This is a genomic window from Plesiomonas sp. ZOR0011 (genome assembly GCF_000800945.1).
In the GTDB taxonomy this organism is placed as follows: Bacteria; Pseudomonadota; Gammaproteobacteria; order Enterobacterales; family CAMTGL01; genus Plesiomonas; species Plesiomonas shigelloides.
In genome coordinates, this window is sequence record NZ_JRKB01000025.1 from 1 (window position 1) to 115,343 (window position 115,343).

At 53.2% G+C, this 115,343-nt stretch carries 103 protein-coding genes, 3 pseudogenes and 1 riboswitch (1 of these 107 running past the window's edge); of the genes and pseudogenes, 38 read left to right on the top strand and 68 right to left on the bottom strand.

What is annotated here, in order from left to right:
* Positions 1-472: 472 nt before the first annotated feature.
* The 5 genes from L975_RS03950 to L975_RS03970 form a co-directional block, all read right to left on the bottom strand.
* Positions 473-1,375, bottom strand: a complete 903-nt coding sequence (locus L975_RS03950) for an NAD-dependent epimerase/dehydratase family protein (protein ID WP_047707432.1) — start codon at positions 1,373-1,375, stop codon at positions 473-475.
* A 77-nt stretch (positions 1,376-1,452) separates the two neighbouring features.
* Positions 1,453-1,845, bottom strand: a complete 393-nt coding sequence (locus L975_RS03955; protein ID WP_047707326.1) for a GtrA family protein — start codon at positions 1,843-1,845, stop codon at positions 1,453-1,455.
* A gap of 89 nt (positions 1,846-1,934) precedes the next feature.
* Positions 1,935-2,882: a glycosyltransferase family 2 protein gene (locus L975_RS03960; RefSeq protein ID WP_047707328.1), complete on the bottom strand. Its 948-nt coding sequence runs from the start codon at positions 2,880-2,882 to the stop codon at positions 1,935-1,937.
* Positions 2,875-3,999, bottom strand: coding sequence for a hypothetical protein (locus tag L975_RS03965; protein ID WP_156121091.1), 1,125 nt, complete (start codon positions 3,997-3,999; stop codon positions 2,875-2,877). Before L975_RS03965 ends, L975_RS03960 begins: the two co-directional genes overlap by 8 nt.
* 17 nt (positions 4,000-4,016) lie before the next feature.
* A protein-coding gene (locus tag L975_RS03970; RefSeq protein ID WP_156121092.1) for an IS3 family transposase occupies positions 4,017-5,167 on the bottom strand; the annotation gives its coding sequence in 2 pieces (ribosomal slippage) (positions 4,017-4,909 and positions 4,909-5,167; 1,152 coding nt in all).
* An 861-nt stretch (positions 5,168-6,028) separates the two neighbouring features.
* On the opposite strand from L975_RS03970, the pseudogene L975_RS17900 reads away from it, so the two are divergent.
* From L975_RS17900 to L975_RS17525, 3 pseudogenes are all read left to right on the top strand, one after another.
* Positions 6,029-6,536: pseudogene (locus L975_RS17900) on the top strand (IS1 family transposase); the annotation flags it as partial.
* Between the two features lie 111 nt (positions 6,537-6,647).
* Positions 6,648-7,427 (top strand): annotated as a pseudogene (locus L975_RS17520) (IS5 family transposase).
* A gap of 99 nt (positions 7,428-7,526) precedes the next feature.
* Positions 7,527-7,637, top strand: a pseudogene (locus L975_RS17525) (IS1 family transposase); the annotation flags it as partial.
* 70 nt (positions 7,638-7,707) lie between these two features.
* Here L975_RS17525 and L975_RS03990 read toward each other — a convergent pair.
* From L975_RS03990 to rfbB, 9 genes are read right to left on the bottom strand one after another with little or no spacing between them, the layout of a single operon-like run.
* Positions 7,708-8,643, bottom strand: coding sequence for a glycosyltransferase (locus L975_RS03990; protein WP_218185553.1), 936 nt, complete (start codon positions 8,641-8,643; stop codon positions 7,708-7,710).
* A 5-nt stretch (positions 8,644-8,648) separates the two neighbouring features.
* Positions 8,649-10,430, bottom strand: a complete 1,782-nt coding sequence (locus L975_RS03995) for an ABC transporter ATP-binding protein (RefSeq protein ID WP_047707340.1) — start codon at positions 10,428-10,430, stop codon at positions 8,649-8,651.
* Positions 10,431-10,433: 3 nt separating this feature from the next.
* Positions 10,434-11,801, bottom strand: coding sequence for a glycosyltransferase (locus L975_RS04000; RefSeq protein WP_047707342.1), 1,368 nt, complete (start codon positions 11,799-11,801; stop codon positions 10,434-10,436).
* A gap of 1 nt (position 11,802) precedes the next feature.
* On the bottom strand, positions 11,803-12,909 hold the full coding sequence (locus L975_RS04005; protein ID WP_047707433.1) for a DegT/DnrJ/EryC1/StrS aminotransferase family protein: 1,107 nt from the start codon (positions 12,907-12,909) through the stop codon (positions 11,803-11,805).
* Positions 12,909-13,322 (bottom strand): MaoC family dehydratase, encoded by a 414-nt coding sequence (locus L975_RS04010; RefSeq protein ID WP_047707344.1) that lies wholly within the window; start codon positions 13,320-13,322, stop codon positions 12,909-12,911. The genes L975_RS04005 and L975_RS04010 overlap by 1 nt, the downstream gene beginning before the upstream one ends.
* Entirely contained in the window at positions 13,315-14,070 is a 756-nt protein-coding gene (locus L975_RS04015; RefSeq protein ID WP_047707346.1) for an acyltransferase, read from the bottom strand. The genes L975_RS04010 and L975_RS04015 overlap by 8 nt, the downstream gene beginning before the upstream one ends.
* A complete protein-coding gene (locus L975_RS04020; RefSeq protein WP_047707435.1) occupies positions 14,067-14,465 on the bottom strand; it encodes an FdtA/QdtA family cupin domain-containing protein in 399 nt (132 codons plus the stop codon). The genes L975_RS04015 and L975_RS04020 overlap by 4 nt, the downstream gene beginning before the upstream one ends.
* Positions 14,465-15,334 carry a glucose-1-phosphate thymidylyltransferase RfbA gene (gene rfbA, locus L975_RS04025; RefSeq protein ID WP_047707348.1) on the bottom strand — a complete coding sequence of 290 codons (870 nt, stop codon included), beginning with the start codon at positions 15,332-15,334 and terminating at the stop codon, positions 14,465-14,467. Before rfbA ends, L975_RS04020 begins: the two co-directional genes overlap by 1 nt.
* A 23-nt stretch (positions 15,335-15,357) precedes the next feature.
* The gene (gene rfbB, locus L975_RS04030; protein WP_047707350.1) at positions 15,358-16,422 is read right to left on the bottom strand and encodes a dTDP-glucose 4,6-dehydratase; all 1,065 of its coding nucleotides are present in this window, start codon (positions 16,420-16,422) and stop codon (positions 15,358-15,360) included.
* Positions 16,423-16,934: 512 nt separating this feature from the next.
* Between rfbB and L975_RS04035 the strand changes: the two genes are divergently transcribed.
* Complete coding sequence (locus tag L975_RS04035; protein ID WP_218185554.1) at positions 16,935-17,375, top strand: cytochrome c5 family protein; 441 nt, start codon at positions 16,935-16,937, stop codon at positions 17,373-17,375.
* A 277-nt stretch (positions 17,376-17,652) separates the two neighbouring features.
* Positions 17,653-18,129 (top strand): transcription/translation regulatory transformer protein RfaH, encoded by a 477-nt coding sequence (gene rfaH, locus L975_RS04040; RefSeq protein ID WP_047707351.1) that lies wholly within the window; start codon positions 17,653-17,655, stop codon positions 18,127-18,129.
* 154 nt (positions 18,130-18,283) lie between these two features.
* On the opposite strand, the gene rep is transcribed toward rfaH, so the two are convergent.
* Positions 18,284-20,314 carry a DNA helicase Rep gene (rep, locus tag L975_RS04045; protein ID WP_047707352.1) on the bottom strand — a complete coding sequence of 677 codons (2,031 nt, stop codon included), beginning with the start codon at positions 20,312-20,314 and terminating at the stop codon, positions 18,284-18,286.
* Positions 20,315-20,568: 254 nt separating this feature from the next.
* Between rep and L975_RS04050 the strand changes: the two genes are divergently transcribed.
* From L975_RS04050 to L975_RS04075, 6 genes are all read left to right on the top strand, one after another.
* The gene (locus tag L975_RS04050) at positions 20,569-21,150 is read left to right on the top strand and encodes a TetR/AcrR family transcriptional regulator (protein WP_036768696.1); all 582 of its coding nucleotides are present in this window, start codon (positions 20,569-20,571) and stop codon (positions 21,148-21,150) included.
* 41 nt (positions 21,151-21,191) lie between these two features.
* Positions 21,192-22,298 (top strand): efflux RND transporter periplasmic adaptor subunit, encoded by a 1,107-nt coding sequence (locus L975_RS04055; RefSeq protein WP_010862903.1) that lies wholly within the window; start codon positions 21,192-21,194, stop codon positions 22,296-22,298.
* Between the two features lie 18 nt (positions 22,299-22,316).
* A complete protein-coding gene (locus tag L975_RS04060) occupies positions 22,317-25,439 on the top strand; it encodes a multidrug efflux RND transporter permease subunit (protein WP_047707353.1) in 3,123 nt (1,040 codons plus the stop codon).
* Positions 25,440-25,780: 341 nt separating this feature from the next.
* Entirely contained in the window at positions 25,781-26,053 is a 273-nt protein-coding gene (locus L975_RS04065) for an accessory factor UbiK family protein (RefSeq protein WP_010862905.1), read from the top strand.
* A gap of 260 nt (positions 26,054-26,313) precedes the next feature.
* Complete coding sequence (gene zupT, locus L975_RS04070) at positions 26,314-27,117, top strand: zinc transporter ZupT (RefSeq protein ID WP_010862906.1); 804 nt, start codon at positions 26,314-26,316, stop codon at positions 27,115-27,117.
* A 259-nt stretch (positions 27,118-27,376) separates the two neighbouring features.
* Positions 27,377-30,319: an HD domain-containing phosphohydrolase gene (locus tag L975_RS04075; RefSeq protein ID WP_052181261.1), complete on the top strand. Its 2,943-nt coding sequence runs from the start codon at positions 27,377-27,379 to the stop codon at positions 30,317-30,319.
* Between the two features lie 98 nt (positions 30,320-30,417).
* Here the strand turns inward: L975_RS04075 and ribB are convergent, their stop codons facing one another.
* Together ribB and ilvC are read right to left on the bottom strand one after the other, a co-directional pair.
* A complete protein-coding gene (ribB, locus tag L975_RS04080) occupies positions 30,418-31,068 on the bottom strand; it encodes a 3,4-dihydroxy-2-butanone-4-phosphate synthase (RefSeq protein ID WP_047707354.1) in 651 nt (216 codons plus the stop codon).
* Positions 31,069-31,317: 249 nt separating this feature from the next.
* A riboswitch (FMN riboswitch) is annotated at positions 31,318-31,479 on the bottom strand.
* A gap of 236 nt (positions 31,480-31,715) precedes the next feature.
* Positions 31,716-33,194: a ketol-acid reductoisomerase gene (gene ilvC, locus L975_RS04085; RefSeq protein WP_047707357.1), complete on the bottom strand. Its 1,479-nt coding sequence runs from the start codon at positions 33,192-33,194 to the stop codon at positions 31,716-31,718.
* A gap of 312 nt (positions 33,195-33,506) precedes the next feature.
* Between ilvC and ilvY the strand changes: the two genes are divergently transcribed.
* Positions 33,507-34,394, top strand: a complete 888-nt coding sequence (ilvY, locus tag L975_RS04090) for an HTH-type transcriptional activator IlvY (RefSeq protein ID WP_047707359.1) — start codon at positions 33,507-33,509, stop codon at positions 34,392-34,394.
* A gap of 127 nt (positions 34,395-34,521) precedes the next feature.
* On the opposite strand, the gene ilvA is transcribed toward ilvY, so the two are convergent.
* The 5 genes from ilvA to ilvG all read right to left on the bottom strand — a co-directional run bounded on the left by ilvA (position 34,522) and on the right by ilvG (position 41,041).
* Positions 34,522-36,069 (bottom strand): threonine ammonia-lyase, biosynthetic, encoded by a 1,548-nt coding sequence (gene ilvA, locus L975_RS04095; protein ID WP_047707361.1) that lies wholly within the window; start codon positions 36,067-36,069, stop codon positions 34,522-34,524.
* Between the two features lie 3 nt (positions 36,070-36,072).
* Complete coding sequence (gene ilvD / locus L975_RS04100; protein WP_047707363.1) at positions 36,073-37,923, bottom strand: dihydroxy-acid dehydratase; 1,851 nt, start codon at positions 37,921-37,923, stop codon at positions 36,073-36,075.
* A 163-nt stretch (positions 37,924-38,086) separates the two neighbouring features.
* A complete protein-coding gene (locus L975_RS04105; protein WP_167550108.1) occupies positions 38,087-39,016 on the bottom strand; it encodes a branched-chain amino acid transaminase in 930 nt (309 codons plus the stop codon).
* Between the two features lie 25 nt (positions 39,017-39,041).
* Positions 39,042-39,365: an acetolactate synthase 2 small subunit gene (gene ilvM, locus L975_RS04110; RefSeq protein ID WP_230400777.1), complete on the bottom strand. Its 324-nt coding sequence runs from the start codon at positions 39,363-39,365 to the stop codon at positions 39,042-39,044.
* Positions 39,365-41,041 carry an acetolactate synthase 2 catalytic subunit gene (gene ilvG, locus L975_RS04115; protein WP_047707365.1) on the bottom strand — a complete coding sequence of 559 codons (1,677 nt, stop codon included), beginning with the start codon at positions 41,039-41,041 and terminating at the stop codon, positions 39,365-39,367. Before ilvG ends, ilvM begins: the two co-directional genes overlap by 1 nt.
* A 505-nt stretch (positions 41,042-41,546) precedes the next feature.
* On the opposite strand from ilvG, the gene L975_RS04120 reads away from it, so the two are divergent.
* Positions 41,547-43,097, top strand: a complete 1,551-nt coding sequence (locus L975_RS04120) for a YifB family Mg chelatase-like AAA ATPase (protein WP_047707367.1) — start codon at positions 41,547-41,549, stop codon at positions 43,095-43,097.
* A gap of 49 nt (positions 43,098-43,146) precedes the next feature.
* Here the strand turns inward: L975_RS04120 and L975_RS04125 are convergent, their stop codons facing one another.
* On the bottom strand, positions 43,147-43,485 hold the full coding sequence (locus L975_RS04125) for a DUF413 domain-containing protein (RefSeq protein WP_010862918.1): 339 nt from the start codon (positions 43,483-43,485) through the stop codon (positions 43,147-43,149).
* Positions 43,486-43,608: 123 nt separating this feature from the next.
* On the opposite strand from L975_RS04125, the gene hdfR reads away from it, so the two are divergent.
* Positions 43,609-44,451, top strand: a complete 843-nt coding sequence (hdfR, locus tag L975_RS04130) for an HTH-type transcriptional regulator HdfR (protein ID WP_047707369.1) — start codon at positions 43,609-43,611, stop codon at positions 44,449-44,451.
* Between the two features lie 145 nt (positions 44,452-44,596).
* On the opposite strand, the gene L975_RS04135 is transcribed toward hdfR, so the two are convergent.
* The 5 genes from L975_RS04135 to L975_RS04155 form a co-directional block, all read right to left on the bottom strand.
* Positions 44,597-45,226: a DsbA family protein gene (locus tag L975_RS04135; RefSeq protein WP_036769310.1), complete on the bottom strand. Its 630-nt coding sequence runs from the start codon at positions 45,224-45,226 to the stop codon at positions 44,597-44,599.
* A 190-nt stretch (positions 45,227-45,416) separates the two neighbouring features.
* The gene (gene dsbA / locus L975_RS04140; RefSeq protein ID WP_010862921.1) at positions 45,417-46,040 is read right to left on the bottom strand and encodes a thiol:disulfide interchange protein DsbA; all 624 of its coding nucleotides are present in this window, start codon (positions 46,038-46,040) and stop codon (positions 45,417-45,419) included.
* A gap of 123 nt (positions 46,041-46,163) precedes the next feature.
* On the bottom strand, positions 46,164-47,156 hold the full coding sequence (locus tag L975_RS04145) for a serine/threonine protein kinase (RefSeq protein WP_047707371.1): 993 nt from the start codon (positions 47,154-47,156) through the stop codon (positions 46,164-46,166).
* 165 nt (positions 47,157-47,321) lie between these two features.
* A complete protein-coding gene (ccoG, locus tag L975_RS04150) occupies positions 47,322-48,761 on the bottom strand; it encodes a cytochrome c oxidase accessory protein CcoG (protein ID WP_072033013.1) in 1,440 nt (479 codons plus the stop codon).
* Positions 48,762-49,073: 312 nt separating this feature from the next.
* Entirely contained in the window at positions 49,074-49,343 is a 270-nt protein-coding gene (locus L975_RS04155) for a YihD family protein (RefSeq protein WP_010862924.1), read from the bottom strand.
* Positions 49,344-49,579: 236 nt separating this feature from the next.
* Here L975_RS04155 and mobA point away from each other — a divergent pair, with 236 nt between their 5' ends.
* The 3 genes from mobA to L975_RS04170 all read left to right on the top strand — a co-directional run bounded on the left by mobA (position 49,580) and on the right by L975_RS04170 (position 51,492).
* Complete coding sequence (gene mobA, locus L975_RS04160; protein ID WP_047707372.1) at positions 49,580-50,170, top strand: molybdenum cofactor guanylyltransferase MobA; 591 nt, start codon at positions 49,580-49,582, stop codon at positions 50,168-50,170.
* Positions 50,167-50,694 carry a molybdopterin-guanine dinucleotide biosynthesis protein MobB gene (gene mobB, locus L975_RS04165; protein WP_047707373.1) on the top strand — a complete coding sequence of 176 codons (528 nt, stop codon included), beginning with the start codon at positions 50,167-50,169 and terminating at the stop codon, positions 50,692-50,694. Before mobA ends, mobB begins: the two co-directional genes overlap by 4 nt.
* A 111-nt stretch (positions 50,695-50,805) precedes the next feature.
* Positions 50,806-51,492, top strand: a complete 687-nt coding sequence (locus L975_RS04170) for a FadR/GntR family transcriptional regulator (protein WP_010862927.1) — start codon at positions 50,806-50,808, stop codon at positions 51,490-51,492.
* Between the two features lie 137 nt (positions 51,493-51,629).
* Here L975_RS04170 and fabV read toward each other — a convergent pair whose 3' ends face one another.
* On the bottom strand, positions 51,630-52,790 hold the full coding sequence (fabV, locus tag L975_RS04175; protein WP_047707374.1) for an enoyl-ACP reductase FabV: 1,161 nt from the start codon (positions 52,788-52,790) through the stop codon (positions 51,630-51,632).
* 283 nt (positions 52,791-53,073) lie between these two features.
* On the opposite strand from fabV, the gene yegD reads away from it, so the two are divergent.
* Together yegD and mdtD are read left to right on the top strand one after the other, a co-directional pair.
* Entirely contained in the window at positions 53,074-54,429 is a 1,356-nt protein-coding gene (gene yegD / locus L975_RS04180) for a molecular chaperone (protein ID WP_047707376.1), read from the top strand.
* A 226-nt stretch (positions 54,430-54,655) separates the two neighbouring features.
* On the top strand, positions 54,656-56,062 hold the full coding sequence (gene mdtD / locus L975_RS04185) for a multidrug transporter subunit MdtD (RefSeq protein ID WP_047707378.1): 1,407 nt from the start codon (positions 54,656-54,658) through the stop codon (positions 56,060-56,062).
* A 20-nt stretch (positions 56,063-56,082) separates the two neighbouring features.
* Here the strand turns inward: mdtD and L975_RS04190 are convergent, their stop codons facing one another.
* Positions 56,083-56,685 (bottom strand): short chain dehydrogenase, encoded by a 603-nt coding sequence (locus tag L975_RS04190; protein ID WP_047707380.1) that lies wholly within the window; start codon positions 56,683-56,685, stop codon positions 56,083-56,085.
* Positions 56,686-56,788: 103 nt separating this feature from the next.
* On the opposite strand from L975_RS04190, the gene L975_RS04195 reads away from it, so the two are divergent.
* A complete protein-coding gene (locus L975_RS04195) occupies positions 56,789-57,688 on the top strand; it encodes a LysR family transcriptional regulator (protein ID WP_047707382.1) in 900 nt (299 codons plus the stop codon).
* A 125-nt stretch (positions 57,689-57,813) separates the two neighbouring features.
* Here L975_RS04195 and bcsG read toward each other — a convergent pair whose 3' ends face one another.
* The 3 genes from bcsG to bcsE are packed head-to-tail and all read right to left on the bottom strand — an operon-like array spanning position 57,814 to position 61,334.
* Complete coding sequence (gene bcsG / locus L975_RS04200) at positions 57,814-59,511, bottom strand: cellulose biosynthesis protein BcsG (protein ID WP_052181262.1); 1,698 nt, start codon at positions 59,509-59,511, stop codon at positions 57,814-57,816.
* Between the two features lie 45 nt (positions 59,512-59,556).
* Complete coding sequence (gene bcsF / locus L975_RS04205) at positions 59,557-59,745, bottom strand: cellulose biosynthesis protein BcsF (RefSeq protein ID WP_010862934.1); 189 nt, start codon at positions 59,743-59,745, stop codon at positions 59,557-59,559.
* Positions 59,745-61,334, bottom strand: a complete 1,590-nt coding sequence (bcsE, locus tag L975_RS04210; RefSeq protein WP_047707384.1) for a cellulose biosynthesis protein BcsE — start codon at positions 61,332-61,334, stop codon at positions 59,745-59,747. Before bcsE ends, bcsF begins: the two co-directional genes overlap by 1 nt.
* 321 nt (positions 61,335-61,655) lie before the next feature.
* On the opposite strand from bcsE, the gene L975_RS04215 reads away from it, so the two are divergent.
* From L975_RS04215 to bcsC, 6 genes are all read left to right on the top strand, one after another.
* Entirely contained in the window at positions 61,656-61,853 is a 198-nt protein-coding gene (locus tag L975_RS04215; protein WP_039046386.1) for a BcsR/BcsP family cellulose biosynthesis protein, read from the top strand.
* A 171-nt stretch (positions 61,854-62,024) separates the two neighbouring features.
* Complete coding sequence (gene bcsQ / locus L975_RS17175) at positions 62,025-62,795, top strand: cellulose biosynthesis protein BcsQ (RefSeq protein WP_052181263.1); 771 nt, start codon at positions 62,025-62,027, stop codon at positions 62,793-62,795.
* Positions 62,792-65,422 carry a UDP-forming cellulose synthase catalytic subunit gene (bcsA, locus tag L975_RS04225; protein WP_047707386.1) on the top strand — a complete coding sequence of 877 codons (2,631 nt, stop codon included), beginning with the start codon at positions 62,792-62,794 and terminating at the stop codon, positions 65,420-65,422. Before bcsQ ends, bcsA begins: the two co-directional genes overlap by 4 nt.
* Entirely contained in the window at positions 65,419-67,767 is a 2,349-nt protein-coding gene (gene bcsB, locus L975_RS04230; RefSeq protein WP_230400778.1) for a cellulose biosynthesis cyclic di-GMP-binding regulatory protein BcsB, read from the top strand. Before bcsA ends, bcsB begins: the two co-directional genes overlap by 4 nt.
* Before the next feature lie 15 nt (positions 67,768-67,782).
* On the top strand, positions 67,783-68,901 hold the full coding sequence (gene bcsZ / locus L975_RS04235) for a cellulose synthase complex periplasmic endoglucanase BcsZ (protein WP_047707388.1): 1,119 nt from the start codon (positions 67,783-67,785) through the stop codon (positions 68,899-68,901).
* Positions 68,889-72,443, top strand: coding sequence for a cellulose synthase complex outer membrane protein BcsC (bcsC, locus tag L975_RS04240; protein WP_047707390.1), 3,555 nt, complete (start codon positions 68,889-68,891; stop codon positions 72,441-72,443). Before bcsZ ends, bcsC begins: the two co-directional genes overlap by 13 nt.
* A gap of 111 nt (positions 72,444-72,554) precedes the next feature.
* On the opposite strand, the gene rbsR is transcribed toward bcsC, so the two are convergent.
* From rbsR to kup, 8 genes are all read right to left on the bottom strand, one after another.
* A complete protein-coding gene (rbsR, locus tag L975_RS04245) occupies positions 72,555-73,562 on the bottom strand; it encodes a ribose operon transcriptional repressor RbsR (protein ID WP_039046381.1) in 1,008 nt (335 codons plus the stop codon).
* A 2-nt stretch (positions 73,563-73,564) separates the two neighbouring features.
* Positions 73,565-74,506 carry a ribokinase gene (rbsK, locus tag L975_RS04250; RefSeq protein ID WP_047707393.1) on the bottom strand — a complete coding sequence of 314 codons (942 nt, stop codon included), beginning with the start codon at positions 74,504-74,506 and terminating at the stop codon, positions 73,565-73,567.
* A gap of 152 nt (positions 74,507-74,658) precedes the next feature.
* Complete coding sequence (gene rbsB, locus L975_RS04255) at positions 74,659-75,546, bottom strand: ribose ABC transporter substrate-binding protein RbsB (RefSeq protein ID WP_010862944.1); 888 nt, start codon at positions 75,544-75,546, stop codon at positions 74,659-74,661.
* A gap of 45 nt (positions 75,547-75,591) precedes the next feature.
* Positions 75,592-76,572: a ribose ABC transporter permease gene (gene rbsC, locus L975_RS04260; RefSeq protein WP_010862945.1), complete on the bottom strand. Its 981-nt coding sequence runs from the start codon at positions 76,570-76,572 to the stop codon at positions 75,592-75,594.
* Positions 76,569-78,074: a ribose ABC transporter ATP-binding protein RbsA gene (rbsA, locus tag L975_RS04265; protein WP_036769320.1), complete on the bottom strand. Its 1,506-nt coding sequence runs from the start codon at positions 78,072-78,074 to the stop codon at positions 76,569-76,571. The genes rbsC and rbsA overlap by 4 nt, the downstream gene beginning before the upstream one ends.
* Positions 78,075-78,093: 19 nt before the next feature.
* Positions 78,094-78,513 carry a D-ribose pyranase gene (gene rbsD / locus L975_RS04270; RefSeq protein WP_010862947.1) on the bottom strand — a complete coding sequence of 140 codons (420 nt, stop codon included), beginning with the start codon at positions 78,511-78,513 and terminating at the stop codon, positions 78,094-78,096.
* 300 nt (positions 78,514-78,813) lie between these two features.
* Positions 78,814-79,557 (bottom strand): metallophosphoesterase, encoded by a 744-nt coding sequence (locus L975_RS04275; protein ID WP_010862948.1) that lies wholly within the window; start codon positions 79,555-79,557, stop codon positions 78,814-78,816.
* 47 nt (positions 79,558-79,604) lie between these two features.
* Positions 79,605-81,473, bottom strand: coding sequence for a low affinity potassium transporter Kup (gene kup, locus L975_RS04280; RefSeq protein ID WP_010862949.1), 1,869 nt, complete (start codon positions 81,471-81,473; stop codon positions 79,605-79,607).
* 224 nt (positions 81,474-81,697) lie between these two features.
* Here kup and L975_RS04285 point away from each other — a divergent pair, with 224 nt between their 5' ends.
* Genes L975_RS04285 through L975_RS04295 form a run of 3 tightly spaced genes read left to right on the top strand, consistent with a single transcriptional unit; the run spans position 81,698 to position 84,933 of the window.
* Positions 81,698-82,186, top strand: a complete 489-nt coding sequence (locus L975_RS04285; protein ID WP_039046378.1) for a MarR family transcriptional regulator — start codon at positions 81,698-81,700, stop codon at positions 82,184-82,186.
* Positions 82,187-82,243: 57 nt separating this feature from the next.
* Positions 82,244-83,389: an EmrA/EmrK family multidrug efflux transporter periplasmic adaptor subunit gene (locus L975_RS04290; RefSeq protein ID WP_047707396.1), complete on the top strand. Its 1,146-nt coding sequence runs from the start codon at positions 82,244-82,246 to the stop codon at positions 83,387-83,389.
* Positions 83,390-83,400: 11 nt separating this feature from the next.
* A complete protein-coding gene (locus L975_RS04295; protein ID WP_039046377.1) occupies positions 83,401-84,933 on the top strand; it encodes a DHA2 family efflux MFS transporter permease subunit in 1,533 nt (510 codons plus the stop codon).
* 129 nt (positions 84,934-85,062) lie between these two features.
* On the opposite strand, the gene L975_RS17180 is transcribed toward L975_RS04295, so the two are convergent.
* The 21 genes from L975_RS17180 to flgB all read right to left on the bottom strand — a co-directional run bounded on the left by L975_RS17180 (position 85,063) and on the right by flgB (position 103,987).
* The gene (locus L975_RS17180; protein WP_052181264.1) at positions 85,063-86,445 is read right to left on the bottom strand and encodes an OmpA family protein; all 1,383 of its coding nucleotides are present in this window, start codon (positions 86,443-86,445) and stop codon (positions 85,063-85,065) included.
* A gap of 2 nt (positions 86,446-86,447) precedes the next feature.
* A complete protein-coding gene (gene motA, locus L975_RS04305; RefSeq protein WP_010862954.1) occupies positions 86,448-87,302 on the bottom strand; it encodes a flagellar motor stator protein MotA in 855 nt (284 codons plus the stop codon).
* A gap of 10 nt (positions 87,303-87,312) precedes the next feature.
* A complete protein-coding gene (locus L975_RS04310; RefSeq protein ID WP_047707398.1) occupies positions 87,313-88,062 on the bottom strand; it encodes a FliA/WhiG family RNA polymerase sigma factor in 750 nt (249 codons plus the stop codon).
* Positions 88,063-88,068: 6 nt separating this feature from the next.
* Positions 88,069-88,545, bottom strand: coding sequence for a flagellar basal body-associated protein FliL (gene fliL, locus L975_RS04315; RefSeq protein ID WP_010862956.1), 477 nt, complete (start codon positions 88,543-88,545; stop codon positions 88,069-88,071).
* An 11-nt stretch (positions 88,546-88,556) separates the two neighbouring features.
* Positions 88,557-89,771, bottom strand: coding sequence for a flagellar hook-length control protein FliK (locus tag L975_RS18550; protein WP_052181265.1), 1,215 nt, complete (start codon positions 89,769-89,771; stop codon positions 88,557-88,559).
* A gap of 14 nt (positions 89,772-89,785) precedes the next feature.
* On the bottom strand, positions 89,786-90,076 hold the full coding sequence (locus L975_RS04325; RefSeq protein ID WP_039046375.1) for a hypothetical protein: 291 nt from the start codon (positions 90,074-90,076) through the stop codon (positions 89,786-89,788).
* A complete protein-coding gene (fliS, locus tag L975_RS04330; protein WP_036768709.1) occupies positions 90,073-90,468 on the bottom strand; it encodes a flagellar export chaperone FliS in 396 nt (131 codons plus the stop codon). Before fliS ends, L975_RS04325 begins: the two co-directional genes overlap by 4 nt.
* Positions 90,469-90,482: 14 nt before the next feature.
* Positions 90,483-91,799, bottom strand: coding sequence for a flagellar filament capping protein FliD (gene fliD, locus L975_RS04335; RefSeq protein ID WP_047707400.1), 1,317 nt, complete (start codon positions 91,797-91,799; stop codon positions 90,483-90,485).
* 317 nt (positions 91,800-92,116) lie between these two features.
* Positions 92,117-92,941: a flagellin gene (locus L975_RS04340; protein ID WP_047707402.1), complete on the bottom strand. Its 825-nt coding sequence runs from the start codon at positions 92,939-92,941 to the stop codon at positions 92,117-92,119.
* A gap of 229 nt (positions 92,942-93,170) precedes the next feature.
* A complete protein-coding gene (locus L975_RS04345) occupies positions 93,171-94,220 on the bottom strand; it encodes a hypothetical protein (protein WP_047707403.1) in 1,050 nt (349 codons plus the stop codon).
* Positions 94,221-94,390: 170 nt separating this feature from the next.
* Positions 94,391-95,293, bottom strand: coding sequence for a flagellar hook-associated protein FlgL (flgL, locus tag L975_RS04350; RefSeq protein ID WP_047707404.1), 903 nt, complete (start codon positions 95,291-95,293; stop codon positions 94,391-94,393).
* Between the two features lie 12 nt (positions 95,294-95,305).
* Positions 95,306-96,709 carry a flagellar hook-associated protein FlgK gene (gene flgK / locus L975_RS04355; RefSeq protein WP_047707406.1) on the bottom strand — a complete coding sequence of 468 codons (1,404 nt, stop codon included), beginning with the start codon at positions 96,707-96,709 and terminating at the stop codon, positions 95,306-95,308.
* A 149-nt stretch (positions 96,710-96,858) separates the two neighbouring features.
* Entirely contained in the window at positions 96,859-97,845 is a 987-nt protein-coding gene (gene flgJ, locus L975_RS04360; RefSeq protein WP_081995599.1) for a flagellar assembly peptidoglycan hydrolase FlgJ, read from the bottom strand.
* Positions 97,842-98,936: a flagellar basal body P-ring protein FlgI gene (locus L975_RS04365; protein WP_010862966.1), complete on the bottom strand. Its 1,095-nt coding sequence runs from the start codon at positions 98,934-98,936 to the stop codon at positions 97,842-97,844. Before L975_RS04365 ends, flgJ begins: the two co-directional genes overlap by 4 nt.
* Positions 98,937-98,944: 8 nt before the next feature.
* Positions 98,945-99,604, bottom strand: coding sequence for a flagellar basal body L-ring protein FlgH (gene flgH, locus L975_RS04370; RefSeq protein WP_010862967.1), 660 nt, complete (start codon positions 99,602-99,604; stop codon positions 98,945-98,947).
* A gap of 50 nt (positions 99,605-99,654) precedes the next feature.
* A complete protein-coding gene (gene flgG, locus L975_RS04375) occupies positions 99,655-100,440 on the bottom strand; it encodes a flagellar basal-body rod protein FlgG (protein ID WP_010862968.1) in 786 nt (261 codons plus the stop codon).
* An 11-nt stretch (positions 100,441-100,451) separates the two neighbouring features.
* A complete protein-coding gene (gene flgF / locus L975_RS04380; protein WP_010862969.1) occupies positions 100,452-101,177 on the bottom strand; it encodes a flagellar basal-body rod protein FlgF in 726 nt (241 codons plus the stop codon).
* Positions 101,178-101,192: 15 nt separating this feature from the next.
* Positions 101,193-102,368, bottom strand: coding sequence for a flagellar hook protein FlgE (locus L975_RS04385; protein WP_047707410.1), 1,176 nt, complete (start codon positions 102,366-102,368; stop codon positions 101,193-101,195).
* Positions 102,369-102,394: 26 nt separating this feature from the next.
* Positions 102,395-103,129 (bottom strand): flagellar hook assembly protein FlgD, encoded by a 735-nt coding sequence (locus tag L975_RS04390; RefSeq protein ID WP_072033015.1) that lies wholly within the window; start codon positions 103,127-103,129, stop codon positions 102,395-102,397.
* A 46-nt stretch (positions 103,130-103,175) separates the two neighbouring features.
* The gene (gene flgC / locus L975_RS04395) at positions 103,176-103,598 is read right to left on the bottom strand and encodes a flagellar basal body rod protein FlgC (RefSeq protein WP_010862972.1); all 423 of its coding nucleotides are present in this window, start codon (positions 103,596-103,598) and stop codon (positions 103,176-103,178) included.
* An 11-nt stretch (positions 103,599-103,609) separates the two neighbouring features.
* Complete coding sequence (flgB, locus tag L975_RS04400; RefSeq protein ID WP_010862973.1) at positions 103,610-103,987, bottom strand: flagellar basal body rod protein FlgB; 378 nt, start codon at positions 103,985-103,987, stop codon at positions 103,610-103,612.
* 167 nt (positions 103,988-104,154) lie between these two features.
* On the opposite strand from flgB, the gene flgA reads away from it, so the two are divergent.
* From flgA to flgN, 3 genes are all read left to right on the top strand, one after another.
* Positions 104,155-104,850 carry a flagellar basal body P-ring formation chaperone FlgA gene (flgA, locus tag L975_RS17190; RefSeq protein WP_052181266.1) on the top strand — a complete coding sequence of 232 codons (696 nt, stop codon included), beginning with the start codon at positions 104,155-104,157 and terminating at the stop codon, positions 104,848-104,850.
* Between the two features lie 226 nt (positions 104,851-105,076).
* Positions 105,077-105,352, top strand: a complete 276-nt coding sequence (flgM, locus tag L975_RS04410; protein WP_047707412.1) for a flagellar biosynthesis anti-sigma factor FlgM — start codon at positions 105,077-105,079, stop codon at positions 105,350-105,352.
* An 8-nt stretch (positions 105,353-105,360) separates the two neighbouring features.
* Entirely contained in the window at positions 105,361-105,789 is a 429-nt protein-coding gene (gene flgN, locus L975_RS04415) for a flagellar export chaperone FlgN (protein ID WP_047707414.1), read from the top strand.
* A gap of 36 nt (positions 105,790-105,825) precedes the next feature.
* Here flgN and L975_RS04420 read toward each other — a convergent pair whose 3' ends face one another.
* From L975_RS04420 to fliE, 6 genes are all read right to left on the bottom strand, one after another.
* Positions 105,826-106,269: a flagellar FliJ family protein gene (locus L975_RS04420; protein WP_047707416.1), complete on the bottom strand. Its 444-nt coding sequence runs from the start codon at positions 106,267-106,269 to the stop codon at positions 105,826-105,828.
* Between the two features lie 98 nt (positions 106,270-106,367).
* On the bottom strand, positions 106,368-107,699 hold the full coding sequence (fliI, locus tag L975_RS04425) for a flagellar protein export ATPase FliI (protein WP_010862978.1): 1,332 nt from the start codon (positions 107,697-107,699) through the stop codon (positions 106,368-106,370).
* Complete coding sequence (gene fliH / locus L975_RS04430; protein WP_052181267.1) at positions 107,696-108,457, bottom strand: flagellar assembly protein FliH; 762 nt, start codon at positions 108,455-108,457, stop codon at positions 107,696-107,698. Before fliH ends, fliI begins: the two co-directional genes overlap by 4 nt.
* A 13-nt stretch (positions 108,458-108,470) precedes the next feature.
* Positions 108,471-109,484: a flagellar motor switch protein FliG gene (fliG, locus tag L975_RS04435; RefSeq protein WP_010862980.1), complete on the bottom strand. Its 1,014-nt coding sequence runs from the start codon at positions 109,482-109,484 to the stop codon at positions 108,471-108,473.
* Positions 109,471-111,180 carry a flagellar basal-body MS-ring/collar protein FliF gene (gene fliF / locus L975_RS04440; protein ID WP_039046365.1) on the bottom strand — a complete coding sequence of 570 codons (1,710 nt, stop codon included), beginning with the start codon at positions 111,178-111,180 and terminating at the stop codon, positions 109,471-109,473. The genes fliG and fliF overlap by 14 nt, the downstream gene beginning before the upstream one ends.
* 13 nt (positions 111,181-111,193) lie before the next feature.
* The gene (fliE, locus tag L975_RS04445) at positions 111,194-111,541 is read right to left on the bottom strand and encodes a flagellar hook-basal body complex protein FliE (RefSeq protein WP_010862982.1); all 348 of its coding nucleotides are present in this window, start codon (positions 111,539-111,541) and stop codon (positions 111,194-111,196) included.
* A gap of 390 nt (positions 111,542-111,931) precedes the next feature.
* Here fliE and L975_RS04450 point away from each other — a divergent pair, with 390 nt between their 5' ends.
* From L975_RS04450 to flhB, 6 genes are all read left to right on the top strand, one after another.
* A complete protein-coding gene (locus tag L975_RS04450; protein ID WP_010862983.1) occupies positions 111,932-112,834 on the top strand; it encodes a flagellar motor switch protein FliM in 903 nt (300 codons plus the stop codon).
* A gap of 122 nt (positions 112,835-112,956) precedes the next feature.
* Entirely contained in the window at positions 112,957-113,274 is a 318-nt protein-coding gene (gene fliN, locus L975_RS04455; protein WP_369795303.1) for a flagellar motor switch protein FliN, read from the top strand.
* Positions 113,274-114,011 (top strand): flagellar type III secretion system pore protein FliP, encoded by a 738-nt coding sequence (gene fliP, locus L975_RS04460; RefSeq protein WP_010862985.1) that lies wholly within the window; start codon positions 113,274-113,276, stop codon positions 114,009-114,011. The genes fliN and fliP overlap by 1 nt, the downstream gene beginning before the upstream one ends.
* Positions 114,012-114,024: 13 nt before the next feature.
* Positions 114,025-114,294 (top strand): flagellar biosynthetic protein FliQ, encoded by a 270-nt coding sequence (locus tag L975_RS04465; protein ID WP_010862986.1) that lies wholly within the window; start codon positions 114,025-114,027, stop codon positions 114,292-114,294.
* Positions 114,295-114,307: 13 nt separating this feature from the next.
* Positions 114,308-115,099 (top strand): flagellar biosynthetic protein FliR, encoded by a 792-nt coding sequence (gene fliR / locus L975_RS04470; RefSeq protein WP_010862987.1) that lies wholly within the window; start codon positions 114,308-114,310, stop codon positions 115,097-115,099.
* Positions 115,100-115,130: 31 nt separating this feature from the next.
* Positions 115,131-115,343 carry the beginning of a flagellar biosynthesis protein FlhB gene (gene flhB, locus L975_RS04475; protein ID WP_197665226.1) on the top strand. The gene runs 903 nt beyond the window's last position, so the window shows 213 of its 1,116 coding nt (coding positions 1-213); its start codon is at positions 115,131-115,133; its stop codon lies beyond the right edge, outside the window.

Consider the following 115,343-nt stretch of genomic DNA (forward strand, 5'->3'; position numbering starts at 1 on the left):
TTTTGAGACCTCCATTAACCTCAGTGTATTGGAAATCTCATCAATGTCATGGTCTTAATTTTGGGGGAAAGGTCAGTATCATGCAATCAGTAAAAAACACCCTCCCCGCTATATTGATAAGTTTTTATTTCAATCACTGCTTTAACCTTTCACATATACTAGACAATCTTATGCACTCAAGTATTAATAGCACATTCATGCCTTAACAATTCAAAAACCAGCGAAACCTCGACAGCAACAAGAATCATTTTAATTGAAAATATTTTCCCTAGAAACAATAAAACCCATTTTCCGTTTCAATACATTGATAATATTGTGGTCGACCATCAATTTTAGGCCCTACGCAAAAACAAACCGCCGTTAGTAATTGCATCAGCAGATTCTAAATGACATATAACAGACTCCGCCCCTCGTCCCATGGTGCAAAACTTAATATAGACCAAATGTCCCCGTTCATTCCACCGATTAATAGTTACAGACTTGCTTTCCAAGACAATAATTTCTTTGCTTTGGAACTATCTATAACCAAATCACCGAACAACTGATTATATAGAAATTTCTTTCCCAACGAGTACATAAGAAATCTCATTAACACCACAGGAACAGGAATAAAAAAAACTCTCACATCCAACTCCTCAGCCAAAATCATAACTAGCTGCTTTGTTGATAAAACTCTATCATCAGCCACTACAAAAGTTTGTCCACTTGCAGCAGCACTTACAATACACGATTCAATAAACCCCAACAAATTATCTATAGATACAAAGCTCTTTTTATTATTAACGAGGCCAAATGGTAGTATTGGACATGTTTTCAACAACCGACACAATTTAGCTATATTACCTGGAGCCGCTGGAGAAAAGACTAAAGGTGGTCTAACGATAACTAACTCCATGGGAGATTGATGAGCTATATGTAGCAGGGCCTGCTCCGCTTGAAATTTTGATCTCGCATATATCCCATCAGGATTACATACTGATTGCTCACTAAAAGGAGTATGTGTGGTCCTGCTTCCTATCACCGATATTGAACTCATAAAAATGAATCTTCTTACACCACTCTTCTCTGCCTGAACAAACAAATTAACTGCTGAGTCAACATTGACATCCATGTATAACTCATCATTAACTTCGCTTTTCTTTTTATGTGCTAAAGCAGCCAAATGAACAACCACATCAACACCTTTTAATATGCAAGACCAATTGGTTCTACCTGTAATATCCCCAACGCCAATTGAATAAACATTAGAAAAATATTTTTTTTGTCGAGAGACAGCGACAATATCAAATTGATCTTTCAAGCGTTCAACCAAAGAGCGGCCAATAAAACCACTAGCTCCAGTTATCAACAGTCTCTCTTTTTTATCCTTAATCATCGAGAAAAACCCCATAAGCCAAACTCACACACTCAAAAATAAAAATTTGCAAGCTCCGCACGCCAAACACAACAAATTCATTGATTATCACTTTTAAAAACAATAAATTTCTGGGCTAAAAAAAAGAAACCAGCCAATAAAACTGTAATTAGGCCTTGAACCCATTGATGTTGGAAGTTTAATTTATCAACCAATAAAAATAGAGCCCACAAATTAAGCAGATATCCAATGGCATACAAACAGATATAAGCGACAAAGCCACTCATATTTTTCCCACCATGGGAAAATGTCCACTTTTTATTTAATATAAAACTTTGAAACACGCCAATTACATACAAGGCTGTCATTGCAATTTTACTATCCACTCCACATTTAGTAAGAAATAAATAAGCAATAAAAAGTATACTATTTGAGACAAGGCCAACAATAACAAAGCGTAAAAATTGACAATCAATAATACAACCAAGCATCACAACATTTCCAATGAAATACTATCTTTATCACTTACCCACTAAATCAGTCGATAAACGGTTACCAAGCACCAACCATTGTAATTTAGTCACACATCATGTAGTTCTCTCGTGGAAGTAATTGTCCGCAAAGAATACGCTGGACGCTCCATGGAGCGCTGATAAATTCGCCCTAAATACTCACCAATTATGCCTAAAGCAAGCAACTGCGCACCAGAAAAAATAGATATAATAGAGGCTAGAAAAGGAAATCCCGGGACTCCACCCGCGGAAAATAAGTAACGGAAAACAACATATGCAAGTATTACACCACCAAAAAGCGTAAATAAAAGACCAATCATACTTGCAATTTTTAGAGGTATAGTGGAAAAACCTGTAATCATGTTGAAAGCATGAGATAACAATTTTCTGAGCCCATAACCTGACTCACCATATTTTCTAGTGTCATGTCGTAATGGACATACTCCAAAGCGGGTTGTCCCCCATGTTAACAATACGTCAATATTAACTGATGGACTTCGATAATCATCAAAAGCCTTTCTAAGGCTAGTCCGAAAAACCCTAAATGCACTGATATTACGAGCTGTTTCCGCGCCCATCGCACTCTGCAAGGCGATTTTTGTGACTCTAGAAGCTAAATCACGAAATATACCATGTTGTTCACGCTCAGGAGGTCCGTAAACAACGTCAAAATCATCTGTCAGATGGGATAATAACTTCGGAATTTCCTCAGGAGGATGCTGCAAATCATCATCCAACGTTATAATTACCTCTCCAGAGGCATAGCGAACCCCCGCTAACAAGGCATTATGTTGCCCATAATTACGGCTCATGCGTAATCCATGAACCCGAGAATCAATCAATGCAAGCTCACTAATAATATCCCATGAGTGATCACCTCCGCAATCCTCTACAAAGATGATTTCGAAAGATAAGGATAATTCAGTCATTACAGCGATAAGACGTGAGTACAGTGGTTGCAAACAATCTGCAGCTCTATAAACCGGAATGACAATTGACAAATAAATATTACTCATATCGAAACCACGCAATTTGCTTTGACTGAAGTGAATTTATCATTGGCCTTGAACATCTACAAGCATTGGGAAAAAACAACAAAAACATAAATATTACATAAATTTTCAATGAATAAAAATAACGCACTTCAAAATGAACAAGAATAAAAATAATAAATGAGCAGGAATAAAATGAAAAGCATTGCCAAAAGTAGATGGGGAAATCATGGTGCCGACGCATTCTGATTAGAAGAAAGATATTGGCAACACAAAAAAACAAAATGACAGAATTTATCATCTTGTCAATTGTAGTCGCAGGTGTATCGGCAGAAGTCCAGTTCTGTAAAGAAGAAAACCAGTAATTAGGAAGAATATTATATTTATACATAGCCCAATCAATTGGGTGACGAATGAATGTTTTATAAAATTCAGTCTTATCAGATTTACCACAATAATTTCGTTCTAATTTACATGCAATATTCCCCCCTCCCTTAACAATCCAACCGCCCCCATTCTCTATCAGATCATTGTCTGTTCTACCCGCATTTGTAAAAACAAGCGTTTGTGTTTGAACCCAAGACAAATTTCCAGTACTCGGCTCATATAAATTATGAATTCGCCATGGCATCATTACCGCATTGGTAATAAGTAATATTATAGCAATTCTCTTAATAACCCCAGCCATATACAGCTGATCTACTTTATTCATCCTCGTTTTAAAAAAAAGTAAATATGCAACACCACATAATATAGCCATTAAAGTTAAAACTGACACTATCAATTCAAATTGAGACCTAAAATAGGCCGCTAAGGCAAGGGTCACTCCTGACAACATACTACATTTTAATGATTTGTCCTTGATCGCCAATGGCATCAATAGCATTGATATCATAAATAATGCAATAGAAAATCCCTCTCCAAGAATAATACCACTTGGTTCTAGCAAAAACATTCTAACTACAGGAAAAAGAAAAGGTATCAATGGCAAAAGCATAGCAAGTGAAGAGGAACAAACTGTTAATAAATTTAGCCTCATAAGCACTAGCATTATTGCCACGAGAGAAGAATTAATTAAAAGCAGTACAAAAATGAAGGGAGCATCTATGCCAAATATTTTAAGAATACTGATCTTACCCACGTAATGTGGACACAGCCCTAAGCGAGGTTTTCGTTTTCAAATTGTTCTGGGCTTAGACCGCCACAGGCACTGTGACGACGCCAGCGATTGTAATCACACTCGATATAATTAAATACCGTCGTCCGCATAATTTCACGACCGGTAAAACGCTCCCCATGGATACATTCCACTTTTAGTGAATGAAAGAAGCTTTCCGCACACGCATTATCGTAGCAACAACCTTTTGCGCTCATGCTACCGTGCAGGCAATGCCGTTTCAGTAATGCCTGATAATCCGCTGAACAGTACTGCCCGCCGCGATCAGTGTGAACGATAACGTTTTTTGGGCGTTTACGCCGCCAGAGCGCCATCTGTAACGCATCGCAGGCCAATTTCGCCGTCATTCGTGAGGACATTGACCAGCCAATAACTGCACGAGACCACAGGTCAATCACCACCGCCAGATACAGCCAGCCCTCATCTGTATGTAAGTAAGTGATGTCGCCAGCCCACTTCTGGTTCGGACCGCTGGCGATGAAGTCTTGCTTCAACAAGTTTTCCGATACCGGCTTACCGTGTTCGCGGTAGCTGACCGGGCTGAATTTGCGGCTGGCTTTTGCCCGTAATCCCTGACGACGCAGACTGGCCGCAATGGTTTTGATATTGTATTCGGGTAGCTCTACAGCGAGACGAGGCGCACCATAGCGCTGTTTTGCCTCAGTGAATGCGTTGCGCACAGCAGCATCACAAACGAGTCTGAACTGTTGGCGTGGATTTATCTGACAACGGCGGATACGCCAGGCATACCAGCCGCTGCGCGCAACCCGAAGCACACGACACATGGCTTTGATGCTGAACTCAGCCTGATGCTTTTCGATGAAGACATACTTCATTTCAGGCGCTTCGCGAAGTATGTCGCGGCCTTTTGGAGAATGGCCAGCTCTTCATCCCGTTCAGCCAGCTGTCGCTTGAGGCGGGCATTTTCGACCGCCAGTTCATCCTCGCGCTCTGAGGATGTCATCCGTTGCTGTTGTTTACTGCGCCAGTTGTAGAGCTGGGATCCATACAGACTGAGTTCACGGGCAGCAGCAGCGACGCCAATGCGTTCAGCGAGTTTCAGGGCTTCATCGCGGAATTCAGGTGTGTACTGTTTACGGGCGGTTTTGCGGGTTGATGCTGGTTTTGTCATGAGTAATCACCTCTGGTTGAGAGTTTACTCACTTAGTCGCGTGTCTACTAATGGTGGGTAGGATCATACTCCCCTCCGTCACCATGAATCCAGGAGGCCAAAGCTTTACTAACCACTGGTTCTCAGGTTGTATCCATCCATTGAAATATATATCTAAAGCACCTAACGTAAAAGATGATGCATCCCCTAACTTTTTCACTTCAGGTGAAGAAAAAAAATTTTCAATCGTGGAAAACAACAGTGGCTGCCCAGGGATGTCACGAATGAAAACACCAACACACAGGGATGTAAAAAAATAAAAAATAAAATAGTACATACTACTATATTTTATTTTCCCAACACTCATGCTTTGAAAGTAAACCATTAAACATTGCTCTCCAGAAATGATATGTAAAATCAATTAATTATAGGTGCGCGCACCACATATAATATTGACGAGTATTTTTATAGAGTATTAAAATTAAAGCATTTTTATTTTTAAAATCCAAACAAAAATAATATAAATCCCATGAAAATAACTTTTTCACTTTCAACGATTGATACTAACTGAACGAGAAATTTATTCTCCACCATTAATGGCCGCGCATTGCTATAGAATTAATCGCCGCATTTAAAATAACAAACCAAATTCCTTAAAGGAAGACCAGGTAGACGGATAGCCTCTTACTGTACTCTTTCATACGATTTATTAATAACAGCTATTTGCTTATAGTGCGTTTTGATGCTTTCAATGTATTGATATATTTAAAAATAGTGATAATTACAAACTTAAAGCTATTATTCCAAACAATACATTAAGAAGAGCTGCGCGGTAGTGACTCCAAATTTGTGTCGTTGTATTATTCGCCTTTTGGATAAGAAATGGCAAAGATTGCTGTCGTTTTACCCCGCTGCACCAAAACTCAAGGTGTTATCCGTAATGGTAACTCCACTTCAGGCGCTCAGCTCTATCGCTGCAAGCTCGCCTGAAAACCTTCCAACTCAGCTTTCAATATCACGCGGCTAAACCCAATACCCACCAATCCATTATTGATATGGCAATGAACAACTCCGCATGTCGTGACACAGCACGAGCTCTTGATATCAGCCTCAGCACTGTCCTCCGCCATCTAAAAAACTGGGACCGAGACAGCCAGAACAACACGTAGAACCGAACCTGGAGCCGAAGTCGTTATCTGCTGCGAAGCTGATGAACCGCGGTCATTTGTTCGTTGTAAGGGCAATCCTCGCAGACTCTTCTATGCGTATGACCGTATTCGAAAGCAGGTTCTTGCTCATTTCTTTGAGCCCTCGAAATGCACTGACGCTACAGCGACTTTTGGCTCTGCTGAGACAATTTGATATTGTCTTCTACATGACCGATGCTTGGTAGGTATATCGGACGTAGCCAGATTCAGCCCACCATGAGCTTTGCTGAATAAATCGAACTTTTAATGATTTGGCGGATCTGATCGTTATACTCCTTCAGCATCAACTCTCTATGTCAAAGCAAAAGTTCAAAACCACCAACTGGTCCAAATGCAACAACGCCCTCAGACAACGCGGTTCTCTGACCATACGGCTTGATGAGTCAACCATCGCCGAATGGACTGATAACAGCTATCCTGAACGTCGCAGCCGACCACTGCACTACACCGATATGGCCATCACGACGACCCTGATGATGAAACCTGTGTTTAATCTATCACTTCGTACTGACTCTATTTTTACGCTGATAAAGTTGCAGTTACGTTGCCCTGATTACTCTCTTATTAGTCGCCACACGCAGACGGTCAGTATCAACATTAAGACAGCAACTTGCAGAAAAATTGCGCATCTCGTCATCGATAGAACAGGACTTAAAGTCTTTGGTGAAGGCGAATCGAAAATCAAAAAACATGGCGCTGAACGACGCAGAGTGTGGAGTAAACTCCATCTGCCCGTAGACAGTACAACACATGAAGTTATTTGTGCTGATTTATCACTTAATAGCACAACGGATGCACAAGCGCTACCAGGGCTGATAAGTCAGACTCACCGGCCATCAGGCCCCTCATTCCTCCACGAAAGGGAGCACAATATTGGTCAGACAAGTACTGTGAACGTAACCACGCGGTAGCGAATCAACGATTAAGCGGTAGCTATGATGTGCGGAAGAAAACACCGCCGATCAGTGGCAGAAACGGCAATGTACCAACTTAAAACACTTTTTGTGGATCACTTAAGCTTACAAAACTATGACACCCTAGTTGGTGAGACTATGGTTAAAGCCCTAAATTGAATGACGCTTTTAGGAATGCCACACAGTATTCGCATCGGATAACGAGTGGATAGCAAAGAGCTACAGATGCCTGTTGCACTGATTTATTCCACAAAGTCCCATTATGTTGTCAACAAAAAATATACTCAACACATAGAGCACGATAATCTGGCTCAGCATACTCATCTTAAACGGCTTACCCGAAGGACAATCTACTGCTCCAAATCGTAAGAAATGCACGATAAGGTCATCGGTTGGTATCTGACAATTAATCACCATCACTAAGTTGGATTCACTATCCTTACTTTCCAATGATGGATTTAATTAGTTTGTTTTTTATGATAAACAGCAATTTCAAGAGTCTGAAAAACCATTTTTTGGAAGAGAAAAAGGTAGGAAAGAGAACCAATGCTCTTTTAAATGATACTTTGTACTCACTTCTATAAAAATATTCCAGAACTTCGTCATATTCTGCAGTTCTTGAGAATTTACTGGCTGCCTTATCATATCCATACTTTCTTTTAATGATATCAGAAGCTTGGCGCCTTTCCTCAGAAAAGGTTCGAGTATCCATGATACTTGCACCATGCTTCCTATAGAAAACTAAACTATCGGGAATATAAACTACACCGCCCCCTAAGATAGCAAGTTCAACAGCAAACAAATAATCGTTTATATATCGGAGCTTATTATTATAACAAACCTGCTCCAGGGCCTCTCTTTTAATACAAATGGTAGGTGTAGGTATAACAGCCTCGGATATGATTTTTTCAACAATCAGTTCTGGTTTAAACATAAAGTTGAAGTGATTAATAATTGTTTTCCCTGTTACACTGTTAAACCACCGCATATTAGAGTAGCAAAGACACACTTTCGGTTGAGCTTGTAGCGCATTGATCTGAAGCTCAATCTTATCTTTCCTCATTAGGTCATCCCCAGCAAATGGGATGACATACTCTACTTCCCGGTCTTCCAGAGCACTCTTAATAAGGGCATTGTAATTATCTGCAATCCCTTTATTGGCTTGGTTGAAAGTCACCTTAACATTTAAACTTGGGTAGTCGCGGAGGTAGCTTCTAATGACTTCCTTCGTTCGGTCTTGTGAGTAGTCATCGGCTAAATAGATGTCAACGTTAGGATAAGTTTGATTCAGAACCGACTCCAGACAAGGAATAATAAACTCTTCGTGATTGTAGCTACCAATCAAAACCGCGACTTTTGGCCATTTGTTTATCATTTATTTCAATACCTGGATAGCTCGACCATCTTGCGGAAACCATCGTTACGTGATACGAGATCATCAAAATGTCCAGTATCTATAGCCGTACCATTGTCAAATATAATTAGCCTGTCAGCATTCTTAAGGGTAGATAGCCGATGAGCAATAACGATTATCGTCCGATCTCCTTTAAGAGATGCAATGACATTAGAGATATCATGCTCTGTAGCAGCATCCAGCGCTGATGTGGCCTCATCTAGGACAATGATGTCACGGTTAAAATACAGAGCTCTGGCAATAACAACTCTTTGCCGCTGTCCCCCAGAAAGATTCTTGCCATTCTCACCCAGCTCAAAATCCATGCCACGCTCTTCCAGAACATCAGACAATCCGGCTTTTCGTAGTGCGTCGATTACAGCCCGATCATCCACCTCTGATGGAGTAACGCCAAAAGCAACATTTTCCCGAAATGAACCATTGAGGATAAAAGGAGCCTGACTAACATAGCTGATGCTGTTACGAATGCCTTTATATTCCTGTAGAGATATCGGCTTTCCATCAATAAGGATCTGACCCGAGTTGATCGGCAGCAAACCAGATAACACATCAGCAAAAGTGGTTTTTCCAGCTCCTGATGTTCCGACAACGCCAATGAATTCGCCTTTATTAACTTTTACGTTTAAATCATGAATCCCTTTTCCGTCTTTACCCAGATATGAGAAATGAATGTTACTAAAATCTATACTATCGTTAAATAAAACTTTATTATCAGCTTTATCGTCGTTCCCTTCCAGTGACTGAAACTCCTCGATAATGGTTTCCACCGCATTACCGGATGATTTTATCTGAGAGTAACAGTACAAGAGGCGGTTCATCATCGGAGCCAAACGAATTGCAATCGCTGCGAGCAGTGTAATGCTAGCAATACCTTCTGCTGGATCAGAAGATGTCATCAGGATATAGCATATAAAGATAATAATTCCAAACATCAATATGGCTTCACTCAAATATATGGGGATATATTGTATGAGCATATTGGTTTTGTCTATTTCACTCACTTTATGATTTGATTTATCATACTTATCAAGAAATACTCTTTCTTTTCCAATCAATTTAGTATCTTTGATACCAGCTAATGACATGGTCAGAATAGCGATATTTTCCTGATTAGCTTTTACATATTTTGAGTTAACTTCGTAAGTGACACGTCTTATCACCTTCATCTGAAGCCAAAGTAGCCCTCCAACAACCAATGCAGTAATCAGTGATATTCCGGAATATTTAATCATAAGAATAAAAAGCAGCGAAAAACATACCATCGCATTGGAAATAAACATCACACACTGAATCAGGTATGAGTTTACCACCCGACTAACCACCGCCGTCAGGTTGTTAATAACATTTGCTGAATTCTTAGTCAGATGATACGTCATTGGCGCATGAATATACCCTGACATCAGTTTTTTACAGATATCATTACGCCAGTCCCTGACCATATCAAACTGAAACTTCTGCTGAAATAGCATGTAAATGTTCTTAATAATAAAGGACATGCCGACGCAGAAAGCGATAAAGACGACAAAATACCGTGTATCACTGAACCCTAGCATATCATATACCAGCTTTATGTACCCATTACTCATGACGATATCAGGGTTCATAGAAATAGTGACAAGAGGATACAGTAACGCTACACCCATAACTTCAAGTGATGCAGAAACTACTGCTGACAGCAGTACCAAAACTATTCTGAACTTGAAAGCAGAGCCGTATTTTTCTACAAATTCAAAAAAAAGCTTAAACATCGCCTATTTTTTTTCCATGACTGACTTAACCAAATTATAATCAATATTGAAACCAAGCTTGGTCGCAAAAAAATACAATGGCCTGCGTGTAGCTTTAGGAAACATACTTGCCGTAATAAAAATCATGTTAGCATACAGCCGATAATAGGATTTCAAGTAATTTTTTCGACTGAGCATCACAGCTGAACCGTGAGACTCAGGATTAATTAAACAAATCCCCAAAGCATCTTCAATTTCCTGAAAACGATGTTCCCAACGACCTTTGGCTTGAATACAGGCTTGTGAACCAGCAATAATTTCTGCTCGATGAACATCATCCTTTAGTAATTTTCTTGCTATATCATACGCTTCTGCTGATGAGTGAAACATTGGAATATCAACGTACCCCTTAGTGAATCTTTCAATACCAGAATTATAACTCGATATTAAACACCCACTTGATGCCATAATATCCATGATTCGCCAAGGGAAACCATCAACAGCCTGCGCATGAGAAACACTTAAGCAAAGGTGACTGTGATTGTAAATATCTTGGTTATGGCGAAGGCTATAAACAGCCTGTGGATGGAATGCCATCGCCAAGTTCGGGCATGCCTCAACCGTGTCCAACCAACTACTGGTTCCAAAAAGAGCCAAACCTAAATCAGACATTAAACTCAACGTACAAATACGGTTTTGTGCGCTACTAATCGCACCAAAATCCTGAGGCTTAAGATAATCAAGAATAAAACTTAGCCCCCTCTCCTTCAGATATCCCTCTGGATCAGAATAAAAATTTTCCGATAGATATTGTACCGCCCGTTTAACGTCTAGTGTATTATGGTCTAGTAATAGTTTGTTCAGACCATGCGGTCCTTTAAAATTACTGCCAATAAAACTGACATTATGGAATTTTTCTAGTAACTCCGCTTCCACCGCAGTACCAGAATTTATCATATGAATCTGATTTTCTGAGATTCCATTAGATTTTATTTGCTCCCTTGCATTACTAGACAAACAGAAAAAGTGATACCTCTCAGGATTAGCAAGGATCTTTTCTTTATCATTATAGAATGTAAACGAATCAGCCTCCCAAATTACAATAGGACAATCAAACTGCTCCTCAATAAACGAGAGCTTCGTATTGTTAAAACTAATAACCAAATCTGGACTAAAGACTTTAACATCATCCTTCAATTTATCCGAATCTATAAAACCAGATTCTTGATTATTACTATTCCAAGATTTAAGTAAAAACTCAGCACAATTAACAACCATTACTTGATTGCCACTCTTTTCCAGTGCTTTTATCAGACCTTCGTAGTAACTAATTAGTTTGAACTCGCCATTCACAAATAAATGTGAGGAGAAAGAAAGCAGGACCTTGGCCATATTAATTTACCTGAAAACGATTGACGGCCCCAATCACAGACTCAATCTCATCGCTGGTCATCACTGGACTTATGGGTAAGCTCAATACTTGTTGATGAATCTTCTCGGTAATAGGTAGTGACAAATGATTAAACTCTTTATATGCACTCTGCCTATGTGGTGGGATCGGATAATGAACCAATGTCGCAATACCTGCATCCGCTAAGTGCCTGATTAACGCATCACGGTGTTGTGTTTTTATCACAAATAAATGCCACACATGTTCTGCAACCGCTTTATTCTGCGGTAGGGTCACAAGAGGATTATCAATATTCATGAGATATTTGCTTGCTATGTCCTGTCTGACTTGCGTTTCTCTAGGTAGATACTTAAGTTTTACAGACAACATTGCAGCCTGAATTTCATCTAAACGACTGTTAGTACCCTGATACTCATTATGATATTTTTTGTGGGAACCATAATTACTCAAGGCTTTCAGAACTTGGTAAAGTTCAGCATCATTGGTTGTAACCATACCTGCATCACCAAGCGCGCCCAAATTTTTACCCGGATAGAAGCTAAATCCAGCAGCGTGTCCCCAATTCCCCGTCCTTTTACCCTCTAACTCTGCGCCATGAGCCTGAGCACTATCTTCCAAAACCAGTAAGTTGTATTTTTCTGCAACCGCCATAATCCCTTTCATATCTGAGATTTGTCCGTAAAGGTGCACAGGTAAAATCGCTTTAGTTTTAGGAGTGATATACTGTTCTAAAGTCTCCACAGAAAGGTTGAAGGTATTTTCGTCCGGATCAACCAGAACTGGCACCAAATTATTGTTGGTAATAGCCAGAACAGAGGCAATATATGTATTCGCTTGGACAATGACTTCGTCACCATCCTGCAATTTTCCAAGCTCTTTCCAAGCCCGTAAAACTAAAATCAGCGCATCGAGACCATTTGCAACGCCTACGGCATGTTGAACGCCGCAATACTCAGCAAACATTTTTTCAAAGTTTTCTAGCTCTTTCCCCTGAATATACCAGCCAGAATCGATGACTCGTGCACAAGCTTCTTTCAACTCTTTCTGATATTGGTTATTAATCTGTTTTAAATCTAAAAAAGGAATCATCATATTTTCTCAGGAATATATATTTCAGCTTGGCCAATAATAACTTTTTGTTTACCAACTTTACAATAAGTATCGAAATAAACTCTTCTTTTTTCTTTATCAATACTATTGACGACAACTGTCGCGACAACAGTATCATCAATATATACTGGTTTTCTGAATTTTAAAGATTGTGATACATAGACACAGCCTTCTCCAGGCAATTTCGTCCCGAATAGAGCAGAAAAAAAACTTGAGCTTATCATTCCATGAGCAATACGCTTTTTAAATCTAGACTGATTCGCATAGTTTTCATCTAGATGAACGGGGTTACGATCCCCTGATAAGCCAGCAAATTGTTTTATATCCGCATCTGTTATCGTTTGTGAATAGGATGCACTCATTCCAATTTCAAGATCCTCAATATCATACATTCTCAGACTCCTCTAAAACCCATCCTGCTACCACATTTTCAGGATAACCACGGTGGAAATGTTTTCTCCAGGGATAAGCAGATCTTCTTGTTCTATCTTTCAGTCTGATTTTTGCTGCTGGACCAATTTTTTTAGCTGGAGAACCAGCATAAAGCATATTTTTTTCTGTCTTGCCACCAATAGAAGAATGAGCACCAACAAACACCCCCTCCTCAATAACAGTACCAGGCAAAACAACAGACATCGTTGCGATAACAGCAAAGTCTGCAATAGTAACACCTAGCATAACATCACTTGGTGGATGAGGGTCATTAGTTAAAACTACATATGGGAAAAGCCATACGAAATTACCAATCTGACTCTTCTGACCAATGTGTACATTGCTGTGTGTTCTAACAAAGTCACCAATCGTACAATGCCCCTGAATATCGCTAAGTGTACCTAGTTGGAAATTTTCGCCAGCTATCGTTTTCTCTCTTACTGTCACATTATGGCCGGTCACCAAACGCGGACCAAATGTAGAACCTTCATAGAAGGTACTTCGAGAACGAATGAGTGAATTTTCACCAATAACCAATTTATCACCCTGTGATAAGTGGTTCGCAACCCCCAATTCACAATAAGACTCGATCACTGAATTTGCCTTAATCACCACGTTGTCGTGGATAATAGTAAAGGCACCCACAGAAACGTTTTCACCGATTTCAGCTTTATTAGATATAATTGCGGTAGGATGGATAGTTGTCATTTTACTTCCTTCACAAAATCATCATAATTTCTAATATAATCAGATTCCATATAGTGTTGGCTCGCTAGAACCACCAATACACAATCGTGACTAAAATCGTGCATCTCCCGCCACAAACAAGAATCGATCAATAATCCTTGGTCTGGCTTATTAAGCACTACATCCTCTCGAGTTGTACCATCATCCAAAATGAAACGACAGGAGCCATGTATAGCAATTGCAACTTGTTTGAGTTCTCGGTGAGCATGCAACCCTCTGACCGCTTCTGGATGTGTGCCATAAACGTAATAGACACGTTTTACGTCAAAAGGAATGTCTTTATTTGCTTCCAAAGCAATAAGTTCGCCGCGGCCATCACCTAGCGATTTAAATTTGATAAGCTTAACTAGGCTCATCATTCACCCTTCAGCAATGATAATAAATACTGTCCATAGCTATTTTTCGACATAGAAGATCCCACATCAGAGAGGTCCTGATCGCTAAGCCACTTATTACGCCATGCAATTTCCTCCAAGCAGGCTATTTTAAATCCTTGTCTTTTCTCAATCGTTTCAACAAAAGTAGCGGCATCAAGCAGACTATCGTGAGTCCCTGTATCCAACCAGGCAAATCCGCGTCCCAACAGTTCCACGGTCAAAGAGCCATCGTTTAGATACATTTCATTTAACGTCGTAATTTCCAGTTCACCGCGATTCGATGGCTTCACCTGTTTAGCTAGTTCCACGACTCGGTTATCATAAAAATACAGACCAGTCACAGCGAAATTAGATTTAGGTTGAACAGGTTTCTCTTCAATTGAAACAGCTCGCATATTTTCATCAAATGAGACAACACCAAAGCGCTCAGGATCTTTAACTTCATAACCAAAGACCGTGGCACCTTCTGTTTTTCTAGCAGCCTTAAGCAGCTTAGGTGAAAATCCCTGCCCCCAGAATATATTATCACCAAGAACTAAACATACTGATTCTTCACCTATAAACTCTTCACCAATTAGAAAAGCTTGCGCTAGTCCATCAGGACTCGGCTGAATTGCGTATTGCAGATGAATACCAAAATCACGACCATCACCCAATAAGCGTTTAAAATTTTCGTTATCTTCAGGAGTAGTAATAATCAAAATGTCACGAATACCCGCCAACATTAATGTCGAAAGCGGATAGTAAATCATCGGTTTATCGTAAATGGGAAGCAGCTGTTTTGATACGCCACGAGTTATAGGGAACAAACGAGTACCTGAGCCCCCCGCTAAAATTATGCCTTTCATTAAATAACCAACCTATTTCTGTTTTATTGACCAACACCCAAACGCTCACGGCTGTATGAGCCATCTAATACTCTGCCCCACCACTCACGATTATTTAAATACCATTCCACAGTTTTGCGAATACCCGATTCAAATGTCTCCTCTGGTTTCCACCCCAGATCTCGCTCGATTTTCGAAGCATCAATTGCATAGCGCACGTCATGCCCTGGGCGATCTTTGACATAAGTAATGAGATCAGCATAATGGGCAATGCCTGCGGGCTTATTGTGCACTAACTCGTCAAGTAATACACAGAGCGTGTTCACCACTTCAATATTAGCTTTTTCGTTGTGACCGCCAATATTGTAGGTTTCACCAACCTTACCTTCAGTCACCACTTTATACAGTGCTCGAGCGTGGTCTTCGACAAACAGCCAATCGCGAATCTGCATACCATCGCCATATACAGGTAAAGCTTTGCCTTCCAGTGCATTCAAAATCATTAGTGGAATGAGCTTTTCTGGAAAATGATATGGACCGTAGTTGTTTGAGCAATTGGTGACTATAGTGGGCAAGCCATAAGTGCGCAGCCAAGCGCGTACCAAGTGGTCACTGGATGCCTTCGATGCCGAATACGGAGACGATGGCGCATAAGAGGTCTCTTCGGTAAAGAGGTCATCCATGCCTTCTAGATCGCCATATACTTCATCTGTTGAGATATGATGGAAACGAAACTTAGCCTTACGCTCGTAGTCTAATCTGTTCCAGTAGAGGCGTGCAGCTTCGAGAAGCGTGTATGTGCCAATAATGTTAGTTTCAATAAAAGCTGCAGGGCCATCAATAGAGCGATCCACATGAGATTCTGCTGCCAAATGCATTACAACATCAGGTTGATGCTTAGTGAATACATGGTTAATTGAGTCTTTATCACAAATATCAACATGCTCAAATGCATAGCGCTCACTAGCATTAACATCATGTAATGATTCTAAGTTACCTGCATAAGTGAGTTTATCTACATTAACAACACTATCATTCGTGTTTTTAATGATATGTCTAACTACCGCAGAGCCAATAAAGCCCGCCCCTCCGGTGATAAGGATCTTCATGATTTACCCAATTATTTTTTTGATGAAAAACTAACTGAATCATAGTTTTTATACGCTACCGCCCTTAGGTTTCAGCTCCTAAAGCGCTGCTAAATATAAAGGCATTGCTGCGGCAGCATGCAATACGGGAAGAGTATAGGGGGAAGAAAACCTGTGATCCGGCTGAGACGTCAAGATACGCCTCCCACTTCCCTGTTGCAAACCGGCGGATAGCCCGCAGAATTTGGAGTGCAGATTATAAAGCAATGCCTATGGAAGGCCAAATCCGCCGTCAAAAAGATAACAGTATGTTTGTAAATTCTGTGAGGCCGGGCTGTACAAGCTGTCGCACGCTAGCGGCCTTGCAAAAAAGAACCCCGCGCAATTGCTTCAATTTATTTACGATTAGCTTATAATCTGGCAACACAACCGAGTGGTAAATATTCAACCGCTGCGGTTCACAGCCCTGCTCAGACCGATTAAGCATGAAAGCAGGATAAAAGGATGCCGCTGGTTATTTAGGGAGAAAATCTGTGAACACTGTCTTTGTGCGTGCCAAATCTATCTGCGCTAAGCCTCGCCAGGCGGCGTTAACTCTGCTGGCCACCTTGCTGCTAGGCATATCCTGCTGGGCTGCCGCAGCCGATATGTCGGATGATGCGATTAGCGAACGCATCAAACCGGTCGGCGGGGTGTATCTGGCTGATGCTGCAGCCACTGCTAAACCCAGTGGGCCGCGTACCGGTGAGCAGGTGTATAACGGCGCCTGTATCGCTTGTCATGGCAGCGGAGCCTTAGGCGCACCTAAGTTTCGCGATGCTGCGCAGTGGGCGCCACGTCTGAAGCAAGGTATCGATACCCTGCAAAAACATGCTATCGCCGGTTTAAATCAGATGCCGGCACGCGGAACCTGTACCGATTGTAGTGATGATGAAATCAAAGCCGCGATCGAATACATGACCAGCGGGTTATAAGCTATGCGATACTGCTAATCAGCATATAAAGAAAAATACCGCGCAAATAGGCAAATAGATAAAAGGAGGCCTCGGTGCCTCCTTTATATGTCTCTTCATGATTGTTTGCGCTAAATGACTCTAGCTCTAACTGACGATTCACCGGCGGTATTTTGCACGAACGGTACCTTGTGCTGCCTACTCGTTAATTAAACTGACTGTTACATCACACCCAAAGACTGACCGGCTATCCACTCTGTGGCATACTGCATTAATTATTTTCATCACAAAACTATCTATGGACGCCTGGTATCTTCTTTATTGTAAACGCGGACAGCAAAGTCGGGCGGCGCAACATTTGGAGTTGCAAAATATCCGCTATTTTTGTCCGATGCTGACGGTAAAAAAACAGCGTCGAGGTCAATGGCAGGAAGAGGCCGAAGCGCTATTTTCCAATTACCTGTTTGTGCACTTTAATCCCGATCAGCTGAGTGTCACGCGAGTGCAAGCTACGCGCGGCGTAGCGCGGTTGGTGCGTTTTGGCGAAACGTTGGCGAGAGTGCCGGATGAGGTGCTGATCGATTTAGCCCGACGTTACAACCCGCTGGTTGCACTACCGGAAAAGGGTAAAGTCTGTAGTCAGCCGATGTGTACCGCCTTACAACAGGCCTTGGCGGATATCGAGCAAGAAAGCAGCGGGGAAGTTCGTGCGCTACGCTTTTTGCAATTGCTGCAAGATCATCGTCTGTTGGCGTCCCGTCACCGAGTGGAATAATCCAGCGTTCCGGCATTCCAATGTCATAGTGCGCACGCCCGTTGCGAGCGTCTTCCGCATTTATAAGCGCCTAAATAATTAGGCACTTATCTCTGTAGTCACTTACATGAGTAGACGCTTATATGCGTAAACACTAAGCGCATGGCCAGTAAGATCACTCGGGCCGTTTTTTTGCCTGCGCCAACATCTCGCGTAATCCGGCTACCCCTTGGCGGCCACGCTGCTGGCGCTGTTCGGCGCTGACTGGCGCTTTACGTACTTCCCACTCTACGTCATCTTGTGGCAGTTCGTGCAAGAAGCGACTCGGCTCTGGGCGCAGCAACTCACCGTACTGGCGGCGCTCTTTACATAGGGTAAAGGTCAAGGTCTTCTGGGCGCGAGTGATCCCGACATACGCCAAACGGCGTTCTTCTTCCACATTGTCTTCATCCAAACTGGTCTGGTGTGGCAAGATCCCCTCTTCCATCCCAATTAAGAAGACATGCGGAAACTCCAGTCCTTTCGAGGCGTGTAGCGTCATTAACTGCACTTGATCGGCTTCAGCGTCATCTTCGCCGCGCTCCAACATGTCGCGCAAGGTGAGGCGTTGCACCACCTGATTGATGGTCATCGGCTCCTCGCCGTCTTTCCCTTCCAGCATCTCGGTTACCCAACCAAACAGGGTCGAGACGTTGCGCATACGCATCTCGGCCGCTTTCGGGCTGGCAGAGGTCTCGTAGAGCCAGCTTTCATAATGGATGCCATGCACTAAATCACGCAGCGCGGCGACCGGATCGCCACGCTGGGCGCGATCGGCAATCTCGGTGATCCAACGCGTAAACTGCCGCAGAGCCTCCAGCCCACGCCCCTGCAAATGCTGCTCGAGGCCTAAATCAAAGCTGGCGGCAAACAGGCTATTGCCACGACTGTGCGCCCACGTCCCGAGCTTTTCCAAAGTCACTGGGCCGATTTCACGCCGTGGGGTATTCACTACGCGCAGGAACGCGGTGTCATCATCCGGGTTAATCAGCAGGCGCAAGTAGGCCATGATGTCTTTGATTTCGGCGCGGGCAAAGAAAGAGGTACCACCCGAGATCTTGTACGGAATGCGGTTTTGCATCAGCATCTTTTCCAGCGTGCGCGACTGGTGATTACCGCGGTACAAAATGGCGTAATCTTTATATTGGGTCTTGTTCAAGAAACGGTGCGCGATGATCTCACCCACCACGCGCTCTGCCTCATGCTCTTCATTGTTAGCCTGCAGCACACGCAGCATCTCACCGGGGCCGAGCTCCGAGAACAGCTGCTTTTCAAACTCATGCTGGTTGTTGGCAATCAGGATGTTGGCCGATTTTAATATCCGCTGCGAGGAGCGGTAGTTCTGCTCTAGCTTGATCACTTTCAACGCCGGAAAATCTTGGCGCAGTAAGGTTAAATTCTGCGGACGCGCACCGCGCCATGAGTAAATCGACTGATCATCATCCCCTACCACGGTGAAACGGGCACGCGCGCCGACCAGCAATTTCACCAGCTCGTACTGGCTGGTGTTGGTATCTTGATACTCATCCACCAATAAATAGCGAATGCGATTTTGCCAACGCTCTCGCACCTCTTCTTGGGTGCGCAATAATAAGGTTGGCAGCAAAATCAGATCGTCAAAATCCAGCACATTGCAGGCGCGTAGCTGGCGTGCATACTGCTCATAACACAGGGCAAACAAGATATCGCGCTCACCTTTGGCGCGCACTTTGGCCTGCTCGGGCAAGATCATGTCATTTTTCCAGCCGGAAATTTTTTGCACCAACTGGCTAAGGAGGTCTTTATCGCCTTTGAGGCTGTCTTCGGTCAGCTCTTTGAGCAGCGCCATTTGGTCTTGATCGTCAAACAGCGAAAAACCGGCTTTCAGCCCCAGCGCCTTGTATTCGCGCTTTAAGATTTCCAAGCCCAGAGAGTGGAAGGTGGACACCAACAAGCCTTTGGTTTCACCGCGACCGAGTGTCTGCGCTACCCGCTCTTTCATCTCACGCGCGGCCTTGTTGGTAAAGGTCACCGCCACAATATGGCGCGCCTGATAACCGCAGCCGCGGATCAGGTGGGCAATTTTGTTGGTAATTACGCGGGTTTTTCCCGAGCCGGCGCCAGCCAGCACCAGACAGGGTCCGCTGACAAATTCAACTGCTTCCTGCTGACGGGGATTTAAACGCATTTTCCGGCTCTCCGCGTAACTGCTGCAAACGTAGTCCAACTTATTCTTAGTCGGTCGGCGATTCTAACAAAAAACCACAGCGATGAGGATAAAAGGCTATAACTAACGACCACATTCAGCATGCCGCGATCGCACAAATTGCAATATCAAGGCATGCAGTTTTGTTTGGCAGCTCGCAAAATTACGCTTACAATATCGCCACTGAACGATCATTCAGTGATTCCCTTAACTGTAACAAATCATAACGCTGGCGGATGATGCTGGATACTCGACAACAGATTTTGCAAGCCACCGAGGTGGTCCTGGCAACCCATGGGTTTCAAGGGTTGTCGATGCACAAAGTAGCCCGTGAAGCGGGGATAGCCACCGGCACCATTTATTGTCACTTTAAAGACAAAGAAGACTTGCTGGTGCAACTGTGCAACACCATCCGGGATCGGATTGCCGAAAAGATCTGCGCCAATGTGGCGACCAGTGGCTCACTGTTCGCCCGTTATCGGCAGTTATGGTTAAATATCTGGAATTTTTGTAACCAATATCCGGACCAAATCAACAATCAGCAGCAGTATGATAACGTACCCGGTTTTTCTCAACCGGCGTGGGAAGAGCAGCTGCAACGCTACGCGGTCTGGTTTGCCTTATTGGAAGAGGGGATAGCCAGCCAGCAAATTCTCGATTTACCGAGGCAGGTGCTGTCGACCTTAAGCCTGGAAACGGCCTATTCCCTCTTCAAGCGGTTACACGCTACAGGCATCGAGCTGGATGACGCGATGCTAGAGCGCACGATTCAGGCCAGCTGGCGGTCTATCTGCCAGACGGCAGCGGATAACGAATAAAACAAACTTGAGCGGTATTTTAATACGGAGCATCAAAAAAGATGAAAAAATGGGTCGCAGGGATGTTACTGCTGGTGATCGTGCTGCTGGGCAGCGTCATTGGCTTTAACATATTCAAACAACACATGATTGCCAATGCTTTGGCCAATCGTCCGGAGCCGGATTATCCGGTGACTGCGGTTGACGTCAAAGCGACCGACTGGACCCCAACCATTGAAGCGATCGGTTTTATCGATCCAAATCAAGGGGTGAACGTCTCCACCCAGACAGCAGGTCTGATCAAGCAGATTAACTTCCAGTCCGGTGACAAGGTGCAAGCCGGTCAGGTTCTGGTACAGCTGGATGACAGCGTGGAAGTGGCTAACCTGCAGGCGTCACAAGCTAAGCTGCCTGCGGTTCGCGCGACTTACCAGCGTTATTTAGAGCTGTCCAAGACCAAGTTCGTGTCGAAGTCCAACTTGGATGAGGCCAAAGCGAACTATGAGTCTCTGCTGGCTCAAATTGACAGCCTGAAAGCGACCATCGCTCACTACAAAATCCGCGCGCCGTTCAGCGGTATCGTCGGGATCCGTAACGTTAACCTCGGTCAATATCTGCAGCCAGGCACCAACATTGTGCGTCTGGAAGATGTGTCGGTGATGAAACTGCGTTTCACCGTACCGCAGACCGAAATTTCCCGTATCCATACCGGTCAGCCGATCGATATCTACGTGGACGCCTATCCAAAAGTGCCATTTAGCGGCCAAATCACCGCCATTGAACCGGCAGTTACCGCACAAAGTGGTCTGATTGAAGTACAAGCTGACATCCCGAACAACGACGGTCGTCTGCGCTCCGGTATGTTTGCCCAAGCCAAAATCATTCTGCCAACGCTGAAAGATCAGATCGTGATCCCACAGACCGCGGTTGCTTTCACGCTGTACGGGGAAACCGTATACGTGCTGAAGGAAAAGGATGGCGTACTGCGTGCCGCACAGCTGACTGTGAAGGCGGGCGATCGTCGCGGCGACAGCGTCCATATTCTGGACGGGTTGCAAGCCGGTGAACGTCTGGTGACCACCGGTCAGGTTCGTCTGAGTAACGACAGCAAAGTGCATGTTGTGAACGATGATCCGCTGGTTGTTCCAGCGCAGCCGCCGATGCTCTAATCCGGGAGAAAAGGAAGCATGCGTTTTACCGACATATTTATCCGCAGGCCGGTACTGGCAGCGTCGATCAGTTTTCTGATCGCCCTGCTCGGCCTGCAAGCTCTCATAAAAATGCAGGTGCGTCAGTATCCGGAAATGACGAATACCGTGATCACGGTCAGCACCAGCTACTTCGGGGCCAGTTCTGACCTGATCCAAGGTTTTATCACCACCCCGTTGGAACAGGCGATTGCGCAAGCGGATAACATCGATTTCATGACCTCCAGCAGTTTGATGGGGTCATCGGTGATTACCGTTTACATGAAGCTGAATACCAATCCGGATGCGGCGATGGCCGATATTCTGGCCAAGGTGAACTCGGTACGATCCCAGATGCCAAAAGAGGCGCAGGATCCGACCATTACCAGTTCCACCGGCTCCAGTACCGGTATTTTGTATATCGGCTTTACCAGTGATGCCATCAACTCCAGTCAGATCACCGACTACCTGAACCGCGTGGTAAAACCGATGCTGTTCACCGTTAACGGGGTAGCCAAGGTTGACCTGTACGGGGGCTCGGATTACGCCATGCGTGTCTGGCCAAACCCAGCCAAGATGGCCGCCTTCGGTATTACCGGTAGTGATTTAGCCCGCGTTCTGTCGGCGAACAACTACCAGTCTGCCGCCGGTCAGTCCAACGGTTACTTCGTGTATTACAACGGCAACGCCGATACGCAGGTCAATGACGTTAAGTCGATGCAAAACCTGGTGATCAGCAACAACGATGGACAAGTTATTCGTCTGTCGGACATTGCGAAAGTCACCATGGATAAGAGCTCTGACTTGTACCGTGCGAGCGCCAACGGTAAAGAAGCGGTAGTACTGGCGATTAACGGTGCACCATCGGCCAACCCGATCACTGTGGCGCAAGATGTGCTGAAGCTGCTGCCGGATATGGAACGTAACATGCCGAGCACCATCAAGATGCGCGTCATGTACGACTCCACCATTGCGATTAACGACTCTATCCACGAAGTGGTGAAAACCATCGTGGAAGCCGGTGTGATCGTACTGGTGGTGATCACCTTGTTCTTGGGTTCGCTGCGTGCAGTACTGATCCCAGTGGTCACCATCCCGCTGTCACTGATTGGTGTGGCCATGATGATGCAGCTGTTCGGGTTTACCTTGAACCTGATGACGCTGCTGGCGATGGTACTGGCAATCGGTCTGGTGGTGGATGACGCCATCGTGGTCTTGGAAAACGTCGACCGGCATATTAAGGAAGGCGAATCCCCGTTCCGCGCCGCCATCATCGGTACCCGTGAGATTGCGGTGCCGGTTATCTCGATGACCCTGACGCTGGGTGCGGTGTATGCGCCAATTGCCCTGATGGGTGGCTTGACCGGTTCTCTGTTTAAAGAGTTTGCCCTGACATTGGCTGGTGCAGTATTTGTGTCGGGTATCGTTGCGTTGACCTTGTCACCGATGATGTGTGCGCACGTACTGAAAGCCAATGACAAGCCAAGCAAATTCGAGGAGACCGTTCACCATCTGCTGGAAAACCTGACTACCCGCTACATGAATGCGCTGCGCGCTATCATGCAGCACCGCAGTGTGGTGATTGCGTTTGCCGTATTGGTGTTTATCTCGCTGCCGGTGCTGTTCAAGTTCATCCCAAGTGAACTGGCACCGAACGAAGATAACGGCGTCGTGATGCTGATGGGTACCGCGCCATCCAATGCCAACCTGGACTTCATCCAGCAAAGCATGGCGCCGGTAAACAAAATCCTGTCCGAGCAGCCTGAGGTGCAATACTCGCAACTGTTCTCCGGGATCCCAACCAGCAACCAAGCGCTGGGTCTGGCGACCTTGGTGCCGTGGAGTGATCGCTCGGCCAGCCAGCAAGAAATTGCTAACCGAGTGACCAAGTTGGTGAAAGACGTACCAGCAATGTCGATTACCGCGTTCCAGATGCCATCCCTGCCGGGTGCATCCAGCGGTCTGCCATTCCAGTTCGTGATCACCACTCCGAACAGCTTCGAAAGCCTGTTCCAGATTGCGTCGGATATGCTGGGCAAAATTCAGCATAACGGTATGTTCGTGTATTCCTCTATGGATCTGAACTACAACTCCGCAAACCTGAACATCAAGATCGATAAGGATAAAGCCGGTGCCTATGGCGTGACCATGCAGGATATCGGTAATGCCCTGTCCACTATGTTGGCCGGTGGTTATATCAACCGTATCGACCTGTATGGCCGTTCGTATCAGGTGATCCCACAGATGGAGCGTAAGTACCGTCTGAACCCGGATCTGCTGAATCAGCTGTATGTGAAAGCCTCTGACGGTGAGTCGGTACCACTGAGCAACTTGGTGAAAATCACCGTGACCTCAGCGCCACCATCACTGCCACACTTTAACCAGATGAACTCCGCCACCTTGAGTGCGGTTCTGGCTCCGGGTGTGACCATGGGTGACGCCGTAAACTGGATCGAAGCACAAGCCAGCGAAAGCATGCCACAAGGTTATAGCTATAACTTTATGGGTGAATCACGCCAGTTCGTTACCGAAGGTAATGCACTGATGGGCACCTTTGGTCTGGCACTGGCGGTGATCTTCTTGGTACTGTCTATCCAGTTTGAATCCGTGCGTGACCCGCTGGTCATTCTGGTTTCCGTACCGCTGGCAGTGTGTGGTGCCTTGGTCGCCTTGGCATGGGGCTTTGCCACCATGAACATCTACTCGCAGGTTGGCCTTATCACCTTGATCGGTCTGATTACCAAGCACGGTATTCTGATCTGTGAAGTGGCCAAAGAAGAGCAGTTGATGCATGGCCGCAACCGGATGGATGCGGTGATGGCGGCCGCCGAAGTGCGGATGCGTCCAATCCTGATGACCACTGCGGCGATGATTGCGGGTCTGATCCCTCTGCTGTATGCGGCCGGTCCTGGCGCCGCGGCACGTTTCAGTATGGCGATCGTAATCGTCGCCGGTCTGGCGATCGGTACCCTGTTCACCCTGTTCGTTCTGCCAGTGATCTACACCTTCCTGGCGAGCCAGCACAAACCGCTGCCGGTGTTCGTGGAAGATAAAGATCTGGAAAAGCTACAGCGTGTGGATGAGGCGCGTGCCGCCCACCGCGAAAACCGTACGCAGGAATAATCACCCGCTGGCCGTCTATGCCGGCGGCCACGGGCGTTGTCGATGATTGACTCATCACTTCTTGCTACGCATCAGAGATGCACGGTCTGACAGCGCAGCCTGTTAGTCATGCGTTAAAGCCATCTTCATAAGAAGGTGGCTTTTTTTCGGCCGTCGTTTTTTCGCGTCTCTCCCGCAGACCTATCCTTCTATACCCACCGCCGCGACACTCAATCCCCATCTTGCGCGATTGCGCAAAGCAACCTGCGAAAGCGTGCGAATCATCACTGCCATGGTGCGCAGTCATTACCTATCGCGCCTCAGTTACCGTACAATAGAAGTCTATCTCAGGAGGAATGACGATGATTGATCCGAAAAAAATCGAGCAGATTGCCCGTCAGGTGCATGAATCTATGCCCAAGGGGATCCGCGATTTCGGCGAGGAAGCCGAGAAAAAGATCCGCCAAATTCTGCAAGCCCAACTGGCCAAGCTGGATGTGGTTAACCGCGAAGAATTTGATGTGCAGACCCAAGTGTTGCTGCGCACCCGCGAAAAGCTGATGCAACTGGAAGCTCGTCTGACTGAGCTGGAAGCGCGTCAAGCCGGCGAGACCCCAGCCGAGCCACGCGACTAACACAATCCTAACGCAGAGCCACGCACTGCGTTACGGTTACAGTGCCGTTGTCATCGCGCGCAGCCATACGGTAAATCAGCTCGATTTGCCGTAGGCTGCTATCCAGTGTCGCCTCATCGAGGTGCTATGGCCTTGCCATTCCCCCGATTAATCGGTTTTAACTATCAGTTTTATTCTTCACACCGGTTGTCTTTTCAACAGTAATCCCGCTACACTGCAATAAATGATAATAAGTATCAATTGCAGCATGAGGCGCGCCGATGACGACACTGACTCTCCCCGCTCTGTTTACCTCCGTCCAGACAGTCCCCTTGGTACTGACACTGCTGGCCGGTGGCGCGACGTTTGTCGGTGCGCTGGCTGGGGTGATTGGTCGCAAACCCTCGAACCGCGTATTAAGCTTTGCCTTGGGTTTTGCCGCGGGGATCATGCTGCTGATTGCGCTGATGGAAATGCTTCCCGCGGCGCTAACCACGCCTGGCGTGTCGGCGCTGGCCGGTTACGCGGCCTTTATTGCCGGTCTGCTCGGTTACTTTGCCTTAGACCGTATGTTGCCACACGACCATGCCCATGACTTGATGCTGTCATCAGCCAAGCAAGGCGTGATGTCCGATAAAAAACTGCGCCGCACCGCCATGCTGCTGACGCTTGGCATTAGCTTGCACAACTTCCCTGAAGGCATTGCCACCTACATCACCGCCAGCAGCAACTTGGAGCTCGGATTAGGGATCGCGCTGGCCGTGGCGATTCACAATATTCCAGAAGGTCTGGCGGTGGCCGCACCGGTCTACGCCGCAACCGGCTCTAAACGCCAAGCAATTTTCTGGGCCGGTTTATCTGGGATTGCTGAAATTGCCGGTGGTTTGCTGGCCGCCTTAGTGCTGGGCCCGATCATCTCGCCAGTGTTGATGGCGCTGATTATGGCGGCAGTGGCGGGGATCATGGTGGCATTATCCGTGGATGAGCTGATGCCACTGGCCAAAGATCTGGCACCAGAAGCCAACCCGAGCCACGGCGTTCTGTGTGGTATGGCGGTGATGGGATTTAGTTTGGCCCTGCTGTAAGCCGTTAAACCGTCCACAATCTAGCCAAATCCCCTTCCTCATGGCAGCCATTGGGCTGCCATTGACATACTCCTCAGTATTATTCGTTCATAACTTGCTATTATCTGCTCGCCACCCGCGGCGCCAGCTAAAAAAGAAGCGGCGCAAGTGGCCATTTATGACTACATTTCTTTTAATAAGACCGGCATCGCAAGCAACCTTGCCGCAAGCCGACCCGCTATCATGACCACCAGATGCATCATTATCAGGGCGGATAACTATGACCTCGTTCTGGCGTAACCGGCGCTTCCCGCTGCAAATTCAGATTGCGATCCTGTTCAGCTTGCTGATGTTCTTAGTCGGCGCACTGCTGATTGGCTTTAATTACTGGCGCGCTAACCAGCTCAATATCGACAATGCCCGTACCCAATACGGCTACATTGGGAATAATGCCGCCGCCGAGCTGGATCTGAGTACACAAACCATGGGGATTGCGGTCAATCTGCTGACCACCATGCCGATCACCACCTACCAGACCCTAGAGCAGCGTTTTGACTCGCTGCCACGCCTGCGCGAAATTTTACGCAGTAGCCCCTACGCCAACTCGGTATACGCCGGTTATGCCGATGGCGATATGCTGCTGATGCGCCGCCTAACTCCGCTTAATCGCACCAACTGGCAAGCCCCGCACAATGCCGATTGGCTGGTGCAAAGCATCGATCACAATGAACAAGACCCGAGCCAAGTTCGGCGTAACTTTCTCTATTTTGATGACCAGCTCAATTTGCTGCGTAACGACGATAAACCCGAGTACCTGTACGATCCACGTGAGCGAGGTTGGTATCAAGCCAGCGTGAACACGGATCAGCAAATCATGTCACCGATGTATGTGTTTGCCTCATCACGGGAAATCGGTACCACCCTCAGCCGACGCGCCAAAAATCAGCACGCGGTGATTGGGATCGATATTTCACTGCGCACCTTCAGTGATTTATTGCGCGCCCAAAAGCTGCCAGCGGGCAGTAAAATGGCGCTGATTAGCCCGCAAGACACTATCATCGCCAGCCTTGACCCACGGGAAGTGATCCGCATGAATGCGGAGCGCCAAATCAGCATGGCCTCGGTCGAGACCTTCCCCAATCCACCGTTATCCGAGCTCTTGAGCCTGAGCCAAGATCTACCGCGTGAGCAAGAGCAGCATCTGACCTTCACCTACCGCGAGCAACCGTGGTTCGGCTCGTTATTGCCAATCAACAACGCGCATGGAGTGTTCCGTTTAGCCATTGCCACCCCCGCCGATGTGATGCTGGCCAGCGCGATCGAAACGCGCAATCAATCCACGCTGATTGCCTGTCTGGTTCTGCTGGCCTCGGTGCCAATCACGTGGTGGATTGCCTACCGCATTGCAAAGCCACTGAATCAGCTGCGACAAAATGCCGAGCAAATTCGCCGCTTTAGCTTCGATACCCAAAAGCCGGTGAACTCCATCGTGCTGGAAATCGATGAGCTGGCACAAACCATGAACAAGATGCGCAGCACCATCCAGCAATTCTTGCGCATTGGTAACTCGTTGGCCGCCGAGCGCGACTTCACTACCTTGCTGGCCGGCTTAATGCAAGAAACCACCCATCTGGTCGGCATGGCCGGCGGAGTGATTTACCTGCCCGACCGTGATTGCACCACCTTGACTCCCGCTCTGTGGCAATGGCGCGAAGAGCGGCTAGATGCCAGCGCCTTGCCGCCAATTCACCTGAACCACACCACCAGCGCCTTGCTGCAACAAGCCTTACAAGGCGCGATGCTGCACCAGCATCAGATTTCAGCCGATAGCACGCCGGAGCTGCTGGCGCTCAGTCAAGCCCTTGGGCCGTTGGAGTCGGTGCTGGTCGCGATGCGCAATCGCAATGATCAACTGATTGGTTTACTGGTACTGGTCAACCCGTTCAGTGCCGAGCAACATATCGAACCGGCTAAACTCAAACTGGTGGAAGCCTTAGCCGGTAACCTGTCGGTGACGGTGGAAACCCAGCGTCTGTTACAAGAGCAAAAAAACCTGTTGGATGCCTTTATCCAGCTGATGGCCGGAGCCATTGATGCCAAGAGCGCCTACACCGGCGGTCACTGCCAGCGCGTCCCAGAGCTGACCGAAATGCTGGCTGAGGCGGCGGTCGAAGCCAAAACCGGACCGTTTGCCGAGTTCAGCTTAAGTGCCGATGAGCGTGAAGAGCTGCACATCGCCAGTTGGCTGCATGACTGCGGCAAAGTCACCACACCGGAATTTGTGGTGGATAAAGCCACGAAGCTGGAGACCATCTACGATCGGCTGCACGAGATCCGAATGCGCATTGAAGTGCTGAAGCGTGATGCCAAAATCCACGCATTGGAGCAGCAATTACAGGGCCTCGACCCATCATCCATCGAGCAGCAGTACCAAAGCGCTATCGTGCAATTGGATGAAGATTTTCGCTTTATCGCTACCTGCAATATTGGTGGTGAGTTTATGTCAGATGAACATTTACAGCGCCTGCAACAGATTGCCGAGCGCCGCTGGCTGCGCACGCTGGATGACCGAATTGGCGTATCCCACGAAGAGTTGCAACGCAAAAACCGCACCCCAGCGCCAACACTGCCGGTTTGGGAGCCGTTACTGGCCGACCGCGATGATCATCTGTTCCCACGCGAAGCACGCGATCAGCTACCACAAGGCTATGGCTTTAATATGCAGGCGCCGCATTACCTGTATAACCGTGGCGAGCTGTATAACCTCAGTGTTCGCCGTGGCACGCTGACCGATGAGGAGCGCTACAAGATCAATGAGCACATCGTGCAAACCATCGTAATGCTGAAAACCCTGCCTTTCCCGCGCAACATGTCGCATGTACCGGAAATTGCCGGCGGACACCATGAGCGCATGGATGGTAAAGGCTATCCGTGCCGCCTGACCGGCGAGCAAATGAGCCTGACCGCGCGCATGATGGCGATTGCCGATGTGTTTGAAGCCTTAACCGCGGTGGATAGACCGTATAAGAAAGGGAAAACCTTGAGTGAGTCACTCGGTATCATGGCTAACATGGTGCAAGGTCAGCATCTGGATCCGCAGCTGTTTGCCCTGTTCCTCAGTAGCGGGATTTGGTACGAGTACGCACGCCGTTACATGCGCCCGGAGCAAATTGATGAGGTGGATATTCAGCGCTTTATGCCAACTGCCAATGATGCGGCCTAATCGCATCTGACTCCGGTGAACCAAACAGCACAAGGCCGGCAACATGCCGGCCTTTATCGAGGCGATGACTCAAAACAGTTAAGCCCAAACCTCAAGCATTACTCCGCAAATGGATACGCTTCGCGGTAAGCCACCAGATCTTCGATGGTCAGTACCGGCATCTGATGCTGGCGGGCAAATTCAATTACCTCAGGCGTGCGCGCCATGCTGCCATCATCGTTGGTCAGCTCACACAAAACGCCATACGGCTTAAAGCCGGCCAGACGCATCAGATCGATAGTCGCCTCCGTATGACCGCGACGTGCCAACACGCCGCCATCTTGGGCGCGCAGTGGAAACACGTGTCCTGGGCGATGAATATCTGACGGACGCGCATCATCAGCAATCGCCGCGCGAATCGTGGTCACGCGATCTTGCGCTGAAACGCCGGTGGTGACACCGTACGCCGCTTCAATGGTCACGGTAAAGGCGGTTTGATTCTGGCTGGAGTTCACTTCCACCATCATCGGCAGCTCCAGCTGACGGCGACGCGCTTCGGTGATACACAGACACACAATGCCGCTGCCATGACGAATCGTGAGCGCCATTTGCTCTGGTGTAATAGTTTCGGCGGCAAAAATCAGATCGCCTTCGTTCTCGCGATCTTCATCATCCAGCACCAACACGCCGCGGCCAGCACGCAGTGCTGCTAAACCTTGTTCAACGCGTTCAATCGGGGAGCCAAAAGCACTAAGCAGTGACTGATTCATGGTAAAAAACGTCCTTCATGCAAATACTATGGATTACCAGAATCAGGGCACAACAAGAGGGAGTTACAGGTTATCGACCCTGCGCGCACCGCCAAACGGCGCCCGCGTTCTACCGCCCGCTCACCACGGTATTTCACCTCTCGCCATCACGAGTTGACAGCAAAAGCCAAATACAGACCAGTAAGCGCAGCCGATTGGCCGATCACCAGACAATAACAACCAGCTGCCATTGGCAGTGTAGTTGCGTGTCGTCACTCTCTTCTATCCGGACTATAACCGTCGGCCCCGGCTTCTCACCGGATCTGCTGACCCTACCAAGGTATGGCAGGCGCTCGCGGGCTGCTGCCGTTATGCCGCTGGCATAAGACAGATACCGCCGGTGGGGACTTACACCCCGCCCTGAGAATTTAACCTCCCGAGCATAGCGCCAAGCCTGCGCGGCGGCAATCACTTGACCGCAAGAAGCGGGTTCGATCACGAAAAAAAGGGGCCGCAACCGGTAACACACCTCATCAGCGGCACAAACCCAAACCACGTGGCATTGCCGGTAAGCGGCAAGTAGAACGGGTATAAAAAAGCCCGGCCAAAGCCGGGCAACAGTTTGCTTAATGTGATTTAGCGGAAAACGTTATGGCGCAGGGTGCCGATTAACCGGCCACGCTGATTTTCTTCATGTCGGTCATATAACCGCGCAGAGTCTGACCAATCACCTCAATCGGGTGGTTGCGGATCGCTTCATTGACCGCGCGCAGCGCGGCGTTATCCACCCCAGCAGCAGGCACCGGCTGACCCAGATCGCCTGGTTGCAAAGTTGGCATCAACTGATCGCGCAGCAATGGCACTGCGGCATTGGCAAACAGGTAGTTACCGTATTCTGCGGTATCGGAGATCACCACATTCATCTCATACAGACGCTTACGGGCAATGGTGTTGGCAATCAACGGCAACTCGTGCAGTGATTCATAGTATGCCGACTCAGGATAAATACCGGACGCCACCATGGTCTCAAACGCCAATTCCACCCCGGCTTTAACCATCGCCACCATCACGGTGCCTTGGTCAAAGTAGGTTTGCTCTTCAATCTTACCGCTATAGACCGGTGCATTTTCAAATGCACTGTCACCGGTTTCGGCGCGCCAGGTCAGCAGTTTGACATCATCTTCGGCCCAATCGGCCATCATGCCGGCAGAGAACTCACCACTGATGATGTCATCCATGTGTTTTTCAAACAGCGGACGCAAAATCTGCTTAATCTGCTCAGACAGCGCGAAGGCGCGCAGTTTGGCTGGATTCGACAGACGATCCAGCATCAAGGTGATGCCGCCTTGCTTGAGCGCTTCGGTAATAGTTTCCCAACCGAACTGGACCAACTTACCGGCATAAGCCGGATCGGTACCTTCCGCCACCAGCTGGTCATAGCACAATAACGAACCGGCCTGCAGCATGCCGCACAAAATGGTCTGCTCGCCCATCAAATCCGACTTCACTTCGGCGACAAAAGAGGACTCCAGCACCCCGGCGCGATCGCCGCCGGTCGCCACCGCCCACGCTTTGGCAATCGCCAAGCCTTCGCGCTGTGGATCGTTTTCTGGGTGCACCGCAATCAGGGTCGGCACACCAAAACCGCGTTTGTACTCTTCGCGCACTTCAGTGCCCGGGCACTTCGGCGCCACCATCACCACGGTGATGTCTTTACGGATCTGCTCGCCCACTTCCACGATGTTAAAGCCGTGCGAGTAACCTAAGGCTGCACCTTGCTTCATCAATGGCATTACCGCTTGCACCACCGCGGAGTGCTGCTTATCTGGGGTCAGGTTCACCACCAGATCGGCTTGCGGGATCAGCTCTGCATAGGTGCCGACCACAAAACCGTTGTCGGTGGCTTTTTTCCACGACGCGCGACGCTCCGCAATCGCTTCATCACGCAGCGCATACGCCACCTCTAAACCCGAATCGCGCATGTTCAGGCCCTGATTCAGACCTTGGGCGCCACAGCCAACAATCACCACTTTCTTGCCTTTGAGGTACTCGGCTCCGGCAGCAAACTCATCGCGCGCCATAAAGCGGCACTTGCCCAGTTGCGCCAGCTGCTGGCGTAAATTCAAGGTATTAAAATAGTTAGCCATGACAAACTCTCCGTGATTCAGGTCCGTGGCACTGCATGTAGGTCGGCAAGCAGCGCCGCGCTAAGGCTTTCGGGTAAGCATCAATTCCATTCTCCGGCCACTGTGACCGGCGCCGATGGCTGTTGCCGCAGGGTTAACGATGTAAACCGTGCGTAAGCAATCGGTGGCGTTAATCTGATACTAGGCGAAGATTGTCGTTGCTTAAATTGATATATTCCGAATATGGTATTGCATTATTTGCAACGTAATGGATGCGGCCAATACCCGCGCTCCCTGCGCGGCCTACAGCGCTAATCCTATGGAGAGTGGCAGATGGAACTGCGTGATTTAAAACTGTTTTTGCATCTGGCCGACAGCTGCCATTTTGGCCGCAGCGCCCAAGCTTGCCATGTCAGCCCCTCCACCTTATCGCGCCAAATTCAGCGCTTAGAAGAGGAAGCGGGGCAGCCATTGTTTGTGCGCGATAACCGCAGCGTCACCCTGACCGATGCAGGTCGTCAGCTGCGCCACTTTGCCGAGCAGACTTTGCTCAATTGGCAGCAGCTACAACATCAGTTGCGCCCACAAGCCGATGATCTGCAAGGGGAGCTGCGTCTGTTTTGCTCGGTGACCGCCGCCTACAGCCACTTGCCGGCCATTTTGGACCGTTTTCGCCTACGTTACCCGAAAGTGGAGATCAAACTCAGCACCGGCGATGCGGCCGATGCGGTGGGGCGCGTGTTGCAAGATGCGGCAGATTTGGCAATCGCCGCCCGGCCCGAGCCGCTACCGGCCTCGGCGGCGTTTGTCTCGCTGGGCGAAATTCCGCTGGCGCTGGTGATCCCGGCCATGGCCTGTCAGGTGCGCCAACAAGTCTTACAACAGCCGGTGCCGTGGGCACAGGTGCCGTTTATCTTGCCGGAGCACGGCCCAGCGCGGCGGCGTATCGAGCAGTGGCTGCGCCGCCGACATGTCACACATCCGCACATATATGCGACCGTCGCCGGCCATGAAGCCATAGTGTCGATGGTGGCGCTCGGTTGCGGGGTGGCTGCCATTCCCACCGTGGTGGTGGAAAACAGTCCGGTACGTGATCGGGTGGCCAAATTGGAAGTGGAATCGCTGGATTTTGTGCCGTTTGATCTGGGGGTCTGCGCGCAGAAAAAACGCTTACATGAACCGCTATTAGCTGCGTTTTGGGATACGGTCAGCACACCATAAACCCCATCAACTTCGCGTACCACTACTCATAAGAAAACCCCAACCGCACCACAGCAAAAATAAAAGCCATCCCTAATAGGGATGGCTCTGAGTGGCAATTTTGGTGGTTAAGTGCGCAATAACGCCGTTAACGGGCCAGAAAATAACGAAACGCCGGGTTATCGGTCTCATCGTGGGCCACATAACCCAGCTCTTGCAGATGACGGTCAAAGGCTGACTGCTCATCTGGCGGCAAGGCAAAGGCGGCCAGTACCCGACCGTAATCGGCACCGTGGTTACGGTAGTGGAATAAGGTGATATTCCATCGGGTGCCTAGCATCTGCAAAAAGCGCAGTAACGCCCCCGGACACTCAGGAAACTCCACGCTGTACAGCCGCTCACTCAAGGCCTGCGCCGGACGGCCGCCCACCATGTAACGCACGTGCAGTTTAGCCAGCTCGTCATCGGACAAATCAAGGGTGTCATAGCCCCCCGCACGCAGCTCGCTGACAATCTCTTGCCGCTCACTGATACCGCGGGTCAAACGCACCCCAACCAAAATGCTGGCGTTGTCCGGATCGGCATAGCGGTAGTTAAACTCGGTGACCGAACGCCCGCCCAGCAACTGACAAAATTGCAGGAAGCTGCCTTTGCGCTCAGGGATAGTCACTGCCAGCAAGGCTTCGCGTTGCTCGCCCAGCTCACAGCGCTCGGAAACATAACGCAGACCATGGAAATTGAGGTTGGCGCCAGACAACACATGCGCCAACCGCTCACCTTGGATGCCGTGTAGCTGGACATATTTTTTCAGCCCAGCCAGCGATAAGGCGCCAGAAGGCTCAGAAACCGCACGCACATCGTCAAACAAATCTTTCATCGCCGCGCAGATGGCATCGTTATCCACCGTCACCACGTCATCCAGATAGTGCTGACACAGACGGAAGGTTTCGTCGCCGATGCGCTTCACCGCCACGCCATCGGCAAACATACCAACTCGCGCCAGATCCACCGGCGCACCGGCTTCTAATGCCGCCTGCAAACAGGCAGCGTCTTCCGATTCAACGCCGATCACTTTGACTTGCGGCATCAACTGCTTGATCACCACCGCCACACCCGCCGCCAAACCGCCACCACCGACCGGCACAAACACCCGATCCAGATGCACGTCTTGCTGTAATAATTCCAGCGCCAACGTACCTTGCCCGGCGATCACCACCGGATGGTCAAACGGCGGGATAAAGGTCAGCCCTTGTTCGTGCGCCAAGGCAATCGCCTTGGCCTTGGCTTCATCGAAGTTATCGCCATGCAACAACACTTGCGCGCCAAAGCCGCGCACCGCCTCTACCTTGATATCTGGGGTAGTCCGCGGCATCACAATCAAGGCTTTCAAGCCTTGGCGACTGGCCGACAGCGCTACCCCTTGAGCATGGTTACCGGCCGAAGCGGCGACCACCCCAGCGGCTTTTTGTGCTGGCGACAACGTAGCAATCATGGCGTGCGCCCCACGCAGCTTAAAGCTGTGCACCGGCTGGCGATCTTCGCGTTTGACCAACACACAGTTACCGAGACGCGCCGAGAGCTTATCCATCGTCTGTAACGGGGTGACCTGCGCAACCTCATACACCGGCGCTTGCACCACCGCGCGTAGGTACTCTAACGCTTGTGGCTGCGCGCTGAGAAAATCCGCTTGCGACATGGGTTACTCCTCTAGCTTGCTGCGATCGCGCACTGCGCCGCGATCGGCACTGGTAGCCAAACTGGCGTAGGCGCGTAGTGCCAGCGATACTGGCCGCTGGCGATCGACCGGCTTCCACGCCTGCTTACCGCGCGCCTGCATGGCCGCAGCTCGGGCGGCCAACGTTGCCTCATCCACCTCCAGCACGATGCTGCGCTGCGGGATATCAATGGCAATCAGATCGCCTTCTTCCACCAGCGCAATCACCCCACCGCTGGCCGCTTCTGGCGACACATGACCAATCGACAACCCGGATGTGCCGCCCGAAAAACGGCCATCGGTGATCAGGGCACACGCTTTGCCCAATCCCATCGATTTGAGGTAACTGGTTGGGTACAGCATCTCTTGCATCCCCGGTCCGCCCTTTGGCCCTTCGTAGCGGATCAGCACCACATCACCGGCGTTGATCTGACCGCCCAAAATCGCCTCCACCGCGCTATCTTGGCTTTCAAATACCCGCGCTGGACCACGGAACAGTAAATTCTCCGCCTCTACCCCAGCGGTTTTAACGATGCAGCCGTTTTGCGCCAGATTGCCGGACAACACCGCCAACCCGCCATCTTGGCTGTACGCATGTTCGCGGCGGCGGATACAGCCCTGCTCACGATCGTCATCCAGTGTTGGCCAGCGGCAGGCTTGGGAAAAGGCGCGCGTGGTGCGAATACCGGCTGGGCCAGCGCGGAACATCTCGCGCACCGCCGGATCGTCCGTTTGCATGATGTCGTAACGCGCCAGCGTATCGGTTAAATTCAGTTGTAGCACATTGCGCACTTCGCGGTTGAGCAGACCGGCACGGTCAAGCTCACCGAGAATCCCCATCACGCCACCCGCGCGGTGGACGTCTTCCATGTGATATTTCTGGGTGCTTGGCGCGACTTTACACAGGTGCGGCACTTGGCGTGATAAGCGGTCGATATCATCCATACAAAAATCGACCTCCGCTTCCTGCGCCGCCGCTAACAGGTGCAATACGGTGTTGGTAGAGCCGCCCATGGCGATATCCAGCACCATGGCGTTTTCAAACGCCGCCTTACTGGCAATGCTGCGTGGCAGCACGCGCGCATCGTCCTGTTCGTAATATTGCTTGGTCAAACTCACAATGCGCTGGCCTGCTTGCACGAACAGCTCACGGCGATCGGCGTGGGTCGCCAACAGTGAACCGTTACCCGGCAAGCTCAAGCCTAACGCTTCGGTCAGGCAGTTCATGGAGTTGGCGGTAAACATCCCCGAGCAAGAGCCGCAGGTTGGACAGGCCGAGCGTTCGACCTGTTGGCTTTGTTCATCGGAGACCTTGGGATCGGCGCCTTGGATCATGGCATCAACCAGATCCAGCTTGATGATTTGATCCGAGAGTTTAGTTTTACCGGCTTCCATCGGGCCGCCGGAGACAAAGATCACCGGGATATTGAGACGCAGCGCAGCCATCAGCATTCCGGGGGTGATTTTGTCGCAGTTGGAGATACACACCATGGCATCGGCGCAGTGGGCGTTCACCATGTACTCGACTGAGTCGGCAATTAACTCTCGCGAGGGCAGGGAATACAACATGCCGCCGTGGCCCATGGCGATCCCATCATCCACCGCGATGGTGTTGAACTCTTTGGCGACCCCGCCCGCGGCTTCAATTTCACCAGCAACCAACGCGCCTAAATCACGCAGGTGCACATGGCCTGGCACAAACTGGGTAAAGGAGTTCACCACCGCAATAATCGGCTTACCAAAATCACTTTCTTGCATGCCGGTGGCACGCCACAGTGCGCGCGCGCCCGCCATATTACGGCCATGCGTGGTGGTTGCGGAGCGGTACTTCGCCATGAAAATCATCCCTGTGTTGAGACGGCGGCGCTTCGCGCGCGCCGTAGAAAAACGGTATCGACGGCACTGTATCCTGCATCGACTGCAGTATCACGACGGCCATCAGGCCGCCGCAAAGCTGATGCTGTTACTCGTGCCGATCTGCGTGTACAAGTAGTCAAACTTACGGATTCACCGGATCCAACCAACCCCACTTGTCTTCGGTTTCGCCACTGAACAGCCCGAAGAACGCCTGTTGCAAACGCTCGGTCACAGGGCCGCGGCGGCCAATACCGACTTCGATACCATCAATACTGCGCACCGGAGTGATTTCCGCGGCGGTGCCGGTCATAAACACTTCATCGGCCAGATACAGCGCTTCGCGGGCAATCACTTCTTCGCGTACTTCGTAGCCCAGATCGCGCGCCAAGGTGGTGATCGCATCGCGAGTGATCCCCGGCAGTGAGGCGCAAGTCGATGGTGGGGTATAAATCACGTTGTTTTTAATCACAAACAGGTTCTCACCCGCCCCTTCCGAAACATAGCCGCGCACATCCAGCGCAATGCCTTCGGCGTAGCCGTGACGGCGCGCTTCGCTGCCCACCAGCAAGGAAGACAGATAGTTACCGCCAGCTTTGGCCGCGGTCGGAATGGTGTTGGGTGCGGCGCGATTCCACGACGACACCATCGCATCCACCCCTTGCTGCAGCGCTTCTTCACCCAGATAGGCTCCCCACGGGAAAGCAGCGATGATCAAGTCACACTGATAGCCCGGTGGTGGATTGACCCCTAATCCCACATCACCGATAAAGGCCAGCGGACGAATGTAGGCGCTCTCCAGATGGTTGTCGCGCAAGGTGGCGCGGCATGCCTCCATCAGTTGCTCTAACGAATAAGGGATCGGGAAACGGTAAATTTTGGCGGAGTCCAGCAGGCGCTGCATGTGCTCACGGTGACGGAAGACCACCGGGCCTTTTGGCGTGTTGTAACAGCGGATCCCCTCAAACACCGACGTGCCATAGTGCATGGCGTGGGACAATACGTGTACTTTGGCCTCAGCCCAAGGCACCATCTCACCGTTAAACCAAATAAAATCTGCTTTCTTGCTCATCATTTCATCCTTGTCGCTTGGCCGTGCTTCAGGCACGGATCATCGGGTGGGGGGCGGCCAACATACCGTTACTGTCAGACTGTACAGCCCGCAGACAGACACTGGCGACATCAATCAATTTACCCAGCTGGGCGGATAACTGCTCCACCGGCCGCTCACTGCAGACCGTAAGCTCAATATTGACACGATCCGCGGCGTCTGCCAGCACCATATTCATGGCCCAGACCTGAAAACCGCGATGCCGTGTTACACGTAATACACGCTCGGCCACTTCCGGACAAAAACGCGCATCGACCACCAAGGTGTGCATCGCACTGTGGCTTGTCAGGGTATGGCTCATTGGGGATGTCATCACAGCGCCTCCAGCATAGTGTCATTTCCGGCGCCCGGTGGAACCAGTGGCCAGACGTTGTCCTGTTCGTTAATCCGTACGTGCAGCAGATAAGGGCCTGGGCTTGCCAGCATGGTTTCCAGCGCATCGTCCACTTGATCTTGGCGCCAGATTTGCTGACCAGGGATGCCAAACGCCGATGCCAACGTCAGGAAATCGGGGTTATCCGATAAATCGGTTTCACTAAAACGGCCAGCAAAAAACAGCGATTGCCACTGCCGTACCATGCCCAGACGCTGGTTATCCAGCAGTACGATTTTTACCGGCAGACGCCGGCGCTTAAGAGTGCCGAGCTCTTGCACGTTCATCATGAACGAGCCATCGCCGGAAACGCAGATCACGCAATCTTGTGGCCGCGCCATCTGCGCGCCCACCGCTGCCGGTAACCCAAAGCCCATCGTGCCCAGACCGGCAGAGGTCAGCAGATCGTGCGGAGAAGTAAACTGCATATGTTGAGCAACCCACATCTGGTGTTGACCCACATCGGTGGTCACCACACTGGTGCGTGGACGGCGCTGTGACAGCGTACGCAGCAGCGCCGGAGCATCAATGCGCTCACCGTGCGCCGCCGCGGCATAATCCCACGCGTGCTCGGCGTTGAGCGCATCAATCTGCGCCAACCACGGCGCGATGCTAAGCGGCGCAGCCAGTGCAGCACTGAGGGCAGGCAGTAACGTACGCAGATCGCCGTGTAATGCCACATCGGGACGGCGCAATTTGCCAAACTCGGCGCTGTCGATATCCAGATGGATCACCTTAGCGTCAGGGGCAAAGGTGTCCAACTTGCCGGTCACCCGGTCATCAAAACGTGCCCCGACCACCAGCAGCAAATCGCACTGCTGCACCGCCAGATTGGCCGCTTTACTGCCGTGCATGCCAAGCATGCCTAAGTAGTAGGGATGGTGCGGATCGACCGCGCCCAAGCCTTTCAGAGTCGCCACCGACGGCATGGCGCTGTGGCGCAGTAAGGCATTCAGCTGCGCGCTCGCGCCGGCCAAGGCTACGCCACCACCGACATACAGCATCGGGCGCTGCGCGGCTTGCAGCAACTGCTGGGCCTGCGCCAGTGCCGATGACGGGCAACTAGGCTGCGGCGCATCGGCCACCGCCAACGGCTGCGGACGAATAGCCATCAGTTGAATATCTTTGGGAATATCGACCAACACCGGCCCCGGACGGCCACTGCTGGCCACACGGAAGGCTTCGGCCAGTACCGAGGTCAGCTCCTCAGGACGACGCACTAAAAAGCTGTGCTTGGTACAAGCCAAAGAAAGACCGAGCACATCCACTTCCTGAAAGGCATCGGTGCCAATCAGTGGGCTGGCCACTTGACCGGTGATCGCCACCACCGGCACCGAATCCAGCAACGCATCGGCCAAACCGGTGATCAAATTGGTGGCACCCGGGCCAGACGTGGCGATACAGACCCCAACGCGACCGCTCGCACGGGCATAACCGATCGCCGCCATCGCCGCCCCTTGCTCATGACGGCACAGCAGGTGTTCGACGCCACCATCATACAGGGCGTCATACACCGGCATAATCGCACCGCCCGGATAACCGAACACTGTCTCCACCCCTTGCGCTCGCAAGGCCTCTACCACCCATTGGGCTCCCGTTCGCTGCGATCCCGTCATGGCTTTACCTCATCTGCTCATGGCGGGTACGGATGCTTGGCGTGTCACTCATGCTCTGTACTCCTTGTGAATGTGTCTGCCGGTATTCCTGTACGAAAAAGCCCCCGGACCTTTCGGTGCGGGGGCTTCTCCTTTTCCGGCTTGCCTGTCTGTTAGTCAGTCTGCCGTTTACCAAGTGCGACCCCGCGCGGTGAGATAATAATCACCACGTTGACGATAATTAGGGTTAGCACGGCACGGATAGACTGCATAAGTCGAATTCTTTCCCGGATTTATAGTGTTTAGTTGTTGTGTTTGTTAGCTGACCACGCCTCCGGCAATGAGAGCCCGGTCATGCTTTGCACAATTAAAGAGGTATCACAGCTGTTCAGTTTTTGACAACTTATTTTTGCGAAAATCTTCGCGCATCTAAAAAGCGCCTGAATAACAAACTGATTTTTAAGGGTAAAAATGAAGCTCTTTTTTTGCCCTCGTAGGCGCTCATCACAAGGAATACTCCACCGCTATGTCACTGGCCATTATTCACTGCCGCGCCAGCATCGGCGTGCAGGCACCGGCAGTTACCATCGAAGTGCATATCAGCGCCGGTTTACCGGGGCTGACACTGGTTGGTCTGGCCGAAACGTCGGTCAAAGAGGCGCGCGATCGGGTGCGCAGTGCGCTACTCAATAGCGGGCTGGAATTTCCCGCTCGGCGCATTACCGTTAACTTGGCACCCGCCGATCTACCCAAGGAAGGTGGCCGTTTCGACTTGCCGATCGCCCTCGGTATTCTGGCCGCCTCAGGGCAAATTGATGACCGTGCGCTGGCTCGCTATGAATTTACCGGCGAGTTAGCGCTCTCAGGTGAATTGCGCGCCGTTACCGGCGTGATCCCGGCGGTGATGGCCGCCCATAGCGCTGATCGGCAGCTGATTTTACCGGCCGCCAATGCCACTCAAGCGGGATTAGTGGGCAATGCCGCCCCGTTGGTGGCGGAAAATCTGGCGCAAGTCTGCGCGCACTTAAACGGCAAACAGCCGCTAGCGCATCAAACGCCACTCGCAGCGCATACGGCGCTAACGCCATCCAGCGCCGATTTGCAGGACATCATAGGCCAACAGCAAGCCAAACGGGCGCTGGAGATTGCCGCCGCCGGCCAACACAATTTGCTGCTACTTGGCCCGCCGGGCACCGGCAAAACCATGCTCGCTAGCCGACTGCGTGACTTGTTACCGCCGCTCAGTGACGCGCAAGCGCTGGAAACCGCCGCGATTGGCTCGTTAGTGCACCAAGACATTCATGCCGGTAACTGGAAACAGCGCCCGTTTCGCGCCCCGCACCACAGCGCCTCGCAAGCGGCCTTGGTCGGTGGCGGTAGCCTGCCGCGCCCGGGTGAGATCTCGCTAGCCCATAACGGGATTTTGTTTTTGGATGAGTTACCGGAGTTTGATCGCAAGGTACTCGATGCGCTGCGCGAGCCGTTGGAATCGGGGGAGATCATTATCTCGCGCGCCCAAGCCAAAGTGCGTTTTCCGGCTCGTTTTCAGCTGATCGCAGCCATGAACCCCAGCCCAAGCGGCCACTACCAAGGCACGCATAACCGCAGTTCACCTCAGCAAGTGCTGCGCTATTTAAGCCGTTTATCCGGCCCGTTTTTAGACAGGTTTGATTTATCGATTGAAGTGCCACTGCTGCCGCAAGGCAGTTTGAGTGGGACGCCGCAGCGCGGCGAGAGCAGTGCCGAGGTTCGAGAGCGCATCCTGCGCTGTCGCGAGCGGCAACTGGCGCGGCGTGGTAAACTCAATGCCGAACTGGGTAGCCGTGAAGTGGAGCAAGATTGCCATCTAAACAGCCAAGATGCGCTGTTTTTAGAGCAAACCTTGTGTCGACTCGGATTGTCGGTGCGTGCCTATCACCGGATCTTGAAAGTGGCGCGCACACTGGCTGATTTGGCCGCCGAGCCGCATTTGCAGCGCCAGCATCTGGCCGAAGCCCTCGGCTATCGCGCCATGGATCGCGTCTTACAGCACCTTGGCCGCGTCGCCAGTGGCCAATCGACGCCAGAGCCAGAGTAAGTGCGCCAATGTACGGCAAAAAAAACGGCGCCATCAGGCGCCGGTTGTTTTACTCATCGCTGTCGGTGTAGTCTTCCGCGGCATCGGCCTGCGGCTTACCGCCAGACAGGGTATGAAAACGCTTCGGACGCCGCGTATTGTCACGGTACTTGATCCAAACCTTTTCATTTTCCGTTGCTGCTGAACGCTCGCCGTGGCATACCGCCACGAACAGCTGCTCTTCTTCCGTGGCCGGCTGGCGCTTGCCAGAGTCCAGCTCATCGAAAGCGGCACCCAGACGCTCGAGAATCTGTGCTTCCTTGATGGTGAAATCGCCATGACGGGCGAAACCACGCGGATAATGCTTATTATCGAAGAAGCGACGTGTTGTTACAAAGCTTTCCGCCATAATGAGACACGCTCCTAAAGTATCATGGTCGTGTGGTTTATGGCGCGGAGTATTAGTGAGGCTTGACGCCGCTGTAAAACAAAATATTTTTATCGTTATGATGAGTTTTTTTGGAGATGGGACGTGGATACCGAATTACTGAAAACCTTTATTGCCGTGAGTAAAACCCGGCACTTCGGTAAAGCCGCTGAATCCCTGTACCTGACCCAGTCCGCCGTGAGCTTTCGGATCCGCCAGCTAGAGAGTCAGTTGGGGGTGGTGTTATTCAATCGTCATCGCCATAACATCCAGCTTACCGCGGCAGGCGAGCGCTTGGTGCCGTATGCCCGCACCCTGCTGCAAACCTGGCAACAGGCTCGGCAGGAAGTGACCGAATCGCCGCAGCAAGGCCAGCCGCTGCGCCTCAGTGCGCCGGCCTGCCTGTGGGAAGCGGGATTGACCGACTGGCTTGGCCGGCTCAGCGAACAACACCCACAGCAGCCACTGCGCACCCTGATCAGCAGCTCCCGCTCCGTGAGCCGTCAGTTAGCCGAACAAGAGTGTGATTTGGCCTTCAGCCTCGATCTGCCGCGCAGCGAAGAGATTAACGCCCTCGACTGCGGTGAAATCCGGTTACAATTGGGCACTAACCTGCCGAGCGGAGTACGGCTGCGCCCAGAGCAATATTGCCGCATCGACTGGGGCAACGCGTTCATCCAGCAACAAGCGGTGTGGTTTGCGCCGGATCACCCACCACGGCTACAAAGTGAGTCGTTGCTGCAAACCTTGCAGCATCTGCATCATCAGCCGGGCTGTGCCTTTATCCCCGATCAGCTGGCGGCAAGCCAGCTACCGGCGCAGTGGCGCGTGCAAGCCGATTTCCCGCCGCAAGCCTTTACCCTGCACGCCCTGTGGCCAGCCAATAGCCCACACGATGCACGCCTACGGGAATTGCTGCAAACGCCAGTGTTTCCCTCATTGATCTGAGGGCGAACATAGACTGCGCACAACAGCGCCAAAAACAGCTCGAGGGTGAGACACAGACCATGCCTCTCACCCTCCGCGCGGGTCACTGACCAACACCCTTGCGTTTACATCGCGGTTTTACCTAGCGGTTTTTATATAGCGCTGTTTAGGCGCGCGGCTGTTGCAGCAGGAATTTCACTACGCCATCATAGCTTTGGATAAACTGCTCGGTAGAATCGGCCGGCAAACCGCCCATGTTAATCTGGTATTTGCCATCAATGATCACGGTCGGCACACCGCGCAGCTCATAGGCTTGCGCCGCTTGCTGTTGCTTGGCGACCAGCGCGTTAACCATGAAACTGTTCAGTGCCGAGTCATACTCTTGTGCACTCACCCCGATTTGCAAAAAGGCATTGCGGATATCGGCCACGCTGTTGATGGTGCGGGTTTTCTGGATCCCGTTAAACAGCACCGGTTGGATCTGCTTTTCCACCCCTAGCGCCATCGCCACCGCCCACGCACGGGTCAAATCCGGCCCTAACGGCCCTAAAAAATCGACGTGATATTGGATAAATTCACCGTCTTTTGGCAGCGCTGATTCGATCTTAGCCGGTAGGCCATAGTCATACTCAAACGCGTAACAATGCGGACAATAAAACGAGAAAAACTCTAGTGCTTGTGGCTTGGCGGTGGCCGGTTTATCAAAGGTGGTGTACTGCTTGCCATCGGTGAATTCCGCGGCCTGCAGTGCTGGGCTGAATGCGGGAGCCGCCAATAATAACGTTGCCACCAGCATCCCTACTTTCATCTTCATTATTTACACTCCCACAACGAAGGATATGAATCACGGAAAGTACTTTACGGGGGCGGACTGGCGCCAGCAAGGGCGAGATAAGAAAAGTTATGTAAAGAAAAACGCGCCCACCACGAATGCTGGACGCGCGTTACGATTGTGCTCGGTTACCACGGCAACCAGACGCTCAAACTTACTTTTGTTGCAGCAGGAATTTAACTAACGCACCGTACTGCTGCACAAATTGATCATTGTTTTTCGCGTCAAAACCGCGAGGTTCGATGCGGAATTTGCCGTTAATGTAGATAGATGGCACGCCTTCCACTTGGAAGTCCTGCGCTGCTTTAGCTTGCTGCGCGACAAACGAGCTCACCATGAAGCTGCTCAGCGCGGCATCATACTCATCACCCTTCACACCGATTTTTTCAAACGCGGCGCGGATATCGGCTGGCGTTTTGATGCTACGGGTTTTCTGGATCCCTTCAAACAGCACCGGTGCCACTTTCTGCTCCACACCCAACACATTGGCCACCGCCCACGCTTGGCTCAGGTCTTTACCCAATGGGCCCAGAAAATCGACGTGGTATTGCTTGAACTGGCCATCTGTCGGCATTTCAGAGCGGATCATCTGCGGAATATGGAACGTATTTTCAAACGCAAAACACGCTGGGCAATAGAAGGAGAAAAACTCAATGGCTTCCGGTCTGGCAGTTGCCGGACGCTCCAAAGCAACATACTGTTTACCCTCAGTAAACTCGGCGGCAGCCACTTGAGTCGCCAGCAACAATCCCGCTAACGTCAGCCAAATCTTCTTCATTTCCACATCCTTTAAAATAAACAATAAAAACACGCTGATGGTGCTAGGCAGACCCACACGGGTGCCACCCACGCCTCTCTCTAAACCCAAACGATGCCGGTTGAAGCGCGCAAGAAACGCGCCTTAATACATTGGCATCAATTGCAATGGCGGTTCGCGCAACGCGGCGATCTGCTCTTTACAGGCCAAGATCTGCTGCTCCCAATAACGCGGCTCAGCAAACCAGGGAAAGCTGCGCGGAAATGCTGGGTCTTCCCAGCGCCGAGCCAGCCACGCCATGTAATGCACCATCCTCAGACCACGCAAAGGCTCGATCAGTTGCAATTCCCGCGCAGTAAAATCACAAAATTCGCCATAACTTTCCAGCAGAATATCCAGCTGCATCAAACGCTCATGCCGCTCACCGTTAAGCAACATCCATAAATCCTGCACCGCTGGGCCATTGCGCGCATCATCTAAATCGACAAACAGCGGGCCATCGCGCCACAAAATATTGCCCGGATGACAATCACCGTGCAGGCGCAACGGCTGCCAATCGCTATACCAGTGCTGCTCGATTTCGTTGATCAGCATATTCAGATCGGCAAAGAACACCGGACGTAATTCGGCCGGAATAAAATCGGATTGTTGTAAAAAGGCGCGCGGCTGATACAGGTATTCATCCAGCCCCAGCGTCGGCCGGGCGCTAAACAGCTGCTTTTGCCCCTGCTGGTGCAGACGGCCCATAAAGCGCCCCACCCACTCCAGCTGCTCCAGATTGTCCACTTCATACTGGCGTCCACCGACACTCGGGAACACCGCAAACCAGAAGCCTTCGTGCTGATGCAGGGTATCGCCTTGCAGGGTCAGTGGCGCTACCACGGGGATCTCGGCGGCGGCCAGCTCACAGGCAAACTCATGCTCTTCGCGGATCTGCGCCGCACTCCAGCGCTGTGGGCGGTAAAATTTCACCACGTACCGGCGCCGGTCTTCATCCAGTAACTGGTACACGCGGTTTTCATAGCTGTTAAGGGCCAACAAACCGGAATCGACACGGATCCCGACCGCCTCTAGGGCGTCCATAATCAGATCGGGAGAGAGTGTTTGAAAAGCAAATGCGCTGCTGTGCTCAGTCATGGTCGGCCTGTACCATCATCATCAAGTAGAGCACAGCATAGCAGAATCAGCCGGCACAGCGCAGGCGGCAACATTCATTGATCAATTGCCAATTGCACCTATCCCGCGCAGCCCTGCTATAAGGCGCGGCACTTAACACCAGTTAAGTGCTATTGAGTACCCAAATTAACGCGCGCTAAAAAAGCGGCTCTCCGCACTCACTGCGGCGCCGTTGCCGGTGACGGCAGTAGCACTAAAGCGGATCGGCTGCACGGCAGATAACGCCGCGCCTTCAGGTACGGCCAAGGTCAGCGGGATGGTATCTACCTCGCCTGGCGCCACTTGCACTTGCTGTGGGCCCAACCACTGCACATCAGTCGGTAGCCCTTGTACCGCTAACTGGTATGTCACCGGTTGCTGGGTTTTATTTTGCAGCTTGAGGATAAAGGTATTTTCAATCGCGCCTTCGTTGTTAATACGATACAGCTGATTACGATCGCGCAGCACCTCTAAATTGGCCGGTTGTAAGCGCAGTAAATTGGCACTAAAGAGCCCGATCATCACCACCAATACCAAACCATAGCCCAACAGTTTCGGTCGCAATAAGCGGGTTTTGTGGCCAGCCAGTTTATGCTCGGTGGTATAGCTGATTAGTCCCGGTGCATAGCCCATCTGCTGCATGGTTTGATCGCAGGCATCGATACACGCCCCGCAGTTGATGCACTCATACTGCAAGCCTTGGCGAATATCGATGCCGGTTGGACACACCTGCACACACAGATCGCAATCGATACAGGCGCCTAAGCCTAAGCTCGCCGGATCAACTTTGCGCCGCCGCGGCCCACGCGGCTCACCGCGCGCGCTGTCGTAGGCCACGATAAAGGTATCGCGATCGAACATCGCCGATTGAAAACGGGCGTACGGGCACATGTGCGTACACATGATAGAACGCATCCAGCCGGCATTGGCGTAAGTGCAGGCGGTAAAAAACAGCACCCAAAAGACTGTCCAGCCGCCAGAGGCAGCGCGGAAAAATTCGCTATACAGCGCTTTCGCTGGCACAAAGTAGCTGACAAACGCCAATGCCGTCAGCAGGGAAAACCCCAGCCAGCACAGATGCGTGGCGGTTTTACGCAGAATTTTATTGGCGCTACGCGGGGCTTTATCCAATGCTCGACGCTGGTTGGCCGTGCCTTCAAAACGCTCTTCAAACCAGATAAAAATGAACGTCCACACCGTTTGCGGGCACAAATACCCGCACCAGACGCGGCCTAAAAAGGTGGTAATAAAAAACAGGGCAAAAGCGGCAATGATCAGTAACCAAGCCAGCAAGGTGAGATCTTGTGGAAACAAGGTGGTGGCAAAAAAGTGAAACTGTTGCTGCTCTACATCCAGCAAAATCGCTTGTCGCCCTTGATAAGGTACCCACGGCAGCAAGAAAAACAGCAGCATCAATACCCAACCACCGTAACGGCGTAGACGCTGATAAGTTCCGCTAACCGCGCGAACATACAGGCGCTGACTCGGGTCAAAATACTTCAACCCAGAAGGACTCTCCGAGGTGTTAATATCCGTGTTGACATTCTTGACCGGAATGGTCGATTTTTGCTGCGGATCTGGCTGCATTCCCGCTCTCCCTCGCTTGCTTCGCCACCGGCTGGCTAGGCGCAGATGCTTCCCTCGTTCGGCTGGGCTCCACCTGAATCGATACCTGCGCTAATACTCCACAAATTCGCGCCCAGTATAACGCAGCCGCTCCCCACATAACGCAACTTTTTATTATCACTTTACTTACATCAAAGTAGAAAGGGCTACCGAGACGTACTCATCACCAGCAAACCATGTTTTGGCCATAAAAAAACGCCACGCGCTATACGTGACGTTTTGCATTGATTTGCGTTACGCTAACCCGCGGCCAAGCGGGGCGCTCGCCGGCGATCAGTCTTTGATGATCCCACGTGCACGCAGCAGCGCGGTTTTAAAGTCATCTTCGTAATCTTTCGCCAGACCTGGGATTGGCGCGGCTTTATCGGCCTCACGCATCTTCAGGTGATAAATCAACACATCATCGGTCAGATCGTTGAAATCACCGGTAAAACCCGCTTCCTGCGCCAGTTTTTGTAAAAAGGCAATCAGGTTCAAATCGGGCTCTTTTTGCCAAGCCGGATGCAGCAGTTCAATCAATTCATTTACGCGATGGCATTTCATTGCAGGTTTACCTTCTGTTTTCCCGCACCCTGGGGTGCCGTATGTGCATTATTATCCCTGAAAAATAGCAGGGTTTACCGTCACAGCACAAGATCTGGGGCTAAAATGCAACTTTCTGCAGTGAAACTGCCGCTATATGCAGCTAAAGATAATGCAATTATTATGTATCTGAATATTTCAATTCTGGAAAGCAGCGCTAAAATGAAGCCGGAATTCAGCGAGCAAAGAAGGTGGCAGTGAACACAGTGATTAGCGGTGCCATTCTGGCCGGAGGCCGGGCTACACGCATGGGCGGCGACGATAAGGGATTACGTCAGGTCGCCGGTCATCCTTTATACTGGTATGCCGTGCAACGCCTGCAACCGCAGGTCAGCAGCCTACACATTATCGCCAATCGCAATTTGCATAGTTATGCAGAAAGTGGTTTTCCTGTTTATCCCGATAGCACTCCTGATTTTCCTGGCCCCTTGGCCGGTATGCTCACCGCCTTACAACACTGTAGTACTGAGTATGTGGTCTGTGTGCCCTGTGATAGCCCACTTTTGCCACGCGATCTGGTCGCGCGCTTCGCCCAGCAGATAGGAGATGCCAGTTGTGCCATTGCCCACGATGGTGAGCGAGCACATCCGGTGTTTGCACTGTTACACCGGCGCTTGCTGCCGGCTATCAGTGCCAGTTTGCAACAAGGTGAGCGCCGGTTGATGGCATTCTTCCAGCAGCAACATGCGGTAACAGTTGACTTTTCCGATCAGGCGGCGGCTTTCGTTAACGTAAATACGCCCTATAATTGTATGATGATAAAGCCTGAATTGGAGAAGTTGAAATGACGTTGCCGATCTTGGGGATTGTGGGTTACAGCGGCAGCGGGAAAACCACCTTGCTCAAAGCGCTGCTGCCTCTGCTACACCAACAGGGGATCCGTCCAGCACTCATCAAGCACACCCACCACGATGTGGATGTCGACACTCCGGGTAAAGATAGCTTCGAGTTGCGTAAAGCCGGGGCGGAACAAACCATTGTGGTGTGCGATCAACGCTGGGCTTTGATGACCGAAACGCCGCCCGAGCGCGAGCCCGCGGCCAGTTTGGACTTTCTGTGCCGTCAGTTAGACCCCACGCGCACCGATCTGGTGTTGGTCGAAGGCTTTAAACACGAACCGATCCCCAAAATCGCTCTTTACCGACAGGAGGTAAATCGTCCGCTGGCCAGTTTGCTGGATGCGCAGGTGATTGCGCTCGGCTCTGATGAGCCACTGCCGGTCTCGGTACCGCAACTGGATCTGAATCAGCCACAGCAGTTTGTCGATTTTATCGCCCGCTGGCTGTTACAAAATAAGCACTCCATTTCATAGTATTTCGCACTATTTCATAATGTTTCATCCTACTAATATAGATAAAATTACCGTCGAACAATGGGCCGGCGGCTCTTATAACAACACCACCGCATTCGGTTGGGAGGACAAATGAATCACCACCATCAAAAAGCGGCCCAGCGTAATCTGTCATATCAGTTGGCAGAAAGTATCGGACGTCAGATTTTGGCAGGTCAAATCGCCCCCGGCGCAATTTTGCCGGGCGAAATGGAATTAGGTGAAATGTACGGGGTAAGCCGTACCGCAGTCCGTGAGGCTGTGAAAATGCTGGCCGCAAAAGGCATGTTGTTACCACGCCCGCGGATCGGAACCCGGGTCATGCCTCGTCGTAACTGGAACTTCCTGGATCAGGATCTCCTGACCTGGTGGGCAGAGCAGGACGACAAGCAAAAATTGGTCGACGACTTTCAGCTACTGCGGATTATGCTGGAGCCAAAAGCGGCAGCGATGGCCGCGCAATATGCGTCACCGGAAGACCGTCATCAGCTCTCGTTGCTGATGGGCGAAATGCGCGCACTGGACGAATGCTTTGATAAAGATCGTTGGATTGAAGTGGATACCCAATTCCACCAGATGATCTATTTTGCCAGTGGCAACCCGTTCCTGACGCCGTTCGGTAACCTGTTCAAAGCGGTATTCCAGGTTTATTTCCGTACCGTGACCCGTGACTCGGTGGTCAAACTGGAGCGTCATCAGGCCATTATCGATGCCATTCTGCGCTCGGATCCCGATGCAGCCTCCGCGGCGGTTACCGCGCTGATCGAGCACGACGAATAAGTAAAACGCTGCCACACGGGTTAGTGTGCACGTTTTGTCTCGTGTTTTTGAACCGTGTAATTGATGCGCTACCGAACCAAGTGTCGACTTGGGGGTAGCGCACCAATCTTCGGCTTACTTCGGCTTAGCTCGCGCAGTTAAGCCCCTTCGTCAGAATAATCTACCCCCGCGATCCCAAATCCATTCATCGCCAAAAATTCCTGTTTTACGCCCTGATAATCGCCGTACTGCATGAAATTATCGGGATTTAACAAGGCTAAACGCGCATCGACCGCCTGCTGTACAGGCTCAGCCAACTCCCAGTCATCGAGGCGAATCAGCTGGTCACTGTCGGTATGTACCTGCTCGGCAAACAGTTGGCTGTGACATAAGCGCTGCATTTGATCCAAACAATCCTCATGCACGCCTTGCTCTTTCATCACCGCATACAGGGCCATCAAATACGGTGCCATCCCGGGGATAAAGATACTAGCTTTGGTGACCAAGGCTTTCGCTACGACCACCCACGCGCCGCCACCCAGCGTTTGTAATTGGGCATTAATCTGCTGCGCCCGCTGATGCAAATCCGCTTTCGCCTGCCCTAAGGTGCCATCGCGGTATAACGGCCATGTACTGGCTGGGCCAATATAGGAAAAAGCAACGCTACGTGCGCCGGGGGCCAACACGCCAGCCTCTTGCAACGCCGTCATCCACTGCAGCCAATCCTCACCGCCCATCACGGTCACGGTGTCAGCCATCTCTTGGCTGCTGGCCGGCTCAAGGGTCACCGGTTGCAGTTTATCGGTCGCCAGATCCAGCTGATAGCCTTGATAAGGCGCGCCGGCCGGTTTGATGGCCGAGCGCACTTTACGCCCATCCACCGTGCGCTGGCCGGCGGCCAAGCTGTACACCACCAGATCCACCTGACCAAAATCACGCCGGATAGTCTCAATCACCGTCTGCCGACTGGCCGGCGCAAATGCATCCAGCATCAACGTCTCCCCCGGCAAACCTTGCTCAGCAGCCAACTCGGCAAACGCGGCACTTAAATGCCAACCAGCCGAGCCGCTGTACTGCCCCGATGGCCCACGCTCATAAGCCACGCCTAAGGTGCGCGCGGCATATTCTTGCAGCAACACTGTGCGCAGTGCTAAGCCGTAACCCGATGATGCGCCCAGCACTAACACACGCGGGCCAGCCGATAAGGCCGAGTTTGAGTTCGGCGCCGTACAGCGGGCGGCCCAACTGCGCAAAAACGCAGCACACCCGGCCGGATGGCTGTTACGGGCAATCACGCCCTGAATGCTTGGTTCGATCATGTTGCCTCTCTTTGCCGCAGCGTCACGTCACGCAGGAGCACTCTTGCCCTCGTGCGCAGCACGATGCATCGTTGATGCCGATGGCATTGCTACTGATGACTACGTTGATGTGGCTCCTGATGAACGGTTCACCCAACACCGTATGCCTAGCGTTAGCAATAGCATGTTCTGCTGCTTTTTTCACCTCAAGGGCGCACGCTTGGTTAGGCGCAAGCACCTTGGCGTACGCGGCAAAGTGCGCTACAGTCTGCCCCCTTTTTTCCCGCAGTCAGGAGTAGGCTAGATGTATATCGGATTTGACTATGGTACCGCCAACTGTTCCATGGGGTATATGACCGAGCACGGCCCACGGCTACTGACACTGGAAAATGACTCACCTTATTTGCCGTCGATGCTGTGCGCGCCGAGTCGCGAAGCGGTCAGTGAGTATCTGTACCGCCACTGGCAAGTGCCGGCGGATGGTGCGGCCAGCACCCAATTGCTGCGCTCGGCCATCAGCAGTAATCGCGAAGAAGATATTCAGGTTACCCCGGGCTGCTTAAGCTTTGGTCAGCAGGCGCTGAGCCAATACATGCGCGAGCCAGACGAAGTCTATTTCGTGAAATCCCCCAAATCGTTTCTCGGTGCCAACGGCTTAAAGCCGCTACAAGTGGCGCTGTTTGAGGATTTGGTGTGCGCCATGATGTATCACATCCGCCAGCAAGCCGAGCAGCAACTGCAGCAATCGCTGACCGAAGTGGTGATTGGCCGACCGGTAAACTTCCAAGGCACCGGCGGCGAGCAAGCCAACCAGCAAGCGGAAGGGATTTTGCTGCGCGCCGCGCGCCGCGCCGGTTGGCACCGGGTCGAGTTTCAGTTTGAACCGGTCGCCGCCGGACTGGACTTTGAAGCCACCTTACAGCACGAACAGCGCGTGCTGGTAGTGGATATCGGCGGCGGAACCACCGACTGCTCACTGCTGCTGATGGGGCCGCAGTGGCATCCACGCGCCGATCGCCAGCAAAGCCTGCTCGGTCACAGCGGTTGCCGCATTGGCGGTAACGATCTGGATATCGCCTTGGCCTTTCATCGCCTGATGCCGCATCTGGGGCTGGGAGGCAACTTAAGTAACGGTATTGCCTTGCCGACCTTGCCGTTCTGGAACGCCATCGCCATCAACAATGTGCCTGCACAGGCCGACTTTTATGGCAGTGCCAACGGTCAGGTGCTGCGTAACTTGCTGCATGATGCCGCCGAGCCGGTGGTGTTCGAGCGTCTGCTCAAAGTTTATCGCCAGCGTCTCGGTTACCGTCTGGTGCGCTGCGCCGAAGAGAGCAAAATTGCACTGTCGCAGCAAGCAAGCTGTCAGGCTAACTTAGACTTTATCGCCCCGGCACTCGCCTGCGAACTGCAGGTGAGCGATCTGGAAGAGGCCATCAGCCAACCGCTGCAAAAAATCAGCGAGCTGGTCCATGAAGCGTTAACCTGCGGCGGCGGTATGCCGGATGTGGTGTATTTAACCGGCGGCAGCGCTCGCTCGCCACTGCTGCGCGCGCTGTTGCAACAGCAGTTACCGGGCATTCCGTTGGTCAGCGGCGATGATTTTGGCTCGGTCACCGCCGGTCTTACCCGTTGGGCTAATATTCTGTTTCGCGGCTAAGGTTCGCGTTTCACATGCGCGCTTCGCACAGAACATAATGACTGAGTTATTCGCACACCGGTTACCGCTTAACGCGGGATAACCGGTGTGCGGATAGGATCGCGTACCAACATTCCTCAAGTGGCAGAAAATGCCAACTTTCCCTGCAAAGCACATTCGCCCTTTCTCTTTTGACCAAAATCCGGTCTAATTCTGCTGTTAAGCAGTGGAAGAATGAGGATTCGGCATGACAGCCCCCAGAAGTATGGCAGGATTACCGTGGATTGCGGCAATGGCGCTTTTCATGCAGACGCTCGACGCCACTATCCTCAACACCGCCCTGCCCGCCATGGCGGCCAGCTTGCAGCGCTCACCGATTGCCATGCAATCGGCCATCATCAGTTATACCCTGACCGTGGCCCTGCTGATCCCACTCAGTGGCTGGATGGCCGATCGCTTCGGCACCAAACGGGTATTCCAAATTGCGGTGGTGCTGTTCACGCTGGGCTCATTAAGCTGCGCCATGTCCGCCAATCTCAGCATGCTGATCGCCTCGCGAATTTTCCAAGGGATCGGCGGCGCCATGATGATGCCGGTCGCGCGTTTAGCGCTGATCCGCGCCTACCCACGCGATCAACTGCTACCGGTGCTCAATTTTGTCACCATGCCGGGGCTCATCGGCCCGGTACTCGGCCCACTGCTCGGCGGCTGGCTGGTCACCTACACCTCGTGGCACTGGATTTTCCTGATTAACCTGCCAATTGGTCTGGTCGGCTTATGGTATGCCAACCGCCACATGCCGAATGTCACCATGCAAACGCATCGTATGGACTGGCGCGGCTTTTTGCTGTTTGGTCTGGGGCTGGTACTGATCACGTTGGGATTAGAGATGCTGGGTGAGCGCAGCCATGCGCGCTGGCAAGCCTACCTGACCAGCGCCACGGGGCTGCTGCTGCTGCTCGGCTATATTGGCCATGCTAAACGCTACGCTACGCCACTGATTGATTTGAAGCTGTTCCGAATTCGCACCTTCAGTATCGGGATTTGCGGTAACCTGTTTTCCCGTCTCGGCACTGGCGGGATCCCCTTTTTGCTGCCCCTGATGCTGCAGGTCAGCCTCGGTTACAGCGCCGAAGTCTCCGGTTGGATGATGGCGCCGATTGCGCTGGCCGCCATCTTGTCCAAGCCGTTTATCACCCGTTTGCTGCGCCGGTTTAGTTATCGCCGCACGTTGCTGCTCAGCACCTTGCTGATTGCCGCTTGTATCGCCGCACTCTCGTTCTATCATGAACATCATGCGCTATGGCTATTGATGCCGGTGCTGTTCCTGTTCGGGATGCTGATGTCGGTGCAACTGACCTCGATGAACACCTTGGCGCTGAGTAATCTGTCCGATCAGAACGCCAGTAGCGGCAACGCCGTTCTCAGCGTGGCGCAGCAACTGGCCATCAGTTTCGGTATTGCCAGTGGCGCGTCTATCCTCTCGTTATTTAAAGACAGCGGCCTGTCACTGCAATCGGCCTTCCACCACACCTATCTGACGGTGGCGCTGATCACTTTGCTGTCTGGCTTGGTCTTCTTACTGCTGAAAAAAGACGACGGTGCCAATATGCACCGTCGCCAAGAGCCGGTCATTAACGTGATGGAAGAGTAAACGCTTCGTTCAGCACAGGGTTACTCCACCCGAAAAATCTGGCCATTTTGTATCCCGGCCAAGGCTTTGTAATACGCCTTGGCCACGCGCGCCGCATCCACCGCCTCAAAGCCAGGGAAGAAGGCGCCATATTGCACCAACGACTCGGTCACTACGCTCGGGCTAACAGCATTAATCCGGATCCGGCGCGGCATTTCACAGGCAGCCGCCCGCACAAAATGCTCCACCGCACCATTGACCACACTCGCGCTGATCCCACCAGCAATCGGCTCCGAACTTAGAATGCCGCTGATCAGCGTGATTGAACCCCCCTCATTAAGCCACGACAGCGCCGCCTGCGTCAGGTGAATTTGGCCAAGTAATTTACTGTTCAAGCCGACCTGCCACTCGGCCGTACTCATGGCGCTTAAGCTATTAAACGCCACCGCGCCACTGGCCACCACCAAGGCATCAAAGTGACCGATCCGCGCAAACAGCTGCGCAATACTGTCCGCATCGGTCATATCCACCGTCCACTCGCCGCCTTGGTGGCGCACGCCGATCACCTCATGCTGCTGTTGCAGCAATAATTGCTGTACCGCACGGCCGATGGTGCCACTGGCGCCAATAATCACTACCTTCATATTCACTCCCGCCTCCACAATGGGTGTCCTTTCAGTCTAGACCGCTGCCCATAAAGAAAAAGCGGCTACAATGAACGCATTGTTTCCCTAGGAGCACCAATAGATGGATCTGACCCATCTGCAAAGTTTTTATCGCGTGGTACAGGCCGGTGGATTTTCGGCTGCCGCCGAGAGTTATGGCTGCAGTAAAGGGATGCTCAGCCGGCATGTCAGCGCCCTCGAACGCGCACTGCAGACGCGTTTGCTGCAGCGCACAACACGTCGCCAGCATCTCACCGAAGCCGGACATCAGCTATACCAACAGGCCGAGCAGATTTTTGCCGATTTGCGCGCGGCCGAGCAGGAGATCACGGCACTGACGCAGGAAGAGAGCGGCCATTTACGTTTTACCTGCCCAGCCAGCTTGGGCGATCAGTTGATCGGGCCGGTCATGCAAGCATTTACCGCGCGCTGTCCGCAGGTCACGGTGGCACTGAATTTTACTAACCGACCGTTAGACCTGATCGCCGAGGAGCACGATATCGCGCTACGCGCGACCCCTTCGCCGCCAGCGAACCTCAGTGCGCGCTTACTTGGGCACTTACGCGATGTGGTCGTGGTCAGCCCGCGCTGGCTTGCGCGTTATGGCCAACCGAGCAGCCCACAGCAACTGCCGCCCGAGCACTGTTTCTTACAAGGTGATAATCCTGCTTGGGAGCAATGGCATTTTCGCCAAGGCGCACAGGCGGTGAGCCTGACCTTGAACGGCCGTTTACGCGCCAATCAGTACAGCAGTTTGCTGCAATTGGCGATGGCCGATGTCGGGATCGCTAAATGTCCGCTCTTGATTGCCGCGCCTGCTCTGCAACGTGGCGAGCTGGTCACCCTACTCGATGATTGGCAGACCAGTGTGCATCCGCTGTATTTACTGCATGTGGCGCAGCCCAATGTGCCGCGCAAAATTCAGATTTTCAGCGAAATTTTGCAGCAGTGGTTTCAGGCTCATCCGCAGTATTTGCTCTAAGTACTAGCGCTGCCGAAACGCAGAGGAAAGATAAACAAACGCCCGTGTGTTCTGCCACTTTCTGGTGGAAAAACACACGGGCGTCTTAGTAAACACGAGCTGACCCCTAGCAGAGGCCGATGAACTTAACGGCTCGGCTGCTGCGGATAGAGCGTCCAGGTTTTACGATCCAACGTCAGGTACTCTTTGCCCTGATAGCGCAACATCACACTGCCTTCGTTCGCTGCCACCACCGGCACCGTTTGCGGCAATGCTTGCACCAAAGCGCGCACATCCACGTTATCCTGACTGAACGCTTGGCCATTGGCTAAATCAGCCACCAGCTGCGAAATGGCCAGATAACTGGAGGGCTGCGTCACGTGCATCGGCGATTGGCTGACGCGCGATTTGGCATTCACTAACTTAACTCCGACAGGGACATGCACAATCGATGGACTCGGGATTTCCCGCATTCCCGATATCTGCATCAGATCGCCGGTCAAGGCGGCGCCATGCTCCGGCACAATCACCACCATTACCGGTCGACCGGATTGCTCCAGCTTCTGAATAAAAGCTTGCAGATCATCAAACAGACGGGTCAGGTTCTGCTTATAGTCGGCGCGGCTGGTTTGGCCGCGGTTATCGATGGTGCGGTTGCCATCGTGCAAGGTGATGGTGTTGTAATACAGCACCTCGCGCGGTTTATCTGACTGCAAGCGCTGCTGCCACCAGTTATCCAACACCGTCAAATCGCGGTAGATTGGCGACCCATCAAACGAAGTCATCACCGGCGACATATTGGTCAAGGACATAGGCTCCGTCGCCAATCCACCAAATTTCCGCGCTTCGGCAACAAAATCACCAAAGTGCCCGTCATGGTTCATCGCCCATGCTTCGCTAAACCCAATTTTCTGTAGATTATCAAACAGGTAGCAACGTGGATCAGCCTGCGCGAACAGATCAGCATTGGTCTGCTGACCACAGCTAGCGCGCAGCAAACGGATCATCGCAGGCCCACTGTAGGTCGAGGCGGAGTTGAACTCATCAAACACCACATCCATCGACTGCCATAATGGATGCTCCATCAACCCCACCGCCTGCATATCTGACCAACTCAACGAGCAGATATTCAAGATCAACACATCAAACGGCGCTTGTAGCGCCTCTGCAGCAGGGAAATTGGTGAACAGTTGGCTTTGCTGCTGGTAAAACTCACTCAGCGTGCGATTGAGCACCTCATCACTCGGCGGCGCGCCTGTCGCCGCCAACGACTGCTCGGCTCTGAGGATATCACTATCGGCGCGATTCACCGCTTTATCGACACCGCGGCTAACCTGCTCCGCCTGTGCTTGCAGTTGCGGTTTTTCAACGCTCCACCACGGCTGCAAATACGGCCACAGAGTCAGTACCGCCAAAGTGCTAAAGATCAGCAACGAAAAACGAATGAACTGACTTAAAAACAGGTAGACCACCAGCAGCGTCAAGCAACCGGCCAGCCAGTTCCAGTTAATAAACCGCCCGGCCAGCTCCAGCATATAATCGGCCGAGAACGACTCTACCGCCGATGATTGTGCCAATAAGCGGTTAAAGGGCGGCAACCACGAGTCGTAATAGAACAGCGCCACCGCAAACGGTAAGGCCAGTAACTGACGCCCACGATGCAGCCACAGCGGTGCCACTGGAAACAATAACCACGCGGCCAACGCCAAGTTGTACAGCGGATGAAAGTTGATCAAGCCCTGCCAGAACAGCACCAGCTTGGTAATAAAGTAGAAATTCCATAATCCGAGCCCGCGCCAATGCCGCAGCGCTGGGGGTAACGGAGAGAGAGTCACATCGCTCATGGTCATCCCTTGATAATCACGGTGAGCCTTAGTTGCCCCGACAGGTTACTGATCTGTCGGAGTACGTGAACTAGACGGTCGTAACGTCATCAGGCGCTTGTTATAACGAGGTCGCCGCACCATATGGCGCAATACCCGCTGGGCAACTTGCCAAATCGGGCGCAGATAAAACCCCAGCAGACCGGCAATAATTGCCGTGATCAAAGTGACCTGACTGAACGACACTAAATCCATTATATGGCCTTAATCGGTAAGGTTATGGGCTTCACGGCAGCATGATTGCGCTCCAGCGCGGTCATCTCTACCTTACTGGATTGTAATTGCGGATCGCGCACACCCGCCCGCGCGGTCAGCTCGGCAGTAAAATCGGGCTGCTCCGGCAATTGTTGCAAACGAGCCAGCGCCTCTTGGATCTCTTCGCGCACCGACAACACTTGCGACTCGGTAAATAACGTATTCACCGGCAGATAAAAGGCATTTTGCAACGCCCGCTCAGCATCATTGGGCCGACAGGCAAAGAAAAAGACATAGATATGATTATCAGCGACGGTCAACACATCGCCTTGTCGGCGCATTTCACACTGGGCTAAGGCATCGGTCATGCTCAGGCTCATGGCCGGTGTCAGAATTAACATCAGCCCGCGCGTTTCACTGGTCAAACTACGGCGCATTTCATCTTGCAGTAGCCGAATAAATTCGGCCGCAGGCAGGTATCCTTTCAGTCGTTGTGGCTGCGATGCCGCCAGCAAGCTATCAATCTCTGGCCGGATCATGTGCGGATAAACTTGCCCTTGCACCATCTGCAGCAAACCGATGAAACGTGAAACATGACAAGCAAACGGCATCACCATATTGGCCCCGGCACTCAAAAACAGCCGATCATCCAAATTACGCAAGCAGTTAGCCGCTTCACGCACCACAATCTTCAAGCGCGCGCCGCGCTCAGAGCGTAACTGGTAAATATCTCGGGCCAGTGCTTCGGTTTGACTGCTTTCCGTGATCGCAAAAATCACCGTGGCTTTTACTGCCTGTAGCGCCGCCTCCAGCAAACGTGGCCGGTCGGGAAACAGCGTCCAATGTGCTGATGGCGCGATGGTATTGGCTAACACCTCTTGCATCGCCAACACCACATCATCATCGGCCAAAGAGGCACTGCTCAGGCTGCCGCGCTCGGTATGCAGCACCAACTGCGTATCCTGCTGCAATAGCATCAAACGCATACCGGACGTAACGCCCATCTCGTTGCGCCAATATGCCAGATCGTAATCCACCAGCTCGCCTTGACGACTCAAGTGCACACAGCCACTGAGCCAGTTATTGCCTCGGTTGAGCCACTGGCGCTGCTGACTGCTGTGAGCACCAGAGCCGATCACCAATACCGCCAGTTCCTGCTGCTCGGCCCAATGCGTAAACTGTTGCAGCGCACGATCCAAGCGCAGTAACTGGTCCGTTTGCGCGTCTGGGTCTTTTTCCAAGCCATCACAGCGGTAACGTACCACCAGCAAGTCCGCCGCTTTACTGATACCAAACCACTCCATCTCAGCCGGTAAACGACGTAGCCACTCACCTTGTGGATCTTGGGTCAACGCAAACAGCTCACCCCGCACCTGCGGGTGGTGCAACGCACTCTGTAAGGCCTCCGTCATCGGCAGTGAAGAGGTGAGAAAATAACGGCTATCTGGTAACAACCCTTGAATAAAGGAAACCAGCAACAGATCGGCGACCGCTTCATCATCCACCGTCAGCCAATAAATGCCACCCTCGCGTAACCGAGTAAAATGAACGGGCAAAGCGTCAATGGCTAACTGAAACTTATTCCTCATTCTATTAGCCCCTCAATGATGGCGTTTAGGCTGTGCTATAATAATAGGACATAACGTCCGGAAGACGTGATCTTTCTTTTTCCTGTATGATGATAAACATAACAGTAACCACAGGAACATAACGGTAATCTGCTATAAAGTCTGATTTCCTTATCGCGTATTTGTTATCTCTGTCTACAGTATTAAGAGAAGGGGTGTGACTTAATTCTTTAATCGTAATCCACTCACGGTTATTCGTTGATGTTAACCATCCGTTTTTCACGCCCATCCGGTATTTCATGTGATTGTACTGTTGCCGGCAGCGTTTGAGGAAAATGAGTGATGAAGCAGAATTCAGCAAACAGTACCATCGGAGAGGACGTAACCAATCTGCTGAGTTGTTATCATATCAGTCAGTTACAGTACCTCGAAATCAAAGATCAAGAAGCAATACAGGGTATTACTTCACGTTGGCCACTGTTGGCACAAAGTTTAGTTCCGCCACAAGAGCCGGATACGGAACATACTGCAGCGGCTTAAAATTAAGACAAATGGCTAGGTCAGATGTCTTGGCATTAGAACCCAAACACCGTCAAACGATAAAAACACACTATTGGCGATGTATTAAAGTGATAAATATGGCAAGCATGCCAATTAATAATTAATTAACGATATTTTAGTATTCATTATTAGCAAAAGGAACGGTTAATCATGCCAGTCATTGCTATTCAGGGGATCCGTGGAGGATGCGGGACAACTACCGTCGCCGCAGGGCTGGCTGCCACCCTGCAAGCAATGGACTATCCGGTATTACTGTGGGATTTAAGCCCGCATAATCTGCTGGGTCAGCATGTCGGATTAGGTTTTCATATCAGTACCGGCTGGGCGCAAGCTATCACCGAGCAACGTCCTTGGTATCAGGCGGCGTTTGCCACCGGCTACCCGAATCTGTTGCTACTGCCATTTGGTCGGCCCACAAACTTTGCAGCATTAGATACGCTGCCCTCCACTTGGCTACAACAGGCGATAAGCGGTCTGGCGCTGGATCGGCGCACTTGGATCATTCTCGATATTCCACGCTATCCGCTCACCTTTGCCCAGCAAGCGCACGACATCGCCGATTTATGGCTACATGTCACCGAAGCCGATCCCGCCTGCCATGCACTGATGTATAGCACCGCCCATCCAGCCGAGATGCTTACGCAACAGCAGATGACGCCTGACGCCGCGGCGCTGGATCATCACTATTGGCTCGTCAATCGTCACCATACCTATCCCCAGCTGTCGCGCGATATCTGGCAACTGTGGCAGACCACCTTAGGCAATAAGCTGGTACCGGGCGCGATCCACCAAGATGAAGCGATCCGCGAAGCGCTAGCCACCAAACAGCTGATAACCGACTTTGCTCCGCAATCGCTGGCCGCTAAGGATTTTCTGTCGCTAGCGACTTGGTGCAAAAAAAGAGTGGAGCAGGGATCATGAGTGGCCATCTGCTCCTGCAACCCGGCCCTGCGGCCGCTATTCGTGACTATTATCAGCGCACCCACCGCCATTGGCGGGCAATCCCCGCGCTGCTGATCACCGCCGGGTGGTTACTGCTGTGGTGTGTGCTGCGCTTAGAAGCCCCTGCCTGGTGCTGGCTGCGACAAAATCGGCGGCAACTGTATCCGCAACTGCAACGCAGCTACCGCTTTGCCGATCCGTTACGCCTGCTACTGCAAACCCTGTGGTTACTGCTGCGCGGTGCGCGTAGTGCACGCCCTGCAGCCACTCTGCGCCTGAGCGCAGCATCAGCGCGCCTGTTTGCCCTGCTACGCCGTGGCCGTCAGCGTCTGTACCACGCGCTAAATACCTTTCCATTTCACACCCACCCGTGGGTGCAGCCGATGACGCAAACCGGTCCTTGGCACCAAGCGCGCAGTAAATTGGCCGCACTCTGGCAGTGGGGCATCTTAGCGCTGGCGCTGGTCTTGGCTATTTTGTGTATCACCGAGCCGTTCGGCATGCTGGCTCAGCTGACCTTTGTGGTGATTTTGTGGGTGCTGGCTCTGCTGATCCGCAATGTCCCGGGGCGCTTTCCCAGCATGATGATGATTGTGCTGTCGGTGGTGATCTCCTGTCGCTACCTGTGGTGGCGCTATACCCAAACCTTGAACTGGGACAGCCCACTGGATTTAAGCTTCGGTCTTGGCCTGCTGGCAGCCGAAACCTACTCTTGGCTGGTGCTGATGCTGGGCTATTTCCAGACTATCTGGCCACTGCACCGCAGCCCCTATCCGCTGCCATCTGATACGAAGCTGTGGCCGAGCGTGGATATCTATATCCCCACCTATAACGAAGATTTGTCGGTGATCCGCCCGACGGTCTACGCCGCACTGGGTCTGGATTGGCCGCAAGAGAAGCTCAACATCTATATTCTGGATGATGGCCGGCGTAGCTATCTGGCTGACTTTGCCAGAGAAGTGGGCGTCCACTACCTGATCCGGGATAACAATTTCCACGCCAAAGCCGGTAACCTGAATGCGGCGCTGAAGAAAACCCATGGCGAGTTCGTCACCGTGTTTGACTGCGACCACATCCCGACCCGTTCATTCTTGCAGATGACGCTAGGCTGGTTCGTCAAAGACCCGCACATGGCGATGATGCAAACCCCGCATCACTTTTTCTCGCCCGATCCGTTTGAGCGTAACTTGGGCAACTTCCGCAAAACCCCGAACGAGAACACCCTGTTCTACGGCTTGGTGCAAGACGGTAATGACACTTGGGATGCGACCTTCTTCTGTGGCTCCTGCGCCGTGCTGCGTCGCACCGCGTTGGAGGAGATTGGCGGCTTTGCTGTCGAAACCGTGACCGAAGATGCGCACACCTCTTTGCGGTTGCATCGCCACGGTTATCGCTCGGCCTACATTCGCATTCCCCAAGCAGCAGGGCTGGCGACCGAAAGTTTATCGGCGCACGTCGGCCAACGGATCCGCTGGGCGCGCGGTATGGTGCAGATCTTTCGCCTCGATAACCCATTGTTTGGCAAAGGATTATCTTGGGCGCAGCGCTTATGCTACACCAACGCCATGCTGCACTTTTTGTCCGGAGTCCCGCGGTTGGTGTACCTGACTGCCCCGTTGGCGTTTTTGATTTTCCACTCTTACATCATCTATGCCCCGGCAGTGATGATCATGCTGTACGTGATCCCACACATGACGCACGCCAGCATGACCAACTCACGGATCCAAGGAAAATACCGCTACTCGTTTTGGAGTGAGATCTACGAAACCGTGCTGTCGTGGTATATCGCTCGCCCAACTACAGTGGCGCTGTTCAACCCCCGCAAAGGCTCCTTTAACGTCACCGCTAAAGGCGGTCTGATCGACGAGCAATATTTTGATTGGGATATCTCCAAGCCATTTTTAGTGCTCGCGATGCTGAATTTCCTCGGCGTGCTGTTTGCTGGCTATCGCCTGATTTGGGGCCCCGCCGATGAAGCGATAACCGTGGTGATCAGTTTGCTGTGGACCTTGTATAACCTGCTGTTGCTGGGCGGCGCTGTGGCGGTGGCCTCCGAGGTGAAACAGGTACGGAAAACGCACCGCGTGCAGATCCGCTTGCCGGCAGTGCTGTATCGCAAAACCGGGCACGCCTTCCCTTGCATGATGGTGGATTACTCTGATGGCGGGGTGGGGTTGGAATTGGATCACCCACAAGCCTTTGATAGCAATGAGCCGATGACCTTGATGCTCAAACGCGGTACGCAAGAATTTATGTTCCGCGCCAAGGTGTGTAACCAGCGCAATAACTTTGTCGGGATCCAGCTCGAACACATGGATTTGCAGTCACACATTAATTTTGTGCAGTGCACCTTTGCCCGTGCCGATACTTGGGCGATGTGGCAAGAGAGCTATCAGCAAGATCAACCGATGCGCAGTATCCAAGATATTTTCGCGGTAGGGCTGCGCGGGTACAAACAAATGGCCAAGCAAGCACCACGGGCGATCGCTTGGCTGATCCGTCTGACGGTATGGCTGACGGAATGGTTTAGCTCATTTATACCCAGAACGCCGGCAATGACACTGGTTGCGGATCCCGTTAACTCTAAGCAAGAAGCTGAATTATGATGGCACTCTCACGTAATACCCTGTTGCTGGCGCTCGCTATGATCGGGGGGCTCCCTGAGCTGTGCGCAGCGCAAGAATACATTGGTGATACGCCGGCGCCGGCCGTATCGACTTCCGGCACCCCGCTGGCCACCACGGCCACGCCAAGTGCGGCCAACGCTAATAGCCCAAACAGCAGCGAAAATAGCGAGCAGGCGCCGGTAACAAACCTGAGCCTGAGCTTTAATCAGCTGTTGCCAAGCGGGATCCTTGAACTGCGTAATGCGCTTAAAACCATTCAAATGGATTTTGGCGTGCGTAGCGATCAGATAGTGACGGATGCCAAGTTGCATCTGATTTTTACCCCGTCACCGGCCATGTTACCGATCATGTCGCAGATTAAGGTGTACATGAACGATGAGCTGATGCAGGTGATCCCCATTCAGCAAGAGCAGATGGGTAAAGAAGTGGACCATGTGGTCAGCCTCAATCCACGCTTTATCAAAGATTTCAACACCGTTCGTTTTGAGCTGATCGGCCATTACAATGCGCCGTGCGAAGACCCACTCAACAATGTGCTGTGGGCGGATTTGAGCCGGAAAAGCCGCTTGGATCTGAACGTGCAAACTGTGGCACTGAGCAATGATTTATCACTGTTCCCTGAGCCGTTTTTTGATGCCCGCGATGTCAACCCGCTGCAATTACCGTTTGTGTTTGCCAGTATGCCGTCCACTGTCTCCCAACAAGCGGCGTCCGCCTTGGCCTCGTGGTTTGGCGCACAGTCTAAATGGCGCGGACAGACCTTCCCCGTCAGCCTGAATCAGTTGCCAGAGCAAAATGCGATTGTGTTTGCCACCAACAATCAGCGTCCGGATTTCCTGCGCGATTACCCGCCAGTTGAGGCGCCGACCGTGGAAATCATCAGCCATCCACAAAAACCGTATATCAAGCTGCTGCTGGTACTCGGTCGTGATGACGCCGATCTGCTTACTGCCGCACAAGGCATTTCTCTTGGCACTACCTTACTGCGGGGTCAGTCCACCACCATCACGGAGGTGAAAACCCTGCTGCCACGCCAGCCGTATGATGCCCCGAACTGGGTGCGTACCGACCGCCCCATTCCCTTTAGTGAACTGATGGATTACCCGCAGCAGTTGCAGGTCTCCGGTCTGACGCCGAACCCCATCACCCTGACCATGAATGTGCCGCCAGATCTGTTTACGTGGCGCAGCCCCGGTATTCCGCTTAACTTGCAATACCGCTACACGCCACCGGTCACCATGGATAGCTCACGGCTAAACGTCAGCATCAATGATCAGTTCGTGCAGGCGTTTTTACTGCGTGACTCTGGCCAAGGCGGCAGCTCCGAGCGCCTGCGCTTGCCTATTCTGACGGATATGTTCAGCCGTGATAGCGATGTGCTGATCCCCGCCCTGAAAATTGGTTCACGTAACCAACTGCGCTTTGATTTTGCCTTTGGCTCCTACACCAATGGCGGCCCACAGGGCATGTGCGTCACTAACATCACGCCCAATGTGCATGCGGCGATTGAGCCAAGCTCCACCATCGATTTCAGTGGCTATCACCACTATATCGCCATGCCGGATTTGCGTGCCTTTGCCAATGTGGGTTATCCGTTTACGCGCTTGGCCGACTTGTCACAGACGCTGGTGTTGATGCCAGCCCAACCCACCCCATCCGAACTGGGATTACTGCTCAGTGTGATGGGTAAGATGGGCGCCTCGACCGGTTATCCGGCGGTGCAAGTCAGCATCACCGATGACTGGCAGCAAGCCAAAGAAGCCAATAAAGATCTCTTGCTGATTGGTCAGTTGGCGTCCGGCGATCCATTACTGCAAAAAGATCACAGTGGTCTGATTGAACAAACCCGCGCTTGGCTTAACCAACCGCTGCGTCAGGTACGAGAAATCAACCCCACGCCAGCCAAAGAGCCGAACCCGAATGTGAAGGCGGCCAGCCGAGTGGATACTCGCTCAGAAGGTAATATCGCGGCGATGATCGGTTTTGAGTCGCCGTTTGGCACCCAGCGCAGCGTGGTGGCGATGCTGGCGTCCAACAGCGAAAATCTGGCGCTGATCACGCAAGGGCTGAATGATTCGGGTAAAGTCAGTGCCATGAGCGGCTCGGTGGTGGTCTTCCGAGATGGGCAAATTAACAGCGAGCGGGTTGGCGAGTTGTACTACGTCGGTCAACTGCCTTGGTGGATGCTGGTGTGGTATCACCTCTCCTCCTACCCGCTGTTACTGGCGCTGATCGCGGCCGTCGCGGTGGTGCTGGTGAGTATCGCCCTGTGGAATACCATGCGCTGGGTGACCCGTCGTCGTTTGGATGACCAGCACAAATAAGGAGCAGGCACGGCCATGAGATACCGACGCACTGCGGCACTGCTGCTGATGTTACTGCTCAGCAGTACAAGCGTCCGTGCCAGCTGCACATGGCCGGCATGGGAAGCGTTCAAGCGCAACTTCATTGACCCGCAAGGGCGGGTCATTGATCGCAGTGACCCGCGCCTGATCACCACCTCCGAAGGGCAATCGTACGCGCTGTTCTTTGCCTTGGTGGCGGGCGATCAGCCCACCTTTCGCCGTCTGTTGCGCTGGACCGAAACCCATCTGGCGCACGGCGATCTGGCCACCCATCTACCGGCATGGTTATGGGGCTTAAACAAAACCGGCCAAGGCGAGGTGCTGGACAGCAACTCGGCGGCGGACTCGGATCTGTGGATTGCGTATACCTTAAGCGAAGCCGGACGGCTGTGGAAAATTCGCGACTACCAAAGCCGCAGCGCCCTGCTGTTGCAGCAGATTATCCGCCACGAAGTGGCGACGTTGCCCCAGCTGGGCCCGATGCTGCTACCGGGCGCCCATGGTTTTCAGCACGATGACAGCTGGACGCTGAACCCCAGCTATCTGCCCCCCTTTGTCATCGACCGTTTAGCCGCGCAGTATCCACATCAAGTGTGGCCAGCAATGCGTGCCGCCACCCAGCGTTTACTGCAAGAAAGTGCGCCGCGCGGCTTTGCCCCCAACTGGATTAATTGGACCGCCGCCGGTGCCTGGCAAGAGAAAAGCGGCAGTGGCTGGACTGGCAGCTATGATGCCATTCGGGTCTATCTGTGGGTGGGGATGCTCGACCCACAAAACCCGCAGTCGCAGGCCTTACAACAGCACTTTGCCCCGATGGCGGACTATCTGCAGCAGCATCCCTTGCCGCCAGAAAGCATCAATACCCGCACCTTACAGGTTAATGGTGACGGTCCGGTCGGCTTTTCCGCGGCATTGCTGCCCCTGCTGAGTCGGCAATCGGATCCAAGCGCTTTACAGCGCCAGCTTCAGCGGGTGGAGCAACAGCCTCCCGCTGCGGATGCCTATTACAATACGGTCTTAACACTGTTCGGACAGGGATGGCTGGACGGACGTTATCGTTTCTCCCCGCAAGGAGAATTGATTTTACAAGGTAGTTCTTCATGTCAGGAATAAAACCGCTGCTTTACTCCCTGCTGGCCGTCTCGTTGACGCCAGCGCTACTGACCAGCCCACCGGCACTGGCAGCGCAGCAAGCTGCCTCGCCGACCCAGTGGCTGCTCAGTCAGGTAGCCTTGGGAGAAGCGACTAACCGCGACGATCTGGTTCAAGACTCTCTCGAACGACTGCGCAAAATTGCGCCTAATAATCCCGAGGTCTTAGCCGCGCAGCTGCGCTTTGAACTGCGCCAAAACCAAACGGAGCAAGCCGCCGCAACGTTAGAGCGTTTACGCGCACTGGCGCCACAATCCGAGGCCTATCAACAATCGCAACGTGCCTATGCGCTGGTGCAGCCGCAAGGCAAAGCACAGTTACAACAGGCGCGCTTGTTTGCCCGTGCCGGTCGTTATCAGCAAGCCATCGAACTGTACGATAAGCTACTCGGCGGCGCATTCCCCACCCCGCAATTGGCGCTCGAATACTGGCAAGTCAAAAGCCAGCTTCCCGACAGCCAAGCACAAGCGCGCCAAGCGATTGCCAAGCTCAGCCGCCAAAATCCAGACAACGGCCAACTGGCTCTGGCTTATGCTCGCCAGCTGTTTAGCGAGCAAGCCGACTCCGAAGCCGGTTTTGCGCTGCTCACGCGCCTCAGTAATGACGCACAAGAGCGTAACAATGCAGGCCAACTTTGGTACGATCAACTGCAGCGCCTGCCGGTGAGCAACCAAACCGCCGCCTTGTGGCAGCGCTATTTACAGCTCTACCCGAATGCCAGCGCCGAAGCGCACAGCGCTTACCAAACCTTGCAAGCTACGCTCAGTAACCCCGCCTTTCAAGCCAAACAGCGCGCCAACCAAAAGATGGCGGCCAACAGCCAAGATTATGCGCAAATAGAGCAAGAGCTGCGCCGCGCGCTGCAAGGCTACCCGAATGATCCGGAATTACTGGGCGAGTTGGGTCGATTACGTCTGCGTCAAAGCCGGCATAACGAGGCGTTAGCCTTGTTTGAACAAGCGCAGAAAAATGACCCCTCCGCCGACGATGCGGCCAAATGGACCGCGCTGATCAATACCGCCCGTTATTGGGGACTGATCCAAACCGGCGATCAGGCGCTGGAAAAAGGTCAATGGGCACAAGCCGAACAAGCCTATCGAGCAGCACTGCCGATTGAGCCGAATGACCCGTATGCTAGCCTTGGCTTGGCCGATCTGGCCGCCAAACGCGGACAAATTACTGAGGCCGATCGCGCCTACCAAGAGATTCAGCGCCGCTTCCCAGATAATGACAGCGCTTTACGTAAGCGCATCAATCTGCAGCTGGAGAAAAATCCACAGCAAGCTAAAGCCTTGATCGCGGGCCTCTCACCGGCGCAGCGCAAGCTGTTTGCCAGTGATTTGCAGCAAATTGAAGCCGACCGGTTGCAAAAAGAGGCCGAAAAACTGCAACAGCAGGCAGAAACGCTGCAACAAGAAGCCGAAACCTTATCGGGACAAAATCAGCTGGCACAAGCCGAGAGCAAACTGGCGCGGGCACAGAAAATCCGCCCAGATGATATTTGGCTCACTTACCGCTTAGCCAAATTACGCGCCCAACTCGGACAGCCTCAACCGGAGACAACCTTTGCCCCCTTGCTGAAACGCACGCCACGCAACCCGGATCTCATCTACGCATATAGCCTGTTTTTAGCCGGCCAAGGCCAAGAGCAAGCGGCAGTGCGTCAGCTGCGTAGCATCCCAGAAAAACAGTGGGATAACCGCATGCAAGAGCTGGCGGCGCGACTGGAGTTCGGTGCGGTGATGGATAATGCACGGGCGATGAAAAACCGCGGCCAAGACAAAACTGCGATTGCCTATCTACAGATGCAGCAAAAAACCTATCCAACTCAGGCCGCAATCCCACTGACGCTGGGCGATTGGGCGCAGCAAGCCGGTCAATGGGACAGCGCGCGCCGCTATTATGCGCAGGCGCTGCTACTGGAGCCGCAAAATGCCGATGCGCGCCTGAGCCTGATTGAGCTGGATCTTGCTCAAGGGAAAACAGCCCAAGCGCGAACCGCCCTGACCCAGCTTGAAGCCGATCCGGTGCTAGGTACTGCCCAAACCCCAGAGTTACAACGCCGCCGCGCGGTATTATGGGCTGAGCTGGGCGAGCCAGAAAAAGCCAAAACGCAACTGCGACCACTGCTGACCGCGCAGGCCAGCGATCCCCGCCTATTCCGCGATGCCGCCCGTTTAGAGCGGCAAACCGGCAATCCGCAGCAAGCCAAACAAGATTACCGCCGCGCCATGCAGCTCGCCAAGCTGGGTGACGGGCAGGATGATGTGGCGTACACCCAACAAACGCGCGTCAATGCCAAGGATGATTGGCTGCAACGCAGTATCCGCAGCGATGCCGAAAGCCTCTATCGCCAACAAGACCCCACTGTCACGCTGGAATACGATCGCTGGGGCAGTAACGGCACCGCCGGTACCTCCGATCTGACCGCCGGCAACGTAATGCTGGAAACCGCTATTCCGCTGCAAGACGGCCGCCTGTTTTTCCGCGTCGATCAAGTGCATATGGATGCCGGACGGATTAATTTAAGCAATCTGCGCGATGCCTCCGATTTTGGCAGCGCCTTGCTGTGCGCACCAAATTGCCAATATGGATCTGAACAACAGACTGCCAATGGCACTGCATTAGCGGTCGGCTGGCGCGGAGAGCGCTGGGAAGGCGATCTGGGGGTAACCCCGCTGGGCTTTGAGGTCACGGACTGGGTCGGTGGCATCCGTACCGAAGGCGATTTGGGCAAGTTGGGCTGGTCCGCCGTCCTGTCACGTCGTCCACTGAGTAACTCGCTGTTAGCCTATGCCGGCACGGTCGATCCAAATACAGGCGAGGTCTGGGGCGGCGTGCGCGCAACCGGGGTCAAACTGGGCTTGAGCGCCGACCAAGGCGGGGCCTATGGCGCGTGGAGCAGCCTGCAATATCATCAACTGACCGGCAAGAATGTCGAGGACAACACGCGGCTGCGCGTAATGGGCGGCGTCTATCATCGTGTGATTGATGAGCCGCATCGGCGACTGCGGGTCGGCACCAATGCCATGTACTGGACGTTCGACAAAGACTTGAGCGGCTATACCTTCGGCCAAGGCGGTTACTACAGTCCGCAGCGTTATGTGTCACTGTCGCTGCCGGTCAGTTATAGCCAGCGCTGGCAAGATTGGTCATTGCATATGGAAGCCTCGGTCGGCTACTCATGGCCGAAATCCGACGGTGGGCCTTACTACCCGACCCGCCCTGATTTACAGCAAGAGGCGGTCAATCGCAGTGGCGACACGTTTATCAATCCCATTTACGGCCCTGGTGGCGAGCCGGGCTTTGGCTATCGCGCCCGCATGCTGGTGGAGCATCGCCTGACCCCCAACTGGTTTGTCGGTGCGGCGTTTGATCTGGAAAAATCCGATACCTACACGCCAAACCATGCGCTGGTCTATCTGCGGTACAGCTTTGATGGTTGGAGTGGCGATCTGTTATTGCCACCGGAGCCGCTGGTGCCATACGCTGATTTTGACTAATGCATTGATTTAGCGACGAGCGCCAGACGCGAAAAAACAAGAAGGCCATCCTTTGGGATGGCCTTCTTGCGGTAAATCACGGTGGTTTAACGCAGCGGAAGCGCCATGCGGTTATTCGCTGAGCGCGGCTACCGACTCGCGGATCACCAAGCTTGGCTCCAGCAACAAGATGTCCGCCGGTTTACTGCGATCATCAATGCGCGCCAGCAAGGTATCGACCGCCAATTGCCCCAAATCTTCTTTCGGTTGATGGATGGTCGACAGCGCTGGCGCCAAATAACGAGCCAGCTCAATATCATCGTAACCGAGTACCGACATGTCCTGCGGAATACGCAGTCCCGCCTGATGCAGCACCTGATAAGCGCCCACCGCCATCACATCGTTACCGGCAAACACCGCGGTCGGACGTGGCTCACAGGCCAGCAACTGCCGCATGCCCTTGATGCCGCCATCGAAATCGAAATCGCCCTCGGCCAAATACTGCGCCGATTCGGTAACGCCGGCCTCTTGCAGCGCACGGCGATAGCCCTGTAAGCGCCCTTGTGACGGCTGCTTATCCAAAGGCCCGGTGATAATGCCAATCCGGCGATGGCCCTGCGCGAGTAGATAGCGGGTGGCCAGATAGCCACCGTATTCGGAGTTATCCTGAATCAAGTCGGCGGCGATACCGAGCGGGCCCCAATCCATCACCACCATTGGAATGGCCGGATGGCGACGAAACACATCCGAGACATCCACCCGCGATTCGCTGCACATCATCAACAAGCCATCGACCCGCTTTTGCAGCAGCATATCCAGACTGTGGCTCATCCGCTTTGGATCGCCGGCGGTATTGCACAACACCAGATTGTAGCCGCGCTCGTAGCAAGTCTGCTCAACGCCACGGACTACTTCGGCAAAAAACGGGTTATTACTGGTGGTCACCAGCATCCCGATGGTGCGGGTTTGATTGACCTTCAGGCTGCGCGCCAGTGCCGACGGGGAATAATTCAACGTTTCCACCGCCGCCATGATCCGCGCACGGATCTCATCACTCACAAAGCGACTGTTATTAATCACATGCGAGACGGTGGAGGTTGAAACGCCCGCCAGACGGGCAACATCCTTCATGGTCGCCATAATTACAGCGCCGTAGTCGGTTGCTGTTGCAAGAAGTAATCGGTCTCATTGCGCCACGGGATCGAAGGCTGGGCGCCAAAACGGGTCACCGACAGCGCGGCGGCCGCATGGGCAAAACGGATCGCGGCGGCCAACGGTTTTTGCTCCAGCATGGCAGTCACAAACGCGGCATTGAAGGTATCGCCAGCGGCGGTGGTATCCAGCGCCTGCACGCGGAATCCGGGGATCAGCACGCCCGCATTATCTTGCTCGCTAAACCACACCCCTCGCGCGCCCAAGGTGATCAGCACGGTACGGATCCCTTTGCCGTGCAGCATGGCGGCAGCGCGGGCCGCATCGGCATCCGAATCAATCTTGATGCCGGTCAAGCATTCGGCTTCGGTTTCGTTCGGGGTAATGATATCCACCTGTGCCAGCAGGCTATCTGGCAGCGCATGGGCCGGCGCAGGGTTTAAAATCACGGTGGTGCCCGCGGCGCGCGCGGCGCTGGCTGCCGCCATGATGGTATCCAATGGAGTTTCCAACTGCATCAGCAACGCATCAGCATCCCGGATCAGCTCCAGATGAGGCTGTAAGCGATCAGGAGTCAACGCAGCGTTGGCTTCGGCAGCGATGCCAATGCTGTTCTCGCCGTGGGCGGACACAAAAATCATCGCCACACCGGTATTCATACCCGGCACGCGCATCACGCCTTGGACATCCACCCCATCACGCACAAACTGTTCGCGCATGCGGGCACCGATATCATCTTCGCCAACACAGGCAATGAAGCTGACGTTAGCGCCCAAACGACCGGCCGCCACCGCCTGATTGGCGCCTTTACCGCCGAACACCACTTGATAGGCATGGCCGGTGAGGGTCTCACCCGGACGCGGGAAGTGATTAACAGACAGGATGTGATCAGCGTTCACGCTACCCAACACCACAAGTTTACCGGTGTGCATACAGTCTCCTTTCACCTGCGCGCAGCGCGTTGTACACGGGCGCAGCGGTTTCTCGCCCCGCGGCACAGCGAGGCCCCCCGTTGGGTGGCCGCCGCATGGCGATGGCATTGCTGGGAAAACAGACCGGCAGCCTGGGCTGCCGGTCGCCTAACTTATTTGGTTACCACTTTCAGCGGAACAGGGATATTGGCTTCGACCGGTTGGCCTTTGAGCACTTTATCGGCTGTTTCTACGCCGATGCTGCCGATTTGATCCGGCTGCTGGGCAATAGTGGCGGCTAACTTACCACGCTGTACCGCTTTGATCCCGTCTTCGGTGCCATCAAAACCCACCACCAGCACGTTTTCTTTGCCGGCAGCTTGCAGCGCACGCAGGGCGCCAAGCGCCATTTCATCGTTTTGGGCAAACACCGCTTGTACCTGAGGCTGCGCGGCCAACAGGTTTTCCATGACGTTCAGACCTTTCGTGCGGTCAAAATCAGCCGGTTGTGCCGCCAGCAGTTGCAGCTGATGGGCTTCGATGGCTTGCTTAAAGCCCGCGCCACGCTCACGGGCCGCCGAGGTACCGGCGATCCCTTCTAATTCAATCACTTTGGCCTGCTTGCCCAGCTTCTCGGCGATGAAATCACCGGCCATCTTGCCACCCGCGACGTTATCAGACGCGATGTGGCTGACCACTTTGCCTTTTTCCGCGCCGCGGTCGAGGGTGATCACCGGCAGGTTACTGCGATTGGCCATCGCTACCGCGTTGGCTACGGCGGCTGAGTCCGTTGGGTTGATCAGCAGCACCTTCACGCCACGCACGGTCAGGTCTTCCACGTTCGCCAGCTCTTTGGCCGGGTCATTTTGCGAGTCGAGCACAATCAGGTTATAGCCCAGCTCATTGGCTTTTTTCTCAGCCCCTTCTTTCATGGTGACGAAGAACGGGTTGTTCAGGGTGGAAACCACCATCGCCAGCGTGTCTTTCGCCAGTGCGTTACCGGTCAGAGACGCGCTCAGCAGAGCTGCAGAAACCACAGTAGCCAGTTTTTTGATGTTCATCCGATTTATCCTTGTCATTATGGGTGTTGTTATGGGTTCAGAGGTTTATTTACCGCTTTTGTTATCCACCAGCACCGCCAGCAGGATCACGACCGCTTTGGCAATCATCTGGTAGTAAGACGACACGTCCAACAAGTTCAGGGCGTTGTTCAAAAAGCCAATGATCAGCGCACCAATTAAGGTCCCCATGATGCGCCCCTTACCACCGGCCAAACTGGTTCCGCCCAGCACCACCGCGGCAATCGCATCCAGCTCATAGCCAGTACCGGCGGTTGGCTGTGCCGATGACAGACGCGAGGTGACAATCAGACCGGCCAGTGCCGCCAGCAAACCACACAGGGCGTACACGGCAATCTTGACCCGATCAACATTGATACCGGACAGACGGGTGGCGGCTTCATTCCCTCCCAGCGCATAGATATAGCGGCCCATACGGGTGTGGTTCAGCATGTACCACGCAGCAATGAACACCAGAGCCATCAGCCAGATAGGCACAGGGATACCAAACAGATAACCGGTACCCAGCCACGCAAAGCTGTCGGCAGCATCGGAAAAACCGGTGCTGACCGGACGGCCATCGGTGTACACCAAGGTCGCCCCGCGCAGCAGTGTCATGGTGACCAAGGTAGCGATAAAGGCCTGCACCTTACCTTTGGCAATGATCACGCCGCTGATGCCACCCAGCGCAGCGCCGAGGGCCAGCGCCGCCGGAATAACCACATACACCGGTAACTCCAGCCCGACCATGGTGGCCGCTACCGCGCCACACAGCGCCAACACTGAGCCGACCGACAAATCAATGCCAGCGGTCAGGATAACCAAGGTCATCCCCACCGCAATAATGGCGTTGACCGAGGTCTGGCGCAGGATATTCAGCAGGTTATCCAGCATGAAAAAGTTAGGGTTTAAGAATGACACCACGGCAATCAGCACCAGCAGTGCAATCAGGGATTTTTGCTCCAGAAGCCATGCTTTACTGAAGTAACGGGAAGAGGATGTCTGGCCTTTCATGGTCTGCACACTCATGCTGCTTGTCCTGTGGGTTTACCGACGGCGGCGGCCATCAGTGCTTCTTGGGTTGCATTTTCAATTGCAAATTCACCGCTGATGCGGCCTTCGTGCATCACCAGTACCCGATCGCTCATACCGAGCACTTCCGGCATTTCCGAGGAGACTAAAATGATGCTCAGCCCCTCTTGTTTGAACTGGTTGATCAACTGGTAAATCTCTTTCTTGGCGCCAACGTCAACCCCGCGGGTCGGCTCATCGAGGATCAGCACTTTAGGCCGCGTCATCAGCCCGCGCGCAATCGCCACTTTCTGCTGATTACCGCCGGATAACAGGCCAATCGGTTGCGTCATGTGCGGGGTTTTGATGTTGAACAGGCGAATAAAATCCCCCACGGCTTGCTTTTCTTCTGCTTGATGCAGCGGAGCTAGCGGGCTAAAGCCACTGAAATACGGCAGCGCCGTCAGGGTCATATTCTCTTGCACCGACATGCCGAGCACTAAGCCATCGCCTTTACGATCTTCAGAGATGTAGACAATGCCGTGCTGCAAGCCATCTTGCGGCGAGCGGATATCCAGCGTCTGGCCATCTAATCGCACCTGACCGCTATGGCGCGCCAGCGCACCGTACAGCACTTTCATCAGCTCAGTACGCCCCGCGCCCATCAAGCCCGAAATACCTAAGATTTCGCCCTGATGCAGCTGGAAGCTGACATCATGCACCGCCTCGCCACACAGATTGTTAACCTCGAGGCGCAGTGCGCCGCGCGGCTGATTCAGGCGGGGATATTGTTCATCAAGACGACGACCGACCATCATTTCAATCAGGCGCTCTTCATCCAGCGCCGCCACCGGGCATTCACCGATAAATTGGCCATCACGCAGTACGGTCACATCATCGCAAATCTCGAAAATCTCTTTTAAGCGGTGCGAGATGTAGACGATGCCGCGCCCCTCGGCTTTCAGCTCGCGGATCACCGCAAACAGCGCCTCGGTTTCGGTATCAGTCAGGGCATCGGTCGGTTCATCCATGATGATGACGCGCGACTCGAAGCTGATCGCTTTGGCAATTTCCACCATCTGCTGCTCGCCAATCGACAGCTCACCTAACAAGGTGCGGCTGTTATGCCGCACATTGAGGCGCGCCAACAGGCGGTCAGCTTCTTGGTACATGCGTGGCCAATCGATACGGCCAAAACGGCCGAGAAACTCACGACCGAGGAAGATATTTTCGGCAATCGTCAGCTGTGGGATCAGGTTCAACTCCTGATGGATGATACTGATCCCCGCCTCTTGCGACGCTTTCGGGCCATTGAAACTGGCCGGTTGCCCTAAGTAATGCAGCGTACCGGCATCTTTGCTGTAAATGCCGGTCAGCACCTTCATCAGGGTCGACTTGCCCGCGCCGTTTTCGCCCATCAGCGCCATCACGCGGCCGGGATACACCGTCAGGCTGGCGCCCGACAGGGCTTTCACGCCGGGGAAGGCTTTGTCGATACCGCTTAATTGCAGCAAAGGCATATCCGCCATAACGGGCTCCTTAAAACACCACGCCGGAGTAGAAAATCAGGTTAGCGTACGGAGTGCATTCACCACTACGCACCACCGCGCGGCTGCTGCGGGTACGCACCTTGAAGGTGTCATGCGGCACGTACTCGATAAAAATCTCGCGCCCTTGCTCCGCGGCCAGCAACTCCAGATGCGCCAGTACCGCGCGGTGCAGCTCAGGACTCACCGTGGCAAACTCTTCAGCCATCAGTACCGCTTCCACCTGCATCTCCGCAGTGATGCTCTGCACCACCTGCATAAATGACGGCACCCCGTGGGTCAGCGCCAGATCAATACGTGCGGTTTCCGCGGGGATCGGCAGGCCAGCATCGGCAACTGTCACCGCATCGGTATGCCCTAAACAGGCGATCAGGTGAGATAACTCGGCATTCAGCAGCAGACTTTTTTTCATGGCCTTCTCTCGTGGCTGATTCAGAAAAATAGGCATCGAAACGTTTCGATATGCGCTAATTAAAGCATATCGGCGCAAAACGACAACTGCAGCAGCGCAAAAAACTGCGTTAGAACAGGGAAATTGGAAAAAATTTTAGGCTGGATCGGTTAAGCCGACAGGGATAGGAAATAACAGTCTGTCGGCAACATAAAACACTGTGAGCGTAGACACAAAAAAGACATTCCCACGCCCGAAAACCACCAACGTTCTGCCCGAGTACCGCGAGCCACCCAGCACTGCGAGGAAAAATGTTGGCGTTTAACGCTGGCGTGAGCCGCCATTGCCTTGGTGATAAGAGGAATAGTGGCCACGGCCACCTTGATGGTGCGGAGCCACTTCCTCGCCCGGACAAATCCAGTTGCCCTGCAGATCGCACACCGCGCGATAACCAACGCCAATCGCCTGAAAGCCACCACAATCACCATAGTGACGATTGACATGATGATGACCATGGAACAGGCAGCGCACCCCGAGCGCACGGGCCACATCATTGAGCACCGCAAAGCCACGAGCATGGGGCTGCGGCGCTTCGTGCGTCACCAGAATATCGGCTTGTTGTTGACTTAAGCCTTCCAGATCGGAGGGAAACAAGGTGGTACGGTGGCGCAGCGGTAAACCGCCGTGCCACAGCTGACTTTGTTCCAAATGCTGACAGTAGTGGATCGGATCGAAGAACATCGGTTTATACGGTGGCATCCAGATCTGGCCGCGAAATACCCCGCCTAATCCAGCCACACGCACTCCAGCCACTTCCGTGACGCGCCCATGCAAGTTGCGGCCACGAAACGGGCCGCTGAACAGTGCTTCATAGGCCGCCACCGACAAGCTGTCGTGGTTACCGGGAATGAACCAGACTTGGGTCAGCTCTTCCAATGCTTGCAGCTGGGCCGACGAATGCAAAGCCAGATCGCCCAAAATAATCAGCGCATCTGGCCGCCCGCTATGCAGCAGCGGCAGCAAATAGTCCAGTGAGCCGTGAGGATCGCCTGCCAACCAAATCACTTTCTCTCACCTCACCGCACGTCCGATCCTGTCTGCTGGAACCGGTATTATATTTCGACCTGCGCCCCCAACTCCACCACCCGATTCGGCGGGATATGGAAAAAGTCCGTGGAGCGCAGCGCATTTTTACTCAACCACATAAATAACAGGCCGCGCACCCGTCCCCACAAGGAGCGATGGCGCATCACCAAGGTTTCACGCGATAAGAAGAACGAGGTATCCATCAAGCTAAACATCATGCCTTTCATGCAGCAGCGGCGGAACACCTCTTCCACATCTGGCGTCTCTTTAAAGCCATAAGTGGCAATCACGCGGATAAAGCTCGGTGACAGCTCTTCGATACCAATATGCTGATCGGCCGCCACATAAGGCACATCTTCAGTGCGGATAGTCATCAGCACCACCCGCTCATGCAGCACCTTATTGTGTTTGAGGTTATGCAGCAAGGCATACGGCACCGCATTCGGGGCGCGCGACAAGAAAATCGCGGTACCCGGTACGCGGGTTGGCGGATTTTTCTCCAGTGCGTTGATCATGGTTTCCAGCGAGCCGTTGTTCTCGGTCATCCGGCGCACCAGGTGAAAACGCTCGCTCTTCCACGTCATCATGATCGCGACCATGATGCAGCCAATCAGCACTGGGAACCAACCACCGGACTCCAGTTTCATCAGGTTGGAGCCAAACAGTGGCAGATCGATACTCAACATCACCAGCAGCATGACGATCACCACCGGCAGTGGCCAACGCCAGTTATGCCACGCCACCACCGCCAGCAAAATCGAGGTCAGCACCATGGTACCGGTCACCACAATGCCGTAAGCCGAGGCCAGATTGCTGGAATGTTTGAAGGTCACCACCACCAGCGCCACCGCAATAAACAGCAGCCAGTTCACCAACGGCACATAAATCTGCCCCGCTTCCTCTTCCGAGGTGTGCAAAATGGTCATCGGTGGCAGATAGCCCAGCCGTACCGCTTGGCGCGTCAGGGAAAAGGCCCCCGAAATCACCGCCTGTGAGGCGATCACGGTAGCCAATGTCGCTAAAATCACCATCGGTAACAGCGCCCAATCAGGGGCTAACAGGAAAAACGGGTTACGCACGGCAGCAGGATTACTCAGCAGCAGCGCCCCTTGGCCAAAGTAGTTCAGGATCAGCGCGGGGAACACCAAAATGAACCACGCCAGGCGGATAGGTTTAGTACCAAAGTGGCCCATGTCGGCATACAACGCCTCGGCACCGGTCACCGCCAGCACCACCGAGCCCAAGGCCAGAAAACCAATCAGCTTATGCTGCCAGAAAAAGTCGATCGCCCAGCGCGGGTCGAGCGCCTGCAACACCGCCGGATGCTGAATAATGCCGTGAATACCCAGCACCGCCAGCAGCACAAACCACAGTAGCATCACCGGCCCAAACAGCTTGCCCACCATCCCGGTGCCGTGCTTTTGGATCACGAACAAACCAGTCAACACTACCATCGCCAATGGCACAATATACGGGTCTAACACCGGCGTGATCAGCTCCAGACCTTCCATGGCGGACAATACGGAAATGGCGGGGGTGATCATGCCATCGCCGTAGAAAAAGCCGGCACCAATGAGACCAATCACCAACAAGATCGCGGTGGTATGTGGCTGAGTTCGCCGTCCCGCCAAGGACATCAAGGTTAAGATCCCGCCTTCGCCGGCGTTATCCGCCCGCATCACAAAGCAGACATACTTGATAGAAACGACCAACATCAACACCCAAAACAGGGTGGACAGGAAACCGAAAATGACGCTTTGCGTCACCCCTAGCGAAGAGGCGGCCAGAATACACTCGCGCAAGGTATATAACGGGCTAGTGCCGATATCACCGTACACCACACCAATGGCGGCCAAAGTCAGCGCCGGAATATTTCGCTTATGTTCACTTTGCATATCACAATCCAATGACGGGCAGCAGGGCAGTTGTCAGCCTACCATGCCGCGCAGGAGACCCTGTGCAGACCGGGTACTCATCCACATATTTTATCAATTTGTTACGTATTTATCGTGAAAACGGCCCGCTGGCAGTTTGCCAATGATAGTTTCAGCCGTTACTATTTTTGCGAGAAGTATCTTTTGTCCGATTAATTTACTTTGCGTTAGATTAACAGCCTATCATGCCGAAACCCAAACTTCCGATTGAAACCCTGCTCGAGCGTGCCCGCCAGCTAAACGAATCTGACGCGCGTCAGGAAATCGTGCTGAGCCGCTTGCTGCAACACACCACCAATCAACTCTTATGCCGGCACAATGAGGCCCTGAAACGCTATCAGTTGAACGACACCCTGTTTACCGCGCTGGTGTTGCTGTACACCAGCGAGCATTACTCGTTGCAGCCCTCTGAGCTTAGCGACCTGCTGAATACCTCACGCACCAGTGCCACACGAATTGCCGATGAACTGGTGGCACGTGGTTGGATCAGCCGTGAATTGCTGGACGGCGACCGCCGCTGCTTTCAACTAACCTTAAATGAAACGGGGCTGGCCTTTATGCAGAGTTTGCTGCCGGAACAACGCCAGCGCCTGCGCAATCAGTGGGCTCAGTTTTCCACCGAAGAAAAACAACAGTTTGAATATCTGCTGCACAAGTTGCTGCAGCAATGCTGAGTGGCGAATGTTGCCACTCAGCGCTATCCCCTATTACCGTGCAAAGGAAGAGTTTTCATGACCGCGCCAAGCGCAAAAAATCAGGTTCGTAAACGAGCGCTGCTCGGCTTAACCACCCTATTTCTCGCCGCCGGTGTCGCCTATGGGGCGTATTGGTATCTGGAGCTGCGCCACTACCAAAACACCGATGATGCCTATGTGACCGGCGATATCGTGCCAATTAACCCGCGCGTTACCGGCAGTGTCACCGCCATCATGGCCGACAACACCGACAAAGTGATTGCCGGTCAGCCACTGGTAAAACTGGATGCGACCGACAGCCAACTGGCGCTGGAGCAAGCCGAAACCCAACTGGCCGAAACCGTGCGTAACACCCACAAACTGATGGTGGATGTCGGCCAGTTACAGGCCAATGTGCAGGCGCGCCAAGTGGCGTTGTCGCAAGCGATGTCCGATTTGACCCGTTTTAGCGCCTTGGGCCGCAGTGATGCTATCTCGCAACAAGAGCTGCAACATGCCCAAGACAGCGTGAAACAAGCGCAAGCGGAATTAAGCGCCGCCCAGCAACAACTGCTGGCCACCCAAGCCTTGGTACTCAATACGCCACTGGCTCAGCAACCGGCCGTGCAACACGCCATGCAAGTGGTCAAGCAAGCATGGATCAATTTGCAGCGCACCACCTTGGTCAGCCCAAGTAACGGCTATGTCGCCAAGCGCTCAGTACAACTGGGTAGCTATGTCACGCCGGGGACACCGCTGATGGCCGTGATCCCGCTGCACAGCGTCTGGGTGGATGCCAACTTCAAAGAAACCCAGTTGCAGAACATGCGCATCGGTCAGCCGGTGACACTGGTGTCTGATTTCTACGGTGATGATGTGGTGTATCACGGCACCGTGGAAGGGTTGTCCGCCGGTACCGGTTCAGCGTTCTCACTGCTGCCGCCACAAAATGCCACCGGTAACTGGATCAAAGTGGTGCAACGCCTGCCGGTGCGTATTCGCTTAGAGCCAAAAGAGCTGGATCAACATCCACTGCGAATTGGGTTGTCGATGACTGTAACCGTCAATACGCTGGATCGCGATGGCAATGAGCTGGCGACCTCCATCAAGCAAGACGCGCACTCGTCTACCGATGCACTGCACGTGGATATGGCGCCGATTGAGCAGCGTATTGCCGCTATCTTGCAGCAAAATCAGGGCTGAGGACGGCGAATATGAATGCGCCGTTAGAAGGGAAGTCATTGATCTGGGCCACCCTTGCCCTATCAATGGCCACCTTTATGCAAGTATTGGACTCCTCGATTGCCAACGTGGCCATTCCGACCATCTCGGGCAGTCTGGGGGCGTCCACCACGCAGGGGACGTGGGTGATCACCTCGTTCGGGGTGGCTAACGCCATCTCGTTACCGCTGACCGGCTGGTTCGCCAAGCGCTTTGGCGAGGTGAAGCTGTTTTTGTGGTCGACCGTGCTGTTCACGCTGTTTTCTTGGCTGTGCGGGATCTCCTCATCGCTGGAAATGCTAATTTTCTTTCGCGTGATGCAAGGTCTGGTCTCTGGGCCGATGATCCCACTGTCGCAAAGTTTGCTACTGGCCAACTACCCGCCGGCCAAGCGCGCCATTGCGCTCTCGCTATGGTCGATGACGGTGATCGTCGCGCCGATTTGCGGACCGGTGCTGGGCGGCTACATCAGTGATAACTACCACTGGGCGTGGATCTTCTTTATCAACGTACCGGTCGGGATTTTTGTAGTGCTGCTCACGGCGCGGGTACTGGAAGGACGCGAGACACAAAAAGAGTACAAGCCGATGGATACCATCGGGCTGGGCTTAATGGTGCTCGGGGTCGGCAGTTTGCAGATCATGCTGGACCAAGGGCGCGAGCTCGGCTGGTTTAACTCCAACGAAATCGTGGTCTTGGCGGTACTGGCGGTGGTGTCGCTGGCGTTCTTTATTGTCTGGGAGTTGACCGATGACAATCCGGTGATTGATTTATCCCTGTTTGGTTATCGTAACTTCAGCATTGCGGTGATCTGTACCAGTTTGGGCTACATGATCTACTTTGGTGTGATCGTGCTGTTGCCGCTACTGATGCAGACTAACTTGGGCTATACCGCCTCGTGGGCCGGTTGGGCCTCAGCGCCGGTGGGATTAATTCCACTCCTACTGTCGCCGATCATCGGTCGCTATGCGCACAAGATAGACATGCGGATTTTGGTCAGTATCAGTTTTCTGGTCTATGCCGGCTGTTTCTTGTGGCGTGCCACGCTGTTCTCGCCACAAATCAGCTTCGAGTGGATTGTCTGGCCGCAGTTTGTACAAGGGATCGCGGTCGCCTGCTTCTTTATGCCGCTGACCACCATTACCTTGTCGGGTCTGCCGCCAAGTCAGCTCGCCAACGCCTCCAGTTTGTCGAACTTTATGCGTACCTTGGCCGGCTCAATTGGCACCTCGATAACGACCACCTTGTGGGATAACGGGGAAGCGGTGAACCAGACTTACCTGACCGAACATGTGAATCCGTATAACCCCGCCGCTCAGCAGGCGCTGGACAGCATGCATCAGTTGGGGATGAACAGTCAGCAAGCAGCGGGAATGCTCGCGCAGCAAATCACCCAGCAAAGCTATATTCTGTCGGCGAATACCATCTTCACGATCTGTGGGGTGATGTTCCTCGGTCTGTTAGTGCTGATCTGGTTTGCCAAGCCGCCATTCAATGCCGCAGGCGGGAATAGTGGGGCGCATTGATGCGCCACGCACCGGTATCGGTATATTAATATTGGTCTAAAAACACATGTACAAAAAAGCCCGCCATCTTCTGGCGGGCTTTTTTTACGATTGCGCCATCGGCAGCAACCGAGCAATCATGCTTGACGCTCAGCCGTGTTCAACGCGTACCGGCAACAGCACTTCCGGCGCTGGCGCTACCGGCGCGGCATGTGGCTTCACCGGCAGTGCTTTCAGTGGCGCAGTAGGCGCACTGCGCTGTCCGACAGGCTTGGCGTGATCCGGCGTTAAGGTTGCCATCCCCGGCAAAATCGGATCAATACCGATACGCACCAGATTCCCAGCCTGATCGGTCAGCAGTGGCGGTAGCCCAGCGTTGTTGTTACCGGCATGGTTACCGGCGCTCGCCGCAGACCGCGCACGGTTAGCCGCAGGCGGTAATGTGGCCGGCTGCGCCGCGCTTGGCGCGACCGATTTAGACGGCACAGAATTAGCACTTGGCACCATACCGTTGGCGGCAGGAGCCGTCACAGTACCAATACCATTGACTGCATTGGCCGCAGGCCGAGGCGCCGCATTCGGCTGAGGAGCCAACTGAGACGTTACAATATGCGGCGGCATCGGTTTGGCATTCGCACGGCCAAACAACTGGGCAATTTGCGCAGCCGCTTGCTCAGTCAGTACCGTGATCTCAATGCGGCGGTTTTGGCCGCTCATCGGGTCTTCAATATTCACCGGCATCTGTTCGGCCATCGCCACCAGCTGCAGAATTTGATCGCGCTTCATGCCATTGGCCGTCATCACCCGCCGCGCGGCTAACGCACGCTCCGCCGACAAATCCCAGTTGGTGTAATCCACGTTGTTGGGATAACGGGTGTTATCGGTATGGCCACTGATCATGATCCGGTTTTGAATACTGCCCAACACCGGCGAGATTTGATCCAAAATCCCCTTAAAGAACGGAGTGATACGGATGCTACCGCGCTCGAACATGTAGTGTTCGTTATCATCCTGAATCAGAATACGCAAACCCTGTGGCACCACTTCAACCATCACGTTATTGGTGGCATCTAAACGCACCGCCACCGCATTCAACGCTTCCGCCAGCACTTCCATTTGTTGCTGATTCAGGTACTTACCTTGCAGCTTACCCAAATCCTTGTTTTTGTACTGACCTTGGGATTTATTCTCTTGGAACAGCGCATTACCCAGCTTATCGTTACCATCAAAATCGGATTTGACCGGGTTTTCCAATGGCGAGGCTTGCCCAGCAAAGTCTACAGGAAACGGGCTGTTACTGATGTCGAACACGTTATCCATGTTGTCGAACACGCTGTAGGTCGCCATGTACTGCTGAACTTTTTGCCGCTCATCTTTAGTGGCAACTTCCATCACCCACAGCACCATGAAAAAGGCCATCATGGCGATGGCAAAGTCGGCAAATGCCACTTTCCATGCGCCGCCGTGTCCTTCATCGTGGTCGTCGTGTTGGACTTTCTTGATGATAATGGTGTGGTGTGAATCTTTGGCCATAATCAGTTCTGCTCGGCAGTCAGCCAGCGTTCCATCTCAAAGAAGCTCGGTTTGTATTCGCTGATCAGCAGTTTACGGCCAGCATCCAGCGCCAGCAGGGTCGGACGACCTTGTTGCTGCGCCACTAAAATTGCCATCACCATTTTCAGGCCCATGACTTCTTTTTTCACCAAGTTGCCCATGGCGGCAGACAGCGGATCAAATACCCCGTAGCTCAGCAATACCCCGATGAAGGTTCCCACCAGTGCGGCAGCCACTTTGGCCCCGATCAGCGCCAAGTTGCCGCCGATGTTCTGCATGGTAACCACGATACCCAGTACCGCCGCCACGATACCAAAACCCGGCATCGCTTCGCCGGTCTTGGCTAAGGCTTTAGAAGGGCGCAACAGGTCATTCTGGATGGTGTGGATTTCGGTTTCCAGCAACGCTTCCAAGTCATGTGGCGACATCTTACCCATCGCCATCAGACGCAGGTTATCGGTGATGAAAGCCAATAACACCGGCGAAGCAGTGATGCTTGGATATTTCGCGAACAGCGCACTGGAGTCGGGATTTTCAATGTGCTCATCCAGCTTTTTAATGCCGTCTTTACGCACGGTTTCTAAAAGCTCAAACATCAGCTCAATAATCGCGCGGTAGTAATCTTGGGTATAGCCTTTGCCCAGCAGGGTTTTCAGCTGGCCACCAATGCCCTTCAGTACCGCGACCGGATGCGCCACCACCATGGCGCCCATCGCCGCACCGACGATGATAATCAGCTCCGCCGGCTGCCACAAAGCACCGAGGTTACCTTTCGCTTCCAGATAGCCCAGAACGACACAGCCAAAAACAATAAAAAAACCAATTATCCGTTGCATATACCCCCCATTAGTCCGGCTGGTTCCAGCCGTCTAACAGTCTGTTGAGCTGTTTCAGCGCTTTCTTATGTAACTGGCAGATCCGCGCTTCGGTAAGATCCAACACCAGAGCTATCTCTTTGAGGTTCATCTCGTGCTCGTAATACAAGCTCAAGATGGTCTGCTCCCGCTCCGGCAGTTGCTGCAGGGCGCAGGATAAATCACGTTTGAAACGAGCGGACTGAGCTTCATCTCCCGGCCAATACAGGCCGAAACTTTCAAAGCCATCTTCTTGCAGGCTGTCGAGACTATCGACTTGCTCCGCCTGACAGGCCAGCAAACGCTCGTGCAGCTCTTCATCGCTAATTTGCAGTGCCCGCGCCAGCTCCTGTCGGGTGGGCTTGCGCCCAAGTTCTCGGCTGAGGCTACGAATGCGGTCTTTCAGCTCATGGCTCTTTTGCCGCACTCCGCGCGAGCGCCAATCGAGGCGACGCAGCTCATCCAGCATGGCGCCGCGAATACGGGGGCTCGCCATCACTTCCAACGGCACATCGCCATCGGGATCGTAACGGCGGATCTCACCCAACAGTGCCAGCATGCCAATCTGCTCTAAATCATCACGGCCCAGTACCGCGCTGACCTGCGGTGCCAGATGATAGGCAATGCGGCGCACCAGCGGCGCATGCTGTAGCAACAGACGCTGTTCGAGCGCCTGTCGCCCCAGTTTTTGGCTGGTCTGATAGGCATTTAAGCCCTGCGCGTTATCCGCCGCTCCGCACATAGTCGGTTACTGCACCACCAGCTTGGTGATCAGGACTTTGTCGATGGCGCTTTCCCCGGTCATGTTTTGCATGGTGGCGCGGATCGCGGTCAACAATTTCGCTTGCAGTGCCGCTACCGCATCCGGCGCGGTCAGCTTGGCAAAATCTTCGTGGCTGAGCTCAGTGACAATGGTGTTACGCACCAGTGGCATAAACTCTTGTGCCTGAGTTTCAAACTGGTTGCTGTAGGTCATCAGCGACAGCTCCAGCATCATGTAATGCAGGCGGTCTTCGCCCTGCACGCTGATCACGAAGCGATCCAGATTGATAAAAATTGGCTTTTTCACTACCGCCGCGTGGGATACAGCCACCGGCTTCACCGGCTCTGCCGGTTTATTCATCACAAAGTGCCAATAACCCCAACCTGCCCCACCAATGAGGATCAGCAGCAATAGGGCAATAATGGCCAGCAAAATGACTTTGGATTTGTTTCCTTGCGACATCGTGTTCTCTCTTAAACCAGACTGTCAAAACCTGCGCGCTGACGCGGCAGACTGAGGGCCGAGATCGTGCTCTGACTGGTAGCGCGGCGGATCACCGGACCTTCATGGCCCGCTGCCTCTTGTTGCCCCTGCCGCCCTTGTTGTGGCTGGCCACCGGAGACCGACACATCAATCAAGTTCATCTGCGTTTGGCTAAAGTCTTGGCGCAGGCGATCGCTGCCCGCCAACAAGGCTTCGCGCAATTGCGGGTGAGCGGCGGTAAATTGCACGCTCAGTTTGTCGCCATCCATGCGCAGGCTGATATCCAGCTTGCCAAGCTCCGGCGGATCCAGACGAATCTGTGCATGTTGTAGCTTGTTGCCGGCTTGCACTTGGATGCGCTGACGCAGCTGTTCAATCAGCGCATCGCCCCACTGTGGCTTGTTGATATCCAGCGCCAACGTAGGCGATGGGGTGTTCATGGCATCTGCGGCGCTCGGCTGCGCGCTCGCGGCCATCGCCGTAGGACTCTTGGCGGTGATGGCATTCAGCCCCTGTTGGCTCATCGCCACTACCGGTGCGGTGACGTTTTTATCGCTCAGGGCACTGGCCAACGCGCTCAGATCCCCTTCGGTTAGGGGGATAGCTGTCGCCGCAGCCGCAACGGCGGGACGGGTGCTGTCAGCATTGCTGGCACGTTGATCCGCAGGAGCGGGAATATCATGTACCGGCGATTCACTCTTACCGTTGCCGCGTAGCAGGTTATTGCCTGCCAATCCCGTCAGAGCCGCGGTCAATGGCATCTCATTTGCGCCGTTTAGCGCCGCGCCATTGGCAAAACCTTGGCGTAACGTTTGCGGGTCGAGGGCTTGCTGGGTTTGCAGCAAGTACGCAATCTGCTGCGCTAAATCGGCTTGTCCGGCTGTCGCCGAGCTCTGCGCAGACTCGGAAGTCGCTTTATCTTCTTTACCGGCATCTTTACTAGGTGCGCCGGCATGGGCGTGCGCCTCGGTATCCGCGTGCTGCGCGGACTTAATGTCATCGCGGCTATCGGTCTTTGATTCGGTTTTGTTGTCTGCCGCTCCGGTCGGACGCTGGTCATGTGCGCTATTTGAACCGTTGAGCGACTGACTAAAGCTATGACCATCGGCCTTATTCGCCGCAGGTTGCACGCTGCTACCGGTAGCAGAAGATGCACCGGTACGAGAGGCGGACGATGGCGCGGAGGTCAGTTGGGTCAATTGCATTATCACGAGCCTCGTCATGAGTTCTGTATATAAGCCTGCAGGCCTTGTTGCTGTGAGGGTTGCTGGCAGATTTGCGCTCGAATTTGCGCTTGTTCACTGCGCGCAGCGGCAATCCACTGTGGATAACGACTGGCCAATTGCTTTAATACTGGCTGCGCATCCGCTGGGATTTCGGCACCGTTAAGACGTGACAGTCCGGCAAGCAATTTCTGATCCAGCTCCGCGAGCAGGGTAAAATCACCACTGCGCACCGCCTGCTCCATGGCTTGACTCAAGCGCTGTAATCGCTCACTGAGTCCACTCATTGCCCAGTCACTTTGCTCGGATGCAATGCCAGCCAGCCTTCGCGAATTTCGCTGATCAGACCGCTGACTTCATCCACCATCTCAATGCTGTTTTGCGCGTTGGCTTCAAACAGACGACGTCCACAGTAGTCATAAAGACGGTACAGCTCAGTAGCCACCTCACCGCCCTTTTCCATATCCAAAATGGCGCTCAGCCCCTGCAAAATATCCAGGCACTTGGTGATCATCTGCCCTTTTTGCTCAACCTGACCGCGCTCCATAAAACCGCGCGCGCGCGTCAGGTTATCCAGCAGACCATCTAACAACATCAGGATCAGGCGATGCGGGCTAGCCGCCGCCGCCTGGGCCTGCGTTTTGGCTTGTTGATAAGCGTTAAGTCCGTTATTCATCATCTATTCACTATCAATTAACTCACCAGCATGCCGTACAGCATGTTCTGGGTCTGCTGCATGCTGCTGATCATTTTGTCCATCTTGGCGTAGTAATCGCGCAGCGATTGCTCACGCACTTTCAGGCGTGCGTCGAGGTCTTCGCGATCTTCAGCGATCTTTTTCTGGTCTTGCTCTAAGCGATCAATGCGGGTGGTGAAGTTACCACCGGAAGTTTTGAAATCTTTTAAGTTACCGGTGATGCTTTGCATCAAGCCACTTTTGCCATCAGCGCCCAGAAAAACGGTACTGATGCTTTCCGGATTTTCGTTAATCGCTTTGGTCAGCTTTTCGTCATCGATTTCCAGCTTGCCTTGGCGATCGGTTTTGATACCGAGCATCGACAAGGTTTTGCCGTCATACACCTGACCGACACTGTTGCGCAGCTGACTCATCATGCCGCGCGTCATGCTGTCGCCTCCCAGCGCCCCCGGCTTCTTACGCTTCTTGCCGTCAGCATCGGTCACTTCGGTGGCCTTGGAGTGTTTGTCGATAGTGTCGACCAACTCGTTATAGGCGGTGACGAAGCTTTTTACTGCTTCTTTGGTGCCGTCATTATCCGGCTTCACACTGACGGTGGTTTTCCCGACTTGTTTGGCTTCAATCGAGATCCCGTCAATGATGTTTTCAAACTTGTTGTTTTTGGAGCTGAAGGTCAGCGAGCCCATCTTCAACACGGCATCTTGCGCGGTTTGCAAAGAATCAATCTTGGTCGCGGCATTGTTTGAAGTTACCGATACCGCATTGTCCTTACCGGTATCTTTACCGCTGATCACCAACGAGTACTTATCCCCCTCTTCGCGCACCACCGCTGCTTTCACGCCCGGATTGTTTTTATCACCGTTAATTTGCGCAGCAATATCTTCCAGCGAGCTACCGGCTTTGACATCAACACTAAACTTCTTGCCGCCGTATGTGAGGCTCAAGGTCTGATCTTGAGGCACTTTATCCGTGCCATCAAACACCACTTTTTCACGGCCAATCTGTGCCATCTGGGTAACGTCAAATTCGTAGTTACCGCTGGCCGTAGTACCGTTGACGCTGGCTGACAAAATTTTGTCGTCACCCGCCACCACGGTGGTTTTGTTCAGCTCGCGCGCAGAGTCCAGCTTTTCTGCTGCGGTACGCAGTTTGTTGACCGCCGATTGAGTTTCACGGTAGGCGGTGATCAGGGCACTGTTTTGATCTTCCTGGCGCTTCCACTGGGTTTCTTTCGGTAAACGCTCGGAATACAGCTGTGCGTAAATCAAATCTTCAATCGGCAGAGTACCGATACCACCAATGGTAATGCCCATAATCTATCCTCTGTCTACCGCGCGGCCACCGAGAGTACTTATCTCTCGGACGCAAAATGCTATGCGCTACGCTTTAAATGCAAAAAAAATGATGCAAGAAAAATGCCATTAAACAGTCAATTCACAGCCAATAGAGCAGAATTCTATTGGCGCGTAAGAACTGCACTTTGCTCTACCCCCTCGCCATCACATCCGCGAAGAAGAAGAACAAAACTCAGTAAAAAGGGGCCAGTCGGCCCCTTTTTGGATTGCGAGTTTTCCTTTGCGTAACCAACATCGGTTATCGCAAGGCAAAACCTATGCGTAATCAGGCGTAATTAACGCAGCAGACCCATGATCATGGATGGAGTCTGGTTTGCCTGAGACAGTACAGAGATGCCAGCTTGCATCATCATGTTCTGCTTGGTCATGTTGGCAGATTCTTTAGCGATATCAGCATCCATGATGCGGCCTTTCGCCACGCTCACGTTCTCTTCGATGTTAGACAGGTTGTTAATGGTAGATTGGAAACGGTTTTGTACCGCACCCAGTTCTGCCATAGATTTACCCATTGCAGCGATGGCTTTATCCAGACCAGAAACTACTGCACCGATAGTGCCCGCAGTACCGCTAATTGCAGCACTGGATTTGAATGCTGCAGCGGTATCAACCTTAACGGTGATCTTGTCAGCAGACTTCATTTCAGCACCAACTTGGAAAGAGATACCCGCTTTCAAACCAGCAGATTCAAACAGCGCTTTACCTGCGAAAGTGGTAGTTTTCTGAATACGAGCCAGTTCTGCATTCAGTGCAGAGAACTCTTCATTCAGTGCAGTACGGTCAGCTGAAGTGTTAGTACCGTTAGCAGATTGCAGAGCCAGTTCACGCTGACGTTGCAGGATGTTAGAGGCTTCTTTCAGCGCACCTTCCGCAGTTTGAGACAGAGAGATACCGTCAGCCGCGTTACGCTGAGCAACAGACAGACCACGAGTCTGAGATTCCATACGGTTAGCGATCTGCAGGCCAGCAGCATCGTCTTTAGCGCTGTTGATACGCAGGCCGGTAGACAGGCGCTGCTGGGAAGTGTTCAGGCTCAGTTGAGTGCTAGCCAGGGAACGCTGGGCAGTCAGGGAAGACTGGTTAGTATGAACTGACAGTGACATGTGATCTCTCCTAAAATACAGAAACAGGTCTCGTACCTTGTTACTGGTATTAGGCGGAAGGGTTTTGCGGCAGCTTAAATCTTTTTTTCTGCTGATAGGAAATTTTTTTCAATGGGGATGGATCATGCCGTGCTTATAGCTGCCCCATAAATTCATCATTACGGCCCTTAAAATCACAGCGCCGACACATGGCCGGCACTGTAGATATCGAGTTGCGACACAATTAGGGTTAGCGCGTCAGTAACGCCACCACCGTCTGGCGTGAGATGCCGGCCTGGGCCAACAAGCTCGACAGCGGTTTATTGACGATACGATCTGAAATACCCGTCGTTTCGGTTTCCGGCATCCGAGCATAGCGCCCTTGCAACTGGCGCTCAATCTGCTGCTGATAGCGCGTCAGCTCTTGCAGGGAGCTGCGGATCTGCTGCATCAAGCGTTCGATATCGGCCAAAGATTGACGTGTATCTTGGGTTTTGCGAAAGCTGAGCTTCTCAGCGTCCACCATCTGCGGCTGACGCTGCTCTGGCTGAACTTTAACCGGATTACCGGCTGGGAAAATCTGCCCGTTACCGGTCAACCAGAAGCCTTCTTCCACCTCTTGCCAGTTGCCTTTTGCAGCGGAAAACTCCAGATCGCCCCATTTATCGACCTCGGCACGGATCCCGCGCGATGACAGGCCACGGCTCAGTTTACGCGCGATGGTCGCCATATCATCTTCCGGCTCAATCTGCACTTTAACCTGACGTGGCTTGCCACCATCAAAGGCAAACTTCAACACTTCTGGCTGGCTACGCTCGCCTTGCAAGCGCAGACCGCGAATGGAAAAACGTTGCTGTTGATTACGATTTAAATGCCGTACTGAAAAATCGGCATTAAACAGCGGCTTCTCATCATAAGTCTGGTGCACTTGCTGACGCAGTTGCCGTTGCAACGAGGCCAGCTCTTGCGTCAAACGCTGACGACGGCCTTCGGTTTGTTTGAGGCTGCGCTGCGCCAGTTGTTTACTTTGCTGCAAAATATCTTCGGCGCTGTGCAAGGCTCGCAAGGCGGTTTGCGTTTTCGCTAACTGGTAGTGCGCCTTGGCGGTTACGCCCAGTAAACTCCCGCGCTGACCATGACGTAGACGTTCGATTTCTTCCGCCGGCGTGCGGGTATCTACCGCCGCGCTGGCCGACGCCGATACCGCCAAGCCAGCTTTTTGCTGGCTCACCACCGGAGAGTGATTCAGATCGGAAGTACGTTGGGTGCCCAGACGGGTACTGTTAACTTGGTTAACCAAGGTGTGTTCTCTTTATTTATCTATTTGCTTCAATCTGCATGCGACTTACAACCCGACGACGCTTTCGTCGTCGCAATACGCAGAGACAGTGCTCTGCGTATTGGATAAGTACATGGATAACCGGCGCATGTCACGCTTAACTCATGCCACACTTAACTTAAGCGACGATTTTATTTGATGTAGTTAAACAGGGACATATCGTTGATCTTGGAATAGCTCAACTGAGTGGCCGTTAATGCCAGCTCGTAGCCTTTCAGACGTGATGCAGCCTCTGGAATATCCAAATCCTTGATATCACCAATCATCTTCTTGTTCATCAAGGTATTGTCTTCGTGCGCGCCGGCCATGCGCTCCAGTGATTGCATCTGGCTACCTAACCCGCCCCACACACTATTTAGCTGTACTGAGGTTGACGCAATACTGCTGTCCGCATTTTTCATCTGCGCTTCCAGCTCGTCTTGGGTGGTGGCCGGATCGCGCAGAGCGGCGGTCAAATCATCAATGGCTTTAAACACGGTGTTATTACCGGAGCCAAAAATAGTGTCTGCCGTCATGTTAACCGGCAAAGTGACCCCTTCCGCGGTGCTGGAGGTGCGACGGGCGCTATCACCTTGATAGACATAATCCGGTGCGCTGTACGGCTTATTTTTCAGTTTGTTACCAGCAAACTGATAATCCCCATCCGGATTTTGGCTATTCGCTACACTCAGCAACTCATCACGAATGGATTCCAACTCGTTAGCCACCGCTTCTCGGTCATCTTGGGTCATGGCACCATTACCAAGACTCAACACCAGCTCTTTACCGCGCAGCAAAATATCGTTGCCGTTACGCATCAACGCTTCTTGCTGGGTGTATTCGTTCATCAAGTTTTTGATGTTTTTGCTGTACTGATCGGTTGCCGCCTGCTGACGCTGCAACAGCATGATCTGTACCGAGCCAATTGGGTCATCGGACGGCGTCAAAATTTTCGTCTGCCGCTGCATCTGCATTATGGTGGTGTTGTAGTTGCTGTTGGCGGTTTGCATCCCGTCCATCATCATGCTGTTTAGCTGAAACGTACTCATGCGCATGGTGGTGGCTCCTTAGTTAAACATCGCGAGGGTGGTGTCAAACAGCTGCTGAGCTGTGCTAACAATCTTGGCGCTGGACTGGTACATCTGAGTGTATTGCATCAGATTCCCGGCCTCTTCATCTTTGGAAACCCCACACACGGACTCCCGATCGTTAAAGGCTTGCTTGTACAGCGAAGTATTCGATGTCAGCTCCGCTTTGATTTGCGCAGTCTGAATCGCCCAATCACCACAAATCCCGGTATAGGCCTTGCTCAGGGTTTTGCCATTTAAGCCAGCAACCGTCACAACGTATTCAGCCTGATCGGCAGGAGATAAGGTGATCGCCAGCGGCGTATCTTTCAGCGCAATCAGCTTGGTCAGGTTATTACCGTTACCCGGACCAATATCCACATCATCACCCAGCGCCAGATCGGCAGGGTCTTTCAACGCCAGCGACAAACGGCTGGCTGCACCTTCTACGCTGTCGGCACCGCTGAACATATCCTTGCCACTGAGGTTACCGTTAAGATCGTAACCTTGCTTATGTACCGTATTGAACTGCTGGGCAAAGCCGTAGGCCATGGTATCCAGCTCTTTTTGCTTTTCGACCAAGTCCTTATCGCGAAAAGTCATCAAGCCACCGATATTGCCGCCAATATTGCGCGGCATCGCGAACGAGGCATCACCGCGCTTAATGCTGATAACGCCATCGCGCGCCATATCCAGCTGACTGGCGGTATTACCGCTGACCAGCGGCTGGCCTTGATCCAAGTTGATATCCACGGTGCCATCTGGCTTGTACTGCACGTTAACATTCAACTGCTCAGACAGCTGGCTGATCGCCTGATCGCGCGCATCCAGCACGTCGGTCATGGTTTGCCCGCGCGCGCCCGCTTCTTTGATCTGCTTATTCATCTCGGCGATGCTGGCCAGCAGCGAGTTGGTCTGGCTGATACTGGAGTCCAGCTGGCTGTCGAGCTGTTTACGCTGGCTCTTTAATTGCGCATCCATGTTATTGAAACGCTGAACCACGGCATCGGCCTGCGACAAAATCGATTGGCGCAGCGCCATATCTTGCGGATTGACCGCCGCTTCGCTGAGCGCCGAATAAAAGCGATCCAGACCCACGTTGATGCTAGAGCTATCCGCAGTCAGGATCTGTTCGGTCTTGCTCATGTAGCGATATTGGGTATTGCTCTGCTGCAACGCCGAAGATTGGCGCCACAGGCTGGTATTCAAAAAGCCGTCGGCCAAACGATCAATGCCGGTTACACCGACACCCGCGCCCACGCCACCGGGGCCAACCTGACTGGCCAGACCGATACGTTGACGGGTATATCCGGGCGTGTTCATGTTCACCAGATTGTGCGAAGTGGTGCTCAGGCCGGCATTGGCCGCGCCCAGACCGGTTAAACCGATATTAATCAGACTCATGACAACGTCCTTACTCAGTGTAAAAACACCCGACCCTCACGCCGAATGCCGACAGGCAATGGCCTGCACGGTTTTAAAACTCATCTGAAAGTCATTAAGCGACCTGCAGGGCAAAACGATTAAATCGCCCAGCCCTGCCCGATAGTCGGTCACTCCAACATCTGTTGGACTTGCTGCCAGACCCCTTGCAGTTTGCGGGCATACTGCGGATCAGTGGCATAGCCAGCTTGCTGTAGATGATTGAAATAGCGCTCCGGATTATCCGCATGTTGCAGTGCCTTGGCATAACGGCGGTTACTGCGCAGGAAGTTAACGTAATCTTCAAACGACTCCGCAAAGCTCTGGTAGACCCGAAACGGCGACTCTTGATTCACGGTCTGTCCGTCAATCACTTCCGGCGCCGCTACGGTCACCTGCTCGCCTTGCCAACCCGGACTGGCTTTGATGTTAAACAGGTTATAACTGCTCTGATCGCCGCGACGTAAAATGCCACGGCCCCAACCGGTTTCCAGCGCCGCTTGCGCCAACAATACCGATGGCGAGGTGCCCAGCGCGCGCGCAGCGCGGATCGCATATGGGAACAGTTTATTGATAAAGTTTTGTTTCTGCGGATCAGACGTGGCCACCGTCGCCCCGTCGGCGCTGATTTCTGCCGCGCCGCCAAAGATGCGATCCAGTACCGTAGCCGGAAGCCACGGTGCCTGAATTGGTTTGCCTTGCGCCGGTTTGGCGTGCATGGTGACGGCAAAACTCTCCGCCGCGCGCGCCGACTCACTTGGCGCACCCGACACCGGTTTGCCGTAGCCCTTCGGTACGGCCGCTGCGAGCTGTTTCACCAGCATCTCTGCAATCCCCAGATGGCTTTTCTTGCTCATCTCCGAGGCCAATTGGCCATCATAGAAGGATTGGTAAAAGTCTTGCTGGCGACTGCTAAGTGGCGAGTCGGGGTCCCGCATAGCATTGTTTGCCTGACGCATATGCTTGAGCACGGTCTGCAAGAACACCGCTTCAAATTGCTGCGACACCTGACGTAACGCTTGCTGCTGATCGCGGTTGCCCTTGATGTTTTGCAGCTGGTGCACATCGTTATACAGGAACGAGGCTTGCGCCTCGTCCGGAGAAATCTCCATACTCATATGACAATCAGCTCGCCTTCCAGCGCGCCGGCCTGTTTGAGTGCCTGCAAAATCGACATCAGATCGCTCGGGGTCGCACCCAAGCTGTTGATGGCATCGACGATCGTTTTCAATGAGGTGCCGGCCGGCCAGACAAACGCCTTGCCGCGCTCTTCGTTCACGCTGACATTCGATTGCGGGGTGACCACCGTCTGCCCGTTCGACAGCGGGTTAGGCTGACTGACCCGTGAATTCTCGACAATGTTCACCGTCAGCGAACCGTGGCTGACCACCGCAGGACGCACGCGCACGTTCTGTCCCATCACGATAGTGCCGGTACGGGCATTGAAGATAATGCGTGCTGGTGTTGGCCCTTCCGCCACCTTCAAGTTCTCCAGCGCCGCCATAAAACTCACGCGCTGGCTCGGATCTAACGGCGCACGCATAACCACTTTGGCATTACTCTGCGCATTGGCAACCCCTGGCCCCAACACGCGGTTAATCGCCATCTCGATGTTACGCGCCGTGTTAAAACCGGGCTGTTTCAAATTCAGAACGATGTCAGGATTGGTCAGGAATGAAGACGGAATTTCGCGCTCAATCAGGGCGCCGTTCGGGATCAAACCGGCGGTTGGGATATTGACCGTGATCCCACTACCACTGGCGCCTTCGGCATTCAAACCACCCACCACCAAATTACCTTGCGCCATGGCATACACTTGGCCATCGACCCCACGCAGTGGCGTCAACAGCAAGGTACCGCCGCGCAGACTCTTGGCATCCCCCATCGAAGATACCGTAATGTCCAGCGCCTGACCTTTCGCCGCCAGTGGTGGCAAGGTCGCGCTGACCGCAACCGCGGCCACGTTTTTCAGTTTCGGATCGGCATTGGCCGGCAATTGCACTCCGAACTGGCTTAGCATGTTTTTGATCGACTGTGAGGTGAACTTGGTTTGGCTCTTATCACCCGTACCGCTAAGACCGACCACCAAGCCGTAACCGACCAGCTGGTTTTCCCGGATCCCCTGTACGTCCACCATATCCAGCAGTGGCGCCGCCACAGCTGACATGCTGCCAAGCCACAGAGCCAGCAGCCAATAACATCTCTTCATTATCATCCTCAGATCGGGAAGAACGGGCTGTTAAAGAAGCGGGTCAACCAACCTGCCGAGTTGGAGTCAGCCAGTGCGCCACGACCGGAGTAAGTGATCCGCGCATCCGCCAGACGCTGCGACGACACGCGGTTCGTCCCGTCGATATCATCCACCCGCACCAAGCCGTTGAGACGGATATACTCGTCACCTTGGTTCAGACGCAGCCACTTCTCGCCGCGCACGCGCAAAATGCCGTTCGGCATCACTTCATACACCAGTACGGTGATGCTGCCGGAGAGCGAGTTTTGCTGCGAACTGGTGGAGTTGCCCTTAAAGTCGCGATCAGCACCCAATGACGACGCCGCTTTCGGGTACTCACTGCCAAACAAGGTGGCGGCACCGATGCTGGTGTTGCTCTCTTTGCCAAAGCTGGTACCAGCCTTCTTGCTGGAGCTGGTCTGCTCTTGCAGTACTACCGTCAGCACATCGCCAACCCGGAACGCGCGCCGGTCCTGAAACAGTGCCATGTTGTAATCGGTACTGAACAGGCCACCGTCCTTGTCCCTTTCCATCGCTGGCAATTTCATCGGCGGTGGGGTGAATTCATCTTCCCCCGGATACGGACCGATTGGCGGGTGCGCACACCCAGCCAGCAATAGGGTTAACAGAACCAGAACGCGTCTCATCTTAGGTTTACTCTCTCTTTATTCGCCACGTGCGCCGCTCGTCACGCTAATTACAGTGACTGACTCACAAACTTCAGCATCTGATCGGCACTGGATACCACTTTGGCGTTCATTTCATAAGCGCGCTGAGTGGTGATCATGTTCACCATCTCTTCCACTACGCTCACGTTGGAGCCTTCCAGTGAGAACTGCTTAAGCTGACCCAGCCCATTTTCACCGGCCACCCCTTCATTCGGCGCGCCACTGGCACCGGTTTCTTTGAACAGGTTGCTACCGGCCGCTTCCAGACCGGCTGGGTTGGTGAAGTTCACCAGAGTGATTTGGCCTAACTCTTGCGGCTGCGGATCATCGGCGCTGGTATAGGTCACGGTGCCATCGGTACCCACCGAGAAGCTGGTCGCATTTTCTGGGATCTCGATATTCGGGCTCAGCGGCAGACCACTGGAGTTCACCAGCATGCCTTCGGCATTACGGTGGAACTGGCCGTTACGGGTATAGGCCATGGTGCCATCCGGCATTTCAATCTGGAAAAAGCCCTGACCTTGAATCGACATATCGGTCGGCACGTCAGTTTGCTGATAGGCACCGGTCTTCATCAGCTTTTCGGTACCCACCACACGCACACCGTTACCCAGCATCAGACCGCCTGGGGTCTCATTTTGCTGATCGGCCATACCACCAGGCTGCTTTTTGATCTGATAGAACAGATCTTCAAACGCGGCGCGGTCTTGCTTAAAGCCGATGGTGTTAACGTTCGCTAAGTTGTTGGAAATCACCTGCATCTGGACATCTTGTGCCGCCAGACCGGTTTTACTTACCCATAATGCTGCATTCATTCTGTTATGCCTTACTCACGGATCAGACGGTTACCGGCAGTGGTTAAATCCTCTGCAGTTTTCATCATCTTGACCTGAAGTTCAAAGTTACGCGCCAAAGTCATGTTGCGGATCATCGCGTCAACCGCGTTGACGTTGCTGGACTCCAAATAGCCGCTGGCTACCTGTACGCCGTCATCGGCAGGGGCACTGCTGTTATCCAGCATGCGAAACAAGCCATCGGGGCTTTTCGCGATTTGATCGGGTTTCGGGTTGACCAATTTGAGCTGACCGGCTTCTTGCATCAGGCCGCCATTCGGCGCCACGATCGACAACGTGCCGTCTTTCCCCACGGTCAATTGGCTGTATTCTGGCAACACGATCGGGCCGTCGGTGCCCATGAGCGGATGGCCATTGACGCTCAGCTCACCGGCATCGTTAGTGGTAAAGTTACCGGCGCGGGTATAGGCTTCGCCTTGTGGGGTTTCCACGGCAAAAAAACCGTCGCCTTGAATGGCCACGTCTAACGGACGATCGGTACGCTGCAGCGCGCCACCGGAAAAGTCCGAGCCCAGCGCTTGCTCACCGACCAGTGCCCGCGTTTGGTAACCGGCGCCACGCAACAGCTCCGTGGACGCCTGCTCCAAGTCAGCGCGAAAACCAGTGGTGTTCACGTTGGCTAGGTTGTTGGCCTGCACCTGCTGTGACATCAGGGTTCGACGCGCACCAGACAGCGCAGTAAACAGCAATTTATCCATGACTTAAGCCGCGCCTTACAGAGAGTTGAACAGGATCTTGGTCATCTCATTGGCGACCTGAATGGACTTGGCGTTGGCCTGATAGCTGCTCTGCGCGCCCATCAAACCGACCATTTCATCGGTGATGTTAACGTTGGAGTTCTCATAACGACCGGTCAAAATGCCGCCCAACTGACCTTCCCCTGCCACGCCCGTCATCGCCTGACCAGACGCAAACGTTTCGGTCCAGCGGTTACCACCGGCCGGTTGCAGGCCTTCGTTATTGGTAAAACGCGCCAGTTGCAGCTGACCTTGGCTGACTTTTTCGCCATTGGTATAACGGGCCACCACGGTGCCGTCTGACTCAAAGGACCAGTTAGCAAACTTACCCGCCGCATAGCCATCGGAACTCACAGACGTAATACTAAAACCACCGCCGTACTGGGTCATGGCACTCATGTCCAGCGCCAACGGTTGACCATTAGGCAGGGTCAATGACAGGTTGGATGGGCTTGGCTTGGTCAGCTTACCGGTATCATCAAATTCCACGGGGGTCGCGCCACCTGGCAACAGGGTGTTATCCATCGCCACATGCATATCCCACTTACCATCGGCAGTCTTGCGATAGTATTGAGTCACCTGATGCTCATTACCCAGTTGGTCATACACCTTCACGGTACTGGTGGAGTTGTAGGTAGACGGATCGTTGATATCAAACGGTTTTGCCGCATCAATCACGGGAGCGCCCGAATCCAGATTCAGCCCCAGTGAGCCTTTGGTGCTGGCCTTTGGTGCCTGATCGGCCTGATCGATAGTGATTGGCTGACCGCCTTTACCCAGCAGCAACGAACCATCCGCACTTAACAAATTCAGCATGTTTGGATTGTTCTTGTCCTGACGAGCGTCGAAGATCCCGGCGCGGGTGTAAAACTTCTGACCGTTATTCTCGACCACAAAAAAACCATCGCCGTTGATCGCCAGATCGCCGTTACGGTTAGTGGTGGTCATGCTGCCGGTGGCAAAGCTTTGACGAATGTTAGACACCGCCACGCCGTTAGCTTGGCCGCCGCCGAAAGTCGCGGCATAGACATCCTGAAACTCGGTACGAGATGATTTAAAACCGGCGGTTGAACCGTTGGCAATGTTGTGGCTGATGGTGTTCATCTGCTCACTGGTCGCTTGCAGACCGCTCAAGCCAATATTAAAAGACATACAAACTCCTGAAAAATCTTACGGGATCAGATGAGAGAAAACGGGAATGGTTTACGGGAAGATTTCGCCATCATCGGAGCTGTATCCGAATCAGTAATCTCACGCATGTCATAGAGTGACATCTTGCCAATCCCTTCCAGCTCTAGCTGGTTTGGGGTAATGCCGTCAGTACTGATGTGTACGGCTTGCACCTTGGCCGCCAACAGCACGTTCTGACTCCACGCATCGCTGCCGCTCTCACCCAACACTTCAAATTTGTATTTGCCGGCACCCAGCTTGTCGCCATCAATCTCAAACTTCACCAAACCGGCAGGCTGTGGACCCAGTTTCAGGGTGTCGACCAACTTGCCCTCTTCGTCATATACTGCCACTTTGACGTTATCCGCCGCTTTATCCAGACGGATGCGACCATCGAGTTTCTGGCCTTCTTTGACCTCCAGCGCATTGCTGACTTCCATCAACACGCTCTTGCCAATCAGGTTGGTGCTCTGCAGCATCTCCACATTGCTCATGCCAATGTTGAGGTTCAGCATGCCCATCTTCACCCCTTCCAGACTCTCGACCGCCGACATCATGCCAAGCTGGGTCAGGTACTGGGTACCGTCCATCGGGTTGAGCGGGTTCTGGTTGCGAATTTGCGCCACCATCATGGTCATAAAATCGTTTTTGGTCGGGTTGATCCCGTTTTTGCTCACCGCGCCCTGCGGCATGGCATCATCAGCCGCAGGCTGGTTGGAAGACTGTACTCGGGCCAGACTCATGAGACGTCCTTAAAATCAGATAATCGAAAACGTAAGCCGAACCCACTTAGGCCGGATTGCCCAGACGTAAGATCCCTTGCTGCATGCTGCGCACGCGGGATAGCACATCCACGTTGGTTTCAAAGCTGCGTGACGCTGCCATCATGTCCGCCATCTCTTCCACGATGTTGACGTTCGAGACGAACACATAGCCGTCTTTGTCGGCTTGCGGGTTTTTCGGCTCGTAACGGCGCGTTAATGGCGCTTGGCTCTCTTCGATCCCGCGAATGTTCACTTTGGCGGTCGCCAGACCACCGTGCGCGGTATTCCCCATAATGGTAGAGAACACCGGCCGACGCGCTCGGTATGCCTCTGCTGCGCTACCGGCCGTAACATCCACGTTCGCCATGTTACTGGCCACGGTGTTGAGTCGTACGGTTTGCGCGGTCATCGCCGAACCGGCGATGTCATAAATATCTCCGAATGACATCGGTTACCTCATTACTGTCCGGTAATTGCTTGCTTTAACCCGCTGAAGGTCATGTTCATGAAGGTCAAGCTGGTCTGAAAGTCCATCGCGTTACGCGCGAACTGCGCCTGCTCAACACCCTGATCAACGGTGTTGCCATCTTTCGATGGCTGATACGGATTGCGGTACATGGCCACATAATTCGGTTCGGCCGCCGCACGGCTGCCAAACTCGGCGCTCATTGACGAGCGATTAATCTGCCGCATCACATCTTTAAAACTGATGTCGCGCGCCTTGTAATCCGGGGTATCCACGTTGGCGAGGTTACCGGCCAGAACCTTGGCCCGTTCAGTGCGAAAATCGAGCGTGTGCGGAAAAACACCCAGCGCTTTATCAAAACTCAGTGACATGTTCTTTCCCCCTGCAAACAACGTGAATAAGCCCTGTCTCTTAGCAATTAACACGCCAATTTTTTAACCATCTGGATTACAATGCGCAAAACCGCGCACAGATTCCCCGGGCAACCGCGCCCTGTCAGTAGCGGAAACTGTGCTTCCTGCGCATTAAAGGAGACGCCATGTCCATGCTGGCTCGATACTTCGGCTTGCTGCCGGCCCTGCTGCTCGGCAGTGCCCCCCTGTGGGCGGCCGTGACCCCCGCCGAACAAGTGACGCAATTTATCCAACAGGACGTGACATCGTTCGCAAAAGCACAAAAGAGTCAGCAGTTTGACGTTAAGCTGCGCAACATGCCGGACTTCCCAGAGTGCGCCACGCCGCCACAAATTCAGCGCCTGAGCGAGGATCCACCGGCCGGTCGCGTCAGTTACGAAGTGCGCTGTAGCGCCCCCAAAACCTGGCGTTTGCATGTCAAAGCCGATGTTTCCATCTTGCTGCCGTTGATTTTTGCCAGCCGTAACCTTGAGCGCGGCCAAGTGCTAAGCGCCGGCGATCTGAGCGTTAAAGCCACCGATATCGCGTTTTTACGCCAAGCCTATTTCACCGATCCACAGGCGCTGATTGGCCAGACATTGCGCCGCAATCTCCCGGCTGGTCGCCTGATTAACCGCAATATGCTGACCGCACCGGATCTGATTAAGCGCGGCGATGAAGTGGTGATCTTGGCGCAAAAGGATGGAGTCAGTGCCTCAATGAAAGGGATTGCGCTGGAGGATGGCAGTCAGGGCAAAAAAATTCGGATTCAAAACAGCATCAGCGGTAAGGAAATTCGGGCCCGAGTGAGCGGACCGGGTCAAGTTATGACCGACTTTTAACCGTCAGTGCCGGATTTTTGCCGCTGCCGCCGGCAATTATGTGCCACAAATAAAAAACGGCCGAAAAAAGTGCGCTCTGATTTAAGTTAGGCCAGTAGCCGGTCGCCGTATATAATCAAGCGGTCAGATGCCACAGCCAAACTCACGGCGGCGCACTGACTTCACCGATGACGTTAAGGTAAGCACCACCATGATGCCTACACTGCCTAATGCAAAAGGAGCAACCATGATTGGTAAAGTACAGCGTGACGTGGCCGTCAGCACCGTACTGACTCCGGCCAGCGGCACCGCCCAGAAAACTCCCGCAGCCAACAGCAAGCCGGTTGAGTCCGTGGCCCTGAGCCGCGATCTGAAAATGCTGGAACAAGCGCAGCAAACGCCACGTCCGGCGGAAGTGGATTTAGAGAAAGTCGCGAAGATGCGTGCCCTGCTGGCGCAAGGTGGCTTGAGTATCAACACCGATCGTCTGGCTGACAGCCTATATCAACATTACAAAGGCTAAACCACGCTATGGATCGTAAGTCTCGCGTTAAAGCGCTGCTGCAAACACTGACGCACGATGTGCGTGATTATCAGCAACTGCAACCGCTGTTACAGCGGCAGTATACGTTGATGCAACAGCGCGATAGCCGTGGCTTAACTGACAGCAACCACCAGTTGCAACCGCTGCTGCACACCTTACAGCAACGCGCTACCGAACGTTGCCAACACCTGCAAGCGCTCGGCCTGCCCGCCGATGACCACGGGATGCAAGCGCTGTTTCGTGCCTTACCAGAGCAGCTCAGCGCCAGTGCTCAGCAGCAATGGCAACAGCTGCATCAGCTGATCCAAGCATGCCAGCAGCAAAATAGCCGTAACGGCAAACTGCTGGCGCAGCAAAAACAGCTGGTTACCCAATTACTGAAACCGGACGCGGGACTGACCTACGCACCGCGCTAAGCCTGTGTCATCCGCAATCACCTACGACGCTTGGTGTTAACGGCACGCCTGCTGACGACGTAAAAAACGCTGTCCCGACAGCTCATCTAACACCCGCTGCTCACGCTTCGCTTCGCGCTGTAACTGCTGTTGCTGCAACTTTTGCAACAAGGTATCGCCTTTTTTCAAATTCAGATGCTGATGCAACACCCGTTCACGGGCAGCACGCAACTCGGCTTCCGCCAGCGCCAGCTCTTGCTGCTGTAATTGGGTGATCAGGGAAAGTTGGTTACGAAAGCGGCCAATGCCTTTGACTAACAGCGCGCTGGAGCCATTGCCGCTACCGAGCGCATATTGGGTCGAGACCTGCTGCAACAATTCCAAGCGCTCAGCGTGCGCCTGCTGCTGGCGCTGCCAACTGCCCTGCTCGGACTGTAACTGTTCAAATCGCTGCTGCTGCTGCTGATACCAGGCGTGCAACACGCCGTGCTGACGAGACATAACGCAAGACCGCTCCTCGAAAACTCCACCTCAGGCCACCAGATTCACCGTGTAGCCACTGACGGCTGGCTGACGCTCACAGGTCGGCCAGCTGCCGGTTAGCGCAGTTGCAATAACTGTTCCGTACTGTCGGCGAGGGTGACTTTTTCTTGCATGCCTTGCTGCAGATAGGCACAGATCGCCGGATAACTGGCAATCGCCGTATCCAACTGTGGATCTTGCCCCGGTTGATAGCCGCCCAAGGCCAGTAAGTCTTGCACTTGGCGGTAACGGGAATAGCGTTGTTTAACCAACTGCGCCTGACGCAGGTGCTCAGGGGATACAATTTGTGGCATGGCACGGCTGATCGACTGCTCAATATCGATCGCCGGATAGTGGCCGCTTTCAGCCAAGGTGCGATTGAGAACAATGTGACCGTCTAAAATCGCGCGCGCCGCATCGGCAATCGGATCTTGCTGGTCATCACCCTCAGACAGTACGGTATAAAAGGCGGTGATCGAGCCTTTACCGTGTGCGCCGTTACCCGCGCGCTCCACCAATTGTGGCAACAGGCTAAACACCGATGGCGGATAACCTTTGGTGGCAGGCGGCTCCCCGACAGCCAACGCAATTTCCCGCTGCGCCTGCGCGTAACGGGTTAGGGAGTCCATCAACAGCAGCACATCATGGCCGCGATCGCGGAAAAACTCGGCAATTCGGTGGCATAATACTGACGCCCGCAGCCGCAGCAGTGGCGGATCATCGGCCGGAGAGGCTATCACAACCGCATTTTTCAGCCCTTCACTGCCCAGCGAATGCTCAATAAATTCGCGCACCTCACGGCCACGCTCGCCAATTAAGCCCACCACGGTAATTTCGGCGGTGGTGTTGCGGGTCATCATCCCCAGCAGCACACTTTTACCCACCCCACTACCGGCAAACAGACCCAGACGCTGACCCTTACCGACACTCAGCATGCCGTTGATGGCGCGCACGCCCACATCCAACTGCTCACTAATCGGCTGACGGATCAACGGGTTAATGCTCTCACCTTGCAGGTGAATACGCTGATCGGTTTGCAGCGGGCCACGGTTATCCAGCGGCTCACCGACACCGTTCAAAATGCGGCCCAGCAAGCCATAACCGACGGCAATTTTGCTATCGCCCTGCAACGGCAGCACGCGACAACCCGGGCGCAGCCCTGAGGTGTGTCGGATCGGCATCAGGAACGAAGATTCACGGTCAAACCCGACCACCTCCGCTTCCACCAGCGCGCCACTGTCGGTTTCTATCATGCAGCGCTGACCGCTACTGAGACGGCAACCGACCGCCTCCAGCGTCAAGCCGGTCATGCGGGTTAAGCGGCCATAGGTGCGCGCCACCGGCAGCTCTGGCAATTGCCGACCAGCCAGCGCCAAGCGACGCGCTAAGGTTTGCTGCAGATTACTCATTCGGCGTGTTCAGCCACCGGTTCAACCAGCAACGTATCGCGCACTGCATCCATACAAGCTTGCAGGCGCTCCTCACTGTCGGCTACCGCCTCCGAATCACGGGTCACCACGCGGCAACTGCCGCTTTCCAGTGCGTTATCCGGCTCCAACTGCCACTTGTTCACCACATCGGGCAGCAATTGCTGCAGACGCTGACAATCTTGCGGATTGAGATGCACCGCAATCTGGCCTTCTTGCTCAGGCACTTGTGCTAAGGTCTCTTCAATCAAGGTCACCAGCTGCTGTGGCTGTAACGTCAACTCACAGCGGATCACCTGACGCGCCACCTTCTGCACCAGATCGCAGATCATCTCGCTCTGCTCACGCACATGCTGATGGAACACTTGCTGAATTTGCTGCAACAGCGCATCGGCGGCAGTCACCGAATGGGTCAGCTGCTGACGGCCCTCTTGCAAACCTTGCTGCTGGCCATCTTGGTAACCGGCTTGATAGCCTTGCTGACGACCGCCTTCCAAGCCTTGCTGCTGGCCTTGCATAAAGCCTTCGTCGTAGCCTTTTTGCATGCCGTCCTGAAAGCCGTTATTGAACTCTTCCTGATAGTGAGCGGCACTGCTGCCATGACGGCTGTGGCTGTCATCGGCAAAGTCATCAAAATCAAACTCGTCATCCCGGGACCGCTCTTCCACCAGCGGCGGAAAACGGTATGGCCGGAATTGACCGGGTTGCGGACGAAAAATGGTGCCGGGTTTGTCACACATGGCTCAGCTCCCCTTACTCGACCACATTTTCCGCGAACAGCGACAGCTCGACTTCGCCGTCGTTGGCCAATTGACGCAGGGTCTGCATGATTTCGGTACGGGCTTCTTCCACCGCACTCATGCGCACTGCACCCTTGGTTTCCATCTCTTCGCGCAGATACTGAGCGGCCCGCTTCGGCAGGCAAGCAAAGATCTTCTCTTGCAAGGTGGTGGACGAGCCTTTGAGTGCCAGCGCCAAACGCTCTTGCGGCACTTCTTCGATCATGCGGCTCAAGGTGGCCTCGCTCTGACGCTCCAGAATGTCGAACTGGTACATGCTCTCTTCCAGTTTCACCATCAGGCTCGGATCCATGTCGCGCAGCGACAGCATGATCTCAGACGTACGGCTGCCCATGCGGTTGAGGATATCCACCGCCTTTTTGGTACCGTCCACTTGCGAGCTGGTACGATGGCCGACTTGCTGCAAGAATTTCTCCAGCAATACATGCACTTCATCAATCATATCCGGATGGATCTCATCCAGATTGGCCAGACGATACAGCAGGTCATCGTGGGTTTCTGGTGGCAGACGGCTCAGCAATTGGCTGGCCATATCCGGCTCTAAGTAGGCCAAAAATACCGCTTGTAACTGCGGGTGCTCACCGGCAATCAGCTCGACCAGCTTAGACGGCTCCAGCCACTGCAAACGCTGCAGGCTGCTACGCAGAGTATCGCCATAAATGCTGTCAATCAGTGGACGCGCCAAAGAGCGACCCAGTGCTTTATCCAGCGTGCGCTCCAGATAGCCACGCGATGCACCGGTAATCCCCGACTCCGAACGAAAATCGGTGAAAAAGCGCAGAAAAACGGACTGCGCCTGATCTTTTTTCACTCCCGGCAGGCTGGCCATAGCAACGGTCAGGCGGCTCACTTCCTCACGGCTGAGCTGTTTGAGGATGTTGGCGGCGGCCTCTTCCCCCATGCTCAGCAGCAAAATCGCCGCCTGTTGCAAGCCGTCTTCCGGCTGCATTACTTCAGTTTCCGTCATGTTGCTCAACCTTTATCCACTGTTTAACCACCTGCGCCACACGCTCCGGCTCCTGATTAGCCAGGAACTGGATACGCTCCAGCTGCACTTCCAAACCGGTTTCCGGTGATGGCAGCTCCAGCAGGTTTTCGTTCAATGTCAGACCCGGACGTGATACCGGCAACGCCGCGCTCGCCTCGCCCTTCTCGCTCGTGCCATCTGGCTGCAGCTCACCGCTGCTGGCAGTAGCATCATCCTCGGCTTGCGCAGGCAGCGCCGGATCGTTGACCGGCAACGGCTTAGCCAGCTGACGCAGTACCGGACGGACGACACCAAACAGCACCGCCAACGCCACGACGGCGGCCAACACATAACGCAGGACATCCATCCAGAACGGATCTTTCCACCATGGCGCATCGGCGCTCAGCGGATTATCACCGGCCACAAATGGGAACACGTGCAAGCTAATCTGATCGCCATTGGCACTGCGCAGACCCAAGGCGTCTTGCAGCATGGTGGTCATCTGATCCAGCTCGGCTTTCGAATATTGCTCTGGCTTGCCGTTAATCAGCACCGACACACTCAGATGCTGCAGCTCGCCTTGCTGATAACGGATATGACGTTGAGTGCGATCTAACTGGAAGTCGCGGTTCAGCTCGGTGGTGCGGTTGACCAGATCTTTACTGTCCGACTGATTTTCTTGGGTCGTAGAGGTGGTCTTGTTGTTGGCGTTTTTGGTATTGGTCGATTTGTCCGCCGGTTGGTTACTCAGCGCGCCCGGTACCCCAGCACTTTGCTCTTCATTGCTACGATCTTCACGGCTGTACTCACGGGTGAGCGCCCCTTGCGGGTTGTACACTTCTTCGGTGGCTTCCTTACGGTCAAAGTTGACCTTGGCGGCCACTTGCACCTCAAAGTTACCCATGCCGAGCATCGGATCGAGCATCCGAGTGGCGCGGTCAATGTAGCTGCGCTCCAAACGGTTAACATATTCCAGATATTGGGTGTTGGTTTCACCGGCCTGTGCATCGGCATCGTTGGCGCTCAGCAAGCGACCGGCCTGATCCACTACTGTCACGTTTTCCGGCTTCAGATCGGTGACGCTGCCCGACACCAGATTCACAATCGCGCGTACCTGACCCGGCTTGAGGCTCACGCCCGGTTGCAAAGACACCGCAATCGAGGCCGATGGCAGCTCAGGATTACCGCGGATAAACAAGGTACGTTTAGGAATGGCCAAATGCACACGAGCATTGGTAATGCCATCAAGGGACATGATGGTACGCGCCAGTTCGCCTTCTAAACCGTGGCGGTAGCGCGCATCTTCAATAAACTGACTGGTGCCGAGACTGTTGTCTTTATCCAAGATCTCAAGGCCGGTCGGCAACTGCACTTTAACGCCCGCCGCGGCCAGTGCCATGCGCGCTTTGCCTAACTGGTCACGGGCCACCATAAGTTGGCCACTGTTACCATCAACATAAAAATTAAAGCCCTGCTTATCCAACACGGACATCACTTGGCTTTGATCAAAAGCTTCATTGCGGCCATACAGCGGGCGGTATTCACTGTTACCGAGCCACAACGCCAACACCACAATGCCGGTCACCACCAGCGCAATCACCCCGAGCAGCGCGCTCAGGCGACGGCCTTTTACCTTGGCCAGCATCGCCGACGGCGCCGGCAATTGGGCCCATTTTTTCTGTAATAATTCGGTCACGTCAGACTCTCACTTATACCGGCATTTTCATGACATCGTCATAGGCTGTCATCAGTTTCTGACGCACCTGCACTAGCGCGGTGAACGACAAACTGGCTTTCTGGCTCGCCACCATGGCGCCGACCAGATCTTGACTGGCCCCGGTATCGACCGCGGTCATCATGTCTTTGGCGGTTTTGCTTAGGGTATCGACCCGATCGACCGCTTGGGTCAGCGCCGCGCGGAAACTCGGCACCTGCGCACCGGATGCGGTCAACGGGTTGGCGGCAACCATTTCGGTGCTACTGCCGACGCCGATTTGTGACTTTACCGCCTCCATCTGGGCCAAGGTGTACTGCATTCCCGGGGCTGTGTGATACATGACGCTGACTCTCCGAAATCCTCTGATGAACAAGGCTCTGATAAACAAGGAAACCGCCACAATGACGCGGACGGTTTTACGCGCAGTTCAAAAGCAAGTAACGTGCCATTAATTGAGCAACACTGGCCACGCGCGCTGACTGTTCTTTGTCACTTGTCAATCAATCCGCGCGTCAATATATGCCCAATCGTCACCTTTGCGACTTAAGTCAAAAAAATGACACGCCAATTACCATCCTTTACAGCCGCTGCTCACGCCCTCACCGCCTTAACACTGACGCGGTTTTGCTCAAAAACTGGCAGAGAATTTGCATTACGCAGACCTTACTTATTACAGACACAGAATTTTGCGGTCGAGAAGACCCGGTAAGACGTTGCCGAGTGAGCCGGAATGAAAACAATCAAACGAAAAATTATCTCCCCCAGCGAACAGGCGCATATCAAGACTTTTGATCTGGCAAACCCGGAGCATCGCATTGGTGCGCTACAGGCGACCCTCGATACCATCTGCCAGCGTTTCGAGCGCTCCGCCAAGCAGTTCTTCTTCGGTCTGCTGCGCAAGCCGGTGAATTTTCACTTCGAGCAGCAAGATACCCTGAAGCTGCGCGAATACTTGGCCTCGATCCCGAAGCCGAACAGCCAGCGCGAATTTCTGGTTGAGCCGCACGATATGCGCGGCCTGATTGCGATGGATGGCGATCTGCTGTTTTTCATGGCCGATCTGTTTTTCGGCGGCAAAGGCACCAGTACCCGTCGTCGCAGTGAGATGAGCGATACCGAGCTGCGTTTAGTCGAACGGATTTTCCGCCAGTTGCTGGAGCAATTTGATGACTGCTGGCGCAACCAAACCAGCTGGTACAGCCAAATGACCCAGCAGCAATCGCTGCACTTGAACAACAGCATGGCCAATCAGCCGCTGTTCCAGATCTGTCGCTTCTCGATTCAAATTGGCGAACATCTGGGCTGGCTGGAAATCGCGCTGCCATTTAACGGTCTGGAGTTTTTACGTACCCCAGCAGCCGAAGAGGCTAACGTCGAGCTCGACCCGACGTTGCAAGCCAAGGTGGAAGAGCGGCTGCAACAAGTGCCGCTGCGCCTGCAAACCACCCTGTGCGAAAAATCGCTGACCTTGGGTGACGTGATGGATTTGCAAGTGGGCGATGTGATCCCCGTGGATATGCCTTCGCAGCTCACCGTTCGCGCGGGTAACAGCCCACTGTATAAAGCGCGCATTGCCGAGCGTAACGGCAATCTGGTGCTGCAGGTTGATGACGTGCTGGACACGCCGGCCTAACGCCATTTTACGGCCCGGTACTGACCGGGAAATATTGATGATGTACCGTTTTTTGTAACCGCAAGGAACCCCCGATGTCCGAAACCCTGAATGATTTAAATCTGGATCTGAACGATCTCGATATGGGCGATTTGGCCGCCGAAACCCCGGCCAGCGCGCCGGAGGCAGCTAGCTTCCCAACGGACATGAAATTTATCCGCAATATTCCGGTGAAACTGACGCTGGAAGTGGGCAGCACCGAACTGATGATCGGCGATCTGATGAGTATCGGTCGCGGCACCGTGATTGAGCTGGACAAACTCAACGGCGAGCCGATGGATGTCAAAGTCAACGGCACCCTGCTCGGCCACGCCGAAGTGGTGATCGTGAATAACAAATATGGCCTGCGCCTGACCAACGTGGTGGACAGCGACGACATGCTCAAAGGGTTATCTCGCTAATGCGCAAGCTCGGGTTACTGGTGCTGCTGTGCCTGCTGGCTCATCCAGCCTTAGCGGCGAACGGGGATATCGGCCTGCTGACGGTTACGCCGCAGGCCGGTGGCGCACAGGAGTACAGCGTCAAGCTGCAGATCTTACTGCTGATGACGGCGCTGTCGTTCCTGCCGACCATGCTGCTGATGACCACCAGCTTTACCCGCATCATTATTGTGCTGGCGATTTTGCGCCAAGCCTTAGGTCTGCAGCAAAGTCCGCCCAACCGGATTTTAATTGGCATCGCCCTGACCCTGACCTTGTTCATCATGCGTCCGGTGTTCAATGACATCTATGTCAACGCCTTCGAGCCGTATCAGAACGATAGCCTGACCTTGAAGCAGGCCTTTGCCCAAGCAGAAAAGCCGCTACGGAAATTCATGCTGGCGCAGACGCGCGAAAGTGACCTGCAACAGCTGCTGGATATCGCCGGTGAGCCGCGCGCTACCCCGCCAGAGAAAGTGGATTTTCTGATCCTGATGCCGGCCTTTGTGCTCAGCGAGCTGAAAACCTCGTTCCAGATTGGCTTTATGATTTTTATCCCGTTTCTGATCATCGACATGGTGGTATCCAGCGTGTTGATGGCGATGGGGATGATGATGCTGTCACCACTGATTATCTCACTGCCATTCAAGCTGATGATTTTCGTGCTGGTTGATGGCTGGGCGATGACCGTCGGCACCTTAAGTGCCAGTTTCGGCTGACCGGATAGACTCTATGGATACCACTGCCATCTCCGTCATTTTTGGTCAGGCCCTGACCGTGATCGCCACTATGGTGTGCATTTTAGTGCTGCCCAGTTTAGTGGTCGGTCTACTGGTCAGTATCTTTCAGGCGGCGACCCAGATTAACGAACAGACCCTGTCGTTCCTGCCGCGCTTTTTGGTGATGCTGGCAATGCTGGGGTTTGCCGGCTCGTGGATGTTGACCACCTTACACGATCTGTTTACCCAGATTTTCCACGAAATTCCGACCCTGATCGGCTGATGGGACACCGCTGATGTTAACCCTGAGCGCAGCCGATATTACCGCCTGGATAGGCATGCTGTGGTGGCCGTTTTTCCGCCTCACCGCCGCCTTTATGGTGATGCCGCTGTTTGGCAACCCGCAGATCCCGATTCAAGTACGCATCGGGCTGGCGTTGCTGATTAGCGTGGTGGCGGCGCCCTTGATGCCGCCAATGCCCGCGGTTGATCCGTTCTCGCCGCTGGCCATTTTTTACGCCATCCAGCAATTGATCATCGGCGCACTGCTGGGCTTAGTGGTCGATATCCTGTTTGCGGTGTTCACCACCTTAGGCCAGCTGGTGTCGATGCAGATGGGCCTTGGCATGGCGATGATGAATGACCCGGTCAATGGCGTTAGCTCCGCGGTGCTCGGCGTGATGTACCAAATGTATGTGTCGCTGCTGTTTTTAGCGCTCAATGGCCATTTAGTGGTGCTGGATATTTTGGTGCGCAGCTTCACCGCCATCCCGGTCGGCAGCATGCTGTCGGATACGGCCTTACAGCAGATCATCAACATGTTCGGTTGGATGATTGGCGCTGCTCTGCTGCTGGCGTTACCGGCCATCGCCGCCATGCTACTGGTCAATATGACCTTCGGCATCATGACCCGCGCCGCGCCGCAGCTGAATATCTACTCGCTCGGTTTTCCGATGACTTTGCTGTGCGGAGTGCTGAGCGTCGGCTTAACGCTCTCCAGCGTGCCGGAAAACTTTACCCAGTTCAGCCGCGAAGTGCTGAACCTGCTGGCGGCCATTTACGCCCCGCCCGCGTCCGTGACCCCGTAAGAGCCAAGCCATGAGCGAGAAGAGATAAGCAATGAGCGGGGATAAGAGCGAAAAACCCACCGGCCAGCGGCTGGATAAGGCGCGTAAAGAGGGTAACTTGCCGCGCTCGCGCGAACTGGTCACCGCCTTATTGGTGCTGGGCGGCACCATCACGCTGTCGGCATTTAGCGAAAGCTTAGGCCGTCTGCTGACCGGCAGCATGCGCTACAACCTGGCCTTAAGTAAACAAGAGGTGTTCGACCCG

What these genes read in the sequence shown, in the direction of transcription:
- L975_RS03950 (WP_047707432.1), bottom strand. Translation starts at nt 1,375, where the DNA reads ATGATTAAGGATAAAAAAGAGAGACTGTTGATAACTGGAGCTAGTGGT.
- L975_RS03955 (WP_047707326.1), bottom strand. Translation starts at nt 1,845, where the DNA reads ATGCTTGGTTGTATTATTGATTGTCAATTTTTACGCTTTGTTATTGTT.
- L975_RS03960 (WP_047707328.1), bottom strand. Translation starts at nt 2,882, where the DNA reads ATGAGTAATATTTATTTGTCAATTGTCATTCCGGTTTATAGAGCTGCA.
- L975_RS03990 (WP_218185553.1), bottom strand. Translation starts at nt 8,643, where the DNA reads ATGATAAACAAATGGCCAAAAGTCGCGGTTTTGATTGGTAGCTACAAT.
- L975_RS03995 (WP_047707340.1), bottom strand. Translation starts at nt 10,430, where the DNA reads ATGTTTAAGCTTTTTTTTGAATTTGTAGAAAAATACGGCTCTGCTTTC.
- L975_RS04000 (WP_047707342.1), bottom strand. Translation starts at nt 11,801, where the DNA reads ATGGCCAAGGTCCTGCTTTCTTTCTCCTCACATTTATTTGTGAATGGC.
- L975_RS04005 (WP_047707433.1), bottom strand. Translation starts at nt 12,909, where the DNA reads ATGATTCCTTTTTTAGATTTAAAACAGATTAATAACCAATATCAGAAA.
- L975_RS04010 (WP_047707344.1), bottom strand. Translation starts at nt 13,322, where the DNA reads ATGTATGATATTGAGGATCTTGAAATTGGAATGAGTGCATCCTATTCA.
- L975_RS04015 (WP_047707346.1), bottom strand. Translation starts at nt 14,070, where the DNA reads ATGACAACTATCCATCCTACCGCAATTATATCTAATAAAGCTGAAATC.
- L975_RS04020 (WP_047707435.1), bottom strand. Translation starts at nt 14,465, where the DNA reads ATGAGCCTAGTTAAGCTTATCAAATTTAAATCGCTAGGTGATGGCCGC.
- rfbA (WP_047707348.1), bottom strand. Translation starts at nt 15,334, where the DNA reads ATGAAAGGCATAATTTTAGCGGGGGGCTCAGGTACTCGTTTGTTCCCT.
- rfbB (WP_047707350.1), bottom strand. Translation starts at nt 16,422, where the DNA reads ATGAAGATCCTTATCACCGGAGGGGCGGGCTTTATTGGCTCTGCGGTA.
- rfaH (WP_047707351.1), top strand. Translation starts at nt 17,653, where the DNA reads ATGGACGCCTGGTATCTTCTTTATTGTAAACGCGGACAGCAAAGTCGG.
- rep (WP_047707352.1), bottom strand. Translation starts at nt 20,314, where the DNA reads ATGCGTTTAAATCCCCGTCAGCAGGAAGCAGTTGAATTTGTCAGCGGA.
- L975_RS04050 (WP_036768696.1), top strand. Translation starts at nt 20,569, where the DNA reads ATGATGCTGGATACTCGACAACAGATTTTGCAAGCCACCGAGGTGGTC.
- L975_RS04055 (WP_010862903.1), top strand. Translation starts at nt 21,192, where the DNA reads ATGAAAAAATGGGTCGCAGGGATGTTACTGCTGGTGATCGTGCTGCTG.
- L975_RS04060 (WP_047707353.1), top strand. Translation starts at nt 22,317, where the DNA reads ATGCGTTTTACCGACATATTTATCCGCAGGCCGGTACTGGCAGCGTCG.
- L975_RS04065 (WP_010862905.1), top strand. Translation starts at nt 25,781, where the DNA reads ATGATTGATCCGAAAAAAATCGAGCAGATTGCCCGTCAGGTGCATGAA.
- zupT (WP_010862906.1), top strand. Translation starts at nt 26,314, where the DNA reads ATGACGACACTGACTCTCCCCGCTCTGTTTACCTCCGTCCAGACAGTC.
- L975_RS04075 (WP_052181261.1), top strand. Translation starts at nt 27,377, where the DNA reads ATGACCTCGTTCTGGCGTAACCGGCGCTTCCCGCTGCAAATTCAGATT.
- ribB (WP_047707354.1), bottom strand. Translation starts at nt 31,068, where the DNA reads ATGAATCAGTCACTGCTTAGTGCTTTTGGCTCCCCGATTGAACGCGTT.
- ilvC (WP_047707357.1), bottom strand. Translation starts at nt 33,194, where the DNA reads ATGGCTAACTATTTTAATACCTTGAATTTACGCCAGCAGCTGGCGCAA.
- ilvY (WP_047707359.1), top strand. Translation starts at nt 33,507, where the DNA reads ATGGAACTGCGTGATTTAAAACTGTTTTTGCATCTGGCCGACAGCTGC.
- ilvA (WP_047707361.1), bottom strand. Translation starts at nt 36,069, where the DNA reads ATGTCGCAAGCGGATTTTCTCAGCGCGCAGCCACAAGCGTTAGAGTAC.
- ilvD (WP_047707363.1), bottom strand. Translation starts at nt 37,923, where the DNA reads ATGGCGAAGTACCGCTCCGCAACCACCACGCATGGCCGTAATATGGCG.
- L975_RS04105 (WP_167550108.1), bottom strand. Translation starts at nt 39,016, where the DNA reads ATGATGAGCAAGAAAGCAGATTTTATTTGGTTTAACGGTGAGATGGTG.
- ilvM (WP_230400777.1), bottom strand. Translation starts at nt 39,365, where the DNA reads ATGACATCCCCAATGAGCCATACCCTGACAAGCCACAGTGCGATGCAC.
- ilvG (WP_047707365.1), bottom strand. Translation starts at nt 41,041, where the DNA reads ATGACGGGATCGCAGCGAACGGGAGCCCAATGGGTGGTAGAGGCCTTG.
- L975_RS04120 (WP_047707367.1), top strand. Translation starts at nt 41,547, where the DNA reads ATGTCACTGGCCATTATTCACTGCCGCGCCAGCATCGGCGTGCAGGCA.
- L975_RS04125 (WP_010862918.1), bottom strand. Translation starts at nt 43,485, where the DNA reads ATGGCGGAAAGCTTTGTAACAACACGTCGCTTCTTCGATAATAAGCAT.
- L975_RS04135 (WP_036769310.1), bottom strand. Translation starts at nt 45,226, where the DNA reads ATGCTGGTGGCAACGTTATTATTGGCGGCTCCCGCATTCAGCCCAGCA.
- dsbA (WP_010862921.1), bottom strand. Translation starts at nt 46,040, where the DNA reads ATGAAGAAGATTTGGCTGACGTTAGCGGGATTGTTGCTGGCGACTCAA.
- L975_RS04145 (WP_047707371.1), bottom strand. Translation starts at nt 47,156, where the DNA reads ATGACTGAGCACAGCAGCGCATTTGCTTTTCAAACACTCTCTCCCGAT.
- ccoG (WP_072033013.1), bottom strand. Translation starts at nt 48,761, where the DNA reads ATGCAGCCAGATCCGCAGCAAAAATCGACCATTCCGGTCAAGAATGTC.
- L975_RS04155 (WP_010862924.1), bottom strand. Translation starts at nt 49,343, where the DNA reads ATGAAATGCCATCGCGTAAATGAATTGATTGAACTGCTGCATCCGGCT.
- mobB (WP_047707373.1), top strand. Translation starts at nt 50,167, where the DNA reads ATGACGTTGCCGATCTTGGGGATTGTGGGTTACAGCGGCAGCGGGAAA.
- L975_RS04170 (WP_010862927.1), top strand. Translation starts at nt 50,806, where the DNA reads ATGAATCACCACCATCAAAAAGCGGCCCAGCGTAATCTGTCATATCAG.
- fabV (WP_047707374.1), bottom strand. Translation starts at nt 52,790, where the DNA reads ATGATCGAACCAAGCATTCAGGGCGTGATTGCCCGTAACAGCCATCCG.
- yegD (WP_047707376.1), top strand. Translation starts at nt 53,074, where the DNA reads ATGTATATCGGATTTGACTATGGTACCGCCAACTGTTCCATGGGGTAT.
- mdtD (WP_047707378.1), top strand. Translation starts at nt 54,656, where the DNA reads ATGACAGCCCCCAGAAGTATGGCAGGATTACCGTGGATTGCGGCAATG.
- L975_RS04190 (WP_047707380.1), bottom strand. Translation starts at nt 56,685, where the DNA reads ATGAAGGTAGTGATTATTGGCGCCAGTGGCACCATCGGCCGTGCGGTA.
- L975_RS04195 (WP_047707382.1), top strand. Translation starts at nt 56,789, where the DNA reads ATGGATCTGACCCATCTGCAAAGTTTTTATCGCGTGGTACAGGCCGGT.
- bcsG (WP_052181262.1), bottom strand. Translation starts at nt 59,511, where the DNA reads ATGAGCGATGTGACTCTCTCTCCGTTACCCCCAGCGCTGCGGCATTGG.
- bcsF (WP_010862934.1), bottom strand. Translation starts at nt 59,745, where the DNA reads ATGGATTTAGTGTCGTTCAGTCAGGTCACTTTGATCACGGCAATTATT.
- bcsE (WP_047707384.1), bottom strand. Translation starts at nt 61,334, where the DNA reads ATGAGGAATAAGTTTCAGTTAGCCATTGACGCTTTGCCCGTTCATTTT.
- L975_RS04215 (WP_039046386.1), top strand. Translation starts at nt 61,656, where the DNA reads ATGAAGCAGAATTCAGCAAACAGTACCATCGGAGAGGACGTAACCAAT.
- bcsQ (WP_052181263.1), top strand. Translation starts at nt 62,025, where the DNA reads ATGCCAGTCATTGCTATTCAGGGGATCCGTGGAGGATGCGGGACAACT.
- bcsA (WP_047707386.1), top strand. Translation starts at nt 62,792, where the DNA reads ATGAGTGGCCATCTGCTCCTGCAACCCGGCCCTGCGGCCGCTATTCGT.
- bcsB (WP_230400778.1), top strand. Translation starts at nt 65,419, where the DNA reads ATGATGGCACTCTCACGTAATACCCTGTTGCTGGCGCTCGCTATGATC.
- bcsZ (WP_047707388.1), top strand. Translation starts at nt 67,783, where the DNA reads ATGAGATACCGACGCACTGCGGCACTGCTGCTGATGTTACTGCTCAGC.
- bcsC (WP_047707390.1), top strand. Translation starts at nt 68,889, where the DNA reads ATGTCAGGAATAAAACCGCTGCTTTACTCCCTGCTGGCCGTCTCGTTG.
- rbsR (WP_039046381.1), bottom strand. Translation starts at nt 73,562, where the DNA reads ATGGCGACCATGAAGGATGTTGCCCGTCTGGCGGGCGTTTCAACCTCC.
- rbsK (WP_047707393.1), bottom strand. Translation starts at nt 74,506, where the DNA reads ATGCACACCGGTAAACTTGTGGTGTTGGGTAGCGTGAACGCTGATCAC.
- rbsB (WP_010862944.1), bottom strand. Translation starts at nt 75,546, where the DNA reads ATGAACATCAAAAAACTGGCTACTGTGGTTTCTGCAGCTCTGCTGAGC.
- rbsC (WP_010862945.1), bottom strand. Translation starts at nt 76,572, where the DNA reads ATGAGTGTGCAGACCATGAAAGGCCAGACATCCTCTTCCCGTTACTTC.
- rbsA (WP_036769320.1), bottom strand. Translation starts at nt 78,074, where the DNA reads ATGCCTTTGCTGCAATTAAGCGGTATCGACAAAGCCTTCCCCGGCGTG.
- rbsD (WP_010862947.1), bottom strand. Translation starts at nt 78,513, where the DNA reads ATGAAAAAAAGTCTGCTGCTGAATGCCGAGTTATCTCACCTGATCGCC.
- kup (WP_010862949.1), bottom strand. Translation starts at nt 81,473, where the DNA reads ATGCAAAGTGAACATAAGCGAAATATTCCGGCGCTGACTTTGGCCGCC.
- L975_RS04285 (WP_039046378.1), top strand. Translation starts at nt 81,698, where the DNA reads ATGCCGAAACCCAAACTTCCGATTGAAACCCTGCTCGAGCGTGCCCGC.
- L975_RS04290 (WP_047707396.1), top strand. Translation starts at nt 82,244, where the DNA reads ATGACCGCGCCAAGCGCAAAAAATCAGGTTCGTAAACGAGCGCTGCTC.
- L975_RS04295 (WP_039046377.1), top strand. Translation starts at nt 83,401, where the DNA reads ATGAATGCGCCGTTAGAAGGGAAGTCATTGATCTGGGCCACCCTTGCC.
- L975_RS17180 (WP_052181264.1), bottom strand. Translation starts at nt 86,445, where the DNA reads ATGGCCAAAGATTCACACCACACCATTATCATCAAGAAAGTCCAACAC.
- motA (WP_010862954.1), bottom strand. Translation starts at nt 87,302, where the DNA reads ATGCAACGGATAATTGGTTTTTTTATTGTTTTTGGCTGTGTCGTTCTG.
- L975_RS04310 (WP_047707398.1), bottom strand. Translation starts at nt 88,062, where the DNA reads ATGTGCGGAGCGGCGGATAACGCGCAGGGCTTAAATGCCTATCAGACC.
- fliL (WP_010862956.1), bottom strand. Translation starts at nt 88,545, where the DNA reads ATGTCGCAAGGAAACAAATCCAAAGTCATTTTGCTGGCCATTATTGCC.
- L975_RS18550 (WP_052181265.1), bottom strand. Translation starts at nt 89,771, where the DNA reads ATGCAATTGACCCAACTGACCTCCGCGCCATCGTCCGCCTCTCGTACC.
- L975_RS04325 (WP_039046375.1), bottom strand. Translation starts at nt 90,076, where the DNA reads ATGAGTGGACTCAGTGAGCGATTACAGCGCTTGAGTCAAGCCATGGAG.
- fliS (WP_036768709.1), bottom strand. Translation starts at nt 90,468, where the DNA reads ATGATGAATAACGGACTTAACGCTTATCAACAAGCCAAAACGCAGGCC.
- fliD (WP_047707400.1), bottom strand. Translation starts at nt 91,799, where the DNA reads ATGGGCATTACCATTGGTGGTATCGGTACTCTGCCGATTGAAGATTTG.
- L975_RS04340 (WP_047707402.1), bottom strand. Translation starts at nt 92,941, where the DNA reads ATGTCACTGTCAGTTCATACTAACCAGTCTTCCCTGACTGCCCAGCGT.
- flgL (WP_047707404.1), bottom strand. Translation starts at nt 95,293, where the DNA reads ATGCGCATGAGTACGTTTCAGCTAAACAGCATGATGATGGACGGGATG.
- flgK (WP_047707406.1), bottom strand. Translation starts at nt 96,709, where the DNA reads ATGAGTCTGATTAATATCGGTTTAACCGGTCTGGGCGCGGCCAATGCC.
- flgJ (WP_081995599.1), bottom strand. Translation starts at nt 97,845, where the DNA reads ATGAGTATGGAGATTTCTCCGGACGAGGCGCAAGCCTCGTTCCTGTAT.
- L975_RS04365 (WP_010862966.1), bottom strand. Translation starts at nt 98,936, where the DNA reads ATGAAGAGATGTTATTGGCTGCTGGCTCTGTGGCTTGGCAGCATGTCA.
- flgH (WP_010862967.1), bottom strand. Translation starts at nt 99,604, where the DNA reads ATGAGACGCGTTCTGGTTCTGTTAACCCTATTGCTGGCTGGGTGTGCG.
- flgG (WP_010862968.1), bottom strand. Translation starts at nt 100,440, where the DNA reads ATGAATGCAGCATTATGGGTAAGTAAAACCGGTCTGGCGGCACAAGAT.
- flgF (WP_010862969.1), bottom strand. Translation starts at nt 101,177, where the DNA reads ATGGATAAATTGCTGTTTACTGCGCTGTCTGGTGCGCGTCGAACCCTG.
- L975_RS04385 (WP_047707410.1), bottom strand. Translation starts at nt 102,368, where the DNA reads ATGTCTTTTAATATTGGCTTGAGCGGTCTGCAAGCGACCAGTGAGCAG.
- L975_RS04390 (WP_072033015.1), bottom strand. Translation starts at nt 103,129, where the DNA reads ATGAGTCTGGCCCGAGTACAGTCTTCCAACCAGCCTGCGGCTGATGAT.
- flgC (WP_010862972.1), bottom strand. Translation starts at nt 103,598, where the DNA reads ATGTCATTCGGAGATATTTATGACATCGCCGGTTCGGCGATGACCGCG.
- flgB (WP_010862973.1), bottom strand. Translation starts at nt 103,987, where the DNA reads ATGTCACTGAGTTTTGATAAAGCGCTGGGTGTTTTTCCGCACACGCTC.
- flgA (WP_052181266.1), top strand. Translation starts at nt 104,155, where the DNA reads ATGTCCATGCTGGCTCGATACTTCGGCTTGCTGCCGGCCCTGCTGCTC.
- flgM (WP_047707412.1), top strand. Translation starts at nt 105,077, where the DNA reads ATGATTGGTAAAGTACAGCGTGACGTGGCCGTCAGCACCGTACTGACT.
- flgN (WP_047707414.1), top strand. Translation starts at nt 105,361, where the DNA reads ATGGATCGTAAGTCTCGCGTTAAAGCGCTGCTGCAAACACTGACGCAC.
- L975_RS04420 (WP_047707416.1), bottom strand. Translation starts at nt 106,269, where the DNA reads ATGTCTCGTCAGCACGGCGTGTTGCACGCCTGGTATCAGCAGCAGCAG.
- fliI (WP_010862978.1), bottom strand. Translation starts at nt 107,699, where the DNA reads ATGAGTAATCTGCAGCAAACCTTAGCGCGTCGCTTGGCGCTGGCTGGT.
- fliH (WP_052181267.1), bottom strand. Translation starts at nt 108,457, where the DNA reads ATGTGTGACAAACCCGGCACCATTTTTCGTCCGCAACCCGGTCAATTC.
- fliG (WP_010862980.1), bottom strand. Translation starts at nt 109,484, where the DNA reads ATGACGGAAACTGAAGTAATGCAGCCGGAAGACGGCTTGCAACAGGCG.
- fliE (WP_010862982.1), bottom strand. Translation starts at nt 111,541, where the DNA reads ATGTATCACACAGCCCCGGGAATGCAGTACACCTTGGCCCAGATGGAG.
- L975_RS04450 (WP_010862983.1), top strand. Translation starts at nt 111,932, where the DNA reads ATGAAAACAATCAAACGAAAAATTATCTCCCCCAGCGAACAGGCGCAT.
- fliN (WP_369795303.1), top strand. Translation starts at nt 112,957, where the DNA reads ATGGGCGATTTGGCCGCCGAAACCCCGGCCAGCGCGCCGGAGGCAGCT.
- fliP (WP_010862985.1), top strand. Translation starts at nt 113,274, where the DNA reads ATGCGCAAGCTCGGGTTACTGGTGCTGCTGTGCCTGCTGGCTCATCCA.
- L975_RS04465 (WP_010862986.1), top strand. Translation starts at nt 114,025, where the DNA reads ATGGATACCACTGCCATCTCCGTCATTTTTGGTCAGGCCCTGACCGTG.
- fliR (WP_010862987.1), top strand. Translation starts at nt 114,308, where the DNA reads ATGTTAACCCTGAGCGCAGCCGATATTACCGCCTGGATAGGCATGCTG.